The 115343-nt window shown below is 59.0% G+C and carries 97 protein-coding genes and 4 pseudogenes (1 of these 101 running past the window's edge); 28 read left to right on the top strand and 73 right to left on the bottom strand.

Annotated features, from left to right (window positions below):
- The 3 genes and pseudogenes from GTO91_RS18025 to GTO91_RS06525 form a co-directional block, all read left to right on the top strand.
- The coding region (locus GTO91_RS18025; RefSeq protein WP_235919264.1) for a spore coat associated protein CotJA at positions 1 to 592 on the top strand (592 nt) is incomplete at its 5' end.
- A gap of 20 nt (positions 593 to 612) precedes the next feature.
- Entirely contained in the window at positions 613 to 870 is a 258-nt protein-coding gene (locus tag GTO91_RS06520; protein ID WP_161256673.1) for a spore coat protein CotJB, read from the top strand.
- Between the two features lie 26 nt (positions 871 to 896).
- Positions 897 to 995 (top strand): annotated as a pseudogene (locus GTO91_RS06525) (manganese catalase family protein); the annotation flags it as partial.
- Positions 996 to 1124: 129 nt separating this feature from the next.
- On the opposite strand, the gene GTO91_RS06530 reads toward GTO91_RS06525, so the two are convergent.
- The 3 genes from GTO91_RS06530 to GTO91_RS06540 form a co-directional block, all read right to left on the bottom strand.
- Complete coding sequence (locus tag GTO91_RS06530) at positions 1125 to 2648, bottom strand: GAF and HD-GYP domain-containing protein (RefSeq protein ID WP_161256676.1); 1524 nt, start codon at positions 2646 to 2648, stop codon at positions 1125 to 1127.
- Positions 2649 to 2781: 133 nt separating this feature from the next.
- Positions 2782 to 4419: a recombinase family protein gene (locus GTO91_RS06535; RefSeq protein WP_161256678.1), complete on the bottom strand. Its 1638-nt coding sequence runs from the start codon at positions 4417 to 4419 to the stop codon at positions 2782 to 2784.
- A complete protein-coding gene (locus GTO91_RS06540) occupies positions 4412 to 4624 on the bottom strand; it encodes a hypothetical protein (RefSeq protein WP_161256680.1) in 213 nt (70 codons plus the stop codon). The genes GTO91_RS06535 and GTO91_RS06540 overlap by 8 nt, the downstream gene beginning before the upstream one ends.
- Positions 4625 to 4764: 140 nt before the next feature.
- On the opposite strand from GTO91_RS06540, the pseudogene GTO91_RS18030 reads away from it, so the two are divergent.
- Positions 4765 to 4851, top strand: a pseudogene (locus GTO91_RS18030) (manganese catalase family protein); the annotation flags it as partial.
- Between the two features lie 225 nt (positions 4852 to 5076).
- Positions 5077 to 6546 (top strand): recombinase family protein, encoded by a 1470-nt coding sequence (locus tag GTO91_RS06550; RefSeq protein WP_161256682.1) that lies wholly within the window; start codon positions 5077 to 5079, stop codon positions 6544 to 6546.
- 96 nt (positions 6547 to 6642) lie between these two features.
- Here GTO91_RS06550 and GTO91_RS06555 read toward each other — a convergent pair whose 3' ends face one another.
- A complete protein-coding gene (locus tag GTO91_RS06555) occupies positions 6643 to 7974 on the bottom strand; it encodes a copper amine oxidase N-terminal domain-containing protein (RefSeq protein WP_235919272.1) in 1332 nt (443 codons plus the stop codon).
- Positions 7975 to 8191: 217 nt separating this feature from the next.
- Here GTO91_RS06555 and GTO91_RS06560 point away from each other — a divergent pair, with 217 nt between their 5' ends.
- Positions 8192 to 8782: a copper amine oxidase N-terminal domain-containing protein gene (locus tag GTO91_RS06560; protein WP_161256685.1), complete on the top strand. Its 591-nt coding sequence runs from the start codon at positions 8192 to 8194 to the stop codon at positions 8780 to 8782.
- A 58-nt stretch (positions 8783 to 8840) separates the two neighbouring features.
- On the opposite strand, the gene GTO91_RS06565 is transcribed toward GTO91_RS06560, so the two are convergent.
- Complete coding sequence (locus tag GTO91_RS06565) at positions 8841 to 9233, bottom strand: winged helix-turn-helix transcriptional regulator (protein ID WP_161256687.1); 393 nt, start codon at positions 9231 to 9233, stop codon at positions 8841 to 8843.
- A gap of 66 nt (positions 9234 to 9299) precedes the next feature.
- Between GTO91_RS06565 and GTO91_RS06570 the strand changes: the two genes are divergently transcribed.
- The 3 genes and pseudogenes from GTO91_RS06570 (at position 9300) to GTO91_RS06580 (ending at position 12437) form a co-directional block, all read left to right on the top strand.
- On the top strand, positions 9300 to 9605 hold the full coding sequence (locus tag GTO91_RS06570) for an NAD(P)H-dependent oxidoreductase (RefSeq protein WP_207708981.1): 306 nt from the start codon (positions 9300 to 9302) through the stop codon (positions 9603 to 9605).
- A 193-nt stretch (positions 9606 to 9798) separates the two neighbouring features.
- Positions 9799 to 10218: pseudogene (locus tag GTO91_RS06575) on the top strand (manganese catalase family protein); the annotation flags it as partial.
- A 353-nt stretch (positions 10219 to 10571) separates the two neighbouring features.
- Positions 10572 to 12437: a CHASE2 domain-containing protein gene (locus tag GTO91_RS06580; protein WP_161256693.1), complete on the top strand. Its 1866-nt coding sequence runs from the start codon at positions 10572 to 10574 to the stop codon at positions 12435 to 12437.
- 305 nt (positions 12438 to 12742) lie between these two features.
- Here GTO91_RS06580 and smpB read toward each other — a convergent pair whose 3' ends face one another.
- From smpB to uvrC, 21 genes are all read right to left on the bottom strand, one after another.
- The gene (smpB, locus tag GTO91_RS06585; protein WP_161256696.1) at positions 12743 to 13210 is read right to left on the bottom strand and encodes an SsrA-binding protein SmpB; all 468 of its coding nucleotides are present in this window, start codon (positions 13208 to 13210) and stop codon (positions 12743 to 12745) included.
- A 62-nt stretch (positions 13211 to 13272) separates the two neighbouring features.
- A complete protein-coding gene (locus tag GTO91_RS06590) occupies positions 13273 to 13854 on the bottom strand; it encodes an HD domain-containing protein (RefSeq protein WP_161256699.1) in 582 nt (193 codons plus the stop codon).
- A 26-nt stretch (positions 13855 to 13880) separates the two neighbouring features.
- Positions 13881 to 14336 (bottom strand): PaaI family thioesterase, encoded by a 456-nt coding sequence (locus GTO91_RS06595; protein ID WP_161256702.1) that lies wholly within the window; start codon positions 14334 to 14336, stop codon positions 13881 to 13883.
- Complete coding sequence (gene tatB, locus GTO91_RS18365) at positions 14333 to 14815, bottom strand: Sec-independent protein translocase protein TatB (protein WP_161256705.1); 483 nt, start codon at positions 14813 to 14815, stop codon at positions 14333 to 14335. The genes GTO91_RS06595 and tatB overlap by 4 nt, the downstream gene beginning before the upstream one ends.
- A gap of 181 nt (positions 14816 to 14996) precedes the next feature.
- Entirely contained in the window at positions 14997 to 17054 is a 2058-nt protein-coding gene (locus GTO91_RS06605) for a sodium-translocating pyrophosphatase (protein WP_161256707.1), read from the bottom strand.
- Between the two features lie 54 nt (positions 17055 to 17108).
- The gene (gene secG, locus GTO91_RS06610) at positions 17109 to 17333 is read right to left on the bottom strand and encodes a preprotein translocase subunit SecG (protein ID WP_161256708.1); all 225 of its coding nucleotides are present in this window, start codon (positions 17331 to 17333) and stop codon (positions 17109 to 17111) included.
- 335 nt (positions 17334 to 17668) lie between these two features.
- Complete coding sequence (gene eno / locus GTO91_RS06615) at positions 17669 to 18958, bottom strand: phosphopyruvate hydratase (protein ID WP_161256712.1); 1290 nt, start codon at positions 18956 to 18958, stop codon at positions 17669 to 17671.
- 27 nt (positions 18959 to 18985) lie between these two features.
- Entirely contained in the window at positions 18986 to 20509 is a 1524-nt protein-coding gene (gpmI, locus tag GTO91_RS06620) for a 2,3-bisphosphoglycerate-independent phosphoglycerate mutase (protein ID WP_235919273.1), read from the bottom strand.
- A 91-nt stretch (positions 20510 to 20600) separates the two neighbouring features.
- Positions 20601 to 21356 carry a triose-phosphate isomerase gene (gene tpiA / locus GTO91_RS06625; protein ID WP_161256718.1) on the bottom strand — a complete coding sequence of 252 codons (756 nt, stop codon included), beginning with the start codon at positions 21354 to 21356 and terminating at the stop codon, positions 20601 to 20603.
- Positions 21357 to 21437: 81 nt separating this feature from the next.
- On the bottom strand, positions 21438 to 22625 hold the full coding sequence (locus GTO91_RS06630; protein ID WP_161256721.1) for a phosphoglycerate kinase: 1188 nt from the start codon (positions 22623 to 22625) through the stop codon (positions 21438 to 21440).
- 161 nt (positions 22626 to 22786) lie between these two features.
- On the bottom strand, positions 22787 to 23794 hold the full coding sequence (gap, locus tag GTO91_RS06635) for a type I glyceraldehyde-3-phosphate dehydrogenase (protein ID WP_161256724.1): 1008 nt from the start codon (positions 23792 to 23794) through the stop codon (positions 22787 to 22789).
- A gap of 181 nt (positions 23795 to 23975) precedes the next feature.
- On the bottom strand, positions 23976 to 25451 hold the full coding sequence (gene rpoN / locus GTO91_RS06640; protein WP_161256727.1) for an RNA polymerase factor sigma-54: 1476 nt from the start codon (positions 25449 to 25451) through the stop codon (positions 23976 to 23978).
- A gap of 41 nt (positions 25452 to 25492) precedes the next feature.
- On the bottom strand, positions 25493 to 25996 hold the full coding sequence (locus tag GTO91_RS06645) for an acyltransferase (protein ID WP_161256730.1): 504 nt from the start codon (positions 25994 to 25996) through the stop codon (positions 25493 to 25495).
- 3 nt (positions 25997 to 25999) lie between these two features.
- Positions 26000 to 26956: a DNA-binding protein WhiA gene (gene whiA, locus GTO91_RS06650; RefSeq protein ID WP_161256733.1), complete on the bottom strand. Its 957-nt coding sequence runs from the start codon at positions 26954 to 26956 to the stop codon at positions 26000 to 26002.
- Between the two features lie 18 nt (positions 26957 to 26974).
- Positions 26975 to 28348, bottom strand: a complete 1374-nt coding sequence (locus tag GTO91_RS06655) for a gluconeogenesis factor YvcK family protein (protein WP_161256736.1) — start codon at positions 28346 to 28348, stop codon at positions 26975 to 26977.
- Positions 28345 to 29250, bottom strand: coding sequence for an RNase adapter RapZ (gene rapZ / locus GTO91_RS06660; protein ID WP_161256739.1), 906 nt, complete (start codon positions 29248 to 29250; stop codon positions 28345 to 28347). The genes GTO91_RS06655 and rapZ overlap by 4 nt, the downstream gene beginning before the upstream one ends.
- 139 nt (positions 29251 to 29389) lie before the next feature.
- Complete coding sequence (gene malQ, locus GTO91_RS06665) at positions 29390 to 30886, bottom strand: 4-alpha-glucanotransferase (protein WP_161256742.1); 1497 nt, start codon at positions 30884 to 30886, stop codon at positions 29390 to 29392.
- Positions 30883 to 32454 (bottom strand): alpha-amylase family glycosyl hydrolase, encoded by a 1572-nt coding sequence (locus GTO91_RS06670; protein ID WP_161256745.1) that lies wholly within the window; start codon positions 32452 to 32454, stop codon positions 30883 to 30885. Before GTO91_RS06670 ends, malQ begins: the two co-directional genes overlap by 4 nt.
- 151 nt (positions 32455 to 32605) lie before the next feature.
- Positions 32606 to 33445 (bottom strand): Cof-type HAD-IIB family hydrolase, encoded by an 840-nt coding sequence (locus tag GTO91_RS06675; protein WP_207708982.1) that lies wholly within the window; start codon positions 33443 to 33445, stop codon positions 32606 to 32608.
- Between the two features lie 92 nt (positions 33446 to 33537).
- Positions 33538 to 33885 carry a phage holin family protein gene (locus tag GTO91_RS06680; RefSeq protein ID WP_161256748.1) on the bottom strand — a complete coding sequence of 116 codons (348 nt, stop codon included), beginning with the start codon at positions 33883 to 33885 and terminating at the stop codon, positions 33538 to 33540.
- An 18-nt stretch (positions 33886 to 33903) separates the two neighbouring features.
- Positions 33904 to 35784, bottom strand: coding sequence for an excinuclease ABC subunit UvrC (gene uvrC, locus GTO91_RS06685; RefSeq protein ID WP_161257190.1), 1881 nt, complete (start codon positions 35782 to 35784; stop codon positions 33904 to 33906).
- 139 nt (positions 35785 to 35923) lie between these two features.
- On the opposite strand from uvrC, the gene GTO91_RS06690 reads away from it, so the two are divergent.
- From GTO91_RS06690 to GTO91_RS06705, 4 genes are all read left to right on the top strand, one after another.
- Positions 35924 to 37285 (top strand): glucose-6-phosphate isomerase, encoded by a 1362-nt coding sequence (locus GTO91_RS06690; protein ID WP_161256751.1) that lies wholly within the window; start codon positions 35924 to 35926, stop codon positions 37283 to 37285.
- 131 nt (positions 37286 to 37416) lie between these two features.
- Positions 37417 to 37839 (top strand): divergent PAP2 family protein, encoded by a 423-nt coding sequence (locus GTO91_RS06695; protein WP_161256754.1) that lies wholly within the window; start codon positions 37417 to 37419, stop codon positions 37837 to 37839.
- A gap of 95 nt (positions 37840 to 37934) precedes the next feature.
- On the top strand, positions 37935 to 38264 hold the full coding sequence (locus tag GTO91_RS06700; protein WP_161256757.1) for a hypothetical protein: 330 nt from the start codon (positions 37935 to 37937) through the stop codon (positions 38262 to 38264).
- A 364-nt stretch (positions 38265 to 38628) separates the two neighbouring features.
- Positions 38629 to 39705 carry a C-type lectin domain-containing protein gene (locus GTO91_RS06705; protein ID WP_161256760.1) on the top strand — a complete coding sequence of 359 codons (1077 nt, stop codon included), beginning with the start codon at positions 38629 to 38631 and terminating at the stop codon, positions 39703 to 39705.
- A gap of 157 nt (positions 39706 to 39862) precedes the next feature.
- Here the strand turns inward: GTO91_RS06705 and uvrA are convergent, their stop codons facing one another.
- Positions 39863 to 42712: an excinuclease ABC subunit UvrA gene (uvrA, locus tag GTO91_RS06710; protein ID WP_161256763.1), complete on the bottom strand. Its 2850-nt coding sequence runs from the start codon at positions 42710 to 42712 to the stop codon at positions 39863 to 39865.
- Positions 42713 to 42996: 284 nt separating this feature from the next.
- Here uvrA and GTO91_RS06715 point away from each other — a divergent pair, with 284 nt between their 5' ends.
- Positions 42997 to 43326 carry a YmaF family protein gene (locus tag GTO91_RS06715; RefSeq protein ID WP_161256766.1) on the top strand — a complete coding sequence of 110 codons (330 nt, stop codon included), beginning with the start codon at positions 42997 to 42999 and terminating at the stop codon, positions 43324 to 43326.
- A 232-nt stretch (positions 43327 to 43558) separates the two neighbouring features.
- On the opposite strand, the gene GTO91_RS06720 is transcribed toward GTO91_RS06715, so the two are convergent.
- Both GTO91_RS06720 and uvrB read right to left on the bottom strand, forming a co-directional pair.
- Positions 43559 to 43891, bottom strand: a complete 333-nt coding sequence (locus GTO91_RS06720) for a hypothetical protein (protein WP_161256769.1) — start codon at positions 43889 to 43891, stop codon at positions 43559 to 43561.
- 403 nt (positions 43892 to 44294) lie between these two features.
- A pseudogene (gene uvrB / locus GTO91_RS06725) lies at positions 44295 to 46538 on the bottom strand (excinuclease ABC subunit UvrB); the annotation flags it as partial.
- A 307-nt stretch (positions 46539 to 46845) separates the two neighbouring features.
- Here uvrB and GTO91_RS06730 point away from each other — a divergent pair.
- Positions 46846 to 47148: a hypothetical protein gene (locus GTO91_RS06730; RefSeq protein WP_161256776.1), complete on the top strand. Its 303-nt coding sequence runs from the start codon at positions 46846 to 46848 to the stop codon at positions 47146 to 47148.
- A gap of 173 nt (positions 47149 to 47321) precedes the next feature.
- Positions 47322 to 47735, top strand: a complete 414-nt coding sequence (locus GTO91_RS06735) for a YjdF family protein (protein WP_161256779.1) — start codon at positions 47322 to 47324, stop codon at positions 47733 to 47735.
- Positions 47736 to 47875: 140 nt separating this feature from the next.
- On the opposite strand, the gene GTO91_RS06740 is transcribed toward GTO91_RS06735, so the two are convergent.
- A complete protein-coding gene (locus GTO91_RS06740; RefSeq protein WP_161256782.1) occupies positions 47876 to 48796 on the bottom strand; it encodes a DUF6612 family protein in 921 nt (306 codons plus the stop codon).
- Between the two features lie 183 nt (positions 48797 to 48979).
- Here GTO91_RS06740 and GTO91_RS06745 point away from each other — a divergent pair, with 183 nt between their 5' ends.
- The 5 genes from GTO91_RS06745 to GTO91_RS06765 all read left to right on the top strand — a co-directional run bounded on the left by GTO91_RS06745 (position 48980) and on the right by GTO91_RS06765 (position 53480).
- Complete coding sequence (locus tag GTO91_RS06745) at positions 48980 to 50380, top strand: ATP-binding protein (protein ID WP_161256785.1); 1401 nt, start codon at positions 48980 to 48982, stop codon at positions 50378 to 50380.
- A complete protein-coding gene (locus GTO91_RS06750; protein WP_161256788.1) occupies positions 50380 to 51822 on the top strand; it encodes a sigma-54-dependent transcriptional regulator in 1443 nt (480 codons plus the stop codon). The genes GTO91_RS06745 and GTO91_RS06750 overlap by 1 nt, the downstream gene beginning before the upstream one ends.
- A gap of 177 nt (positions 51823 to 51999) precedes the next feature.
- Positions 52000 to 52848 (top strand): 4Fe-4S binding protein, encoded by an 849-nt coding sequence (locus GTO91_RS06755; RefSeq protein WP_161256792.1) that lies wholly within the window; start codon positions 52000 to 52002, stop codon positions 52846 to 52848.
- A 56-nt stretch (positions 52849 to 52904) separates the two neighbouring features.
- Positions 52905 to 53222, top strand: coding sequence for a hypothetical protein (locus tag GTO91_RS06760; protein ID WP_161256794.1), 318 nt, complete (start codon positions 52905 to 52907; stop codon positions 53220 to 53222).
- Between the two features lie 45 nt (positions 53223 to 53267).
- Positions 53268 to 53480, top strand: a complete 213-nt coding sequence (locus tag GTO91_RS06765) for a hypothetical protein (protein ID WP_161256797.1) — start codon at positions 53268 to 53270, stop codon at positions 53478 to 53480.
- Between the two features lie 84 nt (positions 53481 to 53564).
- On the opposite strand, the gene GTO91_RS06770 is transcribed toward GTO91_RS06765, so the two are convergent.
- Positions 53565 to 53819: a hypothetical protein gene (locus tag GTO91_RS06770; RefSeq protein WP_161256800.1), complete on the bottom strand. Its 255-nt coding sequence runs from the start codon at positions 53817 to 53819 to the stop codon at positions 53565 to 53567.
- Between the two features lie 224 nt (positions 53820 to 54043).
- On the opposite strand from GTO91_RS06770, the gene GTO91_RS06775 reads away from it, so the two are divergent.
- From GTO91_RS06775 to GTO91_RS06785, 3 genes are all read left to right on the top strand, one after another.
- The gene (locus tag GTO91_RS06775) at positions 54044 to 55036 is read left to right on the top strand and encodes an arsenic resistance protein (RefSeq protein WP_161256803.1); all 993 of its coding nucleotides are present in this window, start codon (positions 54044 to 54046) and stop codon (positions 55034 to 55036) included.
- Positions 55037 to 55233: 197 nt separating this feature from the next.
- Positions 55234 to 57864 carry an S-layer homology domain-containing protein gene (locus tag GTO91_RS06780; protein ID WP_161256806.1) on the top strand — a complete coding sequence of 877 codons (2631 nt, stop codon included), beginning with the start codon at positions 55234 to 55236 and terminating at the stop codon, positions 57862 to 57864.
- Between the two features lie 153 nt (positions 57865 to 58017).
- Positions 58018 to 59325 carry a UDP-glucose dehydrogenase family protein gene (locus GTO91_RS06785; protein WP_161256808.1) on the top strand — a complete coding sequence of 436 codons (1308 nt, stop codon included), beginning with the start codon at positions 58018 to 58020 and terminating at the stop codon, positions 59323 to 59325.
- A gap of 175 nt (positions 59326 to 59500) precedes the next feature.
- Here GTO91_RS06785 and GTO91_RS06790 read toward each other — a convergent pair whose 3' ends face one another.
- Positions 59501 to 59650, bottom strand: a complete 150-nt coding sequence (locus GTO91_RS06790) for a hypothetical protein (protein ID WP_161256811.1) — start codon at positions 59648 to 59650, stop codon at positions 59501 to 59503.
- A 192-nt stretch (positions 59651 to 59842) separates the two neighbouring features.
- On the opposite strand from GTO91_RS06790, the gene GTO91_RS17820 reads away from it, so the two are divergent.
- The gene (locus GTO91_RS17820) at positions 59843 to 63811 is read left to right on the top strand and encodes a dynamin family protein (RefSeq protein WP_207708983.1); all 3969 of its coding nucleotides are present in this window, start codon (positions 59843 to 59845) and stop codon (positions 63809 to 63811) included.
- A 202-nt stretch (positions 63812 to 64013) separates the two neighbouring features.
- On the top strand, positions 64014 to 64238 hold the full coding sequence (locus GTO91_RS06800; protein WP_161256814.1) for a hypothetical protein: 225 nt from the start codon (positions 64014 to 64016) through the stop codon (positions 64236 to 64238).
- A gap of 42 nt (positions 64239 to 64280) precedes the next feature.
- On the opposite strand, the gene GTO91_RS06805 is transcribed toward GTO91_RS06800, so the two are convergent.
- Positions 64281 to 65591 (bottom strand): globin-coupled sensor protein, encoded by a 1311-nt coding sequence (locus GTO91_RS06805; RefSeq protein WP_161256817.1) that lies wholly within the window; start codon positions 65589 to 65591, stop codon positions 64281 to 64283.
- A 202-nt stretch (positions 65592 to 65793) separates the two neighbouring features.
- On the opposite strand from GTO91_RS06805, the gene GTO91_RS06810 reads away from it, so the two are divergent.
- A complete protein-coding gene (locus GTO91_RS06810) occupies positions 65794 to 66453 on the top strand; it encodes a phosphoribosyltransferase (RefSeq protein ID WP_161256821.1) in 660 nt (219 codons plus the stop codon).
- On the opposite strand, the gene GTO91_RS06815 is transcribed toward GTO91_RS06810, so the two are convergent.
- Positions 66378 to 67793 carry an HD-GYP domain-containing protein gene (locus tag GTO91_RS06815; protein WP_161256825.1) on the bottom strand — a complete coding sequence of 472 codons (1416 nt, stop codon included), beginning with the start codon at positions 67791 to 67793 and terminating at the stop codon, positions 66378 to 66380. The two genes, GTO91_RS06810 and GTO91_RS06815, sit on opposite strands and share 76 nt — an antisense overlap.
- Before the next feature lie 183 nt (positions 67794 to 67976).
- Between GTO91_RS06815 and GTO91_RS06820 the strand changes: the two genes are divergently transcribed.
- Positions 67977 to 68606, top strand: coding sequence for a redox-sensing transcriptional repressor Rex (locus GTO91_RS06820; protein ID WP_161256827.1), 630 nt, complete (start codon positions 67977 to 67979; stop codon positions 68604 to 68606).
- Between the two features lie 469 nt (positions 68607 to 69075).
- Here GTO91_RS06820 and GTO91_RS06825 read toward each other — a convergent pair whose 3' ends face one another.
- The 39 genes from GTO91_RS06825 to GTO91_RS07015 form a co-directional block, all read right to left on the bottom strand.
- A complete protein-coding gene (locus GTO91_RS06825) occupies positions 69076 to 70356 on the bottom strand; it encodes a PDZ domain-containing protein (protein ID WP_161256830.1) in 1281 nt (426 codons plus the stop codon).
- Between the two features lie 47 nt (positions 70357 to 70403).
- The gene (locus tag GTO91_RS06830) at positions 70404 to 71576 is read right to left on the bottom strand and encodes a S41 family peptidase (RefSeq protein WP_161256833.1); all 1173 of its coding nucleotides are present in this window, start codon (positions 71574 to 71576) and stop codon (positions 70404 to 70406) included.
- Positions 71577 to 71649: 73 nt separating this feature from the next.
- Positions 71650 to 72825 carry a murein hydrolase activator EnvC family protein gene (locus tag GTO91_RS06835; protein WP_161256836.1) on the bottom strand — a complete coding sequence of 392 codons (1176 nt, stop codon included), beginning with the start codon at positions 72823 to 72825 and terminating at the stop codon, positions 71650 to 71652.
- A gap of 42 nt (positions 72826 to 72867) precedes the next feature.
- Positions 72868 to 73749, bottom strand: a complete 882-nt coding sequence (gene ftsX, locus GTO91_RS06840; RefSeq protein WP_161256839.1) for a permease-like cell division protein FtsX — start codon at positions 73747 to 73749, stop codon at positions 72868 to 72870.
- A complete protein-coding gene (gene ftsE, locus GTO91_RS06845) occupies positions 73746 to 74444 on the bottom strand; it encodes a cell division ATP-binding protein FtsE (protein WP_161256842.1) in 699 nt (232 codons plus the stop codon). Before ftsE ends, ftsX begins: the two co-directional genes overlap by 4 nt.
- A gap of 105 nt (positions 74445 to 74549) precedes the next feature.
- A complete protein-coding gene (locus GTO91_RS06850) occupies positions 74550 to 75494 on the bottom strand; it encodes a transketolase family protein (RefSeq protein WP_161257193.1) in 945 nt (314 codons plus the stop codon).
- A gap of 10 nt (positions 75495 to 75504) precedes the next feature.
- The gene (locus GTO91_RS06855; RefSeq protein WP_161256845.1) at positions 75505 to 76323 is read right to left on the bottom strand and encodes a transketolase; all 819 of its coding nucleotides are present in this window, start codon (positions 76321 to 76323) and stop codon (positions 75505 to 75507) included.
- Between the two features lie 159 nt (positions 76324 to 76482).
- A protein-coding gene (gene prfB, locus GTO91_RS06860; RefSeq protein ID WP_161256848.1) for a peptide chain release factor 2 occupies positions 76483 to 77587 on the bottom strand; the annotation gives its coding sequence in 2 pieces (ribosomal slippage) (positions 76483 to 77517 and positions 77519 to 77587; 1104 coding nt in all).
- Between the two features lie 324 nt (positions 77588 to 77911).
- A complete protein-coding gene (gene secA / locus GTO91_RS06865; RefSeq protein ID WP_407929517.1) occupies positions 77912 to 80389 on the bottom strand; it encodes a preprotein translocase subunit SecA in 2478 nt (825 codons plus the stop codon).
- 319 nt (positions 80390 to 80708) lie between these two features.
- Positions 80709 to 81236 (bottom strand): ribosome hibernation-promoting factor, HPF/YfiA family, encoded by a 528-nt coding sequence (gene hpf / locus GTO91_RS06870; RefSeq protein WP_161256855.1) that lies wholly within the window; start codon positions 81234 to 81236, stop codon positions 80709 to 80711.
- Positions 81237 to 81332: 96 nt separating this feature from the next.
- Positions 81333 to 83264: a motility associated factor glycosyltransferase family protein gene (locus tag GTO91_RS06875; RefSeq protein WP_161256858.1), complete on the bottom strand. Its 1932-nt coding sequence runs from the start codon at positions 83262 to 83264 to the stop codon at positions 81333 to 81335.
- Positions 83265 to 83379: 115 nt separating this feature from the next.
- The gene (locus GTO91_RS06880; protein ID WP_161257197.1) at positions 83380 to 84102 is read right to left on the bottom strand and encodes an amino acid ABC transporter ATP-binding protein; all 723 of its coding nucleotides are present in this window, start codon (positions 84100 to 84102) and stop codon (positions 83380 to 83382) included.
- A 115-nt stretch (positions 84103 to 84217) separates the two neighbouring features.
- Positions 84218 to 84883, bottom strand: a complete 666-nt coding sequence (locus GTO91_RS06885; RefSeq protein ID WP_161256861.1) for an amino acid ABC transporter permease — start codon at positions 84881 to 84883, stop codon at positions 84218 to 84220.
- Positions 84884 to 85067: 184 nt separating this feature from the next.
- Entirely contained in the window at positions 85068 to 85856 is a 789-nt protein-coding gene (locus GTO91_RS06890) for a basic amino acid ABC transporter substrate-binding protein (protein ID WP_161256864.1), read from the bottom strand.
- 252 nt (positions 85857 to 86108) lie between these two features.
- Positions 86109 to 87224, bottom strand: coding sequence for a PseG/SpsG family protein (locus tag GTO91_RS06895; RefSeq protein WP_161256867.1), 1116 nt, complete (start codon positions 87222 to 87224; stop codon positions 86109 to 86111).
- An 11-nt stretch (positions 87225 to 87235) separates the two neighbouring features.
- Entirely contained in the window at positions 87236 to 88390 is a 1155-nt protein-coding gene (pseC, locus tag GTO91_RS06900; RefSeq protein WP_161256870.1) for a UDP-4-amino-4,6-dideoxy-N-acetyl-beta-L-altrosamine transaminase, read from the bottom strand.
- Positions 88387 to 89394 (bottom strand): dTDP-glucose 4,6-dehydratase, encoded by a 1008-nt coding sequence (locus GTO91_RS06905; RefSeq protein WP_161256873.1) that lies wholly within the window; start codon positions 89392 to 89394, stop codon positions 88387 to 88389. Before GTO91_RS06905 ends, pseC begins: the two co-directional genes overlap by 4 nt.
- 112 nt (positions 89395 to 89506) lie before the next feature.
- Positions 89507 to 90160, bottom strand: a complete 654-nt coding sequence (locus GTO91_RS06910) for a hypothetical protein (protein ID WP_161256876.1) — start codon at positions 90158 to 90160, stop codon at positions 89507 to 89509.
- 198 nt (positions 90161 to 90358) lie between these two features.
- Complete coding sequence (locus GTO91_RS06915) at positions 90359 to 91102, bottom strand: cytidylyltransferase domain-containing protein (protein ID WP_161256879.1); 744 nt, start codon at positions 91100 to 91102, stop codon at positions 90359 to 90361.
- A 38-nt stretch (positions 91103 to 91140) separates the two neighbouring features.
- Positions 91141 to 91839 carry a GNAT family N-acetyltransferase gene (locus GTO91_RS06920; protein WP_161256882.1) on the bottom strand — a complete coding sequence of 233 codons (699 nt, stop codon included), beginning with the start codon at positions 91837 to 91839 and terminating at the stop codon, positions 91141 to 91143.
- A complete protein-coding gene (locus tag GTO91_RS06925; protein ID WP_207708984.1) occupies positions 91832 to 93214 on the bottom strand; it encodes a long-chain fatty acid--CoA ligase in 1383 nt (460 codons plus the stop codon). Before GTO91_RS06925 ends, GTO91_RS06920 begins: the two co-directional genes overlap by 8 nt.
- A gap of 2 nt (positions 93215 to 93216) precedes the next feature.
- Entirely contained in the window at positions 93217 to 94038 is an 822-nt protein-coding gene (locus GTO91_RS06930; RefSeq protein WP_328793741.1) for an SDR family NAD(P)-dependent oxidoreductase, read from the bottom strand.
- A 21-nt stretch (positions 94039 to 94059) separates the two neighbouring features.
- A complete protein-coding gene (locus GTO91_RS06935) occupies positions 94060 to 94338 on the bottom strand; it encodes an acyl carrier protein (RefSeq protein WP_161256885.1) in 279 nt (92 codons plus the stop codon).
- A gap of 12 nt (positions 94339 to 94350) precedes the next feature.
- Complete coding sequence (locus tag GTO91_RS06940) at positions 94351 to 95592, bottom strand: N-acetylneuraminate synthase family protein (protein ID WP_161256888.1); 1242 nt, start codon at positions 95590 to 95592, stop codon at positions 94351 to 94353.
- 64 nt (positions 95593 to 95656) lie between these two features.
- Positions 95657 to 96742, bottom strand: a complete 1086-nt coding sequence (gene glf, locus GTO91_RS06945; protein ID WP_161256891.1) for a UDP-galactopyranose mutase — start codon at positions 96740 to 96742, stop codon at positions 95657 to 95659.
- A gap of 106 nt (positions 96743 to 96848) precedes the next feature.
- The gene (locus GTO91_RS06950) at positions 96849 to 97370 is read right to left on the bottom strand and encodes a glycosyltransferase family 9 protein (RefSeq protein WP_161256894.1); all 522 of its coding nucleotides are present in this window, start codon (positions 97368 to 97370) and stop codon (positions 96849 to 96851) included.
- Positions 97367 to 98794 carry a phosphohexomutase domain-containing protein gene (locus GTO91_RS06955; protein ID WP_407929518.1) on the bottom strand — a complete coding sequence of 476 codons (1428 nt, stop codon included), beginning with the start codon at positions 98792 to 98794 and terminating at the stop codon, positions 97367 to 97369. The genes GTO91_RS06950 and GTO91_RS06955 overlap by 4 nt, the downstream gene beginning before the upstream one ends.
- 73 nt (positions 98795 to 98867) lie before the next feature.
- A complete protein-coding gene (locus GTO91_RS06960) occupies positions 98868 to 100250 on the bottom strand; it encodes a mannose-1-phosphate guanylyltransferase/mannose-6-phosphate isomerase (protein WP_161256897.1) in 1383 nt (460 codons plus the stop codon).
- 49 nt (positions 100251 to 100299) lie between these two features.
- Positions 100300 to 101223, bottom strand: coding sequence for a glycosyltransferase family 2 protein (locus GTO91_RS06965; protein WP_161256900.1), 924 nt, complete (start codon positions 101221 to 101223; stop codon positions 100300 to 100302).
- 54 nt (positions 101224 to 101277) lie between these two features.
- Positions 101278 to 102591 (bottom strand): radical SAM protein, encoded by a 1314-nt coding sequence (locus GTO91_RS06970; RefSeq protein WP_161256903.1) that lies wholly within the window; start codon positions 102589 to 102591, stop codon positions 101278 to 101280.
- A gap of 38 nt (positions 102592 to 102629) precedes the next feature.
- Entirely contained in the window at positions 102630 to 103499 is an 870-nt protein-coding gene (locus GTO91_RS06975; RefSeq protein ID WP_161256906.1) for an SDR family oxidoreductase, read from the bottom strand.
- Between the two features lie 13 nt (positions 103500 to 103512).
- Entirely contained in the window at positions 103513 to 105321 is a 1809-nt protein-coding gene (locus GTO91_RS06980; protein WP_161256909.1) for a B12-binding domain-containing radical SAM protein, read from the bottom strand.
- A gap of 28 nt (positions 105322 to 105349) precedes the next feature.
- A complete protein-coding gene (locus tag GTO91_RS06985; protein WP_161256912.1) occupies positions 105350 to 107335 on the bottom strand; it encodes a glycosyltransferase in 1986 nt (661 codons plus the stop codon).
- 107 nt (positions 107336 to 107442) lie between these two features.
- Positions 107443 to 109461: a glycosyltransferase gene (locus GTO91_RS06990; protein WP_161256914.1), complete on the bottom strand. Its 2019-nt coding sequence runs from the start codon at positions 109459 to 109461 to the stop codon at positions 107443 to 107445.
- Positions 109462 to 109500: 39 nt separating this feature from the next.
- Positions 109501 to 111567 (bottom strand): glycosyltransferase, encoded by a 2067-nt coding sequence (locus GTO91_RS06995; RefSeq protein ID WP_161256917.1) that lies wholly within the window; start codon positions 111565 to 111567, stop codon positions 109501 to 109503.
- Positions 111568 to 111588: 21 nt separating this feature from the next.
- Positions 111589 to 112548 carry a GDP-L-fucose synthase family protein gene (locus tag GTO91_RS07000; RefSeq protein WP_161256920.1) on the bottom strand — a complete coding sequence of 320 codons (960 nt, stop codon included), beginning with the start codon at positions 112546 to 112548 and terminating at the stop codon, positions 111589 to 111591.
- Between the two features lie 15 nt (positions 112549 to 112563).
- Entirely contained in the window at positions 112564 to 113652 is a 1089-nt protein-coding gene (gene gmd / locus GTO91_RS07005) for a GDP-mannose 4,6-dehydratase (protein ID WP_161256923.1), read from the bottom strand.
- 21 nt (positions 113653 to 113673) lie between these two features.
- On the bottom strand, positions 113674 to 114903 hold the full coding sequence (locus GTO91_RS07010; RefSeq protein ID WP_161256926.1) for a methyltransferase domain-containing protein: 1230 nt from the start codon (positions 114901 to 114903) through the stop codon (positions 113674 to 113676).
- A gap of 17 nt (positions 114904 to 114920) precedes the next feature.
- Positions 114921 to 115343 carry the end of a TylF/MycF/NovP-related O-methyltransferase gene (locus tag GTO91_RS07015; protein ID WP_161256928.1) on the bottom strand. The gene runs 594 nt beyond the window's last position, so the window shows 423 of its 1017 coding nt (coding positions 595–1017); the start codon falls outside the window, past its right edge; its stop codon occupies positions 114921 to 114923.

Here is a 115343-nt window from a genome sequence, read left to right on the forward strand (position 1 = left end):
GCCGCCGCCGCCACGCCCCTGCCCGCCGCCACCGCCGGCGAGACCTTGCCCACCGCCGTGCCCGCCCTGTCCGCCGCCCAAGCCGTGCCGACCAAAACCTTGCCCGCCGAAGCACGACTGCCGGATGCCCGAGCCCTGCCCGCAGGTCGAGCCAATCGCCCGTGAGCCGATGCCGATGCCGCCCTGCGGTCCCATGCCGATGCCCATGCCAATGGAACCCATTGCCCGCGAGCCCATGTACAGACCCATGCCTTGCGAACCGATGCCCATGCCTATGCCCGTGGAACCCATCGCCCGTGAGCCGATGCATATGCCCATGCCCTGTGAACCGATGCCCATGCCAATGCCTGTCCAGCCCATCGCCCGCGAACCGATGCATCACCGACCGGCGCCCTGCGACCCCTGTGAATCCTACGACCCCGCCATCACCGTCCCGCCGGAGATGATGAAACCCGGTTGGAAACTGGCCCGGGCCTATGTGCCCTTCCAGCAGTACTGCCCGCCCTTCTACCCGCCGGCAGAGGCCCTCTGCAAGGGAACGATTTTCCCCGGTCTCTACCGCCCCTACTGCAACGATCGGCGTCGTCGATGAGAGGGGAGGGAGGCTGACGCATGGACCGGCACCAGTTAGAATTGCTCCGGCGCATCCAGGAACTGGAGTTTGTCGCCGTGGATCTGAACCTGTTTCTCGATACCCACCCGAACGACAAGGCCGCCCTGCGGGACTTCACCCGCGTCACCGACGAACTGAAAAAGCTGAAGCATGCATACGAGACTCGCTATGCGCTGCTGACGGTGGAAGGGCATTGCCCCGGACGGTATCCCTGGAACTGGATCGAAGCGCCCTGGCCTTGGGAAATCGAATACTGACGCGGTCGGGAGGGTAGGAACGAGCAATGTGGATTTATGAGAAAAAGCTCCAGTACCCGGTCCGGGTCGAGAAATGCGATATCGGCATGGCCAGGTACCTTTTCGCCCAATACGGGGGTCCCGATTGACAGGCGCATGAAAGGGCCGCAATGTTCCTCGGAAACCTCCTAATATGGAAAATGTTTGACTTAGAATAACACATCATTCCAATAAAAACGGAACCCCCCGGGCTCATCCCCGGAGGGTTCCGTTTGTTAATCGATCTTTTCCCATACCTTTTGGTCGCAGAATATTCGATACAGTCCTTCGTCGAGTTTTCCGTCTTTGACCATAAATCCCAGGATGCGCAAGGCATCCTCGACTGGCATCGCCTTTTTGTAGGGACGGTCGGCCGCCGTCAGGGCATCGTAGACGTCGACGATGCTGAGGATGCGCGCCTCAATGGGGATATCATCACCGGACATCCGCTGAGGGTATCCCTTCCCGTCGAGATGCTCATGGTGCATCGCCGCCCACCGGGGGACGTCGGCCATCTTCGGCGGGAAGGGAACCTTCGACAGGAGGCGCTCGGTTACCTCCACATGGCCCTCCATCTGCCGCCGCTCCTCCTCGGTCAAAGTGCCGCGAACAACGCTGAGGGCCTCCACCTCCGCCGCCGTCAGCCAGGTGTGACGGTTTCCTGCTGCATCCAGGTAGGTCCGTTCCATCAACGCTTCCAATTCCCGGACGATTTCCGGGGTAATCCGGCCGGAAGGGTTGTCGGCATTGATGATCAGATCACGGATTCGTTGCCAGTCGGCCCATGCTTCTGCCCATTCGGCCTCAACCCGTTCCGCCTCTACCAGGCTGCCTTTCTCTCTGGCGGCCAGCTTGGCCTCCAGATAATCGCGGCGCAAGGCGGAGGCGATTGACTCCAGCCGAAGCAAGACCATCTCTTGCCGATCACCGAGGCGAGTGGCCTTGTTCATCACTGACAGGGGCGTGGTGATCTTGCCGATGTCATGGAGCCAGGCGGACATCACCAGATGGTTTAACCGCTGTTCATCAAAATACTCCTTCGCCCAAGGACCCTCGTTTGTCGCGTCGACGGCCCGGGCCAGGGCGCCGGCCAACTGGGCCACCCGCCGCGTGTGGTTGGCGTTGTACGGCGTCTGGGCGTCAATGGCGGTGGCCATGACCTCGACGAAGGAGTTGAAGAGTTGTTCGATGTCTTCAAGGAGTTGGCGGTTGGTCATCGAGATGGCCGCCTGGGAGGCCAGGCTGGTGACAACCTTCTCCAAATAGGGTGCGAAGGGGATCACCTTTCCTTCGCTGTCTTTGGCATTGATCAGCTGCAGTACGCCGATGACATCCGATTCGTGGTTCTCCAGCGGCACCACCAGCATGGATGTGGTTCGATAACCGGTCATCTGGTCATACCTTTTCGGTCCGGAGAAGTCAAATCCCTCCGCCTGATAGACATCGGAGATGTTGACCACTTTCCGTTTAAGTGCGGTGAAGGCGGATACGTTTTCCTGCCGCAGCGGAACGGGGGGCAGATTGACAGGCTCGCCGTTACCGCCGAGAAAAACCTTCATGATCTCGTTGTGGATGATCTTGAACACCAGTTTTTCGCTTTCGCAAAGGTAGAGGGTTCCCGCATCGGCTGAGGTGATCCGGCGCGCCTCCGTAACAATCCGGTCGAGCAGGCGGTCGTGGTCTTTTTCCGCCGAAAGGGCAATGCCGATGTCGAGCAGAGCGCCGACTTCTTCCAGGGTATTAATCAATCCGGTGCTCATGGTTCGCTAAACCCCTTCTTTACCTGGCTGGTTGCTAACCGGCTTGTTTGGCTTCGTTGTTATGTATGTATTTGCCATGACAAGCCGTCTTCCTGCTGAGCACCTCCGCAATTGGCAATGTTTCATTTTTTCTTCATGAATCCGGAAAAGTCCATGTGATTTTGCACGCATGTTCGCCATGGGCTTCGATTCGTTCCACCGCAAGTTCAAGCAGGCTGCGCTTGCGCGCGAGACCTAATTGTTCGGGATGCTCAAGGTAATTCGCCATCTTGCGGACCAGTGCGGCAATCACTTCCTGTTCCTGATCAATACGGGAGAGTTTTCGGTTGAATGCTTTCAGCCGTTCCCGCAGGTTTCTTTCCTCCCAGCGCAGTTCATCGAGCCGCCGCTTAAAAGCATGCAGGTCAATCGCTTCGGTCTCATAAGCGATTTGTTGACGCCGTTGGGCTTTTTCGTTTGCGGCGATTTGCCCCTGAAGCCTCGCCCTCTCCTCGCGTTCCTTTTGCATCCCCCCAGCGAAGCTGTCCCGCCGCTGCTGGACAAAGTCCGCCAAGGCAGCGGGTTCGACCAGCGCTTGGAGCGTGCGCGCCACTTCACTAAAGACATGCTGGTCGACCGTATCCATCTTGTAATACTTCATCGGCAGGCTGCACCGTCCGTTTTTCCCCTGGCATACATATCGGTAAATCCGACACTCACGCTGTTTCCCGCGAATGACGGTGCCGTACATTTTTCCGCCGCAGACAGAGCATAACAAAAAACCGCTCAGCAAGTATTTTGGCGCAAAGCTGCAGGTCGCTCGCGGGTCACGCTCCCGTCGCTGGCGCATAATCTCCTGAATGAGGTCAAAGTCGTCGCGGGTGATCAACGGCGGATGGGCATCCGGCACAACGATCCATTCCTCCCTGGGGCGGACCATTCGCTTGCGCTCACCGCCGGCCGTCCGGATCAGGGTGGTGGTATTATAAATAAGGAAACCCAGGTACACCGGGTTTTCCAGGATGACTTTTATCGTCGATGTGATCCATGTACCGCCACGGGGGCCGGGTATCCCGTGGGTGTTGAGGAAACGGGCGATGCGCGTCCGTCCATAGCGTGAGCCGAGGAAGAGATCGACGATCTGCCGGTACACCTTCGCTTCCGCCGGGTCGGGGACGTATCGGCCATCATGGCCATAACGATATCCGTAGGGCGGAGGCACGTTGCCCCGGCCTTCCCTCGCCTTCAATAACTGCGTTACTTTCACCCGAGCGCCCGTTGTCTTGCGCTCTTTTTGCGCGAGAGCCGCGTGGAGTATCAACAAGAACTCGTCATCATCGGTCCGGCTGTCGTAATTCTCGCGAATGCTGACCAGAAAAGCCCCCTGATCATGGAGGCGCCGTTTCAGTTCGAGCGTGTCCATCACGTCCCGGGAGGAGCGGGCTATCTCCTTGGTCACGACGCCGGTGATCCTTTTTTCGCTGATGTCGGTGAGCATCTGCTGCAGTTCCGACCGAAGCCGGGCAAACTCGCCGCTTTTGACATCCAGGTACATCCGGTGAAGTCGGTAGCCGTGGACATCACACCATTCGCGGAGATACTTTTCCTGGTTAGCGATGCTGCTGCGTTGCCCCTCCTTAGCCGTGGATACGCGGACATAGCCCCCGACAGCCAGGCCTGATTGTCCCAAGGTTTGGCGGGCATCGGCCAAGACCGGGTGACGCCCGGCTTGGCGAGGCCCGATGGTCAGACCGTCGGCAATGCTCTCGCCTATTTCATCATTCTTAGACATCTGGCGCATCACCCCCCCGCTCCCACCCTTCGCGGTTTCGATCTCGCTCTATTTCCTGCCCTTCGTAGCTTTTCTCTTTCTCGATTTCCTGCACTCTGCCGCATTGCTCCTGCGGGATCTGTCTGTCCTGTTCCATATCCTGCAAGGCCCACTGAAACAACAATCCGTACAGACGCTCCTGCAGTTCCTTCTTAAACAGCGCCATTGTGGACACCTCCCGGATGGTCGGTGTCAATACATATGCGTTAACCCTTGTCCGTTGAGATTGTCCATTAAGAAATAAGACTTCTCGGCCTGTTGGTTTATTCAATCGGCAATGGCTGTTTTTCTTATAGAACCGGTGAATCGGGGGGTCCCGATTCGGAACTGGCCGCTGCCCTGCGATATCTGACACAGCGGTATTCGATGCCTACGAAGAAAGCCAAAGGGCTTTTTATACGTTGATATGAAAAAAGCTGGATTGTCCCTTTCGCTTCCTATCATAGGGTCTAACATGAGCGTGAAAGTATCACCCAGGACGGCAGCGGCCATTCGCATCATGGTGAAGATCGCCCTTCGGATTATCGAGAAGAGGAAAAGGGGGGAGAAAAAGGATCATCCCGGCCGCGATGGCCGGGATGACGTTATTCAAAACGGTTTTGCGAAAGGAGGCCCGCTGTGACACTGATTGCGGCCTACGTTAGAGTGTCCACGGACGAACAGGCCCAACAAGGTATCTCTATCCCCGCGCAAAAATCCCGCCTTCTCTCCTACGCCCAGGCAATGGGCTGGGAAATCGTCGACTACTACATAGACGACGGATATTCCGGCAAGGACTTGAATCGTCCGGAGATACAGCGCCTGATCCGGGACGCCCAAGGAAAAAAATTTAATACGGTGCTATTCCTGAAGCTGGATCGCCTGTCACGGAAGCAGCGCGATACGCTCTACCTTCTCGAAGATGTGTTCGAGCCCAGTCACATCGGAATAAAGTCGGTAACAGAAGCCTTCGACACCACCACTCCCTTCGGCAAGGCAGCTCTCGGCATGATGGCCGTCTTCGCCCAATTGGAGCGTGAGACAATCGTCGAGCGCGTCCGGCTGGCCAAGAAGGAAAGCGCCAAACAGGGGCGCTTTATGGGCGGCCCTGCTCCCCTCGGCTATGATCATGACCCTGTCCACAAGCGCCTTATCGTCAACGAGGAACAGGCTGACCTGGTGCGTTGGATCTATGATGAGTACCTGAAGGGAGAACGGGGTTATCAAGGCATTGTAGAGCTATTGGACCAACAAGGGATCCCCTCCCCCACCGGCCGGAAGTGGAATACAGTCACAATGCGGGAGATACTCAGAAACCCGGTGTATATCGGAATGGTCAAGCATAATGGGGAACTCTACAAAGGCCAGCAGCCGGCCATTATCGTTCGAGAAAAGTGGGACGAAGCGCAGAGCCTGTTGCGGAAACGCGGCGCCATCCGCGCAGCCGCCCAAGCCCATGACGGCCTGGTATCCGGCATCGTCTACTGCGGGGAATGCGGCGCCAGGATGCGCTACAAAAGGGTGTGGCAGAACTATCCCTGTACAACACCTAAAAAGGTGATGTGTTACTATGTCTGCTACAGTCAGGACAAAAGCAGTCCCCATATGGCGAAAGATACAGACTGCCGGGTCGGCTACAAACGGGCTGAAGAGATAGAGGCCCTGGTTGTCGACGCGCTGTGCGGGTTCTCTTTCGACAAAGAGGCCTTAACAAAAATCACAGTTGATACGTTAAGTGGGAACAGCGTGAATGACCTAACACGGATGCTGAACCGTTGCAGGAAGGAAGTCTCAACGATCAACAAAAAGCTGGAACGGTGGTACTCGGCGTTCGAAAGGAATGCCATATCACCCGACGATCTCGTCCAACGCATCAAGAATCTTCGTGAACAGAAGAAGGCAATCGAGACGGAAATCGCTTCATTACAGGAGCAAATCCCAGATGCCGAGGACCGATCGGTGTCAGTATTCGAAGTGCTGGAGATATTGCAAAACTTCCCGGCCCTATGGGGAGAGGCGGATAAAGAGGAGCGCAGGGGAATTGTCCTGAACCTGATCCACCATGTGAAGGTTTTCAAGGATGGCCGGGTATCCGTTGGATCTATGTGATTTCCATTTTCCATTTCACTCTCCCTTATCAGAAAAAAGCACCGCTTTCAGTTCAACAGTCTGAAAGCGGTGCTTTTGAGCTTTATACCCTTTTAATCATCGAGAGGTTCCCTTGTTTATCGTAACTTCTTGCTTGGACGCATCCCACCCAACGCTATACCCCAAGGGTTCGGCAATCCAGCGGGCCGGTAAGAACACACGGCTGTCCAATATTACCGGCGCCACATCCATCATCACCTTGCCTCGTCTCGAGTCCTCTATTTGCCGATCGCCCACGTTTAATTTTAGAGAATGCCCATCCACTTCCAGCGCAACGGTCGTTTGTTCATCCGTTACATTCCAGGTGATGTTTTTTGGAGGAACTTTTAGCGCTTCAGCCAAATAGCGAACCGGTAAAAATATACGATCTTCTCGAATAAACGGCGCAACATCCATGTTTCGAATTAAACCGCTGATTTTGCATTGTCTGTTTCCCACGGAGAATAGGGCAACTGGAGGTTCCGGTAGGGGAAGCGGATCGGGTCTGTAGAGAAAACTCTTCGATTCGATATTTGCTTTGCTGTAACCTCCAACGCTCATATTGTAATAGGACGGCGTAGTTACCTCCTTTGACATATCACGGACAAAAATCCCGGTTATTCGAAACGTTGAGGCTTTTGAGGAAAGGCGCTCGATTCCCATCAAAAGCGCTTTTGGATCTTCATCATCGATAACTGGTTTTCTTAAAGTAATGTCTCCTGAACTAATATCCACTTTTGCGTTGGTAATATCCCAAACAAACGGCGACGACAGCTTTAGTCGAATGCTGTCCGAGCCCCGTTTTATCGTTCCTGCATCGATTTCGCGAAAGGTTAATGCCATTTCGTTGCTTCCGGAAAGCCCCTCTACGGTTCCGTACTGGCTGTCCAAATTGTAATCGTTCGAGGCTGTGCTGATAAAGTTAATCGCCTTTGATTCAAAGACCGAGCCACCGGGCGCATCAAAATATATTTTTACGTCTCTGGTCCCGCCGCCTACTTTTACCCCTTTAAACCGCAACACAATATGTCCTTTATGAAGAACCCCCCTTCCGGATACCTTTAGGACATATTCTCCATTCTGCGGTGTTATCACACCGGTGTTTTCAATGAACATATTCTGTTCTTCCTGGATTTTTTCCGGGATCGAATAAATCACTTCATTCACAGAAATTCCAGAGCCAAGGCGAATATTCAAGGAATCCATACTGCCAAGGTTCAAGTATCCCTTGGGGATTTCTATATCGATTCGTTGATCAAAACTGCTTCCAGGCGTTACGGAATCGTTATAGAAAGCCGAATAATTTGTAGAGGCCCAACCCGGACTTAGAAACGAGGGAGTGAAGAAGCTTATCGAGACAGCAAATATAACCATACAAAATGCAGCAGTACACCGGAACAAGGACTTCATTTCCACTGAATCATCCCCCACTTCATGTTTTTAGAAGAATATACGTGATATTGAATTTAGTTCCTTCTTTTCGACAAATTGTTACGAATTATTACAAGTTGTTTGCTTTCTTAATTCACAACCTAAGTAGAGCCGATAATGCAGGAGAATAGACAACCCACCCAGAATTTTTCGAAGTTAGATTTATGTCAAAAATAACCGAAAGGTGGGAACCGATTTGTTCACCCGGAATAGGCGCTGGCTTTTTACCGGCAGTCTCTTGACTCTCCTATTTTTTTGTCTAACTGCATATTCCTATGGCGCATCTCCGATTCACATTGTCGTCAACGGAAAGGTTCTCGATATCCCTACGAAAGAAACTCCGATACTTGTAAATGGTCGAGTCATGGTGCCGGCAAGGTACGTCGCTGAAGCATTAGGCGCTACAGTTAGCTGGAACAATCTAATCCCCGCTGTAGTCATTAATTCAGAAGCGAAAAACGATAGCAACAGTGAACCCACTAGACTGGGTTCCTCCTACTTGACAAATGGACGTGACATTTGGGTTCCATTTCACTCCATCCAGCAGTGCTTTGGCGCCGGCACAGATACAGAATCGATTGGTGAAAACAAGTACGTGATTACATTCGGGAAAAATAAAATTGAGTTTGAACTGGGCAATGGAACGGCCAAAGCGAACGGCGAGTCGATTTCCATCCCCAGTGCATTTATTGTCCAAGGTATGGTTTACGTTCCCGTCAAAATGTTTCAACCATTCGGCGTGCGTGCTCACATTGATGGCGATACTTGTGTGCTGCAACGAAATTAACAAAACGGTCGTTTCTATTGGAGAGCTTTCGCTATGGTCTACCGTGTGCGTAAAAGTATCACCCCGGGCCACCACGGCCATTCGCATCATGGTAAAAATTGCCCTTATCTTCCAGCAAGACGATATCTTCTCCTTGCAGTTGTCTTATTTTAATATTGTCTTTACCCCAAGAACACATAACATCAATGATCTTATTGGCTGTAACTCCATATTCTGTGAGGCTATATTCAACTTTTGGCGGCATCTGCTGGTGCACATATCTTCGTACGAGTCCATCTTTCTCAAGTTCCCGAAGCTGCTGGATGAGAACCTTTTGTGAAATGCCCTGAATATTGCGCTGTAATTCGCTTGTTCTCTTTACACCGGACATTAATAAGCATATAATCAGCGATTTCCATTTACCCCCAACTATTTCAAGCGTCGCCTCTATGCCCAGATTGTATATTTTCATAGAATAACACCTCTTTCATGCTGGATCTTTAAGTGGGTCTGAAAATTTATTGTTGCATATATTTTTTTGCGAGTCCAGTACGATGTCTTTGCTTACGGATGGGCTTATGGATCAAAAGGTGACAAGCTTAAAGGAAAAAAGCTAGGGCTTGCCATGTCCATCGGCGATAAGAAAGAAAATTATCTGCCAGGGGGCTCCGTTTCTTTTACCGTGGATGAAGTGATTACACCTTTCAAAGCCAGTACAAGACATGTAGGCGCAGTGGCATTACCCTATTTTGCTGTCTTCGGAGCTTCATTTCAAGCAAGCGATGAGGAAATTAATCACAGTGCAAAAGAATATATCCACTATATCTTTAAGCATCAACAGTAACCAAGACCTTCCGCGTTAGCTGTCTGTCATATTCGGGCTGATTCGCCGTTTTCAAGCCAGGATAAAATCCCTATATGGCGAAGCCGGGTCAGCTGGCAAACCGGCTGAAGAGTCAGAGGCAAAGGTCGTTGATACGCTGTGATGGCCGGGTAGCCATTGATCTTTATGATAATCTTCATATCAACATGTAAAAAACAATGCCAAAGGGTTGCTTACTGATATTGGAACGGAAGAACTGGCCCACCTGGAAGTTATTGCAACCCTTATTTACAAGTTGACCAAGGACGTCCCGGCAGAAAAATTGCGCGAAGTCGGTCTGGGCGGTTTTTATGCCCAACATGACAATGCGCTCTATTATGCCGACGCAAACGGCGTACCTTGGACTGCGGCTTACATCCAGGCGACGGGCGACCCTATTGCAGACCTGCATGAAGACCTGGCTGCTGAAGAGAAAGCGCGTGCCACCTATGAGCACCTGATCAACCTGACGGATGATCCCGGCGTCAAAGACGCCCTTCGCTTCCTCCGGGAGCGAGAAGTGGTACACTTCCAACGTTTTGGCGAGGCTCTGGATGACGTGCAGTTTTTTATGGATCGCAAGAAGTGCTACTAAAAAGGATCGCACCAGCCCATTCTGTGATGAAAAAACGCCTGCGTACAGTAAAACCCCCGTACCATCCGGTCCGGGGGTCTTTCCGTCTCATTTATAACGATTGATAACTTCATCAGTATAACGCTTGACAAAACTACCGTAAGAAATCGATACACCTGAGAGTCTGCGGTGTTTTTCGGTTTTTTCCTATGGTATGATTAACTAGTGCTCAGGCAAAAGGCGTTTATTTACCTTACCTTGCAAATCCCTTACAGTTCTCCTCCAACTTACCTTTCAGCATTTATTCAAGTTACTTTTCGTCTTTTGACTCAACAGCTTGTCCTATCGCGAACAAAGAAAGGAGCACTAGCCACTTGAAAGCACCGAAAGGCGTCAGCGGCCATCTCATCGCCCTCGGCCTCACGATGCTCATGTTATTGACCGCCGTTGCCGGTCTCTGGGAACCGCTGGAGGCTATGGCCTATGACATGTGGCTTCGCACGCGGGGCGTTCAAGTCACCAGCGGAAATGTGGTCATCATCGGCATCGATGACGCCTCCATCTCCAAGATCGGCCGCTGGCCCTGGAACCGGGAGATCCATGCCCGACTGCTGGAACGGTTGCGCGAAGCCAAGGTGGTAACCTTCGATTTCACCCTGGCCAACGAAGCCGATCCGCAGGGAGACGCCCGCTTAGCCGAGGCGATTGGCCGCCATGGACGCGTCGTCCTACCCGTCTTTTTCACCTTTGAAAAGGAAGGCGATGACACCTATCAGGTGATGCGCTTTCCCCTCCCTGCCTTTCGTAAAAACGCCTTCAGCATGGGTTTTGTCAACTACCCCACCGAAGCGGACAACATCGTGCGCCGCACCATGCCGGTGACCGTCGATAAAAACCGGACTATACCTTCACTCGCCCTAGCGTCCGTCATGGCCGCGCAAGGACTTGGCCCAACCAAAGCGACCCTCGCCCCTGACGGGACGGTCCAAGCAGGAGATCTCATCATTCCGACGGAAAAAAATAAGACACCGCTGCTCAACTTCGCCGGTCCGGCTCAGTCCTTCCCCACCTATTCTTACCATCAAGTCCTGGACGGCGCGCTGCCGCCGGAGGCCTTTGCCGGCAAGGTCATCTTTGTCGGAACCACATCGCCACTGCTCGGCGACATCTACAATACGCCCTTCACGCGCAGCAACCTTGTGCTCGGCGGCAATCTGCCCACCCCTGGTGTAGAACTGCACGCAACCGCCGTGGACACCTTCCTGAACCGGTCCTACTATTACCGTGCGCCCGAGGGTCTCAACCTGTTCCTGCTTGCCTTCTTTAGCGCCGCTTCATACACCGTCGCCTTGAGTCTGAAAGGGCGTCCCTGGCGCAGCCTGGCAGCCCAAATTGTGCTCACGGCTGGCTGGATCGCGATCAACGGACTGGTCTTGATCCGCGGGCACTACTGGATCAACCTGGTGGCCCCGCTGATCGCCGGTTCGGTTACATACCTCGCGGCTACCGTCTATAACTTCATCCTGGAGCAACAGGAGCGCCAAAAGGTAAAGGGCCTCTTTGGCCGTTATGTCTCGCCGGCGGTCGTCAACGAACTGCTGGCACATCCGGAATCGATCCAACTGGGCGGCCAGCGCATCGATACGACGATCCTCTTTTCCGATATCCGCGGCTTTACCGCCTACAGTGAAGGCCGCTCGCCGGAGGAGGTTGTCTCCCGCTTGAACGAGTATTTCACTCGCATGACCGGCATCATCTTCAAGCATGGCGGCACCCTCGACAAGTACATGGGCGACGGGATCATGGCTGTCTTCGGCGCTCCCATCGCTGATCCGGATCACGCCCGACACGCCCTGGAGGCCTCCAAGGAGATGTGCGACGCCCTGGTCGAGATGAATGCCCTTTGGAAAGAACGGGGGGAACCCCTCTTTGACCTGGGCGTGGGCCTGAACAGCGGCCCCGTGCTGGCCGGCAACATCGGCAGTGAGGAGCGCATGGACTACACTGTCATCGGTGAGGATGTCAACCTCGCTTCTCGTCTGGAGAGCATGAACAAGCAGTTCAAGTCCCGCATTATCGTCAGCGAACGGACGCTTCGCTACCTGGCGCCTGGGGAAACAATGCCGGAACAACTCGATCAACTGGGACTCCAAGAGATCGGCGAGGTTGCGGTGCGCGGTCTGATCCATCCGGTCAAGATCTACACGCTTCCCACCTACAATGGGGAACGGGCTGTCTAAGGAAGAACGAATAAAAGCTGGCATCGTTTTTGTACGGTGCTAGCTTTTTTTATGAAAAGCCATTTTCATCATCGCTAGTGTCACGACGGGTCATGGAAGTTTTTTATGCATAATAGTTGGAAGAGACAATGATCGCCGATTGGAAGCCGTTATAATTCATCAACTCTTTTTGTGAAAACAGCGTTTTGATACGTGGCTTTTATCACAATGTTTGGACTTTGATTTGTATTTGAATTTGACTGACTTCGGTGAGTTACATTTTGACGCTTTTCCTTGCTGTCCCTGCTGGCGCAGGGAAACCGTTCCTACTCCCCTTTTTCCCTTTGCCGCATCGCCCGGGCCATCTCCCGTTCGGCGTCGCGCCGGGCAATGTCTTCACGCTTGTCGTAATGCTTTTTCCCGCGCGCGATGGCCAGTTCCAGCTTGGCGTACCCTCTCTTTAGGTAGATGCGCAGGGGCACGAGGGTCAGTCCCTTTTGGTGCGTGGCTGCGCCGAGCTTGCGGATTTCACTCCGGTTTAAAAGCAGCTTGCGTGTGCGCGTCGGCTCGTGGTTGTAGATGTTGCCCTGTTCAAAAGGGCTGATATGCATGTTGTAGAGCAGGACTTCTCCGTTTTCGACACGGGCGTAGGAATCTTTCAGATTGCCCTTTCCCTGCCGGAGCGATTTGATCTCCGTCCCCTTCAGCGCCATACCGGCTTCATAGGTTTCGTCGATATGGTAATCATGGCGGGCGCGCCGGTTTTCGCAAAGGACTTTTTGGCCTTCGCCCATCGCGGCCCCTCCTTTCACAGCAGACTATCCATGATAGGTTGTCTATTCCTGTAGCTATCGTATCATTTCCCAGCAATGCCAAGGTCTGCGGCAATCGCTTGCATCGCTGCCAAACCGATACTGATGAAGTCGTCAAGGCTCAGGCCGATCTCGCTGCAAGCCTCAATCTGATCGCGACGGGCCCCACGAGCAAACCCCTTTTCTTTGAACCGTTTGAGCAGAAACTCGGTGTCGATGAGGCGGACGTCTTTTTCCTTTTTGATCAACGCGCCGGCGACGATCAGCCCTGTCAAAGGATCGACCGCATAGAGCGCCTTATCCATCATGCTCATCCGAGGCAGACCGTGGGCGTCATTGTGGACGCGGACGGCGTAGACCACATCATTGGGGTACCCCGCTTCAGCGAGGATATCGGCGCCCACCTGGCTGTGCCGGAGGGGATCGTCCTTTGTCTGGTCATAGTCGATATCATGGAGCAGACCGGCCAGCCGCCACCTAGCCTCATCGGCGCCAAAGCGCCGGGCGAGGGCGCCCATGACGGCTTCACAAGCGAGCATATGGTTGAAGAGGTTACGGTTGCTGTTGTACTGGGCGAGCAGCGCTAACGCCGCTTCCCGCGAAGGAAGCTTGGATGATGGCTCCATGGACGCATCGGTTCCTTTCTTTGCTGCTATTTCGATGAATTGGCAGAGGCTGTTGGTTGAGTGGGCGTTTCTTCTCGCAAGGAGCCCTCCTGGACGAGAAATCGTCCTGTCGCCTCCGCAGCGACACGGCCGTCCGTCAGAGTCGCCGTTGCCTCTACATCGATCACCTTTCCCCGTTCCCGAACGATGCGGGCAGCAAAACGAACAGGGTCGCCGAGCGGAACGGAGTGTCGGAAGCGGACCTCCATCCGTGCGGTTACTGCAGGGAGGCCCCGGGAAGACATGTTCCTGCCCATTACCTCGTCCAGCACCGTGGAGACCAAGCCGCCGTGAGTGATGCCAGCGTAGCTCTGGTGTTCGGGCTGGGGGGTAAAGTAAGTCACATAGTCATCTCCTTCCCAGGCGAAGGAGAGCTTAAGTCCAATGGGGTTGTTTTTGCCGCAGACAAAACACATGCCGTCATCAGTCAGGCTGACCGTCATCGGTTCTCCCCATCCTTTTCATCATTTTTCATCGCCGGGTTTGCCTGTGTCTCTGAAGACGCGCCATCTCGCAGCATCTGCTTATCTGTTGAGGCGCCAGCCGGTTGTTGATGAGGCGCTGATGTTAGTTCCGTTGATTGCTCCGAAACGCTGCCCTGCGCGGAAACTTGTTCAGGTCTCTTTTCCGCCGGTGTACCCAGCAGGGTTTCTTTCACCTTATCTGCTGCATACCCTTTTGGGTCGGTCATCACCGAGCGCGCTTCCCGAATCGGAGCGGAAGCCTCTTCTACGGTAGACTTCACCTCTTTGACAGGGGTCATCGCTTCGTTCAATTGCGATTTCAGCCCGTCGGTGGCCCGGCGGAATTCACCGAGCGCCTTTCCGACACTGCGCCCCAACTCAGGCATTTTGCCGGGGCCAAGGACGATCAGGGCAACGATGAAGATCAATACGAGTTCGGGAAAGCCGATATTGAACACGGAAAGTCTCCTTTCCAGGATAGGATAGGCCCATTATACCACATTTTCCCCCGCCAATTGAAAGACACCGGGCCGTCGCCGGTCCCGGTGTCACTAGGAATCAGTAGGTTGACGCATGGGCGTTGGTCGGTCGAAGCAACAATAGCAGGTTGATTCGCCGTCTCGTCCAGTGACCGACGCCTTACAGGTTGAGGAAAGGGGCGATGATCAGGGAGATGGTGCCGGTCACCTTGATCAAAGCGTTGAGAGACGGGCCGGCGGTATCCTTGAAGGGGTCGCCGACGGTGTCGCCGATGACGGCGGCGGCGTGGGCTTCCGTCCGCTTGCCGCCATGTTTGCCGCTCTCGATGTACTTCTTGGCGTTGTCCCAGGCGCCGCCGGCATTGGCCATGAAGATGGCCAGCAGGACGCCTGCCACGGTGACGCCGGCGAGCATGCCGCCCAGGGCTTGAGCGCCGAAGCCGAAACCGACGATCAGCGGGGTGATGACAGCCAGCAGGCCGGGGGCGATCATCTGGCGAATGGCCGCCTGGGTGGAGATGTCAACGCAACGGGCGTAATCAGGCTTGGCCTTGCCTTCCATCAGGCCGGGGATCTCCCGGAACTGGCGGCGGACTTCGCCAATCATCTCAAAGGCGGCCTTGCCGACGGCTTCCATGGCGAAGGCGCAGAAGAGGAAGGGCACCGTGCCGCCGATGAAAAGGCCGATGATGATCTTCGGTTCCAGCAGGTTCAGGACAAAGTGGCTGCCGGCCAGCGCCTTGGCGACGCCAGGCGACTTGATGACTTCTTCGGCAAAGGCGGTGAACAGCGCTAACGCGGTTAGCGCCGCCGAGCCGATGGCGAAGCCTTTGGCCACGGCAGCCGTCGTGTTGCCGACGGCGTCCAGTTTGTCCGTCTTTTTGCGGACTTCGGGACCCAGTTCAGCCATCTCGGCGATGCCGCCGGCGTTGTCAGCCACAGGACCGAAGGAGTCGATGGCGACAACCATGCCGGCCGTGCAAAGCATGCCCATGGCGGCCATGGCGATGCCGTAGATGCCGGCGAACTGGTAGGACACGGCGATGGCGATGACGATGATGATGATCGGCAGCGCCGTCGACTTGAGACCCACGCCGATGCCGGCGATGATGTTCGTCGCCGGACCGGTCAGGGACGAAGAGGCGATATGTTGGGCCGGTTTATAGTTGTAGGAGGTGTAGTACTCGGTGACCCAGCCGATGGCCACGTTGACGAGCAGGCCAGCGACCACGGAGATCGTCAAGCCTACAGGCACGCCGGAGGGGAAGACACTCGGATCAGCCGTGACGCCCTCAAAGAGAGAGGCGGCGATGAAGTACGTGGCAATGGCCGTCAGGAAGTTGGTGCCCCAGAGGCCTTTGTTCAGCGCCATCTGCGGATCGCCGTCTTCGGTGGTGCGGACGAGGAAGGAGGCGATGATAGCGGCGATGATCCCAGCGGCGCCGATGAGCAAGGGGTAGAAAAGCCCTTCCAGGCGGCCCGGGAAGACGGTGATGCCGATCAGCATGGCGGCAATGGTCGTAGCCGCATAGGATTCGTAGAGGTCGGCGCCCATACCGGCCGTATCGCCCACGTTGTCACCCACGTTGTCGGCGATGACGGCAGGGTTGCGCGGGTCATCTTCGGGGATGCCGGCCTCGACTTTACCGACCAGGTCGGCGCCGACGTCGGCCGCCTTGGTGAAGATACCGCCGCCGACGCGGGCGAAGAGGGCGATGACAGAGGCGCCGAAGGCGAAGGAGTTGATGATCACAGCGTCCTGGAAGATGATGTACAGGACCGATACGCCGAGCAAACCGAGGCCGGCTACCGACATGCCCATAACGGCGCCGCCGCGGAAGGCGACGGAGAGGGCTTCATTGAGGCCGCGCATGGCCGCAGCCGTCGTCCGGGCGTTGGACTTGGTGGCGATGGTCATGCCCACATAACCGGCGACGGCGGAGAAGCCGGCGCCGACCAGGAAGGAAATGGCTTGTCCCCAGGCGAGCTTCTGGTTGCCCCAGTTGCCAGCCAAGAGGGCGACGAAGATGATCAGGGCAAAAGGGATGAGGGTCTTGTACTGGCGGTTGAGGAAGGCCATGGCCCCTTCAAATATCGCTTGAGAGATCTCTTTCATGCGCTGGGTCCCTTGGTCCTCTTTTAGCACGCTCATGGCCAGATAGGCGGCGAAAAGGAGGCCGACGACGCCGGCCACCGCCGCGATCAACGGGTAATTCACGGAGTGTTCACGCTCCTCATGTTATTCCCGTAGTCTAGGACGCTCTATCAAGTTTTACCCTACCATGGACAGCCCCAATGCGCTGAGCAAGAACAACGCGGCAAACACCATCGTCAGCTTGCTGAGCAGGTCGTCAAGCCCTTTTTTCTTGCCAAAAAAGCTTTCGGCCCCGCCGGCGATCGCCCCGGACAGTCCGGCGCTCTTTCCCGATTGCATCACGACAGAAGCCATTAAGCCGATGCTGGCGATGACGTGAAGGATAATGACAAATGTGGTCAAGGTCACACCTCCCCTACCTTAATCCTGGCATTTTTAACATATGAATTTTAGCACGCCAACCAGACGAAGACAAGTCAGAGGCGTTTATCGTGAGATTATTCTCATTAAAGCGATATAATCTCCCTTTTTGCTTGTTTTTGAAAAAGACAAGGGGATCCGGGTCGGAAACCCGGATCCCGCAATCATATTTTATCCAGGGAATATGCAATTCATACCATTCATGGATACCGCCGGCCAATCTGTAGAAGTTCCGTCGGAAGATTCAGTGGAGTTAGCGAAGCAGTTTCCGGGAAGTTCCGTATAACCCCCGCCGGTAGTCTGAACCTCTGTAAGTTTTACCGCCGCTCCAGGTTGAAGAAGGTCTTCTTGCCGCGGTAAAGGGCGCGCTCGTCCAGTTCCTCTTCGATCCGCAGCAATTGGTTGTACTTGGCGACGCGGTCGGTCCGGGAAGGCGCGCCGGTCTTGATCTGACCTGCGTTGACAGCGACGGCCAGATCGGCGATGGTGGCGTCTTCCGTCTCACCGGAACGGTGGGAGATGACGGTCGTGTAGCCGGCCCGGCGCGCCATCTCGATGGCGGCCAGCGTTTCGGTGATCGAGCCGATCTGGTTGACCTTGATCAGGATGGAGTTGCCGACGCCGGTCTCAATACCCTTTTCCAATTTTTCCGTGTTGGTGACAAAGAGGTCGTCGCCGACCAGTTGCACCCGCTTGCCGAGGCGATCGGTGAGCAGTTTCCAGCCTTCCCAGTCATCTTCGTTCAGGCCGTCTTCGATCGAGACGATGGGGTAGCGGTTGACAAGGTCTTCCCAGTAGTCGACCATCTCCGTGGAGGACTTGACCTTGCCCTCCCCTTCCAGGTGGTACTTGCCGTCCTTGTACATCTCTGATGCGGCGGCGTCAACAGCAAGCAGCACATCCGTGCCGGGATTGTAACCGGCCGCTTTGATCGCCTCGATGATCACCTGGAGAGCTTCCTCGTTGGAGGACAGGTTGGGGGCGAAGCCGCCTTCATCGCCGACAGCCGTATTCATACCTTTGCCTTTGAGCACCTTTTTCAGGGCATGGAAGATCTCGACGCCCATGCGCAGGCCCTCGGAGAAACTGGCCGCGCCGATGGGCATGACCATGAACTCCTGGATGTCCACGTTATTGTCAGCGTGCTTGCCGCCGTTGAGGATGTTCATCATGGGGACAGGCAGTTCGCGGGCAAAGACGCCGCCCAGGTACTGGTAGAGCGGCAGACCGACAAACTGGGCCGCCGCCTTGGCGCAGGCCATGGATACGCCCAGGATGGCGTTCGCGCCAAGACGCCCTTTGTTGGGTGTGCCGTCCAGTTCGATCATCCGCTGGTCGATATCCATTTGCCGGGTCACATCCCAGCCGATCAGTTCCGGCGCGATCTCCAGGTTCACATTGTCGACGGCGTTTTGCACGCCCTTGCCGAGGTAGCGCTCCTTGTCGCCGTCGCGCAGTTCCACGGCCTCATAAGCGCCGGTGGAAGCCCCCGACGGCACCGCCGCCCGACCCAGCGTCCCATCTTCCAGCACCACATCGACCTCAACGGTCGGATTCCCGCGGGAGTCCAGAATCTCACGAGCATAGATTTCAGCGATAACCGACATTAAAACAATTCCTCCCAAAACATGTTTTTATTGGATCAGCGACTTCCCCGTCATCTCCTGGGGCGGCTCCAGGCCGAGCAGTTCCAGCAGCGTCGGCGCGATGTCCTCCAGTGCGCCGGCGGCGCGCAGCCGCCGGTCCTTATGGCGATCGCTGACAAGGAGCACCGGCACCAGATTGGTGCTGTGGGCCGTATGGGGTCCCCCGTCATTGGCGTCGATCATCATCTCCACATTGCCGTGGTCGGCCGTGATCAACAGGGCGCCGCCTTTTTCCAGCACCGCCGGGGCGATGCGGCCCAGGCATTCGTCGACAGCCTCCACAGCCTGGATGGCCGCCGGCAGCATGCCTGTATGACCGACCATATCGGGGTTGGCGAAGTTCAGGATGATGACGTCGTATTTTTCCGCTGCGATCTCGGCCAGCACCTTCTCGGTCACCTCGCCGGCGCTCATCTCCGGCTGGAGGTTGTAGGTGGCCACCTTCGGCGAAGGGACGAGGATGCGGTCCTCGCCGCGGTTTGGATCCTCTACGCCTCCGTTGAAGAAGAAGGTCACATGAGCGTATTTTTCTGTCTCGGCGATGCGCAGTTGCCGCAGTCCGGCTCTGGCGATTACCTCACCAAAGGTGTTCTCCAGGTTTTGCGGCATGAATGCCACCGGCGCCTCAATCGTGGCGTCGTACTGGGTCAGACAGCAAAAATGCACCTGCGGAGACTGGGGTCCACGGTCAAAGCCGGAAAACGCAGCGTCCACGAAGGCCCGCGTCAACTGGCGCGCCCGGTCGGCGCGGAAATTGAAAAAGATCACCGAGTCGCCGTCGCCGATGGTTCCTTTGGGATCGCCTTTCCCGTCGACGATCACCGTCGGCGGCACAAACTCGTCGGTGACGCGGGCATGGTAGGCTGCTTCAACGGCGGAAACGCCGAGTGTCGCCTTTTCCCCTCGACCGTAGACCATGGCGTCCCAGGCCTTTTCGACGCGCTCCCAGCGCTGGTCACGATCCATGGCGTAGTAACGCCCGCTGACCGTGGCCAGTTGTCCCCGGCCGATCTGTTCCAGTTTCTTTTCCAGGGCGTCGATGTATTCCTTGGCGTTGGCCGGCGGCACATCCCGCCCGTCCAAAAAGGCATGGACGAAAATCCGCTCAACGCCACGCGCGACGGCCATATCGAGTAGGGCGAAGAGGTGGTCCATATGGCTGTGGACGCCGCCGTCGGAAAGCAGTCCCATCAGGTGGAGCGCTTTATCGGTGTTCTTCAGACGATCCATGGACTCTGCGATGGCCCGGTTGCCTTCCAACTCTCCCGTCGCAACCGCTTTGGAGATGCGCGTCAGTTCCTGGTAGACGACGCGACCGGCGCCGATATTAAGATGGCCTACTTCTGAGTTCCCGATCTGCCCTTTCGGCAGGCCCACATACTCTCCGGAGGCCTGGATGGCCGTATGGGGGTAGGTCTCCAACAGCCGGTGGTAGTTAGGAAGATTGGCCACCTTCAGCGTGTTACCTTCCACTTCTTCCCGCAGGCCCCATCCGTCAAGGACGATGAGCATGACTGGCTTCTGTTGCGTCGATGATGACAATGGTTGTCACTTCCTTAGTGTTGCTTGCCTTGTCAATCGCTTGCTACGGCATGCACCTAGCTTATTGTTCCTCGAAGCGGACGATCCGGGCAAAGGATTCCGCCTTGAGGCTGGCGCCGCCGACGAGGGCGCCGTCGATGTCGGGCCGGTTCATCAGTTCCTTGATGTTGTCCGGTTTGACGCTGCCGCCGTAGAGGATGCGTGTCTGTTGCGCTCCATCGTCGGCCAAACCGGCCAGGACCGAGCGGATGAAAGCGCAGACCTGCTGGGCGTCATCGGGCGAGGCGGTGCGCCCCGTCCCGATCGCCCAAATCGGCTCATAGGCGATGATGACGCCGGGCAGTTCCTCCGGCGACAACCCCGCCAGTCCTTGGCGAACCTGGATCTCCACAACAGGATTGGTGACGCCCTTTTCCCGTTGCTCCAGCGTCTCGCCGACACAGACGATCGGAATCAGCCCTTCCGTTAAAGCCGCCCGGACTTTTTCCGCCACCGTGGCGTCCGTTTCACCGAAATACTGGCGCCGTTCCGAATGACCGATGATGACATAGCGGCAACCCAAGGCCTTCAACATGGGAGGAGCGATCTCGCCGGTAAAGGCGCCTTCGCGCGCCGGGTGCATGTTCTGGCCGCCGATGGAAATATTCGATCCCTCTATCGCTTCGGACGCCGCCGCAAGGGCGGTATAAGTCGGACAGAGGACGATCTCCCTGTCCATAAGCCCTTCGACGAGGGGACGCAGCGTTTCGATCATCTGCCTACCCTCGGCTGGTGTCAGATACATCTTCCAGTTGCCTGCCAATACCGGTGTCCGCATCGATTCACACCCTTAATCTGAATTCCGTCTCTTCACAAATGGAGAACCACAAAGCCCTTTGCCGGCCAAGGTTATCCTATCTCAGGCTTTATCGGCAAGCGCCGCCACGCCGGGAAGTTCGCGCCCTTCGAGAAATTCTAGGGACGCGCCGCCGCCGGTGGACACGTGGGTCATCCTGTCAGCCAAGCCCGCCTTTTCAACGGCAGCCACAGAATCGCCGCCGCCGATGATCGATACGCCCTGCACCTCGGCCATCGCTTCCGCAACACCCAGGGTGCCCCGGTCAAAAGGCACTGTCTCAAAGGCGCCCATCGGTCCATTCCAGACGACGGTCTTGGCTTCCTTCAATGCCTGGGCAAAGAGTTGGATGCTTTCGGGGCCGATGTCGAGAGCGGCTTTGTCCGACGGAATGGCGTCAACGGGGACAACTGCGGTAGGCACACCGGCAGCCAAGGTCTCGGCGACGACTACATCCACAGGCAGCAGGAAGCGAACGCCGGACGCCTTCGCCTTGTCCAACAGTTCCCGGGCCGTATCAGCCTTGTCTTTTTCACAGAGCGATTTGCCCACTTCCCGCCCCAGGGCGTAGAAGAAGGTATTGGCCATCCCGCCGCCGATGATCAGGGTGTCCACCTTGGCGAGAAGGTTGTCGATGACAGCGATCTTGTCGGCCACCTTGGCGCCGCCCATGACAGCCACGAAGGGCCGCTCCGGCGCCGCCAGGGCTTTGCCCATGATGGAGATCTCCTTGTCCATCAGGAATCCAGCCACAGCGGGCAGATAAGCGGCGACGCCGGCCGTCGACGCATGGGCGCGGTGGGCCGTGCCGAAGGCGTCGTTAACGTAGACATGGGCCAGGGCGGCCAAGCGGCGGGCAAACTCGGGATCGTTTTTCTCTTCTTCAGGGTAGAAGCGGACGTTTTCGAGCAGCACCACATCGCCGGCTTGCATCGCCCGAACGGCAGCTTCCGTCTCCGGGCCGATGCAGTCGTCCAGTTTCTTGACGGGCCTGCCGAGCAAATGAGCCAGCCGTTCCCCCGCCGCTGTCAGGCGGTACTTGTCGTTGACCTTGCCCTTGGGGCGGCCAAAATGGGAGGCCAAGATCACCTTGGCCCCCTCTTGAATCAGATATTGAATGGTCAGAAGGGCGGCTCGGATGCGGGTGTCGTCGGTGATCACACCCGTTTCGTCGACGGGAACATTGAAATCGACGCGCACGAGGACGCCTTTTCCCCGCACATCGATATCGCACACAGTCTTTTTGTTCAACGCCGAAACCTCCAACGTCAATTTCCCGGCGGGGGCAGGCCCCGCCGGTTCTATCGTCAACCGATTCGATTCTGTATCTTCTTCTTGCTCCGGGCGCAGGTTTCGCTCCCTATTGGGCCGTCCTGTATCGCCGATGAGAAGGCCGCTGCGCTGAGGCGAAACTACAGCCCTTTGGCGGCCACATAGGTGGCCAGGTCGACCAGGCGGCAGGAGTAGCCGTATTCGTTGTCATACCAGGCGACGATCTTGACCATGTCGCCGTCGATGACCATCGTGGACAAGGCGTCGACGATAGAGGAAAAGGTGGTGCCGTTGAAGTCGCGGGATACGAGGGGAAGCTCGGAGAAGCCCAGGAAGCCTTTCATGGCCCCTTCGGAAGCTGTTTTCAAGGCGGCGTTGACTTCCTCGGCCGTCGTCTTTTTCCGCACATCGACAACCAGGTCGACGACGGAGACGTTCGGCGTCGGCACGCGCATGGCGAAACCGTTCAGTTTGCCTGCCAGTTCAGGGATGACCTTGCCGATCGCCTTGGCGGCGCCCGTCGAGGTGGGCACGATGGACATGGCGGCGGCGCGGGCGCGGCGCAGGTCCTTGTGGGTCTGGTCAAGTATCTTCTGATCGTTCGTATAGGCATGGACGGTCGTCATCAAGCCCTTGATGATGCCGAACTGGTCGTTGAGCACCTTGGCCACAGGGGCCAGGCAGTTGGTGGTGCAGGAAGCGTTGGAGATGATCCGGTGGGCCGCCGGATCATAGGTGTCTTCGTTGACGCCCATGACGACGGTCACATCCTCGTTCTTGGCCGGCGCGGAGATGATCACCTTTTTCGCGCCGCCGCGCAGGTGGGCCGACGCCTTTTCGCCGTCGACGAAAAAGCCCGTCGATTCAATCACGATATCGACCCCTGCGTCCCCCCAGGGAATAAGGGCCGGATCCTTTTGCGCAAAGACCTTGATCGCTTTGCCGTCGATCTCTATGCTGTCACTGCCCACTGCGACCTGTCCTTGGAAGGTGCCGTGAACGGAATCATACTTAAAGAGGTGGGCGTTTGTCTTCGCATCCGTCAAGTCGTTGATGGCGACAATCTCCACTTCCGGGTTGGCAATGGCCACGCGCGCCGCCAGCCGGCCGATGCGACCAAAGCCGTTGATACCGATACGGACTGCCATTCAAAAAATCCTCCTTATTCCAAACCAATGTTCTCGTTGTGCTACCGTTTTAGTCTATTCCACATTCGCTACTTAATTCCTTCCAGCACAAACCGACAACTGTCAACTTTAACCTACGCGAGCTCCACTTTTTCTAAGGCCTACTGCCTACAGGCGCTCGATGTTCACCGGGAAAACCTCGTCAGATGTAGCGCCGGCGCTGGGTTGTCGCCGGAATGCCCAACTCGTCACGGTACTTGGCCACCGTCCGCCTGGACAAGGGGATACCCTGTTCGTTCAGGGCTTCCGCGATCTGCTGGTCGCTCAGCGGATGATGTTTATCCTCCCGATCGATCATTTGCCGGATCAGGGGCTTGATCGTGCCGGACGCCGCCTTTTCCTCACCGGTGGCGGTCCGGACGCCGCTCCCGAAGAAAAACTTCAACTCAAAGAGGCCCCGGGGCGTCTGGGCGTATTTTCCCGCCACAGAGCGGCTCACCGTTGATTCGTGGACGCCTGCCCGCATCGCCACATCGCGCAAGGTCAAGGGTTTTAACCCCGAGAGACCCTGTTCCAAAAAGGGGCGCTGCCATTCCACGATGACGGTGACCACCTTATGTAAGGTCGAACGGCGCTGTTCGATGGCGCGAATCAGCGAAAGGGCGGCGTTCAGCCGATCTTCCACATACTGTTTGGCCTCTGCCGCCGCCCCTTCTTCATGGAGAATTCGGCGGTAGGTCCGGTTGACTGTCAACCGGGGTAGCGCGCCGTCATGGATCAGGATCACATACTCCCCGTCAACCCGTTCCACGATCACATCGGGAAGGATGGGCCGGTTATCCCGTTCACCGCCGTAGGCGACGCCGGGCTTGGGGTCTAGCTCCTTGATCCGGTCCACCATGGCCTGAACCTCGCCCACCGTCACCTTCAGCCGCTGGGCGATGCGGTGGAGCCGTCCGGCGGCCACATCAGGCAGATGCTCCTCCAGGATCCTTTCCAGTTGGGGCGTCGACTGCCCCTGCCGGCGGAGTTGGATGCGCAGGCACTCTGCCAGATCGCGGGCGCCCACGCCTGGCGGGTCGAAGGATTGGACCGTCTCAAGCGCCTCCCGGACGACCTCCTCTTCGACGGCCACAGCCGCGGTGATCTCCGCCGGCGCCATGCGCAGGTAGCCTCTTTCATCGATGTTCCCGATGATATACTCGCCGACGCGGCGGCGCAGACCGTCGGAAACAGCCAGGCGCAGTTGCGATTCCAGGTGTTCCTGCAAGGTTGGCCCTTCTGCCGGCGTCTCCCGCTCAAAGGCGGCGGCTGGGTCCACATCGTCGCGACGCCGCAGTTCTGGGACGCCCGCCTCCCTGTTGAAGAGATCACCCTTCCCTTCAACGGGATCAAACATCGCTTGTTCCGGCGCATCCCCGCCTGGCGCCCCCCTGTCCGGTGTCTCCTGGTGTCTCTCCCGGTCCGGTGACAAGCTTTCCGGCGATGGGCGCTCCCCCGCCACCCCTTCGATTGGACTGTCGACCGCCTCCAGCAAGGGATTTTGGGCCAGTTCCTGTTCCACAAAGAGGGATAACTCCAGCGTATTCATCTGCAGGATCGCAATGGCCTGGCGCAGTTCGGGCGTCATGACCAGTTTTTGCGATTGTTCGATCTGCTGTCCCAATCCAACCCGCAAGGGCCATCACCCCTTGTTCAGTCTGTTCATGCTGTCTGCGCTCACTCCGGAATGGCCGGATAGGCGGGCTGGCGGATGACCCGGGCGGGAACGCCGGCCACGAAGGTGTTGGGCGGCACATCGGCCGTGACGACGGCGCCGGCGGCGACGATAGCGTGATCGCCGATGGACACGCCAGGCAGGATGGTGCTGTTGGCGCCGATGACCACGCCATCGCCGATGCGCACCTCGCCCAGGCGGTACTCCCGCAGCAGGTACTCATGGGCCAGGATGGTCGTGTTGTAACCGATGACACAGTCATTGCCGACGGTGATCAACTCCGGGTGTAGGATGTCCATCATCACCATAAAGGCCACTGAGGCGTCCTTGCCGACGCGCATGCCCAGCAGGCGGTAGAGCCGGTTTTTCAGTTCCAAAAAGGGCACGTACCGGGCCAGCAAAATGACCAGGACGTTGCGCAAGACCCGCCAGAAAGGGACATGGCCGTAGACATGGCGGAGCGAATTCTTACCTGTAACAGGATAGGCGACGGTGCGGCGAGCCATAGGTCAATCCCCCGTTCCGCCGCCCTGCCGGGAAAACTCCTCGGCCAGGCTTTCCAGCCTGCGCAGGCGGTGGTTGACACCCGATTTGCCCACCGGCGGGTTGAGCATTTGCCCCAGTTCCTTGAGGCTGGCGTCGGGAAATTGCAGGCGCAGTTCGGCGATCTCCCGCAGTTGCGGCGGCAGGTTGCCCAGACCGACGCGGCTTTGGACCAGTTGGATCATCTCCGTCTGCCGCAGGGCGGCGTCGACGGTCTTGTTCAGATTGGCTGTCTCACAGTTGACCAGCCGGTTGACCTGGTTGCGCATCCCTTTGACGATGCGCACGTTTTCGAAGTTGAGCAGCGCCGAGTGGGCGCCGATGATGCTCAGCATCTCCACAATCTGTTCGCTTTCCTTCAGGTAGACGATGAACCACCCCTTGCGCTGGCTCACCTTGGCCGTCAGGCCGAAGCGGTGCAGCAGTTCCGAGAGGGTCCGGGCGTGGGTCTCGTCGTTGGTGATGATCTCCAGATGATAGGTCCCTTCGGGGCTGTTTACGGAACCGCCGCCGAGGAAAGCCCCCCGCAGGTAGGCGCGCCGGCAGCACTGCCGTTTCAGCAGTTCCGACGGCGGTTCGAAAGAGAAGATCCCCTGGCTGTCGGTGATCCCCAGTTCCTGCAGGACATCCCTGCCGCCGACGCGGGCCGGCAGGGAGATGACGTAGACGTTGCTCTTTTTCAGCCGCCGCTTGCGGCGGACGAGGATCTGCGTCTGGAGGCCGAAGACGGCTTTGATCAGGCGGAAGATCTTGCGGGCCGAACTGGCGCTCTCCGTGGAGACTGTCAGGGAGACGCCCTGTTCGCCGCTGATCTGCAGCGAGCCGTCCATACGAAAAAGCGCCGCCAACTCCGCCAGTTGGCAGCAGCGGCGGCGGGGCTGGATGCGGGCCAGTTCTTCCTTCGTTTCAACGGAAAAAGACAATTCCTTTCACTCCTGCGCCTAGCCTTCCACACGGTTCTGCCAGGGATGGTGTTGGGGCGACCGGGCCATCTTGCGCCGGTAGAGGAGCCGATCAACCAGCCCCACCCGGTTCTGCCGTTCCCGCTCCCCGATCACCACCGCCATAATCGCCTGGGCCAGCCGGGCAGGATCATGACGGACAAAGTTCTCCTTATTGATCAGGCGGGCGCGTACAACCTTGCAGCCCTGCTTCTCCAGGTACTTGCTGTCGATGACGACCGGCTTCTGCCCTTTTTCTTCATACTTGCGCAACAGCGCCTTGGAGGCGGGCTCCGTGTTGACGATAATCGAATCGACCAGATTGCCGCCGCAGTGCCGGTGGATGGCCGCCACATGACGGGAGGCCGTGAAGCCGTCCGTCTCTCCCGGCTGGGTCATCACATTGCACACGTAGATCTTGGGCGCTGCCGTCTTGCGCAGCGCCTGGACGATGCCGCCGACGAGCAGGTTGGGGATGACGCTGGTAAAGAGGCTCCCCGGGCCGAGGATGATGGCGTCAGCCTCCTGGATCGCCTGCAAGGTCTGCGGGAGGGGAGCGCAATCCGGGGGGTCGAGGTAGACGCGACGGACCCCCTGCCCGTCGGCCGTGATGGCCGTTTCGCCCCGTAGGTGGAGGCCGTCGAGCCGTTCGGCGCAGAGGGTGACGTTGTGCAGGGTCGATGGCAGCACCCGGCCGCGGACAGCCAGGATACGGCTCATCAGATCAACAGCCTTCTCAAAGCCGCCGGCCGTCTGAGCCGCGCCGGCCAACAGCAGATTGCCCAGGTTGTGGCCGATCAACCCGTCTCCCTGGGCGAAGCGGTAGTTGAGCACCCGGTCCATGTCCGATTCCGTGTCCGCCAGGGCGACCAGGCAGTTGCGGATGTCGCCGGGGGCAACCATGCCCAGCTCATCGCGCAACCGTCCCGAACTCCCGCCGTCATCGGAAACGGTGACGATGGCCGTCAGGTTTGATGTGAATTCCTTCAAGCCGCGCAACAGCACCGAGAGCCCCGTCCCGCCGCCGATGACGACGATCTTGGGACCGCGCTCCAGAGAACGGCGGCGGTAGAGCACCTCCACCAGCCGGGCATCCCTCTCCGGCGCCAGCACCTCGAAGATGGAGCGGACCATGGCCATAAAGCCGTAGATGTGCAGGAAAAGTCCGATCGCGAAAATGAAGGCCCCCAGACCTGCCATCGCCCCGTGATCGTAGGCGCGGGACAACTGGCGCAGGCTGTTTTCCAGGTATCCGAAAAACTCGCCGTCAAAAAACAGCGAGATGCTCGTCCCCGTCAGGATCAGCCCGAGAAAGGAAAGGGCCATCCATCGCTTCACTTTTAACCCGGGGTAAAACCACATGAGCCACTTCACGTACCCTCGCCGCCTCCTCGGTCTTTGTCGATATCCCTGTGTTTGACGGTGATGGCGTAGTCCTCATCGGCCAGCGCCGCCGCCAGACGGTTGGCAAGGGTGACCGACCGGTGTTTTCCACCGGTGCACCCGATACCGACGACCAGGTGGCTTTTGCCTTCTTTCGTATAGTGGGGGAGCAAAAAGCGCAACAGCGAGTAGTACTTGCGCATAAAGACCTTGGTTGTCGGCGACGAGAGCACGTACTCCTGAACCGGTTCGTCATTGCCGGTCAGGTGGCGCAGCGTCGGCTCATAGAAGGGGTTCGGCAAAAAGCGAACATCCATCAGCAGGTCGGCGTCGCGGGGCGTGCCGTACTTGTAGCCGAAGGAGATGATGGTGATCCGCAACTGGGAGTGGCGGGCGTCCTTGCCGAAGAGTTCGAAGACCTGATTCTTCAACTGCTGCGCCGAGAGGTCTGATGTGTCGATGACCTTGTCGGCCCGTCCCCGCAGGTCGGCCAGCATCTGCCGCTCCAGTTTGATGCTGTCGAAGATGCGGGCGTCTCCGGAAAGGGGATGGCGGCGCCGCGATTCCTTGTACCGCCGGATGAGCGCCTCATCAGAGGCCTCCAGAAAAAGGATCTCGCACTGGATCCCCTGGGCGCCCAGTTGGTGCAAACCATCGCTCAGGGAGTCAAAAAACTCGCCGCCCCGGATGTCGATGACCAGGGCGATTTTCGCGATCTTGCCCTTCGAGTGAACGATCAGTTCGCCGAATTTCGGCAATAGGTTCGGCGGCAGGTTGTCGACGCAAAAAAAGCCGAGATCCTCCAGGGCGCGGATGGCCTGCGACTTGCCGGCGCCGGAGAGGCCGGTGATGATCACCATCTGAATGGCGGGCTTTTCGGATCCTTTCTCCATGGCGTCCCCCTACATTTCGCGCGGATCTGGCGCCGCAGTTTTTGATCGCTACAGGCTATTGTATCATATGTTGTCCCGCAAAGTTTACCGCCCTTTTTGTCAAAAAAAGCAGTTGGGGGAACCTCCCGGCGGTTCCCTTTTATCTCCCGTACAGTTTTGTCAACCAGGCCAGTTTGGACACCGTCGATTCCGCCAACCGGTCCCACTGGAAGCGCCAGCGCCAGTTCCCTTCCAGGGTTCCGGGATAATTCATCCGATGCTCCGTCCCCAACCCCAGCACATCCTGCATGGGGACGATGAAGGCGTCCGCCACCGAGGCCAGACCGAGGCGGATAAAATCCCAGCCGATGTCGCTGCCGTCGGTGTTCATGTATTCGAGCGCCCTTTTCCGGTCCTCCGGCGAGGCCGCATGGAACCAACCGAGGGTCGTGTCATTGTCATGGGTGCCCGTGAAAACGACGCAGTTGTGGGGGTAGCGGAAGGGGATAAAGGCATTTCCGTTTGCATCACCGGAATCAAAAGCGAACTGCAAGAGCTTGATGCCGGGAAAACCGAACTGTTCCCGCAAATCGATCACCTCGGGGGTGATCACGCCCAGGTCCTCGACGATAATGGGCAGGTCGCCGAGAGCCGCCTTCAAGGCCGTAAAGAGGGCGGCGCCGGGCCCTTTGCGCCAGCGCCCGTTTCTGGCCGTCTCTTCCCCGTACGGGATGGCGTAATAGGCCTCGAAACCGCGGAAGTGATCGATGCGCACGATGTCGACCATACGCAGGGCGTGGCGGAGGCGACGGATCCACCAGGCATAGCCCGTCTGTGCGTTCCGCTCCCAATCGTAGACGGGATTTCCCCACAGTTGGCCGTTCTCATTGAAGTAATCGGGCGGCACACCGCCTACCTCCCGGGGTCGGGAGCACTCATCCAGTTGGAAAATATCCCGCTGTCCCCACGTGTCGGCGCTGTCCATGGCCACGTAGATGGGCAGGTCGCCGATAATGCGGATGCCCCGGCTCTTGGCGTACTCGCGGAGTTGGCGCCACTGCCGGAAAAATAGATACTGGACAAAGCGGTGATAATCGATCTCCTTCGCCTGCTCCTGACGGAAACAGGCCAACGCCTGCGCTTCCGACCGGGCATACTCGGCGGGCCAATCCAGCCAGGACCGTTCCCCGAAATGCCGCTTCAGCGCCCGGTAGCAGGCGTACTCTTCGAGCCATTCTACCTGTTCGCCGCAGAATTGACGAAACTCCGATTGGTCATAGGATCGTTGGAGAAAGCGGCCATAAGCCCTGCGGAGAAACCGCTCGCTCTCCCCTTCGGCCCGTTCAAAATCGGCCTGTTGCGGCGGTGACGCCGGTTCCGGCGGCAGTTCTTCCTTTTCTAACAGCCCTTCTTCAAACAACAGCTCGGGGCTGATCAAAAGGGGGTTGCCGGCGAAGGCAGACAGCGCCGAATAGGGCGAATGGCCGAAACCGGTCGGTCCCAGGGGCAGCACCTGCCAAAGGGTCTGACCGGACGCCGCCAGGAAATCGACAAATCGCCGGGCTTCCAAGCCGAGTGTGCCCGAGCCGTGCCGGCCCGGCAGAGAGGTCGGGTGCAATAGCACCCCGCTGGCCCGCCGGGGAAAAAGTGCGCTCATCTCTCTTCCCTCACTTCCAAAATCAAGGACTGAAGGGGCTTCAGAAAGAGGGCAACCCTCCGGTTTTGGGCTGGGTAGGGGTCCAGGCGGATCGGCGGACCCTCTTCTAGGAGATCGATCAATTGTCCGCCGCCGGCGGCGCAGGCTTCCATCACCTCCGGGGGCACTTCGAACTCCAACCGCTCCCCCGGCGATTCAGCGTTAAAGTTGATGACCACGATGGCCATGGCATCTCCCTTCCGCCGGAGAAAAGCTGTCGCCTTACGGCTGCTGACAGCGATGAAGCGGATCTCGTCGCCGTGCAGAAAGGCTTTGGCGCTGCGGATGGCGAGGACATGACGGTACCAGGACGCCAGCGTTCGGTTGGCCGAAAAATCGATGGGCCGGAAATTCGCTTCAAAGTTGCCTTCAAAGAGCGGCGGCCGGAAGGCGGCGCCGTTCTCCTGCCCGGCATAGACCATGGGCACGCCCGGCAGGGTGAGCGCCAGGAGCACAGGCGGTTTCGAACGCTCCACCCCACCATAGGTCACGACGGTGCGGGGCTCGTCATGGTTTTCCGTGTAACGGATCATCCGGTGTCCCGGGAGGTAAGCGCCCCTTTCCCACTCGATCTTGTTTCGAATATATTGCACCTCATAATAGGGATCGTTGTGCCGTACGTCTTCGTGCAGGCTTTTCAGTTGGTTGTAAAGTTCGAAGGCGTAGATGCCGTCAAAGCCGGCTGACAACAGGTCGGCCATCCGTTCGTAGGCCTCGGCGATGAAGACGACCTCCGCCTTGATCGCTTTGACGCGTGGGATCGCCTCTCGCCAGAAATCGAGCGGGACCCAGTGGGCAAAATCACAACGATAGCCGTCAATGTCAAACTCCCGAACCCAGTATTCGAGGACGCCGGCCATGAACGCCCACATGGCCCGGCGATTTTCATCGTTATCATAGACCAGCCGGCGGGCGTTCGGTTTTCCCTCGACAGGAATCCCGTAGTTCAGGTCGGCCGTGTCCCACCAGTCGCTTGATGGCGGAATCGGTCGGGAATCGTCATCCCACAAAAACCATTCGGGGTGGTAGCCGCCCTTTTCCGGCGGATTGGCAGGGTCAAGGAGGATGTTGTCCGGGGCGCAGTGGTTGCCCACGAAATCGAGGAGCACGCGCAAACCGTTGGCATGGGCTTCATCGACCAACTCGCGAAACTGCCGCTTGGCCCTTTCGGCCAAAACGGCCTCCTCTTGATCGGTCGCAGTGCTCCAGTCGGTTGCCGTGCTCCGGCAGGTCGCCGTGTGCGGGCCTGTTGCTTCGTCCGCGTAAGGGTTCCCTTCCGTCTCCGCCAGTTCCGGGGCGACAGACAGATAATCACGGATCGCATAGGGAGACCCGGAAAGGCCTTTGCGGTATTTTCGCGTGATAGGATGAATCGGCAACAGGTACAGGGTATTGACGCCGAGCGATTTGATCCGAGGCAAGTCGCGTTGAATATCGCGCAACGTGCCGAATTGCCGGTCCGTCATGCCGTACACCCTGGGGTAGATCTGATAGATGATGGCGGATGTGAACCATTTGGGCCTTCCCATGGAATCACACTCCTCGTCTGTTACGTTCGACCCGATTCCAGTTATATCCTTCCCAATCCCATGAATCGAACGCAGAAAAAGCCCGACCTATCCGGCTCGTCAATAAAAAAAACGGGGCGTCTCCCGCAAGGATAACCCCATTTTCCGGCGATCATGTGTCTGCTTTTTCTGTCAGCGCCCAGCGACACAGGGCCGCGGCAACGCCATCCTCTTCATTGGAAGGGGCCACCCAGCCGGCATGGCGCTTCACCTCTTCTGGCCCATTGCCCATGACAACGCCGAGGCCGGCGTATTCGAGCATATCCATGTCGTTGTAGGAATCGCCAATCACCATAACGGCCTCACGGGAAATGCCCAAGCGTTCAGCCAGAAAAGCCAGGGCGGAACCCTTGCCGCTCCAAGGGTTCATAAACTCCAAGTAAAAAGGTTTTGAGCGCGTCACATAGAGCCGGTCGCCCCACCGTTGACGGCAGGGTTCCACCAGCGCAGCCATCCGCTCCGGTTCGCCGATGGCCAGGATTTTCGTCGGCAACGCCCCTTCCAGGAGACGGCGCTGGTCTCTGACGAGCGTCGCCGGCACCCGGGCCAGGCCCATGTATCCCAAGGCCTCTTCCCCCACCTTCTCCACGTGCAGGTGGTCGTCTACATAGATGTTGACATGCAGACCTTCGCTTCGCAAAAAATCGAAGACCTCAAGGGCCAAGTCCTGCGGGACGGGGTGGTGCAAGAGCACCTCACCCGTCGCACTGTCCTTGATCATCGCCCCCTGGTAGACGATCAACGGCAGGTCAAGGTCCAACTGGCGGGCATAGGGGAGGGTGGCGCGAAACATGCGGCCCGTCGCCAGCGTGACGGCTATGCCCTGCCGCCGGGCCTGGGCGATGGCTTGTTGCACCGGCAGGGAAATGCGCAAGTCAGGCGTCAGCAGCGTGTCATCCACGTCGATGGCTACGAGTTTTATCGTCTGTTCCATCTGTTCCGTCGGTTCCACCAAAGGCTCCTCCTTATGCGGCGTCGCGCTTGTTACTCCGGCGACACGCCAAGTCGCGGTTTAGATAAATGCATAGTGATAGAAGCATACGATTAAGATTCATCCCGGACGAACCAACTGAAAAGTGTGCTGAACAGGGAGATCAACAGCGCTCCGAAAAAAGCGGCGCCGAAGCCGGACACCTCAAACCCGCGCACCAACCCGCTGACCATCCAGAGCATGAACCCGTTGATGACCAGGGTAAAGAGCCCCAGCGTGAGCAGGCTGATCGGCAGCGTCAACACAAAGATGATCGGACGAATGACGGCGTTGACGATCCCGAGGACGAGGGCGGCAAACAGCGCCGGCACGATGCCCGCGATCTTGATCCCCGGGATGAACAGCGCCGCCAGGGCCAAAGCAAGAGTATTCAAGAGCCATCGTAGAATCAGCGAATTCATCTTTTCCCTCCAGTTTTTTTAGCCTTTTGCGGATTCAGTGGAACGCTGTAACGCTGCAAGCACCCGTTCTGCCAGTTCCTCCGTCATCCCCTCCACCGCCGCCAACTGGGCCACCGTAGCGGCGGCGATCGCCTTCACAGAGCCGAAGTGCCGCAGGAGCGCCGTCCGCCGTTTCGGGCCGATGCCGGCGATGCCGTCCAGGGCAGACGCCGTCTGCGCCTGGGCGCGCAGTTGCCGGTGGTAGGTGATGGCGAAGCGGTGCGCCTCGTCGCGAATGCGCTGGATCAGGTAGAGCGCCCGCGAACCCCTCGGGAGGATGATCGGTTCGGGGTTGTTTTCATGAAAGAGCCACTCATTCTCCTTCGCGAGGCCGTAGGTGGTGATGTAATCGTAACCCACGCCGGCCATCGCCTCCCGAGCCGAACTGAGCTGCCCCTTGCCGCCGTCGACGATGACCAGATCGGGCAAGGTGGCGAATTTGGCGCTCATCGGGTCGAGCCGGCCGGCGTCGACTTCGTGGGCCTCCTCGCGGGCTCGGGAAAAGCGCCGGGTGAGCACCTCGGCCATGGAGGCAAAGTCATTGGGTCCCTCCACCGTCTTGATGCGGAAGCGCCGGTAATCGGACTTCTTCGGCGCCCCGCCCTCAAAGACGACCATGGAGGCGACCGATTCCTTGCCCATCGTGTTGGAGATATCGAAACATTCGATCCGCCAGGGCGGCTCGTCGAGGCCGAGGAAGCGTTGCAGGTCGAGGACAGCCTCTTCGGTCATCGATTTCTTCCGTTGCTGCTCATTCTGCAGTTGTTCCAGCGTGAGCAGCGCGTTTTTAGCGACCATCTCGATCAGTTTCAACTTGTCGCCGCGCTTGGGCACGCGGATCTCCACGCGCCCCTGCCGTTTTTCCCGCAAGAACCGGGCGATCAGTTCCTCCTCCTCGGCCGACTCGATCGGTTCTTGGAGCAGGATCTCCCGGGGCACGAAATCGCTGCGGCTGTAGTACTGCTTGACGAAGGCGGTGATCACCTCGGAGCGGTCCAACTCGTCGGTGCCCTCGATGATGTAGTGTTCCCGGCCGATCAACTTGCCGCCGCGGATGAAGAAGATCTGGACACAAACCTGGTTAAAGCCGCGGGCCATGGCGATCACATCCTGATCGGCCATGTCGACGGAGACGACCTTTTGCTTCTCCATCACCTGTTCCAGCGCCCGGATGCGGTTGCGCAGCGTCGCCGCCCGCTCGAACTCCAGGTTTTCCGCCGCCTCCTCCATCTCGGCTTGGAGTCGCTTGCGCAGTTCGTCCTCCTTCCCCTCCAAGAAGGCGACGATGTTGCCGATGATCGCCATGTACTCCTGCCGGGGGACGCGTCCCGCGCAGGGGGCGAGGCAGCGGCCGATGTGGTGGTTGAGGCAGGGGCGCTGGCGCCGATCCAACTCGCGACGCGAACAAGTCCGCAAGGGAAAAAGGGTGCGCAGCAGTTCCACCGTCTCCCGGACCGCTCCTGCCGAGGTGTAAGGGCCGAAGTACTTGGCGCCGTCCTTCTCCAATCGCCGCGTGATCAAGAGCCGGGGGTAGGTTTCCTGTAAGGTCACCTTCAGGTAAGGGTAGGTTTTGTCATCGCGCAGCATAATGTTGTAGCGCGGCTTATGTTCCTTGATCAGGTTGCACTCCAGGATCAGCGCTTCCAGTTCCGAATCGGTGACGATCGTCTCCAGGTCGCGGATGCGGGCCACCAGCGCCTGGGTCTTCGCATTCAGGTTGCGGGCCGACTGGAAGTAGGAGCGCACCCGGTTCTTCAGGTTGATCGCCTTGCCCACATAGATCACCTGACCGGCCTCATCCTTATACAGGTAGACGCCAGGCTTCTCGGGCAGACTCTTCAATTTTTCCTGCAAAGCGATATGCAAGTCGAGTTCACCTCATGCTTATGATAGCACAATCATTAAAAAATGGTTATCCACAAGGATCTCGACATACCGTTCACGAACATGGCAAATACTTCTATTCATTCTATTATTGACTGACGAAGGAGGTTTTTCCTTGTCTTCTCTCCGACTGGACCTCGCCTACTCTACCGTCGAATCGGCCATCGGCGCTTTGGAAGGTCCCATCCGCCAAGCCCATGACCTGCTGCATAACAGAACCGGCGCCGGCAGTGAATTCACCGGCTGGCTGCAACTGCCCGAGACCTTTGACCGTTCCGAGTTTGACCGCATCGTCGACGCCGCCGCCCGCATCCGCGCCTCCTCCGATGTGTTGCTCGTCATCGGCATCGGCGGTTCCTACCTAGGCGCCCGCGCGGCCATCGACATGCTCAGCCACAGCTTTCACAACCAGCTTGCCCGCTCCCGCCGCCCCGGGTGCGCCATCCTCTTCGCCGGTCACAACATCAGTTCCGCCTACCTGAGCGACCTCTTCGACATCCTCGAAGGCAAGGATGTCTCCGTCAACGTTATCTCCAAGTCCGGCACGACGACCGAACCGGCCATCGCCTTTCGCCTGATCCGCCAGTGGATGGAGAAAAAGTACAGCCCTGACGAGGTTCGCCGTCGTATCTTCGCCACCACCGACCGTGCCAAAGGCGCCCTCAAGCGCCTCGCCGACGAACAGGGCTATGAGACCTTCGTCGTCCCCGACGATGTGGGCGGGCGCTACTCGGTCCTCACCGCCGTCGGCCTGCTGCCCATCGCCGCCGCCGGCATCGACATCTCCGCCCTGATGGCGGGCGCCCGCGACGCCATGGCCGAGTACGCCGCCCCCTCCCTGGCGGCCAACGCCTGCTACCGCTACGCCGCCGCCCGCAACGCCCTCTACCGGCAGGGGAAACAGGTGGAACTCTTTGTCGCCTACGAGCCGTCGCTCCAACACCTGGCCGAGTGGTGGAAACAACTCTACGGCGAAAGCGAGGGCAAGGAAGGCAAGGGCATCTTCCCGGCGTCGGTCCTCTTTTCCACGGACCTGCATTCGATGGGGCAATACATTCAGGACGGCCTGCGCATGCTAATGGAAACGGTCGTCCGTTTCGACAAGCCCCGTCGGGAACTGGCAATCCCTCTGGCCGATGATGACAGCGACGGGCTCAACTTCCTCGCCGGCAAGACCGTCGATTTCGTCAACCAGAAGGCCTTCGCCGGCACCCTTCTCGCCCATGTGGACGGCCAAGTTCCCAACATGATCATCTCCGCCCCGGAACAGAACGCCTACCACCTGGGCCAACTGTTCTACTTCTTCGAAAAAGCCTGCGGCGTCAGCGGCTACCTGCTCGGCGTCAACCCCTTCGACCAGCCGGGCGTCGAGTCCTACAAGCGCAACATGTTCGCCCTGCTCGGCAAACCCGGCTTTGAGGCGGAAAAAAACGCCCTGGAGGCGCGTTTGCCAGCGAGTATTGCAGGTCATCCTTAGAAGCGTTGCCTTTAGTTGGCATTGGGACACTGAAAACGACAAAGAACAAGATGTCGAAGTCATGGTCGTGAAGCGTTGATGTTGGTCATGACTTCGTGCCCCGCCACACCACGCAACGACGGGGGATAACAATGACAACACCGCTCGTCTACTCCACACTCTTCGCCGTGCTCCTGGCCCAGGCCATCAAATTCGTCCGCGAGTCCATCCAGCACCGCCAGATCCTCTGGTCTCGCTTTTTCGAACCGGGCGGCATGCCAAGCTCCCATACAGCCCTTGTCGTCTCCCTCTTCACTGGCGTGGCCCTGCGGCAAGGTATCTACTCCGACCTTTTCGCCGCCACAGCCGCCATCGGCGCCGTCGTCATCTTCGACGCCATGGGCATCCGCCGCTCCGCCGGCGAGCACGCCAGAACGATTAACTGGATCCTCGTCTTCCTTCGCATCCGTCGCGGCGAAGATGTTCCTTTGAAAGAGCGGCTCGGCCATTCTCCGCCGGAGGTCCTGGCGGGCGCGGTTCTGGGGTTCCTTGTCGCATGGGCGGCAGGAATGTAATCTCTTACTGGTGAAGTCTGTGAAAGAACTACCAAGCTCTGCTTGTACGCTCTATAATTATAGCTAACAGGAGCGACGGGAGTGAGGTGGAACCCATGGACCGCTTGAATGAAATATTCCAAGCCCTGCGGTTTGCTTTCACAGAACCTCTGGCCGACCAGATCCACGTCCAATGGATGTCTTTTCAACTGAGCTTAAAAGAATTCTTTTACCTCAGCCTCACGCTGTACTTTGTCGCCGGTGTCGTCGTGGGATTTCTCTATGCCCGATATCGCTACCGCCCACAGAAGAAAACGATAGCCCAATCTGGGATGCCCCTTACCCATCCCACAGCGATGTCCCCACGGGAAGCGCATGTGAAGAGCAAGGGTGAACTAAAACATATCCTTGACGAGGTTTCCGCTACGGAAGACACAGACGATTAAGGCTACCCCCCATCCCTCACGGATGGGGGGTTTTTTGCGCATTCTCATGCCCTGTTCTAAAACAATCGAGGTACATATTTGTTCTCGCGCAAGAATATATAGTGGCAGGAGCTTAAAGCTCTAGAAAAAAATTCAAGTTCGATTTTGGGGGGTGAGAAAGCACTCAGGGGTATACTTCGGCTTCATGTTCGAACAAGCTTTTTTAGCTCTTGTCCGATCAATTCTATTGCGTTTTTTTCACGTGTTTTGAACTAGAGCCAAGCATACTCTTGAGTGACAGAGAGTCCATCCATCTAACGCGCCTCGCAAGGAACAAAAGCACCCCGCAAAAAATCTAAAGAAAACAGGGAGGGCATCCACGAAGATGAACAACTTATTAAAGAGCTGGAAATCCCGCGCCTTGGCATCGGCTGTCATGATCGCGTCGCTGATCCTGCCGAACGCGGCCTTTGCCGTCGACCGCGCGCAACCGCTTCCAAAAGCGCCGCTGCAAACCCAAGACATCAACTTCTTTGGCTGGGTCACGGGCAAGGTTGCTGTTGATCCGTTCGGTGGACATACCTACGGTCTTTTTGACGATGACATCAATGTCGCCCATGCCAAATCCATCGCCGAATCTCTCGGCGGCCACTTGGCCCGGATCGACTCGGCCCAGGAACAGGACTTCATCCACACGCTGATGCAGAAGGGGAACAAAAACTTCTACTGGCTTGGCGCCCTCGGAAGAACCCCGGGAATGAACAACGCGTTCTTCTGGCTTCCTGCCAACAGTTATCCTGCGGCTACGATCGATTACGCCGATTGGGCCCCCGGTGAGCCCAATGACCGCGGCGGAGAGGACTTTATCGCCATCAGCAAGGAGAACAGCCAATGGTATGACCTGTTCGGACGCCAAAACGAACTGCGTGACAGTGGTCAGACCAAATTCGGCTATATCGTAGAATGGGAATTCACCTACCGGCCGTCGGTTGAGCAACCCTCCGTGCGCGACAACCTGAACGGCAGCCCAACCTTTGCACATACCTATTTCCTCTATGACATTTCTCGGGACACCGATTTCCCAATGGATGGTAACAACAACTTCGCGCAAGCCCAACAGTTCGCCGTGGCAAAGGGCGGTTACCTGGCCACGATTCAGTCGGAACATGAAAGAAACATCACCAAGTTCCTGCTGGCCCTTGGAAAACGGAGCGCCTACTGGCTCGGCGCCACCGACCGCTTAAACGGGACTTGGAACTGGATCAACCCGAACGGCACGCTGGGCGCCGCTTTTGGCCCGTGGGAAGCTAATTATTTTATCAACGATGACCAAGGTGGCGAACATTATCTGCAAGTCCTCAATAACCGTAAATCCCCCGACACGATCGGTCTGTGGAATGACGCCTACGGCGGCTACTCCAATAACGTCGGCCTGATTGTTGAAAGAAACGAACTCCGCTAACAAGCGGTCCCTTTCGGACCCGGCGCTCAAGCGCCGGGTCTTCCTCTTTCGTGCCCTGGAAAAGGGACTCCCTAATAGAATCGCCCCTATAAGTGAACACAGCCGACCCTATTGATTTGGGTCGGCCTTGCTTCTTCTGTTATTTATCCTTGCTCTGCTAAAATGCCGAGTCCACCGGCATCCCCGGCTTCCGCCGCAGCACCTTTTCCAAAAACCGCCCCGTATGGGAGACCGCTGACTGGGCGATCTCCTCCGGCGTGCCGACCGCCACGATGGCGCCGCCGCCGTCGCCGCCCTCGGGACCCAGGTCGACGATGTAGTCGGCCGTCTTGATCACATCCAGGTTGTGCTCGATGACGAGCACCGTGTCGCCGGCGTCAACGAGCCGCTGCAAAACGCCGAGCAAGCGGTCGATATCAGCGATGTGCAGGCCTGTCGTCGGCTCATCGAGGATGTAGAAGGTTTTGCCGTTGGATCGGCGGGACAACTCCGTCGCCAACTTGACCCGCTGGGCCTCGCCGCCGGAGAGGGTCGTCGCCGGCTGACCGAGGCGGATATAGCCGAGACCCACGTCCTGGAGCGTCTGCAGTTTGCGGGCGATCTTGGGGATATTCCGGAAAAACTCCAATGACTCGTCGACAGTCATGTCGAGGACGTCGGCGATGGAGCGGCCCTTGTAGCGGACCTCAAGCGTCTCCCGGTTGTAGCGCTTGCCTTTGCAGATCTCGCAGGGGACGTAGACGTCCGGCAAAAAGTGCATCTCGATCTTGATGATGCCGTCGCCCTTGCAAGCCTCGCAGCGGCCGCCGCGCACGTTGAAGGAGAATCGGCCCGGGCGGTAGCCGCGCATCTTCGACTCCGTTGTCTGGGAAAAGAGGTCGCGGATGGCGTCAAAGACGCCCGTGTAGGTGGCCGCGTTGGAGCGCGGCGTCCGGCCGATGGGCGATTGGTCAATGTCGATGACTTTGTCCAGGTGTTCGAGCCCCCGGATCGCCCGGTGCGCCCCTGGTTTGCTCCTAGCGCCGTTCAGTTCGGCCGCCAGGGCTTTGTGCAGGATCTCGTTGACCAGCGTCGACTTGCCGGAGCCGGACACGCCGGTCACACAGGTGAAGACGCCCAAGGGGAAGCGGACATCGATCTCCTTCAGGTTGTTCTCACAGGCGCCAAGCACCTCGACCCACTTGCCGTTGGGCTCGCGGCGCTTTTCCGGCACCGGGATGAACTTGCGGCCGGACAGGTACTGGCCTGTCAGGGAACGGGGCTCCTCCATGATCACCGGCAGCGGCCCCTCGGCGATGATCTGGCCGCCGTGAGCGCCGGCGCCGGGACCGATGTCAATGATATGGTCGGCCGCCAACATGGTGTCCTCATCGTGCTCGACGACGATCAGCGTGTTGCCCAGGTCGCGCAGCCGCTGCAAGGTGGCGAGCAGTCGCTCGTTGTCGCGCTGGTGCAGGCCGATGGAGGGCTCGTCCAGGATGTAGAGGACACCCATCAGGCCCGAACCGATCTGGGTGGCCAGGCGGATGCGCTGGGCCTCGCCGCCGGAGAGGCTGCCCGCCGAGCGGGCCAGCGTCAGGTACGTCAGTCCCACGTTGACGAGGAAGCCGAGGCGCTCGCGGATCTCTTTCAGGATCTGGCGGGCGATGATCATCTCCCGCTCGCTCAGGTCGATGTCGGTGAAGAAGCGCAGCGCTGCCGCTACGGACATCTCTGTCAGTTGGTGGATGTTTTTGCCGCCGACAAGCACGGCCAGGCTCTCCGGCTTCAGGCGGGCGCCCTTGCAGGCCGGGCAGGGCTTCTGGCCCATGTACTCTTCGATGTCTTCGCGGGACCAGTCGGACTGGGTCTCTTTATAGCGCCGCTCCAGGTTGGTGACGACGCCTTCATAGGTGGTCTCAAAGCTGCGCCGCTCGCCGTCGTAGTTGGTGAACTGGACGCGGATCTTCTCCTTGCCCCCGCCGTAGAGGATCAGCTTCTGGATCTCCGGCGGCAGGTCCTTGAAGGGCGTATCGGTAGAGAAGTCGTGCAACTCAGCCAGGGCCTTCAGCATCTGGGGGATGTAGGCCGAGTTCATCCGCGCCCAGGGGACGAGCGCCCCCTCGTCGATGCTCTTCGTCGGATCGGGCACGACAAGGTCCGGATCGACTTCCATCTGCACGCCCAGGCCGGTGCAGTTCGGGCAGGCGCCATAGGGGGCGTTGAAGGAGAAGATGCGCGGCTCGATCTCGCCGACAGAGATGCCGCAGTCGGCGCAGGCGAAGTTCTGGGAGAAGGTGAACTCCTTCTCGCCCATGAAATCGACGACGGCCAAGCCCTCGGAGAGGTTCAGCGCCGTCTCCAGCGAGTCGGCCAGGCGGGTGGCGATGTCGGCCTTGAGGATGATGCGGTCGACGACGACCTCGATGGTGTGCTTCTTGTTCTTCTCCAGCTTCACCTCTTCGGTGGCGTCCATCACCTGGCCGTTGACGCGCATGCGCACATAGCCGTTTTTGCGGATGTCTTCGATGACCTTGACATGTTCGCCCTTTTTGCCGCGCACCAGCGGCGCCAGGATCTGCAACCGCGTTCCTTCAGGATGCGCCAGGATCTGATCGACCATCTGCTCCACCGTCTGCTGGCGAATCGGCTGGCCGCACTTGGGACAGTGGGGCCGGCCCACCCGGGCGAAGAGCAGCCGCAGGTAGTCGTAAATCTCCGTCACCGTGCCGACGGTGGAACGGGGGTTTTTCGATGTCGTCTTCTGATCGATGGAGATGGCCGGCGACAAACCTTCTATATAGTCCACGTCCGGCTTGTCCATCTGGCCGAGGAACTGGCGGGCATAGGCCGACAGGGACTCCACGTAGCGGCGCTGCCCCTCGGCATAGATCGTGTCAAAAGCGAGAGAGGACTTCCCCGAACCGGAAAGGCCGGTGACGACGACCAACCGGTCCCTTGGGATGTCCACATCAATGTTCTTCAGGTTATGGGCGCGGGCCCCGCGGACCCGGATCTGATCCATCATAATACCTCCGGCTTCCCCCTTAATCTCCGTCAAAAAGTGCGATAGCGGGCGCCGGCCCGCTCTTTTTTACTGTTTCTGATTATAGCATAAAGGAAGCGGACTTGCCGATGGATCGCCCTCCCCTTCCCTGACACTTTTCGGAACCGCCCGGAACCGGCCCGAACCACCCTTACCCGTCTGTCCGGCCACGCGCCCCCCGGCGCGCCATTTTTTTCCCCCATCATTGTTACCTTCCATTTTCTCCCTGAATATGTATAAGTAAACGTGAAGAAGGGGAGAACGGCATGCGCTGTAAGCCCAAACCGCCTTATGACGACTGGGACTGCGGTTTCCACACCCATGACTACCACTTCGAGTCTTGCCAGAGCGAAGGCCACCGGCACATACTGAGCGGCCAAACAGAGCCTTCTGTCAGCAAACGGGACCATGCCCACCGGTACGCCGGGGTCACCTCCTTTAACGACAACCATGTCCACTACTACTGCGGATGCACCGGTCCGGCAATCTATCGGCCCGGCTGCGGCCATTACCACTGCATGGAGGGAACCACCACCTGCGACGACGGCCACGTTCACCGCTATGAGGGCAAGACCTGCAACACGATCAAACTGTGAGCTTGATCCGGCAAAAAGCGCAAAAAGCCCCATCCTCTCCGTTGAAGGTAGGATGGGGCATCCTTTTCTCCGTCATCGCCATGCTGTCGTTAATGTCACGGGTAGCTGCAGTGGATGTAAAAATAGCTGCTGTAAAAGTAAATGGCAGAAGTAGAAGTAGGTAGCAGTAAGCAGTAGTAAAAACAATGCAGAAGCAACTGGATGATTGCGCAGAATGATTTGCGAGGATCGTTTAGGCGCGACGGCTTTCGGCGGTCACCTTTTCCAGGATCTCCTCATGGAAAAGGACTTCCGCTTCGATTTTGAAAATCTGCGCGTCAAGGTCATAGTACTGTTTAATAAAGTCATTCTTCAGCATCAGACAGTTGTCCAGGTTCCAGTTGTCGAAGCACTCCACCTTCATAGCCAAGTAATCCCTGTGGTTGAGCAGTTCCGTCCGGCGTTCCCGGAGTGTGGCGATCTGGTCCTCCAGTTCCTTCTTCCAGGCCAGGAGCATCTTTTCCCGCTTGCCCAGGCTCCAGTTTACCTCGGCCTGTTTTCTTGCCACTTCGCCTCGGGAAATCACGTATTTACCACCTTCCTTATTTATATTATTCTACATATTTCGACAAGGTGATTGTGATTCCTTTTACAAAAACGGGAAAATGGAAAAAAGCCCGGCCAGTGGCTGGGCTTCAACGGTTTTTTGTTGCCTATTTATCTGTCGTTCAACTGCCTTTTTTCCGTCCCCGCGGGCGGGGCGGCTCCACGGCAGGAGTGAAAAAAGTCAATCCGGGATCCTCCATGGGCGGCTGGCTTTTCCCCCGGCCGCGCCCTTTCGAAGCGGCAGGGCCGTTACCTACAGTTGCGTCGGTTTTTCTTCCCTTCCGGGCGCTTTTCGACGAACCAGCAGCTACTCCGGTTGCCGTTCCACCCGCCGTTCCCGCCCTCGCGCCGCTGCCCCCGGCCTTCGCCTTGGGCGCGGCGCCCCGCAGTTCGATGATCACGTCCCGCAGGAGGGCGGCCCGCTCGAACTCCAACTCCTTGGCCGCCTGGCGCATCTCCCCTTCCAGGTCCGCGATCAAAGCGGCCAACTGTTCCGGCGCCATCGCTTCCGTACCGGCCATCGCATCAGGTGCGGCGGCGGCCTGATAGGCGTTCTCGGGCAGCAAGTCCTCGGCCACCCGCTCAGGAGCCCCCTGGAATCCCGCGCCGTAGAGACCTTCACGCACGATGCCTTCACCGTCATCGCCGGCAAAACCTGTGGCATAATCGCCCTCCCCGGGCGTCACGGGCTGCATTCCCGGCGCATCCGCCACAGCTTCCGCGCCTTTTTTGCCTGTCCGTTTTTTCAGGAAAGCCGCCGCGCGGGCCAACACGCCGCCGCCCGGCGTGGCGGCGCTGCCGGCTTCCTTGCGGTCGCCGCCCGAGATGGTCATCTCGATGACGTTGCGGACCGCCTTTTTGACGGTCTGCGGCGTGATGCCGTGCTGCTCGTTGTGGGCGATCTGGATGGCGCGTCGGCGGTTCGTTTCGTCGATGGCCTTCCGCATCGACCGGGTGATCGTGTCACCGTACATGATCACCGTACCCTCCACGTTGCGGGCCGCCCGGCCGATGGTCTGAATCAGGGAGCGATCGGATCGGAGGAAGCCCTCCTTGTCGGCGTCGAGGATTGCCACCAAGCCTACCTCGGGCAGGTCCAAGCCCTCCCGCAGCAGGTTGATGCCGACGAGGACATCAAACTCGCCCAGGCGCAGGTCCCGGATGATTTGCATGCGCTCGATAGCGTCCACATCGGAATGCATCCAGCGGACGCGGACGCCCACGTTGCGCAGGTAGGAGGTCAGGTCTTCGGCCATCTTTTTCGTCAGCGTTGTCACGAGAACGCGCTGGTCCTTCTTGACGCGCTGCCGGATCTCGTCGAGGAGGTCATCGATCTGCCCCTTCACGGGACGAACGTCGATGACCGGGTCGATCAGGCCCGTGGGACGGATGATCTGTTCAACCACCTGCTCGCTCCGCTGCAACTCGTAATCGGCCGGCGTGGCCGACACGAAGACGACCTGGTTGAGCATCTGCTCAAACTCATGGAACTTGAGGGGGCGGTTGTCTGCCGCCGACGGCAGGCGGAAGCCGTGTTCGACCAGGGTCGTCTTGCGTGAGCGGTCCCCCTGGTACATGGCGCCTACCTGGGGGATGGTCACATGGGATTCGTCGACCATGAGCAGGAAGTCTTTCGGAAAGAAGTGCATCAGCGTATAGGGCGGCTCGCCGGGCGGACGGAAGGTGAGGTGGCGCGAGTAGTTCTCAATGCCGGTGCAAAAGCCCATCTCCCGCAGCATCTCGATGTCGTAGCGGGTGCGCTGGGCCAGTCGCTGCGCCTCTAAGAGCTTGTCCCGCTCCTTGAACCAGGCGAGACGCTCCTCCAGTTCTGCTTCGATGTTGGCGATGGACAACTCCAGTTTGTCCCGGTTGGTCACATAGTGGGTGTTCGGAAAGATGGAGATGTGGTAGCGCTCGCCGTAGATCTCGCCGGTGAGGGTGTCGATCTCGCTGATGCGCTCCAACTCGTCGCCGAAAAACTCCAGGCGCACCGCCCGGTCCGAGTAGGAGGCGGGGAAGACCTCGACCACGTCGCCGCGCACCCGGAAGGTCCCGCGGGTGAAGTTGATGTTGTTGCGGCTGTACTGGATGTCGACGAGCCGGCGCAGGATGGCATCGCGGTCGTAGATTTGCCCCTTGCGCAGGGAGATCATCTGGTCCAGGTACTCCTCGGGGGAACCGAGGCCGTAGATGCAGGAAACGGAAGCGACGATGATCACGTCGCGCCGCTCGATCAAGGCGGCAGTGGCGGCGTGGCGCAATTTATCGATCTCGTCATTGATCGAGGCATCCTTTTCAATATAGGTATCAGAATGAGGCACATAGGCCTCCGGCTGGTAGTAGTCGTAGTAGCTGACAAAGTACTCGACGGCGTTGTCCGGGAAAAACTCCTTGAACTCAGCGCAGAGTTGGGCGGCCAAGGTCTTGTTATGGGCCAGCACCAGGGTGGGCCGCTGCACCTTCTCGATGACAGAGGCCATGGTGAAGGTCTTGCCGGTCCCCGTCGCCCCCAGCAGCGTCTGGTGTCTCATGCCTTTTTCGATGCCTTCGACCAAGCGCGCGATGGCCTGGGGCTGGTCCCCTTTCGGGGCGAATTCACTTTTCAATTGAAACAACCGTTGTTCCATATTTCGACCAACCTCCAGTTTCCAAAAAAGCAGGATAAGCAGACAAGCATCCGGTATCATACACCATACCCAATGATTCATTATATCAGACGCAAACCTTCCGCGCCCAACCTTATCCTGCCAGTGAAAAACTCCGAGACTCCATCATCTTTTTGCGAATGGATGTTATAGCCTGGACGTCCTTTCGATCATGTCCATGGAATATGCAGGATTTGCAGAATGAAAAGTGGAATAGGATACAGGAAGATTGCGCTGGATAGCAGAATCTGATCCCACTATTATTCGCTTCCACTAAGGGAGGATTTTCGTGAGCAAAAACAAACCGAACAGCAACGCAGCATCGCAAAAGGAGACCGCCGCGACATCGACCGCCCCGGCGACGTCAACGGCCAAGAAGTACGGGCCCGACAACCCGAACGAAGAACTGCTCAAATCTCCTGCGGTCAAACTGGTGGCCATCGCCTTCGGCACCGCCGTCTCCTACATCGTCGGCCGTATGGTCCAAGGGGGCGGTCCCCAGGAAGTGCCGCTCGGTCTCTACGCCGCCGGCTTTTTCCTGTCCACATCTCTCTTTCTCTTCGTCCGTTCGCTGATGAAGAAAAAGAAGTAAAGCGCCTGCCTCGTTTTTTGAGCCGTCAGCCCTGGAATGATATACTAAATAAAAGGGAACGTAAAAACACGATCCGGTTGGTAGTCCGGATGCGCCGTTGCGCCCGGCGTCAGTAACCTCCCCCCCTCGGGGTGTCCATCGTTCCCGGTGTTGCACATTGGAGGGGGAAAAAGATGAAACTTACCGTTTTCTTTGATGATCCCTTTTGGGTTGGCGTTATCGAGTCGATCGACGAACAGTGCCGGCTGAAGGCGCACCGTCACCTCTTCGGCGCCGAACCGAAGGATGGAGAGGTGCAGGCCTTCGTTCTGGGCCAGATGAACAGTCTCCTGCGAGGCGCAGCGCAGGAGGTGGAAGTGGAACCGCTGCCGGAGCATCCGGTCAACCCCAAGCGACTGGCCCGCCAGGTAGCCAGGGAATTGGCGGACCGGGGCGTATCCACCAAGGCGCAGGAGGCCTTGCAACGCAGCTTCGAGGCCCGGAAAAAGGAACGGCAGGTCGTCAGCCGGCAGCAGCGCGAGGCCTTCAAAGAGCGCAAACGGGAACTGGCCCGGCTGAAGGCCAAAGCGAAACGCCGGGGACGGTAAAGGGAAAGGCAGGAAGAACGCTCTTCCTGCCTCGTCTTTTTTCGAACACTTTGGCGTCTCTGGGCCACCACGGCATTTCTTATGCCAATGGGGTGGCGCCGCGGCGTCCGGCCTATACGACACTTATCCTATCCTCGCGCTTATTTCGATGTTTTCGCGCCTTTGGCCGTTTTTCCGGCCTGTTTATCCAGTTCCTTCATGTCGACGGCATTGGACACATCAGGGAAGCGGATCGGAATGTTCACATCATGGGTCAGGATCGTCCCCTCCAGGTCGATGGAAACGGTCTTGCCCTCGGCGGTGATCCTTTCGACGCCCTTGAAATCCGTCCTGTCTGTCACGTATGTATCTGCGTTAATGTAGTAGATGTAACGGAAGTCGAGTTCGATGTTCTTCATCGCTTCGTTCAGTTCAGCCGCGTCCACGCCCTCCTTGGGCTTGGAGAGGGTCATCGCTTCTTGCATGTAGGCCTTCATCTTGCTGTTGTCCAACTGCAAGGTGACCACATAGTACCGCCTGCCGTCGACCCACTGTTCTTCCATGTCCGTCGGCATGAGACCCATTTTATCGATCATTTCCAGCGATTTCGCCGGGTTCTGGCTTTGGGCGAGCAATTCCTGAAACTCGGCAGGCAGATCCATTTCTTGCTTGACCCATTGATCCGACGCGGGGTTGTCGGGGAAGGGCATTTGCATGTACATGTCTTTCCCATCGAGATAGAAACGGAAGTCAATCGAACCGGGGGCGTCCGGGATGACCGGCTGACCGGCCATTTTCGGCATCTCCATGGTCATTTTCATGGACACCCGGCTGGGTTCGGTGGCCACAGCCCCTCGCAGCTTCATCTTCGCCGACAGGGGCGCCGGCATTTCCGGAACATTGACAGTGGCTTGCAGATCGCCGGTGATCAGGTAACTGGACAGACCGGCCGTAACCTCTGTCGTTTTCTTGAAGACCTCCATGGCCGGGCTGAGGGCCGACGCCCCGTCGTCAGCCATGGCCGCCGCAGGCGTTAAGAGAAGGCTGAGGCCTAGGATGCCGTTGAGAAACCATCGCTTCATTGGCAACACTCCTTTTTTATAAAAACCTCTCGCTGGTTCCAGTTTGCATTCACAATTACTAAATGTCAAGGCAGTCACATCCAAATCATAGAAGGATTTTTCCTTTCTTTGTGTAACCCCCTATTAAAATACGATCGGAATCACAATCACTCGTCGATTAACTCAATGCGAAGGAGGAACGCCATGGCCGCTTCTCTCCCGCTGCCGGTGCGCCTGCTCCTGTCCTTGCTGGCGGCGACTGCCGCGATTCTGCTGGCTGCTTCCTATTACAACTACCAGCGTTCCATGGAGGTCAAAACGGTGCTGTTGCAAAACAAGGCCGCCGGCATCGCCCAGACGATTGAGGCGCTGGCGCGCAAGAGCCCAAGCCGCACCCCTGAGGATCTGCAATCGCTCATCGCCAGTTGGCCTGAAGATCCGCACCTCTTTGACCTGACCGTCTTTGACCGCAACGGCGTGATCATCGCCCATCGCGATCCGGCGCGTTTAGGGAAAGAGGACGCCGCCTCTTTGTTCCTCATCCGGCAGGTTTTAGCGGAACAACAAATCCGTTTCCGCTACCTGAAGGGGCAACCGCCGGCTGCTTTCTCCACCGGCGCGGCGTCTGGCTTACCGGAATTGTCCAACCCTGCCCAACCGATTCCGCCCCGTTTCGAGGCCTTTCTCCCCCTCCATCTGGGGGGCTTTGACGGAGAGGGCCCGCGCATGGCAGGAGATTACCAGCCCCGGTTTAAGGTGCTCCAGGTCCAACTCCTCGAAAGCGCAGCCGGCGACGTGAGTCGCGCCGCCTTGTGGCAGTTGTTTCTCATCGGCCTTGTCCTGTTGGGAACACTGACCGTGACGGCCTATCTGGCGCAAACCCTGCGCCGCTACTTCGCCCTGGAGGCGCGAGCCCGCGAACAGGCCCGTATGGCCTCCCTCGGCCAGGTCGCGACCTGGGTCGCCCACGAGGTGCGCAATCCCCTCGGCGCCATCAAGGGGCTCTTGCAACTGGTCCAGGAAACCATAGAGGAACGAGACCCCGATGGGCAGTCACAGCGCTACTGTGAAACAGCCGTCAGGGAGTCGGAACGTCTCGAACGTTTTGTCGGCGACTTGCTCGCTTACAGCCGCCTGCCCCACCCGGCGGTTGCGGAATGGCCGCTGGACCATCTGGTTCAGGAAATCACCGCTTTGTTGGAACCGGAACTGCGCAGACAGGATGCCGCCATCGTGACGCAGATCGAACCGCCCGGATTAATCGTCCGGGCCGACCGGGATCAGATGCACCGCCTCTTGCTCAACCTGATCCAAAACGCCCTGGCGGCGATGCCGTCAGGCGGCGATATTCACCTGCGCGCCCTTTCCAGCCCCACGGAAGAAGGCCTGTCGATCATCCTAGAGGACGAAGGGATCGGCCTGCCCCCGGGAGAGGAACACCGCCTCTTTGAACCCTTCTTCACGACCCGCGAAAAAGGCAGCGGTTTGGGACTGGCGCTCTGCCGCGATATCGTCAGCCGTCACGGCGGAACGATCCGCGCCGAAGACGCCCCGGGAGGCGGCGCCCGCTTCATCGTCAACTTGCCGGAAAAGGGGGAGCCGTGATGGAAGAGCCGCTTAAACTGCTTGTCGCCGATGATGAGGAAGCCATGCGCCTCTTTCTCTCGGCCGCGCTGGAGCGCGCCGGGCACCGGGTGGATGCGGCGGAAGACGGGCAGTCGGCATTGGAAAAAATCGGCGCGGCCGAGCAGAGCAAGGCGCCCTATGCCCTGGCCCTCATCGATCTGCAGATGCCCCGCCTCCCCGGCATGGACCTGTTGAGCCACATCCGCCGGCAGTGGCCTCACCTGCCCGTCATCATTCTAACGGCGCACGGCTCTATTCCTACGGCGGTGGAAGCCATGAAGCTCGGCGCCGCCGATTTCCTGGTCAAACCCCTGCCCAGCCCCGGCCATCTGAGAGAAGCCGTCAGCCGTGTTTTGGCCGTTGCACCCCCTTCGGCAAAAGTCTCCGCCCAACCGGAAAGAGAGCGCCTGTCGACGACCAACGCCGGGGATCGGGCCTTGCGCCGGTCAAACCCCGAGTTAGCCGTAAATGACCTGATCGCCTGCGACCCCGCCACCTGCGCCGTCCTGGAACAAGCGCGCCTCGTCGCCGAGACGGACACGACGGTACTGCTCCTCGGTGAGAGCGGCGTGGGCAAGGAGGTTTTCGCCAGCGCCATCCACCGTCTCAGCAAACGCTCCGCCGGTCCCTTTGTGGCGGTCAATTGCGCCGCCCTGCCGGCGTCGTTGATCGAGAGCGAACTCTTCGGCCATGAACGGGGCGCCTTCACCGGCGCCCATGTGTTGAAGCTCGGTCGCTTTGAACAGGCTGCCGGCGGCACCCTTTTCCTCGATGAGATCGGCGAACTGGAAGCGACGGTGCAAGCGAAACTACTGCGCGTGCTTCAGGAAAAGCGTTTCGAAAGGATCGGCGGGAACCGTTCCATCGCCGCCGATTGCCGCATCATCGCAGCGACCAACCGCGACCTCAACGCCGCCGTGCAGGAGCGCCTGTTCCGGTCTGATCTGTACTACCGGCTGGCCGTCTTTCCCATCGAAATCCCGCCCCTTCGCCGGCGTCCCGCCGACATCCTGCCGCTGACCTCCCACTTTCTCACCCGCTTCGCCGACAAAAACGGACGCGACCTGCCACGGCTGACCGAGGAGGCTGCGGTCGCGCTGCGGGAACATCCCTGGCCGGGAAACGTGCGTGAACTGGCCAACGCCATCGAACGGGCGCTGATCCTCTGCGCCGGACGGCCCATCGAGCCGCGTCATCTGGGACTCGTCCACCGGGAAACGGACGGGGCGGCTCAAGGGGGGAGGGCCTACGGAGAACCCGATTCGACCGATGACGGGATCCTGAAACAGCAGGAGCGGGACACGATCCTCCGCGTCCTGGCCGCCAACGGCGACAACCGTCAGAAAACGGCCCAGCAGTTGGGCATCAGCGTGCGCACCCTCCGCAACAAATTGAAGGAGTACCGCATCCAAACGAACTGACAGCGACAGCGGCACTTTTTTCTCCTTGGGCGGCAAAAAGTTCCCCCACTGAAACTGTCACTTCACGAAAAGTCAGCCTTTCCACCCGCCACTGTGGCGGGTTTTTTCGTTGCGCAGTTGTTGGCACGCTTTTTGCATATATAGATCGGCAAAGGCAATACAAAGGAGGTATGCTCCATGATCCGAAAATCGATCTTGCACCCATCGCGCCGGGTAACCCTGGTCCGCTGGCTCTCGCTGCTCTTCTTTGTGGGACTCACATCCTACATCGGCCTGCGCCACCAGATCGTCGGCGGAGGGCCGCAAGGGGCGGCCCCGTTAGACACCTTTTGCATCTTCGGCGGCATTGAAACCCTGTGGTCCTATGCCACGACAGGCAAGTTTCTCGCCAAAACGAACATGGCCAACCTGGTGCTCCTCGCCGCAGGTATAATCCTCGTCCTCGTCGCCGGCGCCGGTTTTTGCGGCTGGATCTGCCCCCTCGGCGCCGTCCAGGAATGGCTGGGCGGTCTCGGCAAAAAGCTCTTCGGAAAAACCTTGACCGTCCCCCCCAGCGTCGACCTTCCGCTGCGCGCCCTTCGCTTTCTCTTTCTCGCCCTCATCCTCTACATGACCGTCCTCGACAACAAGCTCTGGTTTGAGCCCTATGACCCTTTCAAGGTGCTCTTCCACTTTGAGTTTGAAACGACCACGTCCATCGTCGTCCTGGCGCTCTTTGTCGCCCTCTCCCTCCCCATCGAACGTTTCTGGTGCCGCTACCTCTGCCCCCTCTCGGCCGTCTACAGCCTGGTGAGCCCCTTGAGCCTCTTCAAGCTCAAACGACAAGCCCACGCCTGCATCGACTGCGGCGCCTGCACCCGCAACTGCCCGGTGGGCATCGATGTGCAGCACTGCGGGACCATCCCCGACGGGCGCTGCATCAAGTGCCTGCAATGCATGGAATCGTGCCCGAAACCGGATGCCCTTGTGCTGGAAGCGGGAAAGACCGGTCCCGCAACCTCGGTTCCCCCGTCAGTATCCCGGTGAATTCCTCCGGCAACGGTCTAAGGGAGATGTTTTCATAATCAAGGAGGGAATGTGTGATGCGCATCAAACCGCTCCATTACGGATTGCTTGTACTGGCCCTATTCTGGGCCGTCGTCGGCGGCGCCATGGCCAGCAACCTGTGGGTGACCAAACAGTCGCTGCCTCCTGTCGGCACGGTCACTTCGACGGAAGAGATCAAAGGCTGGATGACGCTGGAGCAGATCGGTGAGACTCTCTCACTGCCGGCGCCGGAGGTGATCCGCCGCCTGGGCCTGCCCCCGGAAAGCGATCCGAAGAAGAAATTGAAGGAACTCGCCGCCGAACAGGGCAAGACGCCTGACGAATTGAAAGAGGGTCTGCTCGACCACAAATAAGGTCCTGATTTTGCGCATACTAGCTCCTGCAAAGGAGTGGAGCCCATGACGCACAGTGATGTGACGGAAGGCTTTCCGTCGCCTTCCCATCCTCTCCGGCATGCCCAGCCGGGCCAAGAAGGCGCCAGTCAGGCGCTGTCCCCCGATGAGGAAGGGCAGATCACCCAGGTGAGCGGCGGCGGGGAGATGCAATCCTGGGGCGATTTCGCCCTGCAAAGGGAACTGCACCGGTCAAACGACGATGATCTGCTGACATGATCTCCCATGAACACAACATGATCCTCCCATGAACGCAAAAAAGAGCCGGCGGGCCCTGAGGCCACTCCGGCTCTTTTTGCGTTATTAATAATAACCCCTGCGATAGCCTCTGCCGTAACCGACCCCGAAACCTGCCCAGAAGGGAAGGGTCAATGCCAGCACGGAGATGGCGAAAAAGGGATAGAAGAAAAGCCCGGGGTTGCTGGAATGAAACCATACACCGTTGGGAGTGACCCGTTGGATCCTGCCATGTAGCACCTTCCCGCAACTCAGGCGCATCTGAGCCGGTTTCCCGCAATGGGGAGAGACCGTGCGATAGCATACAGGCCGCAAAATCATTTCACGCTTCCTCCTCTTATTAGCAATTTTTGGATATTTTATTCTATGCCCATCTCGACTTTCGCGAGCGATTTTTTGTCCTTGAACATGCAAAACCGTCCCGATTAATCGCTCTCCCTTTCGCCAATCAAAAAAATAAAGTTGTCGCCTATACGGTGCGAGCGAAAATCGATCTGCCTATAATCATAGTATCTGGATACCATATAGGGGTAAGGAGGATTCCCATGGGAAAAACCGCGTTGTTTTGGCCTTCCAAGAACCCAGTGCTCAGCATACCGATCACATTGGCGCTTGGGTTCACGGCCGGTCTGTTCGTAGACACCAGCGGTCTCGGCAACTTTATTCTCATCTGCACTTTTTTGATGATCTACCCAACCATGATCGGCGTCAAACTGAAAGAGGCCTTCGACTTCAGCCACGCCAAGGTCGTCGGCATCTCCTTGGTCATCAACTTTCTGCTCATCCCGCTTTTAGCCTGGGGTCTGGGCACGACGTTCCTCTCGGGCGATCCGTCCATGATGGCAGGCCTGGCCATCGCCGGCCTGCTTCCGACGAGTGGCATGACCATCTCCTGGACGATGATGTTCAAGGGCAACGTGCCTGCCGCCATCAAAATGACCGCCCTCAGCCTGATCACCGGGTCCATCCTGGCGCCCTTTTATCTCCTCGTCATGGTCGGCAAGTACGTGCCCATCGACCTGATGAAGACCTTTACCACCATCGCTGTCATCGTCTTTCTGCCCCTGGTGCTGGGACATGTGACATTCCTGCAGTTAAAAGGAAAGTACGGCCAGGAACACTTCCAGAAGGTGATCAAACCCTACCTGCCGGCGGTCAGCTTCTGGGCCATGCTGGCCATCATCTTCGCCTCCATCTCCATGAAGTCGAAAATGGTGCTCGCCCGCCCTGACCTGCTTGGCGGCATCCTGCTCGCCCTGGCAATCTTCTACCTGATCAACTTCACCTTGAGCACCGTCATCGCTCGCCTCTTCCTCAACCGTATCGACGGCGTCGCCCTGATCTACGGGACAGTGATGCGCAATCTCTCCATCGCCCTCGGCCTCGCCATTACCGCCTTCGGCCCCCAGGCCGCCCTCGTCGTCACCCTCGCCTTCATCCTGCAGGTCCAGGCAGCGGCTTGGTACGGCAAAATGGCCGACCGCTACGGCTTCTTCGGCAAAGCGCCGGCAGATGGGCTTGCCGTAAAACAGGCGTAAAATTGCCATAGGAATATTCACTGCATCGCCACGGATAAGCACCGTGGCTTTTTTCATTGCAGTGCAGCAACGACAGTGCAGCATCTCTTCACCTTATTGGAGAAAGGAATCATCATTTTGACCTAAAAAATACAGGACTTCGCTATATTCTTGTCGAATAATGCTAATTTAGGAAAACGTCCAAAGGAGGTTATCTCTTGCGCAAGCGTATCCTCTGCGGGATCCTGACTCTCTCCATAGCCGCCACGGCGCCGTTCAGCGCCTTTGCCGCAACGGTCCGCCAATTTGGCGACGTCAACGCCATGATGATGGAATACCGCCCCATCATGAAACTCTCGGCCCAGGGAACGATCAAAGGCCGGGAAGACGGAAACTTCGGTCCCACCGACCCGGTCAAGCAGTTGGAGGCCCTCGTCATGGTCCAGCGCTTCTTCGGCATGGAGAATACAGCGATCGCCACTGCCAATCTGCTGACGGCTGAAACAGAGAAAAAATTCGGCGGCAATGTGCCTGCCTGGGGTAAAGGGTATCTTGTCACCGCCGTCAATCAGAATCTGCTCGATGCCGGAGAATACTTTCCATGGCATCAAGGGGCAACCAGAGCTTGGGTTGCTCGCCTCCTGGTCCGGCTTCTGAACAAAGAACAAGAGGCCCAAAGCCGCATGAGCGCCACCCTCTCCTTCGCTGACGCAAATCTAATCCCTGCCTCCCTCCGCGGCCATATCGCCATCGCCTCTGACCTTGGACTCATCCGCGGGCGAGAAAATGGCTGCTTTGATCCCAACGGCATCGTAACCCGCGGCGAGATGGCGATTTTCCTCGACCGGACAGAGCGGAAGATGGATCAGTTGCCTCCCGGGATCAATGAGGCTACCTTTATCAGCGGACGCGACGCCATTCTTTCAGTGCTGGGAGAAGGAAACCTCCTCAGTTCATTGTCTCTCGACACAAACGCCCGGATCTTTGGCGCCGAGAAAGCGGTCACCCTCAGTGACCTCAACCCCCAGGACAAAATTCGCTACATCAAAGATGGAGACAAGGTCGTATACCTTGAGGTGGTCCAGGGCAGCGGTCAATCAGCCAATGTGTTACGCGGCGAGGTGATCGCCTCCCTCCCAGAGCAGGGACTGCTCACCCTCAAGGATGACACCGGCAAACCTTTTACCTATTCCCTGGCTGCCAGCGTCAGCGTCATGAATCTGTCGGGGCAAAAACTCTCGACAAGTCAAGTCGGCCCCGGCAGCAAAGCGCAACTCCGGCTCAACAACGAAGGGAAAATCGCTGAAATCCTCCTTGAAAGTGTGGGCCAACAGGGTTTGCAGGGAACCATTATCGACATAAACCTTACGGCAAAACTGCTTGTCCTCTCCGATGGCGCCAATCATTATTCCTCCTATTATCTGGGAGATAGCGCCACTGTCGAATACAACGGGAAGCGTTTCGCCTCCCTGGAGGATTTGGCAAAAGGCGACATGGTCAGTGTCGAAGTCGACGGCAGCTATGTGGTCAACAAAATCATATTGCAAAAACCGAAGAGCACGGTGACCGTCAAGGGGACCGTCAGCCTGATCAGCAAAGACAGCCGGCTAGTGACGATCAAGGGCGACGACGGTCAACTGTATGCCTTCGAACTGCCGGAAACGACAGCGCTTCAGTTCTCTGACGGCACATCGGCGGCCATTGAAAACCTTTATCTGCAGGATGCAGTGACTGTGCAATTGGAGAGCGGGGCCGTCAAAAAACTGGTCATCGTCCGCGCAGGCAACACGAAGGGATTGACGGGGAAAATCGCCTCCATCGACACGAGCCGCCGTTTGCTGATCGTCAAGGATTCTCGGGATCGCCTTCAATCTTATGAGATCAAGGATCCGGTCATCCTGGACATCGAAGGGAACTCCAACCCGACAATCAGCAACCTGGGCATTGACACATCGATCGAGTTTGAATTGAATACAGACAACAAAATCACCTACATCAAGTCCAAAAACACCATTGAGGGTGTCGTCACCCGTGTTGACGCCGATCGTCACCTCATCACCCTCCGCGACACGACCGGAGCGGAAAAGATATACACCGTTGAAACGAATGCGGAATATCAGATTTTCCGGCGCTCCGGTGAAGATTTGGATGATGTCGACGTTGATGATCGAGTGAAGGCGCGGGTTTCAGGCGACAAAATCACCCGGATCCAAGTACACACGCAACTTACCGGCGAGATTATCGACAAAACCTCAGAACGCATCTACATAAAGGATATGGATGACTATGAACGTTCTTACACGGTGAACAGCAGTCTGAAATTGACAGTGCCCAACATCACCAAGCCGAGTTTGTCTGATGTCACTGTCCGGCAGTGGGCTGTCGTTTCCTACTGGGGCGATGAGCCCTACCAGATTGCTGTGCAGACACCGGTCGCCGGCGAAGTCACTGGCGTCGATACGGGCCGTGACAAACTGGTCATCCGCCAGTATGACGGTTCCAGCCGCACAGTAGAAACGGCAAGTCGCTTCAAGGTCGATAAAGGAGGAACAACCTCTTACGGACTGTCCGTCATCAGTGTCGGAGACCGGATTCAAGCATTTGCTGATGATCAAAACCGGATCATGCGGGCCTTTGTCGCCAGCAAGGTATCGGGCAAAATCGACGGCATCAACCGGACCACCAAGGATATATATATCGGAACAACGGTGGGTTACATCATCGACAGCAACACGATCATCACCCTGAACGGTGTGCGTAAGAACTTCGATGATATCCAACAGAAGCAGAGCGCAACCATCTACTACACCAGCGGTTACAAAGCCATCGAAGTGACCTTATCCAACTAAATTTTGTCCCAATTCCCCGGATATCCGGGGAATTTTTTTTTACCTTACTTCATAGTATTTTATATCGGGGTTTTTCCTAATGGCCAAGTTCGAAGTAGACAATTCGTGCCGCCATGGCCTTTTTCAGTTTTTAGGTTAACGAGGTATTTTGCCATGTTAAAAATAGGCGTAATCGGGACGGGATATGTTGGTCTCACTACCGGGATTGGCTTGGCCAATTTCGGTTCTACCGTCATGTGCCTCGATATCAATAACGAGAAAATACAACAGTTGAACCTCGGTGCATTACCCATCTACGAACCCGGCATGGATGAGCTTCTGAGAGACAATGTCAAAGCCGGGCGTCTGACCTTTTCCACAGACCTGACTTTCGGGATTCAATGGGCGCAAATCATCTTTATCGCCGTGGGAACCCCTCAGGCGGAAAATGGCAAGGCCGACCTTTCGGCGGTTGAAAAGACGGCAGAATTAATCGGAAAGAGTCTGAACGGGTATAAGATTGTTGTGACAAAAAGCACCGTTCCGGTAGGAACGAATGAGATGATCCGGGCCATCATTGATTCTTTCAATGCCAACGAATACGAATTTGATGTCGTATCGAATCCAGAATTTCTTCGGGAAGGGAAAGCCGTTTATGATTTTTTACATCCAGACCGTGTTGTCATCGGAGTAAGTCATCCCCGACCATTGGATATGCTCAAGCAGGTATACCGCCCCTTATACCTCAATGAAGTTCCTTTCATTATAACTGACCTGCGAACTTCGGAACTGATTAAATATGCCTCCAACAGCTTTTTGGCAATGAAGGTCGCCTTTATCAACGAGATGGCCCGTCTCTGCGATACCGTCGGCGCAAATGTGCAGCAGTTGGCGATCGCCCTTGGCAAAGATGGGCGCATCGGGAGCAAGTTCTTACACCCCGGACCCGGTTTTGGAGGTTCCTGTTTTCCAAAAGACACGGCTGCGCTCACGGTTTTTGCCCGTGAGAAAGGTATGCCATTGGGTCTAGTCGAAGAGACAATCGCCAGCAACAGCAGACAGAAGGAATTTATCGTACATAAAATCAAAGGGCGCATGGGCGCTGTATCAGGACGGCGCTTCGGCATTCTCGGTTTGGCATTTAAATCCGAAACGGATGATATGCGTGAGTCTGCCGCTATCACCATCATCGATCAACTGTTACGCGAAGGCGCCATGATTCGCGCCTACGATCCGCGCGCCATGGAAAACGCAAAGAAAATCTGGGACAATCACCAGATATCCTTTGGCCGTGACGAGTATGACACCGTTCAGGACGCCGACGCCGTCGTCATCTTGACGGAATGGAACCAGTTCCGTAACCTCGACATTCCGCGCATCAAATCGGCCATGCGTGAATCCTACTTTTTTGATTTTCGCAACATCTACCGTCGCAAGCAAATGGAAGAGTATGGCCTGATTTACGAGTGTATCGGCAGGTGACTGCGCGATTCACCGGTCAGCGTATCAACTGTTCGGACACATAAGGACAGGCCTTGCCGTTCCTAGGGCTAGGCCTGTCGCTTTTTCTTCCTCGGCGCATTGTTGACACATTACTTGTGCGTTGTGGGCGCTGGCACATTGCTGTTGAAGCGCCGGCGCGTCAACGAAGACGTCTCTATTCCTTGGCGGTAGCTTTCGCATCGGGTTGACGTTCCGCCGTGTTTCCGGCGCCCATATCCACCGTATTTGTCAGTGTTCGCACATGGGTGCCCTTTGGGCCGACTTCTCGGATCACGAGACGCTCCTTCTCTTCTCCTGACGTCACAGACCTCACCTCCCTGAAATAAAGTGTCCGGGAAAGCCTGCCTGCATTCGAAAAAAAATACAGGATCTTTTTCTGCATCGGCAGAAAAATCTGACTTCCGGGGATTCCGTTGATCTCCGTTAAAATGATAGAATCGGTATTGTTTATAGGCTTTCGCTTTTTCGATATTTTTTGTCAAGTAGGTGCGTGAAGTTGACTACAAACTCTCTCCCGGCATCGGCGGTCATCCCGGTGCTGATCGAACGGCTGGAGAACTTGGCCGGCCGCTTTCGCCAGAGCCACGACGAGCACGCCGCCTACGCGGCCGAGGCCCTCATCAGCAAACTGCGCCGGCGCCAGTTGCGCATCGCTTTTTGCGGCCACGTCTCCGGCGGAAAATCTGCGCTGATCAATGCCCTGATCGGCGATGACATCCTGCCAACCAGCCCCATCCCCTCCAGCGCCAACATCGTCACCGTCCGCTCCGGACCGGCTTCCGCCCGGGCGCGGCTCAAAAGCGGCGACACGGTCGAACTGGACCTCTTCGCCAACCTCTCCGGGGTGCAGGACCACTGCCTCGACAGCGCTGACACCCACTCTGTCGATATCGCCGTTCCCATCGACCTCTTCGGAAGCGCTGTCGACCTCGTGGATACGCCTGGCGTCGACTCGGCAGAGACGGCCCGCCGACTCGCCGAGGATCCTGCCATCGTCGCCGCCGACGTCATCTTTTATGTCATGGACTACAACCACGTCCAGTCGGAGATCAACTTCTCCTTCACCAAGCGCCTCAAGGAGCGCGGGAAGCCAGTCTTCCTGATCGTCAACCAGATCGACAAGCACTGCGACTTTGAACTCGACTTCGACTACTTTCGGCGCAGTTCCGCCGCCGGTTTCGCAGCCTGGGACATTCGCCCCGAGGGGCTCTTTTTCACCAGCCTGACCGATGGGGCACACCCGGAGAATGAGCTTCCCCGCCTGAAGGCGCGCCTCCAGGACCTCTTCCGCCATGAAGAGGAACTGCTCGTGGCTTCCGTCCTGCCGGCGGCCCGGCAGTTGATCGATGACCATTGCCGACGTCTCGCTGACGCCTACCGGGAGGAACGCCAGCGGCTGCAAGCCCTCCTCGATGCTGCGGAAGACCTGGAAGAAGCGCTGCGGACCTATGGGCAGGTGAGCCGCCAGGTCGATGAACTGCGGCGCGCGCCCCATCGGCTGCAGGAGGAACTGGACCAGGAGATCCGCCGGATCGTGGAAAACGCCCGCATCACCCCCCACACCACATCGGAACTTTCCCGCCGATACCTGGAAAGCCGAAGCCCGGGCTTCAAAGTGGGCTTCCTTTTCTCCGGCGAAAAGACGAAAAAGGAAATCGCCGCCCGGCTCGATGCGGTCTATGCGGATTTTCGTCAGCATGTCTCGACACAGTTGGAGTGGCACCTGCGCGACGTCCTCTCCCGGGTGGCCGAAAGCCACGGGGTGACTGACGGCGATTACATGCAGCGCGCCAACAGCCTCTCGGTCCACTGGGACGCCGACCTGCTTGCCCGGGTGGTGCGCGAAGGCGCCGTTGCCGGCAACGAGTATATCCACAACTACACCCGCGACATCGCCGCCGAGGTGAAGTCCCTCTATCGCCGGGAAGCCTTGGCCCTGGCCGAAGAGGCTGTCCAACTGGCGGAAAGGGCCACAGCCCAGCAGCGGGAACAATTGACGCGCCAACTGGAGCCCCTGCAATCCCTGGCTGACGCCGTCAAGACCCTGGACCGGATGGATCAGGAGGAACGAAAAAGCCGCAACGAACTGCTGGCCGCCTTGCAGCGCGGACTGCCGGATCCCGTTCCGGTGGAATCGCTGCTCTCCCCTTCTCCATCGTCTGCGGACAGCGCGGCAGGGGCAACGGACGGCGATTCCCCTACCGATGCTACCTTGAGCGGCAAAGCCGGCGCTACCGCGCCCGATCCCCTGGCCGGCCTCGGCCAGGCGCTCCGCGAACAATCGGCGCCGGCGCGCGCCGCCGCCGCCGGCGTATCTGCTTTACACCCCGCCGCCGGATCGATCACCTCGCCTGCGCTCAGTGACGCAGAGGGCGCAACGGGAACGACGGCAGACGCTCCCCCGGTACTGCAATATACGGCGCAACGACTGCGCCGATGCGCCGCCGCCGTGGCGCCCCTGCCCGGCTTCGACCATATCGCCGAAGGTCTGGCCAACCGGGCCGAACGGCTGGACAAAAACATCTTCACCGTTGCCCTCTTCGGCGCCTTCAGCGCCGGCAAGTCGTCAGTGGCCAACGCCCTCCTCGGCCGCCCGGTGCTACCGGTCTCGCCCAACCCGACGACAGCCGCCATCAACAAGATCCTCCCCCCAAACGAAGAGAACCCCCATGGCACGGTCCGCGTCCGCCTGAAGACAGCCGCCGACATCGAGAGCGACGTCCTCCATTCCCTCAGTGCCTGCGACATGGCCGCCTCGAACATGGCCGAAGCGCTGCGGCGGCTCAATGAGATATCCCCCGGCGACATCCACCCCACAGCCAAGCCCCACTACTCCTTCCTCCGGGCCGTCGCCCGCGGGATCGGCGCCGTCGAGGGTAGCCTGGGCGAGGAGTTGGTCATTGACCTGGACGCCTTCCACGACTATGTGGCTAGCGAGGAAAAAGCCTGTTTTGTCGAGTGGATCGAACTGTACTACCAATGCCCCCTCACCGCTCGCGGCGTCATGCTCGTCGACACGCCCGGCGCCGACTCGATCAACGCCCGCCATACCGGCGTCGCCTTCGACTACATCAAAAACGCCGATGCCATCCTCTTTGTCACCTACTTCAACAGCGCCTTCTCCCATGCCGACCGTGACTTCCTCTTCCAACTGGGGCGGGTGAAAGACAGCTTCGGCCTGGACAAGATGTTCTTCCTGATCAACGCCGCCGACTTAGCCCGCAGCGCCGGCGAACTGGCTGAGGTGCAACGCCATGTGACCGAGCGGATCGCCGCCTGCGGCATCCGCAACCCCCGCCTTTACACCGTGTCCAGCCAGACGGCGCTGCTGGCCCGTCTGGGCGAACTGGGGATGCTGACGGCCTCCCAGGAAAAGACCTACCGGCAGCGGACAGATTCGCTGGGCCTTGTGCGGGAAGGCGGATCCGGCGGAGTCGAGATCAGCGGAGCGGAGATTGACAGCGCGGGCAAGGCCGTCGGTGCAGGAGCGGCCGGCAGCGTCGCAAGCGAAGGACTGCTCCCCTGGCCGGCAGGTTTTTCCCTCTCCGGCTATGACCGTTTTGAAGCCGACTTCTACGGCTTCACCCTCCATGAACTGACCCAGATCGCCGTCTCCGCCGCCGAGGGCGACATGGACCGCTGTCTCGCCGGTCTGGACGATATGATTGAAGCGGCGCACCTGGACGCGTCGGCGCGCCGGCGCAAACGGGCTGCCTGTGAAACCTCCCGCCTCGACGCCGAACGGGCCGTCAGCGCCGTCAGCGTCGACGCCGACCGGGATCTCCTGGACAAAGAGGCCGACGAACTGATCTATTACGTCAACCAGCGGATATTCTACCGCTTCGGCGATCTCTTCGACCGCTACTTCAACCCGTCGGTGCTTCAGGATTCACGAGGCAACATCACGAAAAAAGGCATGCAGCACTGCCTGGAGGAACTGCTGCAGACCTTGGAAAAAGAACTGGCCCAGGAGATCCGGGCCACGTCGCTGCGCCTGGAGCAGTTTGTCCACAAACGCGCCAGCCAGTACCGGAACAAACTGGCCCAGTCCGTCGGCGCCGTCGATTCCCGCTGCGTCCTGCCGGCCTACGAACCGGCGACCCTGCCGGCCCTGGAAATTCCGGAGCGGCTCTCCCTCTCCCGGTCAGCAGCCCTCCGCGTCTTGCCCAACGGGATCAGCAACCCGAAGGATTTCTTCGAGGGTTCCGGCCGAAACCGCCTCCGGTCACAACTGGAGGAAAGCCTGCGTTCCCCCGTGCAGGCCTACCTGTCCGATGCGTCCGTCGTGGTCAAGGACATCTACGCCCCCCTGCTCGCGCAGACGCTGGAACAGGGACGCCACCGCGCGCAGCAGGCGGTGGACGACCACTACGCCGGCCTCCTGGCGGCGCTTGATGTGGACTTTGACGTGGCCGCGGCGGAGCGGATCCGGGCGGAACTGGCAATGATGGAACGTTCCCTCTAAATGTTCTCTGCGATGCGCGTCCCTGTAACGGACTGTCCCCTGTGGAGCATGACCTTACAGGGACGTTTTTTCCACCGCCGTTTTTTGCCATCACTGAGGCGATTAACGCCAAGCTTCTGGAGGGACACTGATTTCAGTGATCGCACAATCGCGTTCCTGAGAGAGGATTGAAGAAACAGCACGCCCGGGGAGATGGTTGCCCATGTTCCAGGACGCGGAAATCTGGCGCTTCTACCTCTTCCTCCTGAAAGAACTGGCCTCTTTCGTCTTATCCCTGGCTCTGGACACGGCGGGTTTCCTCGCCGGTCAGATCGGATTCTGGCTGCTCCTGGCCCTCTGTTTGCTTGGCGCCGGTTTACGCAGCCTGAGACAGCGACGGCTGCGGCAGCGCCTGGAGATGATGAAAAAAGCCCCGGATGACGCCTGAACAAGGACGTCTTCCGGGGCTTTTTCTCGGGGCTTTTTCTGTTTACTGTTTGATTTCCTGGGCCATCATCGCCAGATCCTCCGCCGAATGGGCCACCGACTCGGAGGCATTTTCGATCTCATGGGCCGTCGTGCTGAGCGTGACCACCTCATCAGAGATCTGCCGCATCTGCTCCTGATTGAGGGCGATCGACTCGATGATCCGGGAAAAGCCCTGGACCACCTTGTCCACCAGTTCGTTGACACGCTCCATCGATTTGGCGTTCTGCTCCATCGACCCGCTCACACCGGCCGTATGGTTGCGCGACACCTGAATCATCTCGGCGATCTCTTTCACCGACTGCTCCGAACTGCCGGCCAGCTTCTTCACTTCCTGGGCGACGACGTTGAAGCCGCGGCCGTGTTCGCCAGCCCGAGCCGATTCGATGGCGGCGTTCAACGCCAAGAGGTTGGTCTGAGAGGCGATGCCCTGGATGACCTCGGCGATGGAGGAGATCTTCTCGGAACTCACATCGAGGGCGGCGATCTTCTGCTTCATCTCGAGCATCAGTTGAGAAAGCTCCCGGATGGCCTGAACGGCTTCCTTCAGTTGTCCCTCGCCGCCCTTGGCCAGGGTGACGACCTCGGAGGAGTGCTTGGCCGCCTCGGTCACGTTCTGGGTAATCCGTTCGGCCGACGTGGACATGTGCGCCGCCGACGCTGCCGTCTCCTCCGCCGTGGCGGCCAGGCTCTGGCTGGCGTCGTTGACCTGCTGCTGCAGCGATGTCAGGTCGTTCAGGATCTTCTCCAGCTCTTCTTTCTTCGACAGGCCGGAGGTGTAGCTCTCGATATAGCTGCTCATGGCCAGTTGCTGATCCAGGTTGGTGATCGTCAACAGCGCTGTCACCGCTTTTTTGGCCCGTTCCTTGTCCTTGTAGGCGTCCATGATCTTGGGGATCAGAAAGTTGTAGTGCAACTGGTAGGCCGATGTAAACCAGTAGGGCGGCAGGGAGATGCGGTCATGGACCTTCCCGATCTTGTAGCGCTCGACCACGTAGTTGTCATCGACCTTCATCGGCGCCAGGCTGAGGATATAGTTCCGCATGGTCTTTTTCAACCGGTCGACGGTGGTGTTCTTGTCGATAAACTCGCGCATCTCCGGCATGGCGCCAAGGTGGCCGTAAAAGGCCTCCACCGCCGCGTCGGCGTTCTGTTCCAGGATGGGCCGGATTTCCTGCAGGAGTTCCAGTTGATCCGGCGTCAGCTTAATAAAACGGACAGACAATTGAAAGGAGGGATCCTGAAGTGAGATCGTCGGTTTCGGTCCCGTGTAGGGGCGGGGCTCCGATTCATCTGTCGATTTGCGCCAGAACATATACGAAACCTCCTCGTATGACGATTGAAACAAGCCAGTAAAAATAAGGATGTTCGTTGCAAAGGCAGGAACGCCGGTATGGGCATGCTATCAGGCGGCTGAACTCAACTCCGCCTAGTCGTAACATTTTCGAGATCTTCTCCTGGATTCCTGCAACCGACCTCTCCAGACAAACAAAAACAAGATAGTGGAGGTTTTATCCGTGGATGATCGGAACGACCGTTACGTCAACCGGCAGCAAGCCGGTCAGCAACTGGCAGCGCAGATCGCGGCAGCCGAATTACCCCTTGATATTGTCGTCGCCATCCCCCGGGGCGGCGTCGAGGTGGCGGCGCCCATCGCCCGTCAACTCGACGTTCCCATTGCGTTGATCAGCCCCCGCAAATTGGGGATGCCCGGTCAGGAGGAGGTGGCCATCGGGGCCATCGGACCTGACGGTTCCCTTTTGCTCGATGAGCCCCTGATCCGCCGCTACGGGATCTCCCCCGATTACATCGAGGCGGAAAAAAACAGGCAACTGGCTGAGTTGGAGCGTCGCCAACGCGACTACCCCTTCCCGCTCACGCCCGACCAGGCGAAAGACAAGCGCATCCTCCTCGTCGATGACGGCATTGCCACCGGCTATACCCTTCGGGCAGCCATCGCCACCTTGCGGGCGTACCAGCCCGCCTTTCTGGCAGTCGCCCTCCCGGTGGGACCGGCGGACACGCTCTCCCTCTTGCAGGACACGGTCGACTTCGTCCTCTGCCCCTTCGTCCCGGAACCCTTTTACGCCGTCGGCGCGTATTACGAAGATTTCGGACAGACCTCCGACGAGACGGTGCTGGCGCTGCTGGAAGAGGTCAACGGCGCTAAGGCCTGAAAGGCCTCGATGGCGACGGGGACCAGGGCTGGGTCAAACTGTGTCCCGGCCCCTTTTTTGATCTCCTCGACAATCCGGCGCCAAGGCAAACGGGGACGGTAGGGGCGATCGCCGTTCATGGCGTCAATGCTGTCGGCCAAGGTCAAGATGCGGGCGCCCAACTCGATGTCAGTTCCCTTTTGCCCGTCAGGGTAGCCGCGGCCATCGTAGCGCTCGTGATGGTGGTAGACGAGCTTGCTGACGCTGCGCAGCTTTTTCAACGGCCGCAGGATGCGGGCGCCGATGACCGGGTGCTGCCGCATGACGGCAAATTCTTCGTCGGTCAGCCGGTCGGTCTTGCGCAGGATCGTTTCGGCGATGCCAATTTTGCCGATGTCATGAAGCAGCCCGGCGATGCGGATCGTCTCCAGGGTCTCGCCGGACAGGCCCAGGCGGCTGGCGATAGCGGCGGCCAGTTGGGAAACCTGCTGGGAGTGATGCCCCGTATAGGCGTCGCGGGCGTCGACCGCTTCGGCCAGCCCGGTGATGGTGTTGAACAGCGTTTCTTCGAGATCGGCGTTGGCGTTCACATTATCGAGGGCTAGGGCCAGGTGGGAAGCGATCTGCATCGCCCGATCGATCTCCCCTTGAGGAAAGGAATGGATGGATCGGTGCAGAACGGCCAGGGCGCCGATGGTTTTTCCCCGAACGGTGAGCGGTACGGAGAGAAGGCTGCGAAAGCCCCGTCTGGCGGGACGAGAGTGGATCGTCTTGGGTGAGGCCAACAGGTCGGTAATGACCAAGGGCGCCCCCATCTGCACCACCCGCAGGTGAGGCGAGTCATCGGGGGTTTCTGCTATGACAAGCTTTTTAAACTGCATACCTTCGTAGGTGAAGAGATCGGCGCGATGCTTCTCCCATTCCAGGAGGCTGACGACCACCCGATCGGAGGGAATGGCCTCGCTCACAAAAGGCAGCGTCAACGCCAGCACCTGTTCCACATTGTGCGAGGCGCCCAACACGGCGTTGCTGATCTTACTCAGCGCGTCCAGGGTGGTCACCTTTTCCTTGAGCGCCTGGGTCCGCGTGTGAATCTCGGAGAGCATCTCCTCTTGAAAATTGACGACAAAGCGGCCCATGCGCGCCAGCATGGCCAAGAAGAAGAGCAGGCACAAGCCGCCCACAAGCAGCAGCCGGCCCGGTATCTCCAGAAGGCTCCAGCCGTGGTCTCCCGTCAAGGCCGCCGTTTCCTTCCCCATCTTGAAGACGATGATCAGCGCGCAAAACCCAAGGGTGATCATCACGGCCGTATTTAGCAAGAACTGGATCACCAGTGACTTTCTCCAGGGAATTGGAAACATGAACGCTCCCCCTCGTCGGTCTGTATACAGGGATAGATCAATGAAAAAGCCGGTTGTGTAAGGATATTGAAATGTTTTTCGAGGGAATTAACATGGGATGTGCTATGCTCGGCATTTTATTTGTATTATACTAAAGATATGATGCTAGACCTAGAAGTACAAACGTTACCGGAGGTTTCCCAGATGAAAATGTTAAAGATCCCTGAACCGACTGTGGTCCGGCTCTCCCTGTACTCTCGATTTCTCAATCAGGCTAGCAGCAAAGGCATTGACATAATCTCCTCTGATGAGATCGGCGCCGCCGTCGGCATCCCGTCGGCCCAGGTCCGCAAGGATCTTTCCTACTTCGGCGAGTTCGGCATCCGCGGTGTCGGCTATCGCGTCCGGGAATTGTGCTCCCAAGTGGATAAGCTGCTCTGTGTCAATCAGGCCTGGCCCGTCGTCATCATCGGTGCCGGCCACCTGGGCTTGGCCATGAGCGGCTACAGGGGCTTGCAGGATCGCGGCTTCGATGTGATCGCCCTCTTCGACGCCAATCCGGCCAAGCACGGCGAGTTGCCGAACGGCCTGTCCGTCCTGCCCATGGAGAAATTGGCTGAGACGGTGCGGGAGAAGGATATCCGCATCGGCATCATCACCGTCCCCTCCGCTTCGGCCCAGCAGGTGGCCGAAGCGCTGATCGCGGCGGGCATCACCGCCATCATCAACTTCGCGCCCACGGTCCTCAACGTTCCGCCCGAGGTGGAGGTCCGCAATATCGACTTGACGGTGAACCTTGAGGTGCTCAGTTTCAACCTGGGGATGCGGGGTTAATTGAACGTTTCGCGAGCCGGCATCGTTTTACACACGGTGCCGGTTTTGTTATTTAAAAGGTCAATGAACCCTTCTCTTTCCATACTTTCATGGTCATTTTCGCACTAAAGCTGACAAACCCGCTTCTTTGTACTGTTCAATCATTTCGTCTATATTTTTCAATTTGCTAAATCCCCCATATCATCAAGGGTTTAAGTCAACCTATCCGGCTAATTTATGTTAGCTAGGGCTTGCTAGCCAAACCCTGCTTTTTAATGTCATCTAACAAAAACTGGGTTTGAACGAGCCCGCCATCATCCGGAGTGCTGTTAAGGAATTAACCGAAAATGAAAACCCCGCGCAATGCGGGGTTTTGTGGCAAGAGATTGAGTGGCAGGTGGCAATCTGCATCTCTTAACATACCGTCTCAAGACGGTGCGGTGGCTGCCCGTTCCGCCCTCAAGACAATCTCTGATGGGATAAGGAGAGACTACCCCCTCTTCCCCCTCCACACCCCCACCAGCCACGCCAGCGGCCTCGCCAATATCCCCCCCGCCTGCAACTTCACCAGCGGCGGTTCCTCCGGGTCAGGCGCGGCGATCAGGCCGAGCGGTTCGTTCCAGCCCTTGGCGACGCTCCCTCGCTTCCATACAGCCCCCTCACCGCCGGGCAGGTAGTCCACGTCCACATCGATGGGCGACCAGGACAGGGCGATGACCATGTCCCGCTTCGACACCACGGTCATGCCGTTGATCCGCCCCACCACATCGCCGGCGCGCAGGCCCAGCCGCTCTGCCGGCGATCCGGCGCCGGTGTCGAGCACCCGCAGTCCCCGCAGGGAGGGGGTGAAGAGCGGCGGTCCGCTCATTTCCCGCCGCTGGCTCCAGAGGATCAGCGCCTCATGGCCGAGGGGGCCGAAGAGCGCCGGGAGGACGGCCAGGGCCGGGACGTTGGAGGCGACGACAGCCAGGGCAAGCAGGATGGCGCTGTAGAGGGCCAGGTGCGCCGCCGAGCGGCGGGCGTGTTCCTCCGGCAAGCGGGTGACGGCCAGGTCGCCGTAGCCGAGGAGGGCAACGATGGGTAGCGGGAAGAGCACGGCGATCTCCTTAGCCGCGTCATAGTCGATCGGGGGCTGCTGGATCAGGGGCCACCAGTCCGGTGTGGCGATCTCCTGCCAGGGCAGGCCGCTGTCTAAGGGGACCGGCAGCAGGGTCAGCACCAGCAATGGGATGGGCCAGAAGCTCTGCAGGTTGAAGGCGCCCACCGTCATCCCCTTGTGGTGGGCGATGAAGACGGGCAGGCGGCTCAGGTGGCCCGAGAGGTAGATCAGCAAGGCCTCCACCAGGTGCAAGATGGCGACGAGCCCCATGATCTGGGCCACGCTGACCTCACGCCAGCCCATGATCAGGGCGGCCAGGGAGATCAGGCCGCCCGCGTAGGCGTAACACATGTAGCGCACGTTGATCATCGCCAGCAGCAAGGCCACCGGCAGGAGGTAGATGAAGCCGGCCGCCACGATGGTGATCCCGAAAAAGATCATCAGCAATGAGCCGAGAAAGCCGGCAATGACGCCGTAGGCGGCCGAGTAGAGGACCGGACGCCACCAGCCCTCCCGTTCCAATTGAAACAACTCCGCCTTCATCCGGCTCTGGCGCCGGTAGAGGAGGGCAATGATGAAAAGGAATACCCAAAAAGACGGGTATTCCTGCGGATGCATGAGGAGGGCTTCCATCGCCTCCAGGACCAGCCGGATCAGATCCCAAGGTTCCATCGGAGAGACCGCCAACCTTCAATTTTATTGAACGTTATATGACCCTTTTATTTCATCATCGTTCGAAGCGTTTCCAGGCCTTTGTCAAACTGAACATCGGCTTCCTCCCCGCCGTGGGCGGAGGCGCCGTTCGTTTTTTCCGGTTCCACCTTCACATCGGGTTCGATGCCGATCTTATGGATGTCGTTGCCTTTCGGCGTCAGGTACTTGGCCGTCGTCAATTTGACGCCGGCGCCGCCGCCCAGTTCAATCAGCGACTGGACGACACCCTTGCCGAAGGTCTTCGTCCCCACCAGGGCGCCTGTGCCGCTGTCTTTGACAGCGCCGGCGACGATCTCCGAGGCGCTGGCCGAGCCGCCATTGATCAGCACCACGACGGGGATGTTGAGGTACTCGCGCGTCGTCTCGTAGGTTTCGCTGCGGCCTTGACGATCGACCACCGAGACCACCAGCCCCTGCGGAACGAAGTGGGAGGCGATGTTGACGGCCGCCCTCAGTTCACCGCCGGGGTTGTCGCGCAGGTCCATGATGATCCCTTTGACCTTTTTGTCCTTGAAGCCCTGGATCGCCCGGTCCACCTCGCTGGAAGCGGCCATGTTGAACTGGCTGATGCGCAGGACGCCCACATGGCTGTCTTTTTTGGCGACTTCGGCGGTGACGACGGGGATGTTGACCTTTTCCCGGTTGATCTTGAACTCAAGGAGGCTCTTGGAGGCTTCCCGGAAAACGGTCAGGTTGACTTCCGTCCCTTCCGGCCCCTTGATCTTTGATACGGCCACATCGACATCCATGTCGGCCACGTCTTCGCCGTTGACCTTGACGATCACGTCGCCCGACTTGAGGCCGGCCCGCTCGGCCGGACCGCCCTTGATCGGCGATACGACGACCATCTGGTTGGTGTCTTTTTTGTTGATATAGACCCCGATCCCGGTGAAGGCGCCTTCGATCTGCTCGGTGAGGTGCTTGTATTCCTTCGGTTCCATGTAGACCGAGTAGGGGTCTTTTAAGGCGGCGACCATGCCTTTCATGGCGCCGTTGACCAGATCGTTGACAGACACCGGTTCGAGGTATTCCGTGGTCACCAGCCGGACGACCTTGATCATATTGCCCACGTTCTGGGTGTCGCCCAGCGCGGCCATGGCCAGTGAACCGGTCAGGAGGAGGCTGCTGAGGAGGACGAGAACAATAAAGAGGACAGGGCCACTTCGACGACCGGCCAATGCGTTCAACCACCTTACATGTTTTTGCGCTTCTCTCAACTCTATTCGCATAGACGGCCTTTTATGCAGACGATCAGCCGCCGATGTAGGGCATGGGGTCGGTATGGTTTCCGTTGACGCGGACTTCAAAGTGCAGGTGTGGTCCCGTGCTCCAGCCGGTCGAGCCGACCTGCCCGATGACGTCGCCCTTCTGCACCGTCTGTCCGTCGCTGACATTGATCACCGACATGTGGCCGTAGAGGGTAGCCGTTCCGCCGCCATGGTCGATGATCACCGTGTTGCCGTAGGCGCCGTAGTAGCCGGCCATGGTTATGACGCCCGTCTGGGCGGCATGGATCGGTGTGCCCGAGGGGGCGGGGAAGTCGACGCCGGTGTGGAAGCGCGCCTTCTTCAAGACAGGGTGGATGCGGTTGCCGTAGGGGGACGAGACGGAGGTGTTGTTGGGAACAGGGTGGGCCATCGGCCCGCTGCCCATCTTGGGCCGGTTCTGTTTCGTCTGCATCGACCGGATGACGGCCTCCAACTGGCGGGACGCCGCTTCCTCTTCATCGAGCATCCGTTCGATCGATTCCTTTTCATTGACCACCTGGGCGAGCACCTGCTGGGTCTCCTGGGCCTGCTGGGCCAGGATCACCTTCTGCGCCGCCGTCTGTTCCCGCAGTTGGGCCAGTTCGGCGCGCCGCTTCTCCAGTTCGGTCTTGCGCTCCGTGATCGTCTTCTCCTCGGCTTCAATCTTGGCGATCAGGCGGGCGTCGCTCTCGACGATCTTTTCCATGAGGTCCATGCGGGTCAAAAAGTCAGTGAAGCTGCTGGCCTGCAGAATCACATCGAGGTAGGAGACACTGCCGTTGATGTACATATCCTTCAGGCGCGCCTTCAAGGCCTCGGTCTGAGACGCCTGGCGCTTCTGGGCGTCGGCGATCTCCTTTTCCGCCGTCCCGATGCGCCCCTCGACATCCTTCACCTTGCGGGTCAAGTCGTAGAGGGCCACCTCCGTCCGGTTCATCTCGCTTTTGACTGCCGTCAGTTTTCCCAGCACGCCCTGGCGCTCTCGCTCTTTTTCCTTCAGTTCACGCCGGGTGCTTTCGATCATGCCCCGCACTTCGTCCAGTTCCTGCTGCTTGCTCTGCAGTTCATCGGCCACGGCCGCTTTCAGGGGAAACAGGCGGACGCCGGGCGTCGCGATGCCCAGCAGGACGGCGGCCGCCAGCCCGGCTGCCAAGCCGCGGATAAGAAGACGCTGTCGCATCGGTCCTCTCCTTCCCGTTCTCGGACAATTTCTGTGAGAAGCCTACACCTTCAAGAATTTGCGCAAGGAAATGCTGCTGCCCAGGGCGCCGATGAAGACGCCGGCGGCGAGGATGATCTCGCTGATGGTCAGCAAAAAGCCGCTGTCGGCGCGCAAGGGGACAAAGGGCAGCGATGTGCGCACATACTCGGCCACGGGCGTATACAAGGCGTAGACCAGGGCCACCGCCGCCAGGGAGCCGATCAGGCCCAAGAAGGTGCCTTCCAGCAAAAAGGGCCAGCGGATGAACCAGTTGGTGGCGCCGACAAACTTCATGATGCTGACCTCGCGGCGGCGGGCGAAGACGGTCAAGCGGATCGTCGTCGAAATGAGGAAGATGGAGGCCAGGCCGATCAGGCCCATCACCGACAAGCCGACGACGCGCACCCACTGGGTCAGTTTGAGCAGGCGCTCGACGACGCCCTGGCCGTATTTCACCAGTTCCACCCCGGGAATCTTGCCGAACTCCTCGGCGAGGGAACTCACATCGTTGGGATCCTTGGCCTTCACCTTAAACTGATCAGGGAAGGGGTTGTCTTCCCCGAGGGCGCGCAAAAGCTCCGGCCGCACCTGTTTGCGCATGGCGCTCATGGCGTCCTGTTTGGAGACGAAAAGCACCTCAGCCACGCGGCTGTTGCCGCGCAGCTTGTCAGCGACGCTCTGGGTCTGCTTGGCGTCGATATCGTTTTTCAGGGAGACGACGATCTCCAGGTCCGATTCGATGGTGGCGGCGGCGTAGTGGGTGTTCATCACCAGGAGCAAGGAGATGCCCAGGATCAGCAGGGAGATGGTGACCGTCGAGATGGAGGCGACGCTCATCCAGCCGTTTTGCCACATGGAACGGAAGGCTTCCCGAAAAAAATAGCCAAAGGTCTGCACTTTCATCGGATCACCCCCCGCTCCTGCTCATAGCTGCCCCGTTCCTCGTCGCGAACGATGCGGCCGCCCTCGATGGCGATGACCCGCTTGCGCATGCTGTCGACGATGTCTTTGGCGTGGGTGGCCATGATGATGGTGGTGCCGCGACGGTTGATCTCCAGCAAAAGGTTCATGATCTCCTGGGCCGTCTCCGGGTCCAGGTTGCCTGTCGGCTCGTCAGCGATGATCAACATAGGGTCGTTGACGATAGCCCGGGCGATGGAGACGCGCTGCTGCTCGCCGCCGGAGAGCTGGTTCGGCAGCAGTTCGGCCTTTTTGCCGAGACCCACCATCTCCAGCACCTGGGGCACCCGCTGGCGGATGCGCTTTGAAGACGCTTCGACGATCTCCATGGCGAAGGCCACGTTGTCATAGACGCTCTTGTTGGGGAGCAGGCGAAAGTCCTGGAAGACGACGCCGATCTGGCGGCGCAGGAAGGGCACCTCCGAGTCGCGCATGCGCACGAGGGACCGGCCGTCAAAGAGGATCTGGCCGCGCGTCGGCGCCTCTTCCCGGAAGATCAACTTGGTAAAGGTCGATTTTCCCGCGCCCGAAGGGCCGACGAGAAAGACAAAACTCCCCTTGTGTATGCGAACGTTTACGTCCACAAGCGCCTTTACCCCGTTGGCATAGGTCTTTGAGACGTTAAACATCTGAATCATAAAAATAACAACCCCCATCGGGAGGTTGTTCGACATAAAAACGTCATATCCTCTTTCGGGTTACGCTTTTCGCCCAAAAAGGGATAAATTCCCACTCTTTTTCGCCTATCCTTTCCGCGCCATCGCCCGCCGGGCGGCGTTGGCGACGGCATCGGCCGTCAGGCCATACTTCTTCAGCAGTTCATCCGGTTTGCCCGACTCGCCGAAGGTGTCTTTGAGACCGACCCGCCCCATAGGAACGGGCTGACCTTCACCGAGGACTTCTGCGACAGCCGATCCGAGACCGCCGATGACGGAGTGCTCTTCCGCCGTGACGACGCAGCCGGTCCGAGCGGCGGAATCCAGGATCGCCTCAGCGTCGATGGGCTTGATGGTATGGATGTTCAGCACCTCTGCCTCGATGCCCTCGGCGGCGAGCGCTTCCGCCGCCTCCAGGGCGACGCTGACCATGAGGCCGGTGGCGATGAGGGACACATCCTTGCCCTGGCGCAAGGTGACGGCCTTGCCGGGGGTGAACTGATAGCTGGCTTCATCGTTGATGACCGGGACGCCCAGGCGGCCCAGGCGGATGTAGACAGGACCCTTGTGCTCGGCGGCCCAGCGGATCGCCCCTTCCGTCTCGGGGCCGTCGGCCGGCACGATGACGGTCAGGTTGGGTAATACCCGCATCAGGGCGATGTCCTCCACCGTCTGGTGGGAGGCGCCGTCCTCGCCGACAGTGATGCCGGCGTGGGTGGCGGCGATCTTCACGTTCAACTTGGGGTAGGCGATGGAGTTGCGGATCTGCTCAAAAGCCCGTCCGGTGGCGAACATGGCAAAGGTGCTGGCGAAGGGGATCTTGCCGACGGCAGCCAGGCCGGCGGCGGTCCCCATCAGGTTCTGCTCGGCGATGCCCATATCGAAAAACCGGTCCGGGTAGACTTTGGCAAAGTCGATGGTCTTCGTCGATTTGGCCAGGTCGGCGTCCAGGACGACCACGTCGGCCTTTTCCCCGCCCAATTGAGCCAGGGCGCGCCCATAGGCGTCACGGGTGGCGATCTTTTTCATCAGGCTACCTCCCTCACTGCAGTTCCTTCAAGGCGATGGCGGCTTGTTCGGCGTTGGGCGCCGTGCCGTGCCAGCCAACCTGGTCTTCCATGAAGGAGACGCCCTTGCCCTTGACCGTGTGGGAGACAATGCAGGTGGGGCGGCCTGTCACGGCCTTCGCCGTTTCGATGGCCTCCAGAATGGCCGTCATGGAATGGCCGTCGATCTCGATGACGTTCCAGCCGAAGGCCTGGAACTTATCGACGATGGGGTAGCTGGACATGACCTCTTTGACGGGGCCGTCGATCTGCAGGCCGTTGTCGTCGATGAAGATGGCCAGTTTGTCGAGCTTATAGTGGGCGGCGGCCATGGCGGCCTCCCAGACCTGGCCCTCTTGCAGTTCCCCGTCGCCGAGGATCGCCCAGACGCGGGCGTCTTTATTGTCAAGGCGCAGGCCCAAAGCCATGCCGACAGCAGCCGACAGCCCCTGGCCGAGGGAGCCCGTGGACATGTCCACGCCGGGTACTTTTTTCATATCCGGGTGCCCTTGCAGGAAATGGCCGGCCTGGCGCAGCCCCTTCAATTCTTCGGCGGGGAAGAAACCGCGTTCCGCCAGGGCGGCGTACAGGACGGGGGCGGCATGGCCCTTGCCCAGGACAAAGCGGTCCCGGTCGGGCCACTGGGGGTTCTGGGGATCGATGCGCATCTCTTTGAAAAACAGCGCTGTCACCATGTCGGCCGCCGAGAGGGATCCGCCGGGATGCCCGCTGCTGGCCGCATGGGTCATGGCGATGATGTGGCGGCGGATCTGCCTGGCCGTCGATTCCAGGCGCTGTGTTATTGCTTCACTCATCTGCGATACTCCCTTCTGCAAGCAATCTCGACAATATTCTGCACCATTTCCGCCAAATCCTGCGTCTTCTGGCACGGAAAAAAGAAAAAGGCGGAAAGTTTACCCGAAAAACAGGGAAACCCCACCTCCATGTTGGAGACGGGGTCTGTGATTAGTACTCTACCCTTGTTTTGTCGACCAGACCAGGTAGGCGGAGATAAAATCATCCAGTTCGCCATCCATGACGGCATAAACGTTGCCCACCTCGGTGTTGGTCCGGTGGTCCTTGACAAGGTTGTAGGGGTGAAAGACATAGGAGCGGATCTGGCTGCCAAAGGCGATGTCCTGCTGGTCGCCCTTCAACCGGTTGAACTCGGCCTCCTGCTCCTGCCTCTGGCGCTCGAAGAGCTTCGCCTGCAGCATGCGCATGGCCGTAGCCCGGTTCTGAATCTGGGAGCGCTCGCTCTGGCAGGCCACCACGATCCCTGTGGGGATGTGGGTGATGCGAACGGCCGATTCGGTCTTGTTGACGTGCTGGCCTCCGGCGCCGCTGGCGCGGTAGGTGTCGACCTTCAAATCTTCCGTCCGGATCTGAATCTCCGCGTCTTCGCCGACCTCGGGCAACACCTCCAGGGAGGCGAAGGAGGTATGGCGACGGCCTGAGGAATCAAAGGGGGAGATGCGCACCAGGCGGTGGACGCCCATCTCACCTTTCAGGTAGCCGTAGGCGTTCTCGCCGGCAACGGAGATGGTGGCCGACTTCATTCCTGCCTCGTCGCCGGGGAGGGAGTCGAGGAGGTCGACCTTGTAGCCCCGCTTCTCGCCCCAGCGGATGTACATGCGCAGGAGCATCTCGTTCCAGTCCATCGCTTCGGTGCCGCCGGCGCCGGCATGAAGGGTGAGCAAGGCGTTGTTGCGGTCATAGGGGCCGTTGAGCAGCAGTTCCAGGTGCCAGCGATCCAGTTCCGCCGTGATCGTCTTGATCCCCGCCTCGATCTCAGCCAGGGCGTCGGCGTCTTCCTCCTCTGCGCCCAACTCGCGCAGGACGCAGAGGTCTTCCCAGTGGCTGCGCAGATCCTGGTAGGCTTTGACCTTGTCCTTCATGCCAGTCAGTTCCTGCATGGTCTTCTGGGCATGTTCCGTATCGTCCCAGAAGCTAGGTTCCTGGATCATCTGCTCCAGTTCGGCGATGCGTTCCTCTTTGACCGCCAGGTCAAAGTGAATCCCTCAGTTCGTCCAGCCTGGTCTCCAGGAGCCCTAGCTCTCGTTTCACTTCGCTAAACACGGCGATCGTTCCTTTCGCGACGATGATGTCATGTGATTTCGGGTTGGCATTTCAGTAAATCGGGGTGTATTGGCTCCGGTCGCTAAGGGCTGCGCGGCTGTTCGCTTTGGTCGCTGCGCGGGCGCGCCAAACCTCTCGGGTTTTTCTGCATGTCATGGCGCGCTTTTTCCGCTTTGCGACCGGCGCTCACGACGCCGCTCCGCCCAAACCGCTCCCTCCGCCAATACACCCGGATTTACCTTGTTCGATGCAGGGTATGCCATCATAAAGTCGGGATGTACCGTGCCAAATTGGCGCCCGATACATCCCTTCTTTTCATACGTCTTACCCCTTGGCTCCGCAGCACTTCTTGTACTTCTTGCCGCTGCCGCAGGGGCAGGGGTCGTTGCGACCAACGCGAGGCTCTGCCTTGACCGGTTCCTTCGGCAGAGAGTCGTCGGAACGGTTTTCGACGGCGTTTTTGAGCACCGTCTCCTCTTCCGCTTGTACTTCCTGCTTTTCTTCCTCTGCCTGGGCCACCACCACGTTCACCCGGAACATGTAGCGCAGGAATTCCTCTTGGACGCTGGCGATCATCTCCTGGAACATGCTGTAGGCCTCGTATTTGTACTCCACGAGGGGGTCCTTCTGGCCGTAAGCGCGCAGGCCGATGCCTTGGCGCAGGTGGTCCATGGCGTCCAGGTGGTCCATCCAGTGGGAATCGACGACACGCAGGAGGATGATCCGCTCCAGCTCGCGGATCGTTTCCTCGCCCAGTTCCTGCTCCCGCTGGCTGTAGCGTTCCTGGGCCCTTTCCTGGAAGAGGCCGATGACCTCTTCCTTTTCCATCTCGTGAAGGTCTTCCGGTTTGATAGCGCCGGGGATCTGGAAGGTTTCCTCGGCATAGGCGATCATGGCCGGCAGGTCCCAGTTCTCCACGTACTTCTCTTCGCCGGCGAAGCGGTTGACCATGCTCTCCACGAGGGTGTCAATGAAGTCGCCGACGGTGTCGCGCAGGTTTTCTCCGTTGAGGACCTTGCGGCGCTGGTCGTAGATGACCTCCCGCTGCTGGTTCATCACGTCGTCATACTGGAGGACGTGCTTGCGGATGTCGAAGTTGCGCGCCTCCACGCGGCGCTGGGCGTTTTCGATGGCTTTCGTGATCATGCCCGACTCGATGGGCATCGAGTCGTCCATGCCCAGGCGGTCCATCAGCCCCTGGATGTTTTCGGCGCCGAAGAGGCGCATCAGGTCGTCTTCGAGGGAGACGTAGAAGCGGGTCTTGCCGGGGTCGCCCTGGCGGCCGGAACGGCCGCGGAGCTGGTTGTCGATGCGGCGCGCCTCGTGGCGCTCGGTGCCGATGACGTAGAGGCCGCCCCGTTCGCCGACGCCTTCGCCGAGGATGATGTCGGTCCCCCGGCCGGCCATGTTGGTGGCGATGGTGACCATGCCCTGCTGACCGGCGTTTTTGATGATCTCCGCTTCTTTCTCATGGTGTTTGGCATTCAAGACCTGGTGGGGAACGCCACGCCGTTTCAACTTGTCGGAGAGTTGTTCCGACTTTTCGATGGACACGGTGCCGACAAGCACGGGCTGGCCGTGGCGGAAGCATTCAACAATCTCCTCGACGACGGCGTTGAACTTGCCCTCTTCGGTCCGGTAGACCATATCGGCCAGGTCCTGGCGCGCCATGGGCTTGTTCGTGGGGATCTGGACGACATCCATCTTGTAGATCTGCATGAACTCGGGCTCTTCCGTCTTGGCCGTGCCGGTCATGCCGGAGAGCTTGTCGTACATGCGGAAGTAGTTCTGCAAGGTGATGGTGGCCAGCGTCTGCGACTCGTTTTGAATCTCCAGGCCTTCCTTGGCCTCGATGGCCTGGTGCAGACCTTCCGAGTAGCGGCGACCGAACATGAGGCGGCCTGTGAACTCGTCGACGATGATGACCTCGCCGTCTTTGACGACATAGTCGCGGTCGCGCCGCATCAGGCCATGGGCCTTGAGGCCCTGGTTGACATGGTGCGCCCAGTCCAGGGAATCGGCCAGGTTGTCGATGCCGAGCATCTTCTCGACCCGTGTGACGCCCTCGTCGGTCAAGACAACGGAGTGGGCCTTCTCGTCGACCTTGTAATCGATCTCTTTCGTCAACCGCGGCACGATGCGGGCGACGGCGTAATATTTTTCCGTCGGCTTGTCCGCCTGGCCCGAGATGATCAGCGGCGTCCGGGCCTCGTCGATGAGTATCGAGTCCACCTCGTCAACGATAGCGTAGTTCAATTCCCGCTGCACCATGTGATGGGGCTGGATGACCATGTTGTCGCGCAGGTAGTCGAAGCCGAACTCGTTGTTTGTGCCATAGGTGATATCAGAGGCATAAGCCTCGCGGCGCTCGTCAAAGTTGAGACCGTGAACAATGAGGCCCACCTTGAGTCCGAGGAAGCGGTGGATCTGGCCCATCCACTCGGCGTCCCGTTTGGCCAGGTAGTCGTTGACAGTGACCACATGGACGCCGCGACCGGTCAATGCGTTGAGGTAAGAGGGCAGCGTGGCCACCAGCGTCTTGCCTTCACCAGTCCGCATCTCGGCGATGCGCCCGTTGTGCAGGACCATCCCGCCGATCAACTGGACATCGAAGTGACGCATGCCCAGCACGCGCCGGGAGGCTTCCCGGACGGTGGCGAAGGCCTCGGGGAGCAGGTCATCGAGGCTTTCCCCGTTTTCCAGCCGTTGACGAAATTCGACGGTCTTGTGTTGCAGATCGGCGTCGCTGAGCCGCTGCCATTCCGGTTCTATGCTGTTGATCCGGTCGACCGTCTTCTGCATCCGGCGAACATCCCGGGCGTTGTCGTCCAGGAGGTTTTTCAAAAAGCCAAACAAAGAAAATGACCCCTTTCAGGTATCCGATAGGATGGCGCCCCTTAGTCATTCCTCCCAAGGGCAATCCCTATCGGTCAGTTTCCGATTCGCTCGTAAACAGTACTATTGTATCATTCAGAGGTCCGGGGATGCAATGGAAGGCAAATATGCCCATAGAAAAAGGGCGCCCTGCAGGCGCCCCGGTTTCACAATGGCTTTATTCACATTGGCATTCGGGTGTGTTGTCGGCACTGGGATCTGTTCAGGTCGTTTCATTTGGGAGCGGTCAGTCAAACTCCGGTTCGATCAGGCCGTAGTTGCCGTCTTTGCGGAGATAGACCACGTTGACCTGCTCCGTTTCGGCGTTGGAAAAGACGAAGAAGTTGTGACCGATCAGGTTCATCTGCATGATCGCCTCATCGACGGGCATCGGCTTTAAGGCAAATCGTTTCGAACGGACCACCCTGGGCTCTGTGGCGGCGGCGCCGTTCTTTTCGGCGACGAATTCCTTGAACCCTTGCCCTTTCAGGCGCCGGGACAGTTTCGTTTTATAGGCGTCAACCTGTTTTTCCAGCTTTTCAAAGACCAGATCGATGGCAGCGTACATGTCAGGATGGGACTCTTCGGCCCGCAGGATCAGGTCGCCTGCCGGAACGGTCACTTCGACCTTGGCCATGTCCCCTTCAACAGCCAGAGTGGTCCTGGCGCCACCGATGTTGCTAAAATACTTTTCAAGTTTCGACAGGCGCTTGACGACATACTCCTTCAGGGCGTTGGTGACCTCGATGTTTTTGCCACGAACTTGGATGTTCATTCAACATCATCTCCTTCTCGTTGTGGCTGTTCTCACCAGTAATATTCCCCGAACGATGCGGAAATTCCTGCCTGAACATTCAAATTAGCGGCAGGATTATGGGCGACCTTTTTTCAGCCTGCCGATGACCTCGGCGACAACCTCGTCGATCGCGACGGCCCGCCGTCCGATCTCCGCAAAAAAAGCCTCGGCGCGATCCAGATCGTTGCGCACAGCCTGCCCTTCATCGACGGATCCCGTCAACACCAGCGCCTGTTCGATCTGGGAGACGACAGGGCGGAAGGGCAGGCGGAGAAAGGCCATGGCCTTCCCGTCAGACTCCATGTTCCGCTGGATCTTCGCCAGTTGTTCATAGTATGGGAGCAACTGCGCAGAAACATCCCCCGGCCCCTGGGCAATCGCCTGGTACCGACGGACAAGTTCCAAACCCTTCCGGCATTGGACGCCGATTGTCTTCAGGTGACGGGAGAGGCCTTTCAGTTCCCGGACAATGGCGGCGGACGCCTGGGCCATTTCCCCTTTTCCGGCAGTGAACGCCTCGTTTACATCGGCTTCGATGGACTCATGGCAAAGGCTGCCGGCGCCGCTTGCGGCTTGCAGCGATGCGATCACCTCGGCCAGTGCGACGTTTTCCGCGCCCGGAATGCCGATGCCGCCTTCGGTGGCATTGATGTACCGGCGGTCGGGATGACCGGCGATGAACAGGCGGAACCACTCGCGGAAAGCCAGCCAAGTCTCCTGGGTGTAGGTCTTTTCCCCATAGATGTCGGTCATCTCGATCCACTGCTCCGCCTCCGGGTTCACCCGCATGTCCGCAAAAGCAGAGCCGCCGAAGTGAATGGCATTATGGGTGAAGGCGAGATCCTGTCCGACAAAAACGATCGGATCGCAGCCGAGCCGGTAGGCGAGATGTAGGCCGAGGTTTGCGACGGAAGCGCCCACGTTGAGCGTCGCACCCTGCACATCGACACAATTGCTGATCAGGTGAAAGAGTTCTTCCTTGTCCGGGGCGAAAAGGGCGAACCGGCGGCCTCCGCCCCCGTATTGGTCGAGGATCGGCGGGTAGATGGTGGTGTCAAAGACAAGGGGCACATCCCCGTCAGGCAGATCGTCAAAGTGCTGCCGGTTCGTCTCTCCCCCGTCGATGGAAATGACCAGATGGGGACGGATGCCCCGCTTAAGCAGAGCGCGGAGCGTGGGCGCCGTGGCAATCAATAAGCCCTTTTCACCGAATTCGGCCAAGCGGTCGATGTTTTTTTGCAGTGACGGCCCGGCGGCGATGACGACGGCAGGGAGGCCGGCAAAGCGGTGGAAAAGGTGTTTGACCGGCGCCGCCTCCAGGGCGGCCGGCAGGTTGCGCAAGAAATTGAGGGTCCAGATGAGGGCGAAGTGGTTCTCCGTGGCGGCGATGATCTGCTGGGTCTGGAAGAAATCGGTCAGTTGCGTTTTCACCGCTTCGTAATAGTCGTCAAAGAGGCTCGTCAGGTGCTTGAACTCATAGAGTTGGGCCGTCAGCGCCTCCCAAGCCGATATGTTGATCCGGTGCAGGATGGGCGTGATGGATCCGGCGTCCACATCGACGGCGTAGCGGAAACGGGGATCGCCCAGCAGTTCCCGCAGGTCAACCGTCCAAAGGGCCAACCAGAAGATTTCGAGGGAACGCTCCACGACAAGCACCTTCACCCTGGGCGACAGCACCTGTCGCAGCACCTGGAGAGGATAACCGAGACCGAATCCGAAGACAACGAAGACGCTCCCCGGCTCCCCGGCCAGTTCTGTCACCCACTGGCGGGCCTGGCGCTGCGGATCTTCCGGCGAATGCATGTGCAGGCGCTGCCCCTCGACCGTACAACTCAGGGTCAAATCGCCCGAGAGGGCTGGCTCGACAGAGAAAGGCTGGTTGTAGGGCGCCCGGTAACGGGCCATTCGCTCGGCCAAAGGCGGCTGCACCGTCGCCAGCGCCTGCAGGTTGGCCTCAAAAATCCGGTCGTTGAAAAAACGCGTAAAGGCGGGCGGGATAAAGGTCACTGTATCCTCTCTCCTTTGCAACCATGCCGGCCAAGCGTTTCCGATGCCGTGGGTTGGAGATGCAACAAGAGCGCCGGCAACCCGGCGCTCTCATAGCCTTATGCAACTGTGCCCATTACAATACTTTGCTTAAAAAGGCGCGCGTGCGCTCGTTCCGCGCCCCGCCGAACAGTTGATCCGGCGTCCCCTCTTCGACGATGACGCCTTCGTCCATGAAGATGACCCGGTCGCCCACCTCGCGGGCAAAGCCCATTTCATGGGTCACAACGACCATGGTCATCCCCTCGCGGGCCAAATCTTTCATGACGTTGAGCACCTCGCCGACCATCTCCGGATCGAGCGCCGACGTCGGTTCGTCAAAGAGCATGATCTTCGGCCGCATCGCCAAGGCCCGGGCGATGGCGACGCGCTGCTGTTGACCGCCGGAAAGCTGCTCCGGATAGGCCTGCGCCTTTTCCGACAGGCCCACCTTGGCCAGCAGTTCCCGAGCCAGGCGCTCGGCCGCCTCCTTGTCCATCTTGCGCACCTGCACCGGCGCCAGGGTGATGTTCTGCAACACTGTCATATGAGGAAAGAGGTTGAATCGCTGGAAGACCATCCCCACCTCGGCGCGAACCCGGTTGATGTCCGTCTCCTTGTGGGTGAGCGGGATCTCGTCCACGGTGATATGCCCGTCAGTAGGCTCTTCCAGATGGTTGATGCAGCGCAGGAGGGTGCTCTTGCCGGAACCGGAGGGGCCGATGATGCAGACCACTTCCCGTTCCTGCACCTCCATGTCGACGCCGCGAAGCACATGGAGAGAGCCGAACTTTTTATGCAATCCCTTGATTTCGATCATCGCCGGCATCTGCATTCCCCTTGTTGTACGTAGTCATGGCAGCGCAATCATCATGTAACGCGATGTGGCCGCGCACTGCAACGGATTGATGTAACGGTTTGGCGCGACAGCGCACTCAACGGTGCGTTTTTACCGACAGCTTCTCCTCATACCAGGCCACGAGGCGGCTGAAGATCAGGGTCAGGGTCAGGTAAATGGCCGCGACCGGCAACCAGGCCTCCCAGACTCGCGCCGTGGAACCGAGGACCGTCCGTCCCGCCATCGTCAGTTCCGGCAGGGAGATGACCGAAACGAGGGATGAGTCTTTCAGCATGGCGATAAACTCGTTTCCCAGCGGCGGGATGACCCGTCGGAAGGCCTGGGGAAGGATGATATGGCGCATCGCCTGGGCATAGGTCATCCCCAAGGACCGGGAGGCTTCCATCTGCCCCTTGTCGATGGATTGGATGCCGGCGCGGAAGATCTCGGCCACATAGGCGCCTGAGTTGACGCTCAGGGCTATCAGACCCGAGGTCATGGCCGGCAGGGATTGTCCGATGAGCTTCGGCGCCCCTAGGTGGACGATGAAGATCTGCACCAGCAGCGGCGTGCCGCGAATGACGTCCGTGTAAATCGTGGCGAGCCATCGAAGCGGTTTTAGGTGAGAGAGTCTCCCGAGCGCGACAAAGAGGCCGATCACCGTGCCGATCATGACGGAAATGGCGGTGACCTTGACCGTCGTCCACCCGCCCATCAGGAACAGGTCGGCATAATCCTGCACAATCTTCCATTTAAAATCCATGTTTCGAACGGCTCCTCCGAGTATTCTGCGTTGAGAGGCAACAGGTGCTTGGAATCGTGGTGGAAGGCAAAAAGAAAAGGCGCAGCAGGCCATTCGTCCCTGATACGCCTATACTATACACTACCTGACCGGTTCAGCCAACCAATTTCTATCGAAAAGTAATCCTTTCGACGGATTCCAAAAATTACTTGCCGGTGAGGTACTTTTCGGAGATTTGTTTGATAGTGCCGTTCTTCTCCAGCTTATCCAGCGCATCGTTGACTTGTTTCAGCAGTTCACCCTCGCCTTTGCGAACGGCGATCCCGTAATCTTCTTTCTCAAAGCTCGTGTCGTCGATCAAGGTCATTTTGGCGCTGGGGTTGTTTTTCAGGAAGTGCTGCACGACAGGCTTGTCAGCCACGACGACATCGACGTCGCCGTTGTTCAGCATGTTCATGGCCAAGGGGGTGGTGTCATAACGGAAGATCTTGGGGCTCTTCTCACCCATCAGCTTTTCGACCACATACTGGCCTGTCGTCGAGTTCTGGACACCGACCTTCAGGTCTTTGATGTCTTCAAACTTCTTGACCGGAGAGCCTTCTTTGACTGCGATCGCCTGGACAGCCACGAAGTAGGGCTTGGAGAAATCGATCGATTCCTTGCGCTTTTCCGTGATCGTCATGGCCGAGATAAGCATGTCCACGTTCTTGTTCGTCAGCGCAGCGATGATGCCGTCAAAGGGCGTGTCAACCAGTTCGATCTCGGCGTTCATTTCCTTGCCAACGGCTTTGATCAGGTCGATGTCAAAGCCGACAATTTCCCCTTTTTCATTCTTCCATTCAAAAGGAGCGTAGGCGGCGTCGGTGGCTACTTTGATTGTTTTCTTGGCCGTTGCTTTGTCGCCAGCGGGCGCCCCGCCACCGCAGCCGGTCGCCGTGACCAATAAGCCGAGGGCCAGGATCCCCATCAAGCCGGTCTTTACCCATTTTTTCACTGGAATATTTCCTCCTTCGTCTAAATAAAATAATAGGATATGTAATTGCGATAATTATACAGCTTGATGAAAGAAAGAACAATGATAGAATCTTCCACCCCTACGGGGACGGCATCAGTTTCTGTTAAAAAAAATAAGCGCGAGCAGTCTCGCGCATAAATATTCACATATAATACCCAGAATGTACTTATACCACAGCACACAGGATCCGGTGTATCCCTTTGCAGGGGAACCCATTTTGCCGCTCTCTTTTTAGCGGAAGCCCTGCCTACGGGCGTCTTCCAGGACTTCCCGACAACACCGGAGAGCGCCCAGACCGTCGATGATGTTTTTCCCCATCTCCCCTAAAGCTTGCGCGCGTTTCTGCTCGTGGAGAAGCATAAACAGCCGTCGAGCAATCTCCTCTATTTCCAGCGGTTTCTGAAGGACAACCGTTTCATTTTGGTTGCCTTTTTCGAGAGGCGCTCCCGGCGGGCCAGTCGAAAAGAGCGGGAGTGCTGCTTCCATCTGGCAGGCCGCCAACGCCGCCGGAACCTGATTGTCCGCCTGGACGACAACCGCACAGGGAACCCCCGTCGCCAGCAATTCCTGAAGGGTGACGCCGGCGGCGGTAACGGCGAGATCCATGGCGGGGAGCATGCTGATGATGTCAGTCGGAGGATGATGTCGCCGGATCCAGGGCTTTTCTTTAAATTCCTCGGGGAAGTCCATATAGGGGCCGACAATGACATGCGCCTCAAGGCAACATCCCGACTGGACGACCCGATCTAATGCTTCGAGGACTCGCGGGAGGTGGCCCATGGGATCGCCGCCGCCCAGCGTGACGAGGATTTGTTGCGGTTGTTGCAGTTCAAAGCGTTCCCGTTGTTCCCGCAGTCGCCGGGCTTCCACGACGCGCCGGCGAAGGAGGGTATAGGGCGCGCCTAAGAGCGCCCTACCCGCCCTTTGAAAACGGTAGGTCTCCCTTTCCGCCGCCAGTCCAGCGTTGATCACCAGTTGGACATCCATCGGAAAGGCGTTATGGTCATCGAGATAGACCACATACAGCCCCGCTGAACGGAGCGCCCCCAGCGTCTCGGGACGAATCCGGTAGGAGTCGATGATCACGATGGTTGCGCCTTGCCCTTTCAGCCAGCAGGCCCACCGCTCCGGGGCCGCATCAACGGCGCACCCGCTTTCCGGCCGCCGCCACTGGAAGAGATCGCCTGTGAGGTGTATTGCCGCTCCATCGGGAGGACCGGCAGCCAGCGCCAAATGCCCCTGTTCACGGAACGCTTCCGCGAGGGCGGCGCATCGCATGGCGTGGCCCAATCCCACGCCGCTTCCTGCGTCAAAATAAAAGGCGACAACCGCTTTCGTCCCGTTCACTTTCGTCCCGTTCAGGTTGCCTCCACCCCGCTCATCACCGCGTCGATCACCTTTGCCTGCTGGGCCGCTGTCAGACCGTAGTACATGGGCAGGGAAACGGCTTGGCTGTAAAACCGTTCCGCCAGCGGGCACAGTCCAGGGGCATAGCCGAGGGCGCGGTAATAGGGATGCAGGTACACAGGGCGGTAATGGACGTTCACCAGGATGCCCCGCTCGTGGAGATAGGTCACCAAATCCCTTCTCCGTTCCGCGCCGGCCAAAAGACGAATGACATAGAGATGCCAGGCCGAATCCCTTCCCGGTCGTCGACCCGGAAGGGCAAGGACATCAGAGAGACAGGCCAATTCCCGGTCATAGCAGTGCGCTATCTCCCGGCGACGAGCCAGAAAACAGTCCAGCTTTTTCAACTGGCTTTCCCCTAACACGGCCTGGATATCGGTCATCCGGTAATTGTACCCCAAGGCATGCATCTCATAATACCAGGGGCCTTCGTCCGCCTTCATCTGGGAGCGGTCCCGCGTGATCCCGTGGCTGCGAAACAAGGTCAACCGTCGGTACAGCGCCTCGTCGTCGGTGACGACCATCCCGCCCTCTCCAGTAGCAATGTGTTTCACCGGGTGAAAGGAGAAGGCGGTCATGGCGCTCAGGCTCCCCACAGGACGGGCGTCGACGGCAGCCCCCAATGCGTGGGCGGCGTCTTCGATCACGAGAAGACCGTAGCGTTCAGCCAAGTCCCGGATCGCCGGGACATCGGCAGGCAACCCGGCAAAATGGACAGGCACAATTGCCCGGGTCCGCGGCGTGATCAACGCCTCCACCGCCTCTACGGCCATGTTCCCCGTATCAGGCTCGATGTCGGCGAAGACCGGTTTGGCGCCTAGGTAGAGGGCCGCATTGGCTGTCGCCGCAAAGGTGTTGGCCGGCAGGATCACCTCGTCGCCCGGACCGATGCCGGCGGCGAAATAGGCGGCATGGAGCGCCGCCGTCCCTGAGGAGAGGGCCACGCCGAAGCGAGCGCCGGCGCGGCTGGCCACAGCCGCCTCAAAGCGGTCGATGGCCGGTCCCGTCGTCAGGTAGTCGCCGCGCAGCGCCTCGGCGACAGCGGCGATGTCGTCCTCATCGATGGACTGGCGGGCATAGGGGATGAACTCCCCTGGCGCCGTCATCGCGCCCCGCCCCCCAGTTCGGGCTTGGCTTCCTTCAGCCACGCCGCCGTGCGGGCGATCCCCTCTTCCAGGGAGATGAGGGGACGCCACCCTAACAGGGCTTCCGCCCTGCTGTAGTCGCAGAGGAGACGCCGGATCTCGCTCTGCGGATGGGGGTGGTCCACATGATTGACAGAGAAGCCATCGGCAGCGCCGGTCACCGCTCCCACCAGGCGAGCCAGATCGACGATGGGAATCTCCCGGCCCGAACCGGCGTTGAGCAACTGCCCTACAGCCGCCGCATCCATCCCCGCCTGGATGACGAAGCGAGCGCAGTCCTCCACATAGAGCAGGTCCCGCGTCTGGGTCCCATCGCCGAAGATATGCAGTGGTTGGCCGCGTAGCGCCCGTTCGACGAAGATGGCCACGACGCCGCCTTCCCCGTTCGTCTTCTGATAGGGCCCATAGGTGTTAAAGGGCCGGATCACCGTCACCGGCAACCCGTAGGCGTGAAAATAGGAGATCGTCAGGTGTTCCCCCGACAGCTTCGCCCCCGCATAGGGAGACGCCGGCAGGACGGGATGGGCCTCATCGATGCCGCCCGCCTCCGGCGCCGGCGAGTAGACCATGCAGGTGCTCATGAAGACAAAGCGGGTGTCGTAGGCGCGGCACAATTCCAGGAGACCGAAGGTTCCCGCCACATCGCGAGAAAAGGTGTCCTGCGGGTCGTCGATGCTTTTTTGAACGTTGATCTCGGCTGCCAGATGGTAGCAGAGGGGAAAGCGGTGCTCGGCAAACCAGGCCGCCAGCAGTTCCCGGTCCCGGATATCGCCGCGGCGGTAGGTTAACTGCCCCATCGCTTCGGCGGGATCCAAGGGCGCCAGCTCTGCCGCCGTAAAGGCGAGATTCGCTTCGTTCCCATTGCTGAGATCGTCGATGGCCCAGACGTGGTGGCCTGCTTTTAACAGTTGGAGAACGACCCAGCGGCCGATGAAACCGGCGCCGCCCGTGACGAGTATCTTCAAGGTGGTTCATCCTTTCTACGACAGGTGTATCATAACCACGCGGGACAAGCCCGGTCAGCGACAATAACGCAAACGATGAAAAACCCCGGAAGCACCGGGGTCAATGGGTCGTCTATTTTTCGGCAAACTCGGGCGCCTTTCCTGTTTGTTCCCACTGGTCGAAACCGTCCATCACCTTCTTGTAGGTGTCCTGGCATACCTCAGGCAGTTCACCGCCGAAGGCCTTGGCGGCCTTGCCGTACCCATCCTCGAAGGCCTTGCGCAGCACATCCAGGCGACCGGGATCGCCGCCGGAGAGGGCGACAGCGAAACGCAGGATCCGCTCGGCCACCTTATCGGCGCCGAATTCGCCGCCCGGTTGGATGTCTTTTGCGGCCTGTTCCCGGGCAGCCAGCAGTTCCGGGGAATCGATGACAGGTTCATCGGCGCCGGGTGTCTCACCGCCGGCGTTGCCGCCGCCCTTCGCCGACTTGCCCTGTTCGACGATAAGTTGGCGCACCGTTTCGATCAGGCGGTTGTAGCGCTGCTCTGCCTGCTGTTTCAGCCGGTTGACCTCATCCCAGTTGACCTGATAGGTTGCCTTGGGCTCGCTCCGTCCCAGTTCGACGACAACGCCGGCGTCCGTGTCAGCAGACTGGTTCGTCGGGGCGGAAGCGGCTTTCGCCTCCTCCTTTGATCCCTGGCGGGAAACCTCCTGTTTCCCTCGGGACACAGTCGCGTCAGTGCGATACGCTGCACTTGGGCGATAGGCGTCAATTCCGGTCATCCCTGACCACCTCCTGCCCTTCCTATCGGAAGAAACAGGGGCGAACTTAACACGTTTTTCCTATTGTTGGACCCGGCTGGCGCCGTTGCTTGCTTATTTTTCCTCACTCAGCAACCTTCTGCTTCGCGACCCCAGTAGGCCCTCAACGGCCCTCAACTAAAGTTTCCCGCAGGGGCACTCAGTGGACCGCAGGGGCACTCAGGTGGACGGCGCTTCGGTCGTATCGACAGGCTTCTGCAATACGCCGCTATTGTAGGTTCCCCACTCCGGGTGCGCATCGAGCCAGCGCAGCACCGCCGGAACCGGCACTATCCCGCCAGGCCGGTAAAAGCGCCGGTAAATCTCCTCCAGGAGTTGATAATCCCTGGCCTCATCGACGCAAAGGCGGTACTGGGGGCGCCGGTACGCCTCCGGCGGCCGGTGATGGTTGACCTGAAAACGGCCGGAGTGGTAGAGGTGGAAGGTCACATGCTCCCGCGCAGCCGGGTAGAGGGCTTCTGCAAAGGCCTGTTCCAGGGCGGTCCGGGAGAAGACCTCTGTATCGAGTCCGCGCGGGCATTCGGCGATCCCCATGTAATCGGTCTGTGTCTGTTCATAGGCGCTGATCGCGGCGGCGACGATGTCCGGTTCAATCAACGGGCAGTCGGCGGTGATGCGAACAACGGTCTTGGCGTCGACCTCCCTGGCGCAGAGGGCGTACCGGGAGAGCACGTCATCCTCATCGCCACGAAAGAGGTGCACCCCTGCGGACCGGGCCAGATCGGCCACCGGATCGTCCACCCGGCCGCGACTGGTGGCGAGACAGAGCACATCGGCCTCCCGCACCCGTTTCAACCGCTCCAGCACGTGCCAGAGCAGGGGCATGCCGGCCAGGGGCATGAGCACCTTGCCCGGCAGACGGCTGGAACCCATCCTCGCTTGGACAATGATCGCCTTCGTCACTTTGTCGCCTCTCCTCCTCGGCTAAGATCTCTGTGTCCTCACTGCTTCAACCTTTTTAAAAGTGTCTCAATCTTTCCCCGGGCCGCCGAAAAATCTACGGCAAGCAGACCGAGGCAGAAGACATTCTTATAGCGCCCGTCATGCCAGACATGCTCCCGCAGCGTTCCCTCCACATGAAAGCCGTAATTCCGGTGCATACGCGCCACCGGCTCGTTGCCTTCGAGCACCTCGGCCCACACCTTGTGCAGCCCGAGATCGTCGAAACCGTAGCGGAGCAGGAGATACTCCGCCTCCAGGGCGACGCCCGGCGCCCGTTCCCGCTCTTCGGCGATGTAAAAACCGAGATCTCCCCGCCGGTGGCGCCCTTCCATATTGGTGAGGGAAATCAGCCCCACAGGACGGAAGCCGCTCTCGCCGCACGATAAGGGGACACCCGATAAAAACTGCTTCGATGAAGGTTGCCCCTGTTCGTCAGCGCGATTGTCAACGCTGTTTACGATGTCTTCCACTTCGGCACTTACGGGAACTAGCCGCTCAATGACGAAAAACCGGTTCCGTTCTCGATCACAGACCCGGTTCCGGTACCACTGGGCCTGCATCTCCGGCGTGATCGGATCCCAGTTGTACATGGGATAGTAGACCTCTGGGCTGTTCCGCCACCGCCGGATCCGCTCCAAATCGCCCTCTTCCACCGGACGGAGCCGCACGAAGCGCCCCATGACGACCCCGTCAGCCATTGCCTGTCACCGGCTCCTCCCTGCGCATCTTCTTGAATCGTTCGCTGAAGAACGCCCGGTCGAGGACCTTCACCTTCACGGGCACTTTATAGGGGAGCAGTCGCTCGCGGCAAAACTCGCGCACCCGCCGTTTCAGCGCCACCGAATCCTCCGGTTGAGCCAACGCCAGTTGCGCCACCACAATCTGTCCGGTGACCGGGTTCTTTTCTCCCGTCACCACGGCGTCCACCACGTTCTCCAACTGCATCAGCACGCTTTCCACCTCAGCCGGGTAGACCTTTTCGCCGCCCACGTTGATGATCTCGGAGCGGCGTCCGAGGATGCGCAGGTATTCGCCGTCGATGATCACCTCGTCCTGGGTGTTGAACCAGCCTTCTTCATCAAAGGGGCTCGGCGCGTTCAGGTAACCCAGCATCGCCGATTCGGCTCGGATCCAGAGGATCCCGTCGACAACCTTCGTCTCAAAGCCCTCGCCGCCGATCTTCACCCAGAGCGAGTCGGAGGACTTCGACTTGGAGCGCAGTATGCCCAACTCAGACAGCCCGTAGGTTTGCTGCATTTGCACCTGAGGCAGGGCTTGCCGCAGACGCTGTAAGGTGCTTTCGGGCATCACCTCTGTCCCATAAGTGATCAACTCCAGGGAAGAGAGGTCGGCGCGCCGGTAAGCCTCCGAGATGAGGAGCAGGTTCAAAAAGGTCGGCGAGGTCGGCAGCACCTGGACTCGGTATTTTTCGATATTGGCGCAAACCTCGTCGGGGCTTCGACCCGGCACGGTGATGATCGTCCCGGCGTTGGCGAGGATGTAGAAGAGCGTGTTAACGCCGCCGATGTGATCAAGCAGCAAAAAGGTCAGCATCCGTTTGGACTGGCGCGGCTTCTCGAATTTTTTTATCAGGCGCGTCAGGTCATGCAGAGCCGCTTTGCTCTTGCCCGTCGACCCCGAAGAAAACAGAACCAGTCCGGGGCGGCCCTGCTGAATAAGGTTTCGTAACAGGCTGTTTGTGGGTCCGGCGTCCCTGTTCAGCCAGGTAAGCGTCCACCGGTCATCGTCGTCAAAAGCGAAGAGCGCCTGTGCCTCAGCGATGGCCAGGAATTCCTCCCGCTGCCGCCGCACCGAACGGGTCAGCGGAACAACGATGGCGCCCCGGTCGATCAAGGCCAGCAGCAGGGCGCAGAGTTCCGGCGTATAATCCCCTTCCACGGCGACGACCGTTCCTGCCGATGCCGGCGGCTGAGCAGGGTTGCCGTCGAGCACACGCTGCCACTCGCCGATCCGCTCAAGCAGCCATCGGTAGTTGTAGTTTTTTTTGTTCCATATCATGGCATCCGCCCTGTCATGGGCGGCCATTTTCGTCTTCAACCAGTCCAAAAACAAGGTTACGCGCCCCCCAGATACAGCACCTGACCGGTGATGTAGTCGCTGCGTTCACTGATGAAAAAGTCCACCACGTTCGCCACATCGGCGAAGGTTCCCAGCCGACGCAGGGCCAACTGGTCCAGAAGCTTGTCGATCTTCGCCTTCGGCACCCCGCGGATCAGGTCTGTCTCAATCGGCGTCGGTCCGACGGCGTTGCAGGTGATGCCAAAGGGGGCCAATTCTTTCGCCAGGACGCGGGTAAAGGTCTCTACCGCGCTCTTTGATGCGGCATAGACCGCCTCCCCCTCGATCCGGAGCGGCACGGCGATAGTCGAGAGATTGACGATGCGGCCCCAGCGGGACTTCATCATCAACTTGGCCGCCTCACGGCTGCAGAGGAACGTCCCGGCAAAGTTGGTGGCCATGATCTGATCGGCGCTTTTCCAGGGGGTCAACACCGTGTGGTTCATGGCCGCCGTCCCGGCGTTGTTGATCAGGATATCCAGCCGCCCCCACCGCCGCTTGATCGCCTTTATCAGTTCGGTCACCTGCGCCTCATCGGCCACATCGGCCTGCATGTGCCAGTAGCGCTCATGGGCCAGGTCGCTCGCTTCGCGGCTGCAGCCGGCCACCAGATAGCCCTGTTGCAGATAGTGCTCGGCCAGGCTGCGGCCGATCCCCTTCCGTGCGCCGGTGATCAGCATCACCCGGGGGACCGGGACGCACGGAAGGCCGCCCTGCTTCGAATCATCACACCTAGTCATGCCAACCACCTCAACCATCGGTTCCTCTTCCAGCCGTCGCCGGTTCACTGTCCCGGCGATCCGCCGCAACGCCGTCACCGGCGTAAAACCACAAGCGCGTCACAGCAGCGTCAGGATATAATCGGCCAGGGCGCCCGCCGTACGAAAGGGGCTCTGTTTCTGCGACATGGCCCGCTCATCGGCCAGCACGATTGAGTGGCCCGTCTCGTCCTCCACCTTCTGTTCCACATCGACAATTAAAGTGACCAGGCCGACAGAGTCGAGGAGGCCTTCCTTTCCGAAGAGCCGCGTCTCCTCGTTCAGTTCCTCGGCAGGGGTTTCTACCAATTGCTCGGACAAGGCTTCTATGATCATTTGCACAACGGCGTCGCGCGTCATGGCTATCCCCTTTCAGTCATCGCCTCGGGGCGGATTCTTCCCATCGTCTTTTTCAGGATCCTCGTTTTGATCGGTAAACTCGCATGTCTCCGGCAACAGCAACTCCCACGTCACCGGCGTTCCTTTGGCAGCATGTCTGGTCAGGGGTCTGCCCAGCAAGAGGTCGTAGTACTTGGGCGGCAGACCGTCTCCCGGTCGAATCACCCGCAGGTTCTCAGGCGTAAATCGATCGCCGACCCGCATGTCGGCGGCGACGTAGAGGGAACGGCGGTGTTTCAGCGATGTGGCCTCTCCGCCGAGGGGGCCGTAATGAACATGGCCCAGGGCCTGCCAGGCCCGCTCCGTCTCAACGGCCAGCGCCGCCATCTCGGCCGGCTCCAGGGAAAAGGCGGCGTCGACGCCGCCGTCGGCGCGGGACAGGGTGAAGTGTTTCTCGATCACTGACGCGCCGAGAGCGACAGCCGCCACAGCCACGCCGATCCCCAGGGTGTGGTCAGACAGGCCCACCTGGACAGCCATCTCCCCGGAGGCCGCCGGGTTTTCCTTCGTCTCCGCCCGATCTCCGCCGACCAACGAATCTCCACCAGCCTCCGGCCCATATCCACCGGCGCCGGGCCGGCCTCCACCGTACATGGACAGCAGGTGGGGTATCGTCCGAAGGTGGCTGGAAGCCGGTGACGCCGGGTAGCTGCTGGTGCATTTGAGCAGCACCAGATGGCGGCAGCCGGCTCCCCTGGCCGCCCGGACAGCCTCATCGATCTCGGCGACAGTCGCCATCCCCGTCGACAGGAGGATCGGCTTGCCCGTCGCCGCCACCCGCCGGATCAGGGGCAGGTCGGTCAGTTCAAATGAAGCGATCTTATACAGAGGTACCTGCAATGATTCGAGAAAATCGACGGCCGAGGCGTCAAAGGGGGTGCTGAAACCGATCAGCCCCAGTTGGCGGCATCGCTCGAAGATCGGACCGTGCCACTCCCAGGGCGTCGCTGCCTCAGCGTACAACCGGTGCAGCGTCTTGCCGGCCCAGAGGCTATCAGGGTCATCTATGCGAAAGGCGCCCTCGTTGACATCAAGGGTCATCGTGTCCGCCGTATAGGTCTGGATCTTCAAGGCATGGGCGCCTGCAGCGGCAGCCGCCTCGACGATCTGCAGCGCCCTTTCCAGAGAGTGGTTATGGTTTCCCGACATCTCCGCCACGATCAGCGGCGGCGCGCCGGCGCCGACTTTCCTGCCGGCAACAGTAAAACAACCCATGGGCTATCCCTCGCAAGTCATTCCTTTATCCCTACACATCGTCAACTCGACCGGTCCCCAGCCGTCACGGTCCAAGCCGCTCATACAGGTTCAAAGCCTCCCGCACGACCTGGTCCATGTTCAGGTAGCGGTACTGTCCCAGACGTCCCACGAAATAGACGTCGCTCAGTTGCGCAGCCGCCTGGGCGTACTGTTCGTATCGTTCCCGGTTTTTCCGGGCTGGCACAGGGTAATAGGGTTCACCCTCCCCGGCGGGATACTCGCGTACGATCGTGGTGACAGGACAACGCTGTCCCGTGGCATGTTTGATCTCGATGATCCGAGTGAAATCAAATTCATTGGGATAATTGACGACACAGGCCGGCTGAAAATACTCCTGATGAACCTGTTCGAACTCAAATCGCAACGAGCGGTAAGGGAGTCTCCCCAGGGCGTAGCCGAAGTACTCGTCGATCGGCCCGGTGAAGATCAGCCTCCGGAAAGGGATGACATCTTTTATTTCGGCAAAGTCCGTATTCAGCATCAACTTGATCTTTGGATGGTCGATCATCCGCTCGACCATGCGCGTGTATCCCTGCTTGGGGATCCCCTGATAGGTGTCGGCAAAATAACGGCCGTCTCGGTTGAAGCGCACCGGGATACGGGCGCACACCTCCGGTTCCAGGTCCGATGCCGGTATGCCCCACTGTTTGCGGGTGTAGCGGTCAAAAAACTTTTCGTAAAGCTCCCGCCCGACCTGGCTGACGATGACATCCTCGGAGTTGACCGCCTCCCGCTGCTCCCGCCGGCTGTTCAGGAATTCCCGCATCGTGTCAGCAGTCAGAGAGAGGCTGTAAAGTTGATTCAGCGTATCCAAGTTGATCGGGAAGGGCAGCAACTGGCCATCCACCCAGGTGAGCACCCGGTGGAGATAATGATGCCAGTCCGTAAATCGGGACAGGTACAGGAAAACGTCGCGGTCATTCGTATGGAATAGGTGCGCGCCGTAGCGGTGGATCAGTACGCCCTTGTCATCATAGCAGTCATAGGCGTTGCCGGCGATGTGGGACCGTTTTTCAACGAGCAACACCTGGGCGCCCCGCTCGTTGGCCAACCGTTCCGCCAAGGTGCAGCCGGCCAAACCGGCGCCGACTATCAGGTAATCAAACATCCGCCATCCCCCAAACCCGCGGTTCTCAGATCTTCGGCGATCACAACTTCGTCTCTGCCTCTCAAACAGCCTCGTTTTGTTTCCCAACAACTTTGTCAGCGATACCTCAACCGGGCCCCGGATTCTCCCTTTTGCGAGGCGTGACGAGTGACAGCAGTGAAAAGAGGAGCCACCAGGGCAGCCAGAGCAGCGCCGCCGCCAGCGCGGCCACCAGGGCGAAGGCGCCGTTGCGCAAACCGGTCCAGGCCAGCCCGGCTGCGGTGAGTTGGGAGAAATGGCCGGGGAGGTTGACTTGCGCATGTTGCCGCGCCGGGATGGCCAGTCCAAAGCGCAGCACATTATAGAAACCGGAACCGGAGACATTGGCCACCGGTGTGACGACCATATCCCACTGGCGCGAACGGACCGCCTCCGGCACCTTCGCCTGGTCGAAGCTTCCCACCTCAGGGTAGATCAGGACCTCATCGACCTCTCGGTAACTGGCGGCCATCTCCCTGCCATGGGAATGGGTCAGAACGGCCAGCTTCATGCCGGGATACTGTCGGACCAGCGCAGGCACGATCTTGTCCAACTGTTGAAAGGGCACGGAACGGATCAGGAGACACCATTTTTCCGCCTTATCGCTCATCCTTCACGTCCTTTCCCGTCGATCGCCGCCAGGATCTCCTCCGTTTTTTGACGGAGCAATTTTTCATCCGCCCGCGTCTCTACGTTCAGCCGGAGCAACGGTTCCGTATTAGAGGCCCGCAGGTTGAAGCGCCAGTCCGGGAATTCGACACTGAGGCCGTCGGTGCGGTCGATGACCCCTCCCGTCGCAAAGGCCGCCTCGATGCGGGCCAACACCTCGCCGGGATCAGCCACCCGGCGGTTAATCTCACCGCTGCAAGGGAACCGCTCCATCCGTTCCGCCACAAGGGCTGACAGTGTCTTCCCTCGCCGGCACATGGTCTCGACGACCAGCAGCCAGGGGATCATCCCGCTGTCACAGTAGGCAAAATCGCGAAAGTAGTGGTGGGCAGACATCTCTCCGCCGTAGAGGGCGTCCTCGATGCGCATGCGCTCCTTGATGAACGCGTGGCCTGTCTTCGACTGCACCGGAATCCCGCCAGCCTCCATCACCATCTCCTGCGTGTTCCAGGTCAGGCGCGGGTCATGAATGATCCTGGCGTTGGGGCTACGCCGGGCAAAGGCTTGACCGAGCAAGCCCACGAGGTAGTAGCCTTCGATAAAGCGCCCCTGCTCGTCAAAGAGAAAGCAGCGATCAAAGTCACCGTCCCAGGCGATGCCCAGGTCAGCGCCGGCCTCCCGGACAGCCTGCGCCGTCGAGAGCCGATTCTCCGGCAGCAGCGGATTGGGGATGCCGTTGGGAAAGGCGCCGTCAGGCTGATGGTGGACCTTGACAAACTGGAAGGGCAGATGCGCTTCCAGGGCGTCGATAACCGGTCCCGCGCACCCATTGCCGCTGTTGACGACCACCTTCATCGGCCGGAGGGTTGACCTATCGATATAGGAGAGAAGGTGAGCCACATAAGGTTGCATCAGGTCGTCCCGGTGCAGGATCCGCCCCTTTTTCGGCTTCACGCCGTGGCCATGCCCCTGCGATGTCTCCCTGATCGTCTCACTGGTCGTCTCCCCATGCGTCTCACTGGGCTTCCCTTCCCCCAGGGCGAGCGCCTCCAATTCGCGCAAGCCGCTATCGCCGCTGATGGGACGCGCCTCGGAACGGACCAGCTTCATGCCATTGTAATCACCGGGGTTGTGGCTGGCGGTGACCATGATCCCCCCATCCAGCTTCCAGTGGAAGGTGGCGAAGTAGACCTGCTCGGTTCCGCAACAGCCGATATGGATGACATCACAGCCGCCGTCGGTCAACCCTTCTGCGAGCGCCCTCGCCAAGCCGGGACTGGATGGGCGCACATCATAGCCCACGACGACCTGCTTCGCCGGAAAGAGTTGGACATAGGCCCGGCCAATGCGATAGGCCAGATCCTCATTCAGTTCGTCAGGGACGCGGCCGCGGATGTCATAGGCCTTAAAAGGGCTTCCTCCCACCGAACGCTCACCTTCCGTCTTTTCCTTGCCCGTCAAGACTGTTTTTCGGCATCGATCGTGACGTTGGCTCACCTTAGTTCCTGCCGTATTCATCGTTAAAGCGGACAATGTCGTCTTCCTCGAGGTAGATGCCGTTTTGCACCTCGATGATCACCAAGGGGACTTTCCCCGGATTTTCAAGACGGTGACGGGTCGACTTTGGCACAAAGATGCTTTCGTTCTCATGGATCATCCGCACCTCGTCGCCGATCGTCACCCGCGCCGTCCCTTCCAGAACCACCCAGTGTTCTGACCGGTGGTAGTGCAGTTGCAAGCTCAACCGCTGGCCCGGCTGGACGACAATGCGCTTCACCTTATGTCCCTCAGCGTCGACGAGGATGGTGAAGCTCCCCCAGGGCCGGTACTGGGTGGGATGCTCCACCGCCTCCCGCCGTTTGCGCTGTTTCAACTGGTCGACGACTTCCTTGATCTTCTGGGACTCGCCGCGGCGGGCGACGACGATAACATCGGGCGTCTCCACCACCAGCGTGTCTTCCAGACCGATGCCGGCCACCAGTCGCCCATTGCTCATCAGCAGCGTCTCACGGCATTGGAAGGGGATACAGTCTCCCGCCACAACATTGCCCTCGGTGTCTTTCGGCAACGCTTCAAAGATAGCGTCCCAGCAGCCGATGTCATTCCAGTATAACGAAAAGGGGAGCACGACCACGCGAGAGGACTTTTCAGCCACAGCGTTATCGATGGAGATCGACGGCGATTCCGCGAACCGCCCCAGCATCTCTTCGAAGGGCAGGCGCAGGAGTTGGGCTAGGTCGGGCTGGTGCGCTTCGATCTCCTCGACGAGGCAACCGATGGTGAAGGCAAACATCCCCGAATTCCAGTAATAGCCGCCCTCAGCGAGAAAGGCCTCGGCGCGGGCGCGATCAGGCTTTTCGGTAAAGCGCCGGACGGCGAAGCCGTTGTCCCTTGCTTCCCCCGCCTGGATATAGCCGTACCCTGTTTCGGCCTTCGTCGGTTGAATGCCGAAGGTGACAATCCGTCCTTCCTGAGCAACCTGGACGGCCTCCCGGATCTTCTCCGCATATGCCTCTTCCGGCCTCACGAGATGGTCCGACGGGGCGACAAACAAGACCTCATCGGGGGAACAGCCCAGCAGATCGAGACAATAGCGGGCGCTGAGGGCGATGGCAGGCGCCGTGTTGCGCGCGTCCGGTTCCAGGATCACATGGGCCTGCTCAACGCCCCATTTGCGCAGTTCGATCTGCACATGGTGATAATAGGCATGGTTGGTGACAACGACGATATCCCTGGGCTCAACGACGCGCAGGAAGCGGTGTATCGTCTGGGCAAGCAAGGACATCTCTCCGCCGATCGTCAGAAACTGCTTCGGATAGTCCTGACGGGACAAGGGAAAAAGGCGTGTCCCCCCGCCTCCGGCTAATACGACCACTTTCATCGGCAACCCTCCCTTCCTCGGAACTCTTTGCCGGTCTCCTTCCCGACCCTTACCGGTAGAAGGTGAAATTGACGCGATAGGGCACCCGCAGCTTCCTGGCCACCTCATCTCGCACAGGCTTGCGCAAGCGCAGGATCATGGGCAGTTGGACCACCGCCGCCCAGGCCGCTTTCAGATAGATCCCTGTCTGCTGCTCCAGGGAGAAATAGACACAGTAATAGAAGAGGCGCAACGTCAACAGCCAGGCAGGTAGGAGCGGCTGGTTTTTCCAGACGAGCCAGAAGAGATTCCGCGTGTAGAAAAAAGGCGCCCGCCAGGACTGGCGGTTGGTCGGCGACGCCTTATGGTAAGAGATGATATCGGGAAAAAACCGGATCCGGTAACCGGCGTCCCAGATCCGAAAGGCCATATCCATCTCATTCATGTAAAGAAAAAATTCGCCGGGATAGTAGCCGGCTTTCTCCATGACCGACCGGCGCACCCCCGCGCCGGCGCCGTTGAAGCTCATGTAATACTCCGGTTCTGCCGCCTTTTGCTGCCCTGTCGCTTGTTCCGTTCCCGCTGACCTTATCTCTCCGGTCATTTCGCGGCGGCGAAGCCACTCCTCAAACTGAACATAGCTGCGCACATCGAAAGCGACCACGCCAAGGCGGGGATCCTCCCGAAATCGCTCCACCATGCGGGCGATCGCGTCATGGGCGGGAAAAGAATCGTCGTCCAGGATGACCACATAGTCGCCGCGAGCTTGGCGAAAACCGTGGTTATAGGCCTCAACGCCGATGTTGGCGCCGATCTCGATGATCTTGACCTCCGGGAAATCGGCCTGCACCATGGCCACGCTGTCATCGGAGGAGCCGTTGTCCACGACGATCACCTCGATGGGCCGGTAGGGCTGCTCCCTAAGCCGGGTCAGCCCTTCGCGCAGGTCGTCCCGGCGGTTCCAATTGAGAATGACGACTGAAACCAGTTCCACTGCTTCACCTCCAGAAGGCCTTCCCCTCGTCGGAGCGCCTTTTTCGATCGCCTATCAGATCGGCGCCATGCAGCCCAGATCCCCGTTGTAGAGGCGGATGAGGTTCACCCGCTCCCCCAAAAGGGGATGGAGCTGCGCATAGATCTCATCTTCGAAGGTGGCCGAGGAGATGATGATATCGGTGCACCGGTCCGCCAATTCCGCCAAAAAGCGCTCCTTAAAGAAAACGGGGTGTCCGTTCAGGCTCGTTCCGTCTTTGCGCGGATTGGAATCGACGACACCGTTGATGGCCTCCAGGGGGAAGCCTTTTCGTTCCAGGATGGCCAACAGTTTTTGCGTATGCACGCCGGCGCCCCAGATGTACACCTGTCTCCCCTGCAATGCTTCCCGCAGGCGATGGACAAAGGTCAGCTCCTGTTCGGCCCAGTAAGCCTCTCCCTCCGGCGACAGGCTGCACACCTGGAGCCAGCCGGGGTAGTTGTTCAGATCAAACTTGTCCTGTGTGGCGAGGAATTCCTCCTGATCCATGTGGAAACCGCAGTAACAGGTCCGCATGGGACAGCGTTGCGGCTGTGTCAGTCTTTTGCCGGCGAAGGCCTCCGGCTCGTCGCGGAGAAAATTGAAGACCTCCCGGAAATTCTGATGTTCACAGGGCGTTATACGGCCGCTGTCCAAAAACATATTAAACCGGGTAAAACCGGCGCGGCAAGGGCGCATCGTGGGATGATGGAAGCTGTGCTCGCTCATGTATCGGCTGTGGACATCGTGAAAGCGGTTTTCCAGCCAGGCTTCTTCTTCCTCTGTATACGCCTGTGGATACAGCTTGCCCTTGTGTTCGCCGATGAGGCGGTTGGGGCCCATGCGGACGCCATACTTCTGAAAGCGCTCGACGAGCGCCTCATAGTTACCGATCCGTTCGGGAAGCAGCACATAGATGACGACGCAATCCACATGATTCCTGGCGAGGACGGCGAGGTTGTGTTCAAAGAGCTCGTCATAATGGCGATGATTTTCATGGATCGGATGATAGGAGAAGCGCATATCGGTGAAACGGCGGATCACCTCATCGGGAAAGAGCTTGTCAAAAGCCACCGATGCGTTTGTCGTCATGGAAATGCTGTGCCGCGCGGAGAGGCGGCAGACCATCTCGGCGAAGGCCGGGTTGATCAGCGGCTCGCCGCCGAGGAAATTGATCCGCCACGATCCGGTGCGGTCAAAAAACGCTTCCAGGCGCCCCATCTTTTCATTATAGGGGGTCCAGTCCCGAGGGACAGGCGAACCGGCGCCATGACAAAAAGAACAGTTGAAATTGCAGTGCTGCCACAAATTGACGGCGGCGGTCAGTTGGTCTGGGCGTTCCTGTCTCATCCGTTCCTCCACCTGCTTTTTCAACGTATTTACGAAAGCTAGACGCTTGCTGAAATTTCCTCTTCGTGGATCTGCCGCAAGGCCTCGCTGTGGGACAGCCTTGGAACGTCCAGTTCCCTCCGGGACAGTGTATCGGTGAGCCACATCTCGGGAAAGAGAAAGCACCCGTCAGCAGGCCGCTTCGATGGACGGACGAGGCCGGGATCAAAACGGGCAATCTCGGCGTACGCCCTGGCGAAGCCGTAGCGGCTGACCGGCTCTCCGACGACATGATAAATCCGCCGCTCTAACCGCTCCCTCGTGATCATCCCATGGAGCATCGCCAAGAAATCCTTGTAATAGGTCGGGCCGTAGCAGACATCGCTGTAACAGTCCACCGACTGTCCGCGGCTCAAGGCGCCGCGCAGAAAGCGGATAAAGGTGGACCGGCTGTCATAGAGCGCCGCCAGCCGCAGCACATAAAAGCGATCGGACGAATTCATGCCGATCTTTTCGGCGGCCAGCTTGCTCTGTCCGTACACCGTCGCCGGGTACGTCGGGGATGTCTCGCTGTAATTGCCCTGATGACCGTCAAAAACGTAATCCGTCGATATATAGATCACCCGGGAAGCCCGGGGAAAAGCCTCCAGCAGGTTGAGCGTCGATTGCGCGTTGGCGGCGTGGGCGAGGGCCGGCTCCCTTTCGCAGAGCGCGATGTCTTTCAACCCTGCCGCGTGGATGATCAGATCGGGCGACAAGGCGCTCGCCACAGCTTCCACCTGTTCTCGATCAGCGAGGTCGCAGCGCCAGGTCCGTTCCCCCGGAGCACAGCGGGCGCTCAGGGTGTGCAGTTCCGCCGTTCCCTCGAGAAAACGGCCGATGATGCCGCCAACATAGCCGGAAAAACCGGTCAGCAAAATCTTTTTCATCAATGTTCCTACTTTACCTGATTAATCTGCCTTCCATGTTGACACCGGCGGCGATGATCGGCGCCACCGTCAAGGCCACCTGCTCCACCTCTTCATAATTGGCGCCGTCCGGGTTGGTGTAGGGCACCACGGCGCCTTTGAAATCATGGGCTGTCCGCAACGCAAGGGCCCAGTCCTTAAGGGCGGCAATGCGAAAGTCACCCGTATTCCGGAACAGATGCAGGCGGCTCTCGTCGAGTAAGGGAACAAAAGCAGGGGCAAAACGCTCATGGGTGAGCACATGGATCTCAAAGGGGCTCTTTTTCAGCGCCGCAACGAGAGCCAGGGTGAGGTTGATGTTGGCCGACTGCAGGACGACCAGCCGATCGCCCGGCGCGAGCCGTTCCGCCAGTTGCGCTGCCAGGGCCGTTTGAAAAGCCGGGGCGCCGAGGGCGCGCCGGATCTTGGCCTCCGCCCACCGGCTGTAGGCGAGCTTGACGTAGTTCTCCAACTCCTCGCCGGAGAATCGTTCTGTCCTGGAAACGGCTTTTGCGGCGCCGTCATAATCGGCCCAATTTTTCGTGATCAACCAGCCCTTTCGCTCATAGATCTCGTACATCTTTGTCCCTGGAAAGGGCGTGGCGATGGAGAACTGCAGCGATTCCGCATCCAGGCGGCAGGCCAGATCGATGGTTCCCTCGATGCTTTCCGCTGTATCGCTGGGCAGGCCGATGGTGAAGGTCAGGTGGGCCTTGATCCCGATCTCTCGGGTGAAGGCGACCATCTCGATCACCTTTTTCAGTTGCATCCGCTTGCCGATCTCGTCGAGCACCTTGGGGTCGCCCGACTCAACGCCGTACTTGATGCTGTGCAAACCGGCCTCTTTCAGTTCTATCAACGCCTCCCGGGTCATCAGGTCCGCCCGTCCCATGGCCCCCCAGGGGATGTGGTGCAGACCCCGCGCCTTCATCAACCGGGCGATGGCAAGGATATGGGCAAGGTCGACATTGAAGGTGTCATCGTCAAAGTAGATGCTCCGGTAGGGGTACCGCTTCAGATTGGCTTCGATCTCGGCGACTACATCCTCGGGGTCCCGTTTGCGGTAGCGACGGCTTCGATAGACGACCTGGGGCCAGACGCAGAAGATGCATCCGAAGGGACATCCCCGCGAGGCATGCATTTGCAACTGCGGCTGTTCCAGGCCAATCCCCACATCCACATACCTGCCTGCCAGCCGGTCATCCCGCTCCGGCCAGGGGAACTCCTTCAAATCGGGGAGCGGACCGCAGGCGGTCTTGCATACCTCCCCCGCTTGCCGGTAGAGAAGGTTGCCCACAAGGGACAGGTCGGCGCCTTCGCGGAGCGCCTGCGCTAAAGACAACAACGGCCGTTCATACTCCCCGTACAGAACAAAGTCGATTTCGCGCCTCCCGGCGAAATATCGTTCCTCTTCCAGTTCGGCGTGGATCCCGCAGAAGACGGCGCGCAACCCCGGCAGCATCTCTTTCAGCTTCCCCGCTTCCGCCAGGTCGTGGTTGACGCTCGGCGTCGATGTCTCCACAACGACCAGGTCAGGCCGGAACGACCGCGCAAAGGCGTAAAAGTCGTCATAGCTCTCCCCTAGCGCGATGGAATCGCGAAAAGCCACCTCGAACCCGGCCGCTTTTAGGAGGGAACTGGCGGTGGCCAGGTAAAAGGGAAAGGGCATATAGCCGCCGATTAGGTCTCCGCCGTAGTAAGGGAAGGTGTGCGGCCAGCGAGAGCCGGCGCGGATCCCGCGCCAACCCGGTTGTTCCCCTTCGGGCAGCTTGTGCCAGGGGAGATTCGCCAATAAAATGCGCAATCGTCAACTTCCTTTCCGCGATTGGCCGTCAGACCGAAAGGACATCCCAAACAGGCGCAGCCAGGTCGTAGAGCGGCACGATCGCCATCTGGCTGCGCAGATGGCTGACACTCCGGTAGATGGCGGGACCGGATTGCTCCGCCGCAATGATCAACAGATCCGGACGCAGTCGCGCCAGATCGTCATAACCGTAGACGGGATAACCGTAGACCTGCTTTCCAGCCAGGCGACGGTCCACAAAGCCCAGCAACCGCAAGCCGGGGTAATCGGGCAGTATCTCGGCCACATTGGCCGCCATCAACCCCTGAGCGCCGTAGAACATCACCGACTGATCGTTCTCCTGCCAACGGCGCAGCAGCGGCCGGAGCTTTTCGATAAAGGGACGTTCACAGATGACACCGTCTGCAGCAGCGTCGACGCGCAGGTCGTTGACGATCATGCCCGTATAGTCCGCCTTCCAGCGGCGGAAAAGGGAGGCGTCGTCAGCCAGAAAGGCAGCCAGCCAATCCTTCGCCAGGGAAGGGTGGATCAGGTAGTTGACGAGCGGCCGCAACCCCTCATCCGAGACAAAGCCGGGGAGTCGACGGCCCACAAGTTCCTTCAGTTCCTGTCGGAGCGCCTGCGGCGGCAGCAACTCCGGCACGACGACACCGCAGATGTTCTCCTTCCAGCGCTGCACCTTGTTGTCATCGAGCTTGCGCGTCTCCAGGAAGGTTCGGACAGCGATTACCGGCGCCTGGCCAGTCTCCAGGGAGGAGCGGACCAGACTGTACTCCACGTTTTCGACCACAAAATCGCCGGCGAGAAAGTGGACATAGCGGCTGTCATCGCCCGGCTCTTCCCGCCAGGCCGCCAGCAGGCGGCTCGCCTCATCGCGGTCAGCGAAAAAGACCTGTCGAACCATCCCGTCACAACCAGTGACATCGGGGGAACGGAAGTCTGCCGCAGTCTCGGTTCCTCCACCACGCTGAACGCCCCGGCATGCCCCATTGACGCCGCCTGTTAGGCAGAGTTGGGACGCCCGGCTGAAGAGCGCCTGGAGGCGGTGGGTCGTCGTATGGGCGCGGTGGGCGCTCTCGCCCATGCGTGCGGCGATCGCTTCCCGCTCGTCGGCATGTTGCAGATAGTAGCGGACTTTCTCTTTCAAGTCCTGAAGGTCATCGAAGAAGAGGATCTCTTCGCCTTCCCGGAACAGTTCCGCCAGTTCGGGATTGCGGTTCGTGATCTGTAAGGCGCCGCAGCCGGCCACCTCAAAGTGACGCAGTTTCGTCTGATAGCCCCGGGGATCGCCGTCAGCGGAAAAGCCGACATTGAAGACGATGCGCGACTGGTTATAGGTCTCCACCATCTCTTCCGTCGAGAGAACGCCTCCGTAGCAGTCTCGCAGCACCGGATGTTTATCCCAGCCTGAACCGAAGACCCGGAAGTTCAATCCCGCCTCGCGGCAGTGCCGATAGAGTTCGACGAGGATCTCCTGCCGCGAATAGCTCTCATGGTCTGACGAAAAGATGTTGTTGCTGAACAGGTTCTTACCGATGTAGACGACGTCATACCGCTTCGGGCTGTTCGGGATGGGCCGGAAGACCTGAGGATTGAACCCCCAGGGCAGGTATAGGGTTCGTTCCCCCCACCCCTTCTCCAAACGACGCTGCAACCCCCGCCGGGAGTGAGTGGCGATCAGATCGTAGCGGTGATCGACGGGCTCGTTTTTCCGGTACCATACCTCCGGTTCATCATCGGCGTGAAAGGCAATAATCGGCAGCCCGCTCTGGCGGACGACCTCGAAAAATTCATCGGAAAGCTCCTGCTGAATGCCGTCGGAGTAGAAAAAGAAGCAGTCAAACCTCGTCCGCCGCAGCAATTCATGGAGGTATGCCTCCAGGACCCCTCGCCGGCAGGCGGCCTGAATGGGCGTGATATCGACAAAGGTAGGGCGATAGAGCGCTTTCATCGGTCTGATCCAGCAGTCTTTGATATAGAGGCTGGACAGCATGCCCACCATCAAGATGCGCAAGGGATCACTTCCTTTGCGGCGTCGCCAAATCAAGCTGGCGAAAACTATGCTCTGGTTTTGTTTTCGTCATCTTTCGTGCAAACCTTTACCCGCTGCCGGAGAAGAGCTTAAAATCCGGCTTCCCAGGCCGGATCGTCCAGGTCGTAGAGAGGAAGGACGCCGTAGCGGCTTTCATATTCACACAAACTCTTGCGGATCTCCGGTCCCGAATGGATGGCCGTTATTAGGATCAGGTCCGGATTCAACCGCTCCAGGTCTTCCCGGCCGTAAACGGGGACGCCCTGGACGCTTTGGCCGGCAAGCGCTTTATCGATAAAACCGAGCAGCCGGATCCCATGCTTGCCCATATAGGCCATGACCGGCGCAATCAGATCGCCGCGGGCGCCATAGAGCAGGACCGTCTTTTTTTGCCGCGCCAGGCTGGAGAAGAGCCGCTCAAAGAGGATAAACTGGCGGGACAGGAGAGACTCCATTCCCTGCTTGATGAAAAACCGGTTGACGATCCGGTAGGTGTGGGTCAACGGCAAATCACCCGTCGCCAAGGGCCGCTTGCCTTGCAAACCGTCGATCCAGCGGTCGAGGAACTCGCCGGCGACGATCAGGCTAGCCGGGAACAGCCGTTCACCGCCCCAATCAAGGGCCGGCAGGCATTTGTGAAGCTGCGCCTCTGCTTCCAATTCATGGCCCTGTTTCGGACGATCAGCCTTGAGAATAAAGCCGTTGAAATTGTAGTTCTCCACCTGCACGAAGTTCGGATCGCTGCCAGGCGCCTGGACGATAGAGCGCACCGTCAGCGCCTTGGCCTCGCCATCCCCGGTCAGGCTGGTTTGCAGGCATTCATAATCGACATCCACATCAACGCGCCTAAAATCGCCGGCGATGACATGGACATAATCATAGCTTTTCAAGGCCGCCCGGTCCTTCACGCTGATCTCCTCGATGCGTTCAAAGGAGAACCAGTCGTCCACCGGGGTTGCCTCAAAAATCTTTGCCGCCTCTGCAACCTTGTTGACCTTTGCCGCCTTCGCGGCCCCTACCGCCCCCGCTCCCGCCAGTACCGTGGCGATGCGCTTGCGGGCGATCGTCCCGTTTCGCTTCGGCGGGGCGAGTTTCACCAGGGCATCGACCAGGCTGTCCAGGCGGCGCCATGTCGAATGGTCCCGCAGGGCGCGGCGGTATCCCGCCTCGGCGATGGCTTCCCGCTCCTCCCCATGGTCGAGGAAGTAGAGCACTTTATGGAGCAGTTCATCGTCACTGCGGAAAAAGGCGATCTCCTCGTCCTCCCGGAACGATTCCAGGAGCGCCTGGCTGTAATTGGTCAGTTGAAAGGCGCCGCAGCCAGCGGCCTCATAGAGGCGGAGCTTGTTCTGGGGAATGGAGAAGTCGCCGTCTGCCGCCCAACTGGGATTGAAGACGACCTTGGCCTGGTTGTAGACCTCCACCATCTCCGGCAGCGTAACCATCCCGCCGTAGACTTCCTTCAGCAAGGGATGCTTGTCCCAGCCGTAGCCGAATACTCGAAAACGGAACCCCTGTTCCTGACAGAAATGATAGAGGCGGACGAGCGACTGCTCCCGGATCAGGCCGTCTTCTTCGAGGATGCTCGTCACGCCCAGCTTTTTGTACTTGCCGATGAAGACCAGGTCGTATTTTTTCTGCCGGTTCTCCATCCGGAAGATATGCTCCGGGTTATAGCACCATGGCGCAAAAAGAGCCCGCTCCCCCCAGCCGGCCTGCTGCCTCCGCTCTGTCGCCGCTTTCGAATGGCTGGCGATGATGTCGAAGCGATGATCGAAAGGACGATTGCGCTCATACCAGAACTCCGGTTCATCGTCGGTATGAACGGCGACGAGGGGGATCGCCGCCTTGCGCAGGGCCTGAAAAAACTCGTCAGGAAACTCATGATGCAGCAACGGTTCGGTGAGGAAAAGGACATAATCAAAGCTGTCGTTGCGAATCAGGGAATAGATATACTGCAGGCAGTAGGAGCGGTCGTTGCCGCCCGCCGCCAGCAGCGGCACGGCGTCCACGACGACGCTGTCAAAGCGCCGATGCCGGCGTAGCGGCTCCCCCCAGGGGATCGCCATATACTCTCTGCTGAAGTTGCCGATAGCGAGAATCCGCAATGCCTTTCCCCTCCTTTTGGGTCTGCTCTCCCTGACGCCTCAGCGGCAGGAAGCGCCCAACGGATAATAGATGCGTTGAACCTGCCGGGGAGGCAATCCCATTTCCATCAGACGGTCATAAATCTCACTTTCATAGGACGCCGAAGAGAGAAGGACAGTGGCGTCTTTTTCCGCCAGAAGGGGCAACGCCTCCGGTCCCATGACCGACGCCTTGCCCATCCGCTTGCCCTGGTTGGCCGGATCCCTGTCGATCAGCGCCGTCACCCGTTCCTCCAAGCGCCTCACCTGGGCGAAGAGGTAAACCGTGTGGGCGCCGGCGCCGTAGACCCACAGTTCTTTTCCCTGATGCTTATCGAGGAGCGCGGCCATGTACCGGTCCAGGGACAGCGCCAGCAGCCCGGCGCCGACACACCTTGTCTTCCATCCCCGCTGTCCCGTCAGGCCCGCCGGCCCTTGGACCAGGAACGATGCATGCTCCTTTTTCACGATCACGCAGGCGGGCAGCCACTCATAGACGATCAACCGGCCATCACAGGCTTGTATGGGATAAATGTCAGCGTAAAAACGAGTCCCCTCTTGTTTTAAGGGACGAAGACCGCAAAAGAGGGCGTCTTCTCCGTCATACCCGTCCACCATCATTTCGAGCCAATACCGGTCTGCCAGATACCCCTCTTCGACGACACAGACCAGATCGGCGTCAAAGCGGCTGACATCGACATCCCCGTTGCCTATCGCCACGACGGTCTTGTTCGGGTAGCTCTGTTTCCGCAGGCTCTCCAGCGTCGGCGACGCCTCAGGCGCGTTTTCGCCGCTTCTATATAAGAGGAGAACCGAGGGCGCCTCGGGCCCCCATCCTTTTCCCCCGGAAGCGACCCTTGTTCGTTTCGCTTGAAAAGCCTCCAGCGAGCGGTAATAGAGTTGTTCATAGCGGGATTCAGCGATTTTATGATCAAAAGCGGCGACAGCGCGTTCCCGGCTGCTCCGGGAGAAGGAGCGGCGCAGGTCTGGTCTTTCCGCCAGTTCCTTCATACGCTTGATCAATCCGTCGAGATCCTTATACTCGACGATGAAGCCGTCCACCCCGTCGCGCACCTGCTCAGGGATGCCGCCGGTGGCAAAGGAGACGACCGGGACGCCGCAAGCCATCGCTTCAATGATGACAAGCGGGCATATCTCGGCCAGAGAGGTAAAGATGTACATATCCATGGCCGACAAGAGCCTGGCCATCTCCCCTTCATCACCGATATGCCCTGTATTCAGGTCGGTCTCCTTCGACGCCGCGTCACCGCCGATATTCACGAAAAAGAGATTCGGCAGGTGGGAACGGAGCGCTTTGATGGCTGCTTCCACATAAGGACCGCCTTTGCGGGGGTCGCCAAAAGAGCCGCCCTTGGCGACACAACCGATGACCAGCCGGTCCTGGGGGATGCCGTAGCGTCGACGGACCGCCCCTTTATCAAAAGGCCGGTAGACCTGTGTATCGATGCCGTTATAAATCAATTCAATCGGCTTGTCGCCGAGGATGCTCGCTTCCATCAGGCTTTTCTGCCACTGGCATAAAGCCACCAGGGTCATGTCGCTTCGGGCATAGATCTCCCGCTTGTCCGCCCAGAGCCGGGCAGTGGCGTCCTTCTCCACCCTCGGGTAGCTATTTAAATCGCGGCAGTCTCCGCAGCCGGTCCGCCAGCGTTCGCATTCATAGGAAAAGGCGCAATGGCCCGTAAAGGCCTGCAGATCGTGGAGCGACCAGAGTACCGGTTTCTCTTGGCTGATCAAAGGCAGGGAAAAGGGATTGAAGTAGCCGCCGTGCAGATTGTGCAGGTGGATCACATCGGCCCGCCGGAAGACCGGGTTGTCGACCAGACGGTGGCTGCCACGCAACTCATAGTCGAGCAACCCCTCCTGCCGGCGTCGATCCCGGAGGCTGTGGTCGATATCGATCGGAAAAGGCGTCGCCAAGTCGGAACTGCTGTTTTTATGGCCCACCAGCATGACAGCGTCATGGCCGGACGCCGACTGGCCCTCAGCCAGCCGCCAGGCGACTTTGGCCGCGCCGCCCTCCAGATCATGGGTATTGATATGTATGATCGAAAGGCGCTTTTTCAAGGTCTCCCCTCCACATTCATATCAATCCCCTGTCCCGGAACCTTGTATCGACTGCTGATACCAGTCGATGGTGCGTTTCAGCCCCACCTCAAAGGGCGTAGCCGCCACAAAGCCAAAGCGCTCTCTCGCCCTTTGCGTATCAAGCATGCGGCGCGGCTGGCCGTTTGGTTTGCTTGTGTCCCAGATGATCTCCCCGGAAAAACCGGTCATGGCCGCAACCATGTTGACCAGATCGCGGATCCGGATCTCCTGTCCCGTTCCGAGGTTGACCGGCTCCGATTCATCGTAGTGTTCCGTTGCGAGCAGTATCCCTTCGGCCGCGTCTTCCACATAGAGAAATTCCCGCGACGGCGATCCGTCTCCCCAAACCTCTACGCTCGATTGGCCCTTCGCCTTGGCTTCCATAAACTTACGGATCAAGGCCGGGATCACATGGGAAGTCTCCAGGTCAAAGTTATCCCTGGGGCCGTACAGGTTGACAGGCAGCAAAAAGATGGAGTTGAAGCCGTATTGTTTGCGGTAGGCCTGGCTCTGGACGAGCATCATTTTCTTGGCCAACCCGTAAGGGGCGTTCGTCTCCTCCGGATAGCCGTTCCAAAGGTCCTCTTCTCGAAAAGGAACGGGGCAGTGCTTCGGGTAGGAGCAAATCGTGCCGATGGCCACAAACTTCTCCAGTCCTCGCTGGCGCCCCTCCTCCATCATCTGCACACCCATCATCAAGTTGTCATAAAAGTACTTGCCTGGGTTCAACCGGTTGGCGCCGATCCCGCCGACGATCGCCGCCAGGTGGATGACGACATGGGGCCGGCAGTCCTCGTAGAGGGCGCGCACCGCCTCTCCCCGTGTCAGGTCATAATCCTTGCTGCGAGGCGTGATGATCTCCCGGCACCCCCGTTCCCGCAGCTTATCGACGACGAAACTCCCCAGAAAACCGGCGCCGCCAGTCACCACTACCCGCCGTTGGTCGAAAAAACCGGCCATTCCTGTCCCTCCGTCTCAGTCATGACTGACTTGCACGTTATACCCATGATTCCGGCAGAGCAACTCCTGTTCCGCCAGCTTCAGATCTTCCTCCACCATCATCCGCACCAGTTCGGGAAAAGACACCTTCGGCGCCCAACCGAGCTTCTCCCTCGCCTTTGCCGGATCGCCCAAGAGAAATTCCACCTCTGTCGGCCGAAAATACCGGCGGTCAATCTCCACCAGCACACGGCCATCGGCTCGGTCTACGCCGACCTCCTCGACGCCGCAACCCTGCCACTCGATCTCGATCCCCGCATGGGCCATGGCTTTTTCTACAAACTCACGGACACTGTGGGCTTCACCGGTGGCGATGACGAAATCATCGGGCTTTTCCTGCTGCAGCATCATCCACATGGCCTGCACATAATCGCCGGCAAATCCCCAGTCCCGCTTCGCGTCGAGATTGCCTAGATACAGTTTCTGCTGCATCCCCAGCTTGATCCGCGCCACCCCTCGGGTGATCTTCCGGGTGACGAAGGTCTCCCCGCGGATAGGCGATTCATGGTTGAAAAGGATCCCGTTGCAGGCGAACATATCGTAGGCTTCCCGGTAATTGACCGTGATCCAGTAGGCGTAGAGCTTTGCCGCCGCATAAGGGCTGCGCGGGTAAAAAGGCGTCGTCTCCCGTTGCGGGATCTCCTGCACCTTTCCATAGAGTTCGCTCGTCGACGCCTGGTAGAAGCGGGTTTTTTTCGTCAGCCCCAGCAGCCGGATCGCCTCCAGCAGGCGCAATGTGCCGATGGCGTCGGCGTTTGCCGTGTACTCAGGCGTCTCGAAGGAAACCTGCACATGGCTCTGGGCAGCCAGGTTGTAGATCTCATCCGGCTGGATGCTCTGAATGATCCGGATCAGGTTGGTCGAATCGGTCAGATCCCCGTAATGCATGAAAAACCGCCCATCGGGCTCATGAGGATCGCGATAGAGATGATCGATCCGGTCGGTGTTGATCAGTGATGAGCGGCGCTTGATCCCATGAACAATATAGCCCTTGTTCAGCAAGAACTCGGCGAGATAGGCCCCGTCTTGTCCGGTGATGCCTGTGATCAACGCGATTTTATCCATGAAGACCTTCCCCTAACTTTCTTAATCCCACAACCGGCATAGCGTAACGTCCTCTTCCGTAAAACCCAAGCCTGTCAGTTGTTCTCGAATCGCCTCTCCCCAAGTGGAAGCGATAAACACATAATCGCCCCGACCGAGGGAAGCCGGCTCTTCGATGGGAATTCCCATGACGGTTACGCCCCGCTTGGTCGGGTCGTTATCGATAAAGGCCTGCGCATCGACCTGGAACAGCTTCAATATGCCAAGCATCTGCTGTCCGAAGGAGCCTGCCCCGAAGATGACGACCCGCTTCCCTTGCAGCCGGGGCAAGGCTTTGACGATGCCGAGGAGCGGACTCTCCGGCATCGGGGTCACCTGATAGCCTTTCTCCCGCAATTCCCTCAAGGTTTCATCGCGAGGCGCTTCCTTGAAGAGGATCATCGACGCCATCGGGTATGGCAACAGGCCGAAGCGGCTAATGATGTTTCGGAGGAGGTTCTTCCCTCGCAACCGGCGAAGGAGCTTGGAAGAGCGGGATTTTTTTTCGTATTCGATCCCCCGCAGATAACAGTTGTGAAAGGGCTTTATCGCTACCGCCGGGAGTCCCATCCCGATGGCGACTTTCTCAATCTCGCGCGCTGACAGGGTGTAGACGTAATTCCCCATCGTCTCGAAGCTGTTTCTTTGGCTCCGTTCCTGTTGCTGGATCCGTCTCGCCCGGGCAGACAGTTTCGGGAACCGGCGGTCTTCTCTGTCGATCCGCCTGGAAGACAAAAGAGGCTCGGGGATGACGGGATCGAGCGGTTCGATCAGGACGACCGCTTTTCGCGCCACCCGGAGCATCTCATAGAGCGCCAGCATCGGCCTGGGGAAATGATGATAAGACTCCTTGCAGAAGACATAATCGAAGCTGTCATCAGCAAAGGTCATTTTTTCAGCGTTTTGCGCCACGTAGTCGGTGATCAGGCCCATCTGCCTGCCTTGCTCCAGCAGATCGCCTGAGATGTCGCTGGCGACAGCCTTTCCGCCGCGCTTGACAATATAGTGGGCATCAAGTCCGTACCGGCCATCTCCGACAGTCAGCCAGCAGGCCTGCCGGTCAGACTGCAACAAGGGATCGAGATGGCGGTACATGCGCCAGTCGTACCAAGAACCGACCGTATCGAAGTCCAGCCAGCTTTGGGCGTGTTCGCGCATCTCGCCGATAGCGTATTCCCGGTAATGGGCACCATGGGCGTGATAACTCCACCGGCGCAAATCGTCCTTACTCAAAATTCTCTCCCCGCCCCTCAGGACTTCCCTTTGACGAAGTAGACACCGCAATCATCGATAGGGATCAGATCGGCCTGCAGGCCCTGACGCTCCAGATACTCATGGACGGCAAGACGGCAGCCCTCCCAGAAGCCGTAATCATCAATAATCACATATCCCCCAGGAACGACCCTGGGAAAGAGGTGCTCCAGGCAGATCATCGTCGATTCATACCAGTCGCCGTCGAGGCGCAGGATCGCGATCGGCTCCATCTCATCGCCCAGGTTCGGCAGAGTCTCCTGGAACCAGCCTCTGTGGACGCGCACCTTCGTCTCGTCAATCGCCAGTCTTTCGAAAAACAGTTCACGAACGTCGTCGAGGGGACCGACACACTTGCCGATGGTCTCCAATCGTCCTGTCTTCCGTCCGCCCGAGTAGTCTTTCGCCAGATCGCCGTCCAA

Source organism: Heliomicrobium undosum (genome assembly GCF_009877425.1).
Lineage (GTDB): Bacteria > Bacillota > Desulfitobacteriia > Heliobacteriales > Heliobacteriaceae > Heliomicrobium > Heliomicrobium undosum.

Bases quoted from the DNA above. Each gene is read 5' to 3' on its own strand.
- GTO91_RS06520 (WP_161256673.1), top strand. From the start codon at position 613: ATGGACCGGCACCAGTTAGAATTGCTCCGGCGCATCCAGGAACTGGAG.
- GTO91_RS06530 (WP_161256676.1), bottom strand. From the start codon at position 2,648: ATGAGCACCGGATTGATTAATACCCTGGAAGAAGTCGGCGCTCTGCTC.
- GTO91_RS06535 (WP_161256678.1), bottom strand. From the start codon at position 4,419: ATGTCTAAGAATGATGAAATAGGCGAGAGCATTGCCGACGGTCTGACC.
- GTO91_RS06540 (WP_161256680.1), bottom strand. From the start codon at position 4,624: ATGGCGCTGTTTAAGAAGGAACTGCAGGAGCGTCTGTACGGATTGTTG.
- GTO91_RS06555 (WP_235919272.1), bottom strand. From the start codon at position 7,974: ATGAAGTCCTTGTTCCGGTGTACTGCTGCATTTTGTATGGTTATATTT.
- GTO91_RS06565 (WP_161256687.1), bottom strand. From the start codon at position 9,233: ATGAAAATATACAATCTGGGCATAGAGGCGACGCTTGAAATAGTTGGG.
- smpB (WP_161256696.1), bottom strand. From the start codon at position 13,210: ATGGGCGAAGGCCAAAAAGTCCTTTGCGAAAACCGGCGCGCCCGCCAT.
- GTO91_RS06590 (WP_161256699.1), bottom strand. From the start codon at position 13,854: ATGGAGCCATCATCCAAGCTTCCTTCGCGGGAAGCGGCGTTAGCGCTG.
- GTO91_RS06595 (WP_161256702.1), bottom strand. From the start codon at position 14,336: ATGACGGTCAGCCTGACTGATGACGGCATGTGTTTTGTCTGCGGCAAA.
- eno (WP_161256712.1), bottom strand. From the start codon at position 18,958: ATGTCGGTTATCGCTGAAATCTATGCTCGTGAGATTCTGGACTCCCGC.
- gpmI (WP_235919273.1), bottom strand. From the start codon at position 20,509: ATGCTCATCGTCCTTGACGGATGGGGCCTGCGGGAAGAAGTGGAAGGT.
- tpiA (WP_161256718.1), bottom strand. From the start codon at position 21,356: ATGCGGACACCGGTATTGGCAGGCAACTGGAAGATGTATCTGACACCA.
- gap (WP_161256724.1), bottom strand. From the start codon at position 23,794: ATGGCAGTCCGTATCGGTATCAACGGCTTTGGTCGCATCGGCCGGCTG.
- GTO91_RS06645 (WP_161256730.1), bottom strand. From the start codon at position 25,996: ATGGCTCGCCGCACCGTCGCCTATCCTGTTACAGGTAAGAATTCGCTC.
- rapZ (WP_161256739.1), bottom strand. From the start codon at position 29,250: ATGGAGAAAGGATCCGAAAAGCCCGCCATTCAGATGGTGATCATCACC.
- malQ (WP_161256742.1), bottom strand. From the start codon at position 30,886: ATGAGCGCACTTTTTCCCCGGCGGGCCAGCGGGGTGCTATTGCACCCG.
- GTO91_RS06670 (WP_161256745.1), bottom strand. From the start codon at position 32,454: ATGGGAAGGCCCAAATGGTTCACATCCGCCATCATCTATCAGATCTAC.
- GTO91_RS06680 (WP_161256748.1), bottom strand. From the start codon at position 33,885: ATGAATTCGCTGATTCTACGATGGCTCTTGAATACTCTTGCTTTGGCC.
- GTO91_RS06695 (WP_161256754.1), top strand. From the start codon at position 37,417: ATGACAACACCGCTCGTCTACTCCACACTCTTCGCCGTGCTCCTGGCC.
- GTO91_RS06700 (WP_161256757.1), top strand. From the start codon at position 37,935: ATGGACCGCTTGAATGAAATATTCCAAGCCCTGCGGTTTGCTTTCACA.
- GTO91_RS06705 (WP_161256760.1), top strand. From the start codon at position 38,629: ATGAACAACTTATTAAAGAGCTGGAAATCCCGCGCCTTGGCATCGGCT.
- uvrA (WP_161256763.1), bottom strand. From the start codon at position 42,712: ATGATGGATCAGATCCGGGTCCGCGGGGCCCGCGCCCATAACCTGAAG.
- GTO91_RS06715 (WP_161256766.1), top strand. From the start codon at position 42,997: ATGCGCTGTAAGCCCAAACCGCCTTATGACGACTGGGACTGCGGTTTC.
- GTO91_RS06735 (WP_161256779.1), top strand. From the start codon at position 47,322: ATGAAACTTACCGTTTTCTTTGATGATCCCTTTTGGGTTGGCGTTATC.
- GTO91_RS06740 (WP_161256782.1), bottom strand. From the start codon at position 48,796: ATGAAGCGATGGTTTCTCAACGGCATCCTAGGCCTCAGCCTTCTCTTA.
- GTO91_RS06745 (WP_161256785.1), top strand. From the start codon at position 48,980: ATGGCCGCTTCTCTCCCGCTGCCGGTGCGCCTGCTCCTGTCCTTGCTG.
- GTO91_RS06750 (WP_161256788.1), top strand. From the start codon at position 50,380: ATGGAAGAGCCGCTTAAACTGCTTGTCGCCGATGATGAGGAAGCCATG.
- GTO91_RS06755 (WP_161256792.1), top strand. From the start codon at position 52,000: ATGATCCGAAAATCGATCTTGCACCCATCGCGCCGGGTAACCCTGGTC.
- GTO91_RS06760 (WP_161256794.1), top strand. From the start codon at position 52,905: ATGCGCATCAAACCGCTCCATTACGGATTGCTTGTACTGGCCCTATTC.
- GTO91_RS06765 (WP_161256797.1), top strand. From the start codon at position 53,268: ATGACGCACAGTGATGTGACGGAAGGCTTTCCGTCGCCTTCCCATCCT.
- GTO91_RS06770 (WP_161256800.1), bottom strand. From the start codon at position 53,819: ATGATTTTGCGGCCTGTATGCTATCGCACGGTCTCTCCCCATTGCGGG.
- GTO91_RS06775 (WP_161256803.1), top strand. From the start codon at position 54,044: ATGGGAAAAACCGCGTTGTTTTGGCCTTCCAAGAACCCAGTGCTCAGC.
- GTO91_RS06785 (WP_161256808.1), top strand. From the start codon at position 58,018: ATGTTAAAAATAGGCGTAATCGGGACGGGATATGTTGGTCTCACTACC.
- GTO91_RS06800 (WP_161256814.1), top strand. From the start codon at position 64,014: ATGTTCCAGGACGCGGAAATCTGGCGCTTCTACCTCTTCCTCCTGAAA.
- GTO91_RS06805 (WP_161256817.1), bottom strand. From the start codon at position 65,591: ATGTTCTGGCGCAAATCGACAGATGAATCGGAGCCCCGCCCCTACACG.
- GTO91_RS06815 (WP_161256825.1), bottom strand. From the start codon at position 67,793: ATGTTTCCAATTCCCTGGAGAAAGTCACTGGTGATCCAGTTCTTGCTA.
- GTO91_RS06820 (WP_161256827.1), top strand. From the start codon at position 67,977: ATGAAAATGTTAAAGATCCCTGAACCGACTGTGGTCCGGCTCTCCCTG.
- GTO91_RS06825 (WP_161256830.1), bottom strand. From the start codon at position 70,356: ATGGAACCTTGGGATCTGATCCGGCTGGTCCTGGAGGCGATGGAAGCC.
- GTO91_RS06835 (WP_161256836.1), bottom strand. From the start codon at position 72,825: ATGCGACAGCGTCTTCTTATCCGCGGCTTGGCAGCCGGGCTGGCGGCC.
- ftsX (WP_161256839.1), bottom strand. From the start codon at position 73,749: ATGAAAGTGCAGACCTTTGGCTATTTTTTTCGGGAAGCCTTCCGTTCC.
- ftsE (WP_161256842.1), bottom strand. From the start codon at position 74,444: ATGATTCAGATGTTTAACGTCTCAAAGACCTATGCCAACGGGGTAAAG.
- GTO91_RS06855 (WP_161256845.1), bottom strand. From the start codon at position 76,323: ATGAGTGAAGCAATAACACAGCGCCTGGAATCGACGGCCAGGCAGATC.
- secA (WP_407929517.1), bottom strand. From the start codon at position 80,389: ATGCAGAAGACGGTCGACCGGATCAACAGCATAGAACCGGAATGGCAG.
- hpf (WP_161256855.1), bottom strand. From the start codon at position 81,236: ATGAACATCCAAGTTCGTGGCAAAAACATCGAGGTCACCAACGCCCTG.
- GTO91_RS06880 (WP_161257197.1), bottom strand. From the start codon at position 84,102: ATGATCGAAATCAAGGGATTGCATAAAAAGTTCGGCTCTCTCCATGTG.
- GTO91_RS06885 (WP_161256861.1), bottom strand. From the start codon at position 84,883: ATGGATTTTAAATGGAAGATTGTGCAGGATTATGCCGACCTGTTCCTG.
- pseC (WP_161256870.1), bottom strand. From the start codon at position 88,390: ATGACGGCGCCAGGGGAGTTCATCCCCTATGCCCGCCAGTCCATCGAT.
- GTO91_RS06910 (WP_161256876.1), bottom strand. From the start codon at position 90,160: ATGACCGGAATTGACGCCTATCGCCCAAGTGCAGCGTATCGCACTGAC.
- GTO91_RS06920 (WP_161256882.1), bottom strand. From the start codon at position 91,839: ATGGCTGACGGGGTCGTCATGGGGCGCTTCGTGCGGCTCCGTCCGGTG.
- GTO91_RS06935 (WP_161256885.1), bottom strand. From the start codon at position 94,338: ATGACGCGCGACGCCGTTGTGCAAATGATCATAGAAGCCTTGTCCGAG.
- GTO91_RS06940 (WP_161256888.1), bottom strand. From the start codon at position 95,592: ATGGGTTGTTTTACTGTTGCCGGCAGGAAAGTCGGCGCCGGCGCGCCG.
- glf (WP_161256891.1), bottom strand. From the start codon at position 96,742: ATGTTTGATTACCTGATAGTCGGCGCCGGTTTGGCCGGCTGCACCTTG.
- GTO91_RS06950 (WP_161256894.1), bottom strand. From the start codon at position 97,370: ATGAGCGATAAGGCGGAAAAATGGTGTCTCCTGATCCGTTCCGTGCCC.
- GTO91_RS06960 (WP_161256897.1), bottom strand. From the start codon at position 100,250: ATGAAAGTGGTCGTATTAGCCGGAGGCGGGGGGACACGCCTTTTTCCC.
- GTO91_RS06970 (WP_161256903.1), bottom strand. From the start codon at position 102,591: ATGAGACAGGAACGCCCAGACCAACTGACCGCCGCCGTCAATTTGTGG.
- GTO91_RS06975 (WP_161256906.1), bottom strand. From the start codon at position 103,499: ATGAAAAAGATTTTGCTGACCGGTTTTTCCGGCTATGTTGGCGGCATC.
- GTO91_RS07000 (WP_161256920.1), bottom strand. From the start codon at position 112,548: ATGGCCGGTTTTTTCGACCAACGGCGGGTAGTGGTGACTGGCGGCGCC.
- gmd (WP_161256923.1), bottom strand. From the start codon at position 113,652: ATGGATAAAATCGCGTTGATCACAGGCATCACCGGACAAGACGGGGCC.